Raw genomic sequence first — 112,664 nt, 5'->3', positions numbered from 1 at the left:
GATGCGCTCAGCGACGCCGGACGACCCGACAGCGAGCCCTACTGGATCGGCTACTTCGACGATGCCGAACTCGCCGGGGTCACCGGCGGCAGGCTCCTGGACATGGCCCGCTCAGACCCGTGCAGCTACGCCGATCAAGCCGCCGACCACATCCGTACCGCCCTGGACCGGCGCGGCCCGGAGGCTGGACGTGGCCACGCTCTGGACTGGATCGGACTGGCTGAGTGCGCGTTCCTGCTCGGCGACGTCAGCAGCGCCGCCGGCTACTCCCGTCGGGCTGTAGAGGTCGCGTCCGGTCTGCTCTCCGGGCGCGTGCGCGCACAGTTGGCGCAGCTGTACCCGTACACGGTAGGTGACGGCGTGCCGCGTGCTGTCACCGAAGTGCGCGCTGGCATCCGCACTCTGCTGACCACATGACGAGGAAGGCCACACACCCCCATGACGACGATCGCTGTGACCGGGCACATGGACCTCACCGACGCGTCGCTGCCGTTGGTCCGAGGCGAGTTGGACCGACTCCTGGCCGGCCACGACCCGGCCGGTCTGGTCGGCGTGTCATGCGTCGCGAAGGGCAGTGACAGCGTGTTCGCCGACGCGGTCCTGGCGGTCGGCGGGCGCCTGGTCGTGGTGGTTCCGTCGCGGGACTACCGGCAGGCGAAGGTCAAGCCGGACCACGCCGCGACCTTCGACCGGCTGGTGGAGGCCGCGGACGAGGTGCTGGTGATGCCGCATGAGACGGCGAACCGGCAGGCGTACGAGACGGCGAACGCCGTGTTGCTGGAGCGGGCCGATCGGCTGGTGGCGGTGTGGGACGGGCGGCCGCCCTCCGGCAAGGGCGGTGGTACGGCGGATGTGGTGGAGCGGGCGCGTGAGGCGGGCGTACCCGTCGACGTCGTCTGGCCGGACGGGGTTTCCCGTCGGGCGTGACACGCGTACCCGGGCTGACCCGGGCCCGGTTGGGGCATGCTGGGCCACATGAGGCAGGGGGAGCCCGGGGCGGGCGAGGGGTATTCGGGGCGGGCCGGGAGGCGGCGGGTCATCGTCGCGTCCGTGGTGAGCTGTGTGGCCGTCGCGGTGGCCGTCACGCATGTGCTGGCGCCGGACCTGAAGATAGACAACGTCACCGTGGCGCTCCTGGTGGTCGCCGTCGTGCCCTGGTTGCGCGATCTGCTCGACAGCATCGAACTGCCCGGTGGTGTCCGCCTGGACTTCGCGAAGGAGGTCGAGCGGCGCATCGAGGACGCCGAGCGGATCGCCGACGCCGCCCTCGTGGGGAGCGGCGACGGCGGACCCGAGGCCGACGGCGCGGCGGCGCTCACGGATGTGCGCCGGCTCGCCGCCGAATACCTCGAGGTCCGTACGTCGATGTTCAGCGGGTCCGCCCGTACGCAGCGCATGAGCGGCATCTTCGCCCGGCTGGTGCGCGCCACCCAGCGGGTCGCCGACCCCGACCTGGACGGCTGGCTCACCTCGCCGGACGGCGGTCTGCGCCTGGCCGCGTACGCGCGGCTGTACGCGGTGCCGGACGCGAACGCGCTGGCCGCCCTCACGGGGGCCGTCGTGAAGGAGCCGCTCGCCTTCAGCCAGTACTGGGGCATCCACGCGCTGGACAAGGTCGTGGACGCCGTCGGGGTCGAGGACGTGCCGCCGGGGGTCGTCCGGCGGCTGGAGGACTGCCGGCCGCGCGGCAGCGACCGGGTGGCGCTGCTGCGGCGGCTGATCGCCAAGCTGCACGCGCTCCCGTAACGGCCCTTCGGCGGGCGCGCGGCGCGGGCGCCGATCAGGCGGTGAGGGCCGGGTAGTCGGTGTAGCCCCGGTGGTCGCCGCCGTAGAACGTGGCCTTGTCGGGGGTGTTGAACGGGCCGCCCGCGGCCAGCCGCCTGGGCAGGTCGGGGTTGGCCAGGAACAGCGCCCCGTACGCGACCATGTCCGCGGTCCCGTCCTCGATCAGCTTCAGCGCCTCGGGCCCGGTGGCGTCCGGGTGCGTGAACGGGTTGATGATGAACGCACCCGGCCACGACTTCCGCAGCCGCCCGGTCAGTTCGCGGTTCGGCCCCTCCAACAGGGGCCCCTCCAGCAGGTGGAGATAGGCCAGGTCCAGACCGGCGAGCCGGTCCAGCAGGGCGAGGTAGACCTCGTCCGGGGCGTCCTCGACGATGTCGTTGTACGGGTTCCCGGGCGAGATCCGCAGGCCGACCCGGTGGCTGCCGATCGCCTCGGCCACGGCCGTGGCGACCTCGACGGCCAGGCGGATCCGGCTCTGGGTGTCGCCGCCCCAGCCATCCGTGCGCAGATTGGAGTTGGGCGCGAGGAACTGGTGGATCAGATAGCCGTTCGCGCCGTGGATCTCCACGCCGTCGAACCCGGCCTCGACGGCGTTGCGCGCCGCCGCGGCGAAGTCGGCGATCGTCTGCCGGATGTCCGCCTCGCTCAGCTCCCTCGGCGTCACGAAGTCCTTCGGCCCCTCATGGGTGAAGACCTGGCCCTTGGCGGCCACCGCCGACGGCCCCACCGGCACCAGCCCGTCGGGCAGCAGGCTCGGGTGACCGACCCGTCCGGTGTGCATCAGCTGCGCGAAGATCACGCCGCCCGCCCGGTGCACGCCGTCGGTCACCGTTCGCCAGGCCCGCACCTGCCCGGCCGTGTGCAGGCCGGGGGTGTCGGGGTAGCCCTGGCCGACCGGCGAGGGCTGGATGCCCTCGGTGACGATCAGCCCGGCACCGGCGCGCTGTGCGTAGTACGTCGCCATCAGCTCGGTCGGCTCCGCGCCGGTCCCGAAGGCACGGCTGCGGGTCATCGGCGCCATCGCGACGCGGTTGGCCAGGTGCTTGCCGCCCAGGACGATCGGGTCGAAGGGGGTGGTCATGGCTCCTCCTTGGGTCTTGGGATGGGTGATCCCTGTCCGAACAAGTAAATCACTTAGCCGAACAAGTAAATGGCGTGGAGTCATTCCTGGTGGCGAGTGTGGCGTGGGTCATATGCGTCTACCTGGCCGTATGGGTATCGATGCCTCAAGGGCAGGGTGGGGGTGACGGTCAAGGGGTACGCTTATCCTGCCCAAACAGGAAAGTGAGGATGAGATGACGCACTCCACGCCGGAGGCCGGGCAGGGGCCTGCGGTGACGGGGCAGGAGGCCACCGTCCCGGTGCCGACCGCGGCCGGCGGCGGGCCGGTCAGTCACGCGATCTTCCGCCTGGCCCGGCTGCACCGCATGCTCGCCGGTCAGCTGCTGCGCCGTATCGGCCTGCATCCGGGCCAGGAGCTGGTCATGATGCATCTGTGGGAGCTCGGCCCGCAGCGCCAGACCGACCTGGTGCGGCTCCTGGACTCCGACGCCGCCACCATGACCCGCACTGTGCGGCGCCTGGAACAGGCCGGTTTCGTCCGCCGCAGCCCCTCGCCCACCGACAAGCGCGCGACGATCATCGAACCCACGGTGGCCAGCCAGGCCCTGCGCCGCGAGGTCGAGCGGATCTGGAGCCGACTGGAGGACATGTCGACGGCGGGCCTCTCCGACGACGAGTGTGCCGCGGCCCTGCGCACGCTGGAGCGCCTGGAGGACAACCTCGTCCAGGCCGCGACCGACTCCGCGGGGGCGGCGGAGCCGGAGCGCTGACGCCCCGCCCGCTCAGGAGTGGATGAGGCGGCGCAGCGCGGCGTGGGCGGGCGGGCCCCAGGTGCGCTTGCCGCCCGGACGGCCGTGGACGCCCGCCTCTCCGATGAGGACGCAGACGAGGGCCTTCAGCACCGCCCAGCCGCGGGCACGGCGCCGGGTCGCCGTGTCCGGGGTCGGCCGATAGGCGTCGTAGAGGCGGTCGACGGCGCCGTCCGGCAGCAGCATCCACCCGGCGGCGAGATCGCAGGCCGGATCGCCCGCACAGAGGTCGCCGAAGTCGATCACGCCGCAGATGGTGCCGTCCTCGGTGAGGACGTTGGCCGGATGCAGATCGGCGTGCAGCCACAGTGCCGGGCCCGTCCAGCCGGGCGCGGCGACGGCGTCTTCCCAGACGGCGCGGACGGCGTCCGGGTCGGGGATCACCCCCAACTCGATGGCCGAGGCCAGAGTCCGGGCGAACCCCTCGGCGTGGTCGGCCAGCGGCCCCCCGCGGTCGCGGCCGGCCGGCGCCCCGTCGGGGGCGGGCCGGTGAAGGGCGGTCAGAAACGTGGCCAGGGTGTCGGCCGCCTCAGCGGCCCGCGTGGCGGGGGCGCGGTCGGCGGGCGTTCCCGGTACCCAGGTGGTGACGATCCAAGGCCGCGGAAACCGCCCGGAGGGCTCGCCCAGGCGCTGCGGCACGGGGACCGGCAGGGGAAGGCGCGGGGCGAGACCGGGAAGCCAGGCGTGCTCTTTGCGCAGCAGCGCGTCCGCGGACAGCGTCGCCCAGGGCAGCCGGACGGCGAGTTCGTCGCCGAGTCGCCACAGTTGGTTGTCCCAGCCGCGCGCGCCGAGCCGCACGGGGTGATCGGCCAGGTCGGGGTGCTGGTCGCGCAGCAGATCGCGGACCAGCTCCGCGGTGATCTCGATCTCGGTATGGGTCATGCGGGGCCACGTTAGCCGACGGTGGCCCGCCCGTTTCCTCCCCCGGCGGCGGTCGGCGGTTCCGCGATGCCGACGAAGTTCCCGGCCATGGTCCGGATACGGACCGACCACCCCAGCGCGGTGAGGTCGTCCGTGAGGGTCCGGGGGTGGTGGAACACCTTCACGATGCGGTACCGGCTGCCGTCATCGAGCCGGCGCAGCGCCGCAGGGGTCGGCTGGTCCGCGAGGACTTCCTCGTACGCGGCCGCGGCGGGGCCGTCGTCGATGAAGATCGCTTTGCCGCCCGGGGCGAGTGCGGCGGCCACGGTGTTCCAGAAGTCGGGCAACCGCGCCGGCGGGACATGGGAGAGCCAGAAGGCGAAGAACACGGTGTCGTAGCGGCGCGGCGGCCGCCACTCGAACAGGTCGGCCGCGAGGAACTGGACGGACGGGGACGCGGTGCGCGCCCGAGCGATGGCCAGCACTTCGGTCGCCGCGTCGACGGCCGTCACCGAACGTGCCCGTGCGGCGAGCCGCGAGGTCCACTGGCCCGTTCCGCAGGCCAGCTCCAGCACATCCCCGGCGATCGGGAGGTCGTCGACGACGGCCAGCAAGTCCTGGAGGGCCTCGTACTCCGCGTAGGGCCGGTCGTATTCGGCCGCGCCCGCCCTGTAGTAGGCCCTCTGCTCCGCCAGGAGCGCGTCGTCGTCCACGTGGGTTCCTCTCATCCGAGGCCGGTCGAACGAGGCCGGTCGAACGAGGTCGGTCGAACGAGGCCGGTCGAAGCCCATCACGCTCAGCGCGTCGGCTTGGTTGCCGCGGACACTCTCGGCCTTCACCTTTGGGCAAGGTCAAGAGCCGGCCCGCCAGGGGGCGTTCGCCGCCGTGGAGTTCGTCACCCGTCCGTGATGACCACCTTCCCGAAGTGCCCCCGCCCCGCGAAGTACCGGTACGCGGCGGGCGCCTCCGCGAAGGGGAAGGCACGGTCGACGACGGGACGCAGCCGGTGGTGCTCGATCGCGCGGTTCATCTGCTCGAACATCTCGCGGCTGCCCACGAACATCCCCTGTAGCGTGACGCCCTTGCGCAGCACGGAGGACGGGTCGGCCCCGCCGTCCCGGGACAGTACGCCGATGAGGCTGATCCGCCCGCCGACCCGTACGGCCTCCAGCGACTGTGGCAGGGTGCCCGCGCCGCCCACCTCCACGACGTGGTCGACACCGCCGCCGGTCGCCTCGGCCACCACTCGGCCCCAGTCGGGGGTGCGGGCGTAGTTGAGGCCGTCCGTGGCGCCGAGCGAGCGCAGTCGCTCCAGCTTGGCGTCGTCGCTGGAGGTGGCGAGCACCTTCGCCCCGCCGAGCGCGGCGAACTGGAGGGCGAACAGCGACACTCCACCGCTGCCCAGGGTCAGCACCGTCTGGCCGGGGGCGAGGCCACCGGTGACCGCCACCGCGTGCCAGGCGGTCACGGCGGCGCAGGGCAGCGTCGCGGTCTCGGCGAAGTCCAGCTGCGCGGGGGCGGCGACCAGGGCCTCCTGGTCGAAGAGCACGTACTCCGCGAGTACCCCGTCCGTCGGACCGCCCAGCGCGCCCGCCGTCTTCCGCGCGGTGGGCGGGCCGGAGAGCCAGCCGGGCATGAAGATCCCGGCGACCCGGTCGCCCTCCCGCCACCGGGTGACCTCGGAACCGGCGTCCACCACCTCGCCCGCGCCGTCGGACAGCGGTACGACATCGGGCTTCAGGGCACGTCCGTACGCGTTAGACGCGATCATCAGATCCCGGTAGTTGAGCGACCAGGCCCGCATCCGGACCAGCACCTCGCGCGGCCCGGGGGCGGGCACCTCGCGCTCGTCCAGCCGGAGGGCGTCCACGCCGGTCAGCCGCGGCAGGTGGTAGTAGCGCGTCTTCATCACACGGTTCCTCTTTTCACACCGCTTCTCACGCGGTCCGCGGGATCGGGACGGCCTGGCCGCTGACCCGCGACCGGGGGTCGTCGGGGGTGACGTCGAGCAGGAGGTCGCTGGGGCGGCCCATGTCCTCGCCCTGGCGGATCCGGACCCTGGTACGGCGCCCGACCAGGCCGAGTACCCGCAGATAGCCGCCGAAGGCGGCGGCTGCGGCACCGGTGGCCGGGTCCTCGACCACCCCGCCGACGGGGAACGGGTCGCGGGCGTGGAAGACGAAGCCGTCCGCGGGGCCCTCGCCCTTCGCCGTCTCGCGCCACACCAGATGCACCGTCGTCCAGCCGCGCCGCCGCATCACCGCATCCAGGGCGTCGAAGTCGTAGTCGAGGTCCGCCAGCCGCTCGCGGGTGGCGGCGGCGAGGACGAGGTGGTCGTTGCCCGCGAAGGCGACATGCGGGGGCAGGGCCGGGTCCAGGTCGTCCGCGGACCAGCCCAGCGCCGCCAGCGTCGGCCCGAGCTCCGTGCCCGGGTCGGCGGGGCGTGACCGGGCGGGAACACTGGTGAGCGTGGCGCGGGGCGGGCCGTCGCCGTCGGCCGTGGTCTCGACGCGGATCTCGCCCGAGGCCGTGTCGAAGACCAGCTCACCGGGGCCGTCGCGCTCGGTGAGAGCCACGGCCGTGGCGATCGTGGCGTGTCCGCAGAACGCGACCTCGGCGAGCGGGCTGAAGTACCGCAGCCGGTAGCGGCGCGCGGCCTCGTCCCGCTCGGTGATGAACGCGGTCTCCGAGTAGCCGACCCGCGCGGCGATGGCGGTCATGGCCGCGTCGTCGTCCGCGACGGCCGCGGCGTCGAGGACCACACCGGCGGGATTGCCGCCGTCGGGGCGGGCGGTGAAGGCGGAGTAGTGCAGAACGTCGACGTCCGGGGTGGACGCGGTGGGCGTCGTGGGCGCGGTGGTGGCGGGCGCGGTGGGTTCGGTGGGTGCGGTCATGCCGTCCACGGTTCCACCGGCCCCGGTATCGCGTCCAACGATTCCTTTCGTTCGAGTCGATCGAGGAACCACATGAGAGCAGGTCGGAGGGCATCTATCCTGACCGTCGTGGACACACGACTCCTGAAGACGTTCGCGGCCCTGGCGCGAACCGGCAGCTTCACCGCCACCGCCACCGAGCTCCATCTCGCCCAGTCCACCGTCACCGTCCAGATACGCACCCTGGAACGGGAGCTGGGCACCCGTCTCTTCGACCGGTTGCCCTCAGGCGCCCTGCCGACCAGCGCCGGACGTCGGCTGCTGACGGAGGCCGAAGACGTCCTGGACGCCGAGGCCCGGCTGCGCGCGGTGGCGGCGGCCGGAAGCGGCGACGGCGCGGACGGCTCCGTGGCGGGCCCGGTGGCCCTCGGCGCGGGCGAGTCGCTGTGCGCCTCGCACCTCCCCCGCGTGATCGCGTCGCTGCGCCGCACCCACCCCGGTATCGACCTCCACCTCCACCCCGCGGGCAGCGCGGCGGCCGTCGAGGGGTTGCGTACCGGACGGCTCGACCTCGTCCTGCTCCTCGAACAGGACGTGACCGACGCCGACCTGGCGGCCCGCCCCATCGCCCGCGAACCCCTCGTCTACGTCGCCGCACCCGGCCATCCGCTGGCCGGACGCGAGGCGAGCTGGGAGGAGTTGGCCGGGCAGAGCTTCTTCGTCCACGAACAGGGCTGCTCCTACAGCGACCACCTCGTCCGCACCCTCCTCGCCCTCCCCGGCCCGGCGCCGCGCCTCACCCGCTTCGGCAGCATCGAGGCCGCCCGCGCCTGTGTCGCCGCGGGCCTCGGCCTGACGCTGCTCCCCCGCGTCACGGTGGAACGGCAACTCGCCGAGGGCTACCTCGCCGAGGTCCACGGCCCGGCCATCCCGCCGGTGCCCGTCCAGCTCACCCGCCACCGCCGCCGCTGGACCAGCCCGGCGGCGCGGGCGGTGGCGGACGAGCTGACGCGGCTGCTGGCGGCGTGAGCCTTACGCCGAACGACCGTCGGACGAGGCGAGCCGTACGTCAGACCAGCGTGACGCCGTCGTGGGCGCGGATCGCCGGTGGGGCGGCGGTGTCGAGCGCGTCCAGGACGCGCACGGCGTACGCCTCGTCGGCCAGATCGGGGACCTCGGCGCGGGTGGCCCAGCGCCAGGCGCGGGTGCGGGGGCCGGTGGCGGGGGTGCCGTCGAGGGCCTCGCAGCGGAAGACGAGGGAGACCGTGAGGTCGTTCATGTCCTTGTAGACCCCGGTGAGCGCGGCCGGGAGCGCGATCTTGACGCCCGTCTCCTCGAGGATCTCGCGCTGGAGGGCGTCCGGGATGGTGGCGTCGGGGTCGAGCGCACCGCCCGGCGGCTCCCAGGTGCTGCCGTCGCGCCGCTTGATCAGCAGCGCCCGGCCGCGCTCGTCCACGATGACTCCGGCGACGCTGACGCGGTGCGGGCGGTCAGTGGTCACGTTCCTCGGCCCTCTCGGCTGGCTGGGGTTTCTCACGGTAGCAACGCCCGGACGGGGCCGGGGCGCCTACGCGGTGTCCCGTGTCCTCGATCTCCGGGCGGGCCACGTTGAGCCCGTCCGGAGATCGAGAACCCGCCCGAGGGCGTCCGGGGTCTGGGGCGGAGCCCCACCACGTGCCGGAGCCGCGCGACGAGGCTTTCCCCTACCCGCCCCTTCCCGTTACCAGGGGCTCCGCCCCTGGACCCCGAGGGCTGGGGCGGAGCCCCGCCATGCGGCGGAGCCGTGTATCGATGCCACGGGGAGGGGCGGAGCCCCGGTCCGGGGGCTGGGGTCTGGGGTCTGGGGCGGAGCCCCAGTTGTGGGAAGGGGCGGGTAGGGGAGCAGCCCGCCGCAGGCGTCCCCATCGGCTGGACACCGCAAGCGTCACCATCGGTCGGGCACCGCAAGCGTCACCATCGGTCGGGCACCGCAGGCGTCACGAGCCGCCGGGCACCGCAGGCGTCACGACCCGCCGGGCGCCGCAGGCGTCACGAGCCGCCGGGCACCGCAGGCGTCACGAGCCGCCGGGCACCCCCTAACGAACCTCGACCGCCCCGTCGTCCGCCCCGCCCCGCCGCTTCGGCTCGTCCCGCCGCTTGGGGTCGTCCTCCGCACCCGGCGCACCCATGTTGCGCCGTACCGCGTCCAGGATGGTCAGCCCCTGGCCGACCAGGCCCGCCGCGATCTCGCCCAGCCCGTCCGCCCCGTTGAGGACGTTGACGTTCGCCCCGGAGAGCCCGGAGGCGGCCTCCTTGACGATCTGCGGCAGTTGGTCGATCAGCATCCGGTCGAGCGCCACCCGGCCGTGTGAGGCCGCCGCCTCGGCCTGGATCTTCATCCGCTCCGCCTCGGCCAGCGCCACCACCCGGATCCGCTCGGCCTCCGCCTCCGCCGGTTTCACGATCTCGGCCACTAGTTGCTGCTGCCGCAGATCGGCCGCCCGCTGGGCCAACTCCGTCCGCGCCGACAGCACTTCCTGCTGCGCGTGGGCCTCCGCCAGCGGTCCGGCCTGGGCGGCCTGCGCCTGGGCGCGGTCCACCTCGGCGTTGTACTGGGCCTGCACCACCGCCGTCTGCCGTGCGTACTCGGCCTGGTTGCGCGCCGCCTCCTGCTCCGCCTCGGCCGATGCCTGGCTGGCCTGTGCCTGGGCGATCTGGGCCTGCCGCTGGATGGCGGCCTTGTGCGGGGCGGACATCGCGTCGATATAGCCGGTGTCGCCGTCGTCGATCGACTGGATCTGCAACGAGTCCACGATCAGACCGATCTTCGCCATCTCCGCCTTGGAGGTGTCCAGCACCTCGGTGGCCAGCTTCTGCCGCTCGGTGATGAGCTCCTCGACCGTCATCGAGCCGATGATGGCCCGCAGGTGACCCGCGAAGATCCGCCCCGTCAACACCGCCATCTGCTCCTGGTCGGAGAGGAACCGCTGCCCCGCGTTGACGATGGACTCGGTGTCGTTGCCCACCTTGAACGCGATCACCGCGCGCACCGTCAGCGTGATGCCCTGTCGGCTGACGCACTTCTCCGCGACCTCGGCCTCACACATCGCCAGCGTCAGGAAGCGGACCTTGCGGAAGACCGGAAGCACGAACTTGCCGTGTCCGGTCACCACGCGAAACGGCGCACCCCCATGTCCACGCCTGCCCCCCGAGATCAGCATCGCCTGGTCGGGTGCGGGCACGCGGTAACCGAACATCCTTCGTCTCCTCAACCGGCGCCGCCGGCCACGCCGGACGACGCGTTCAATGGATCGGTCCACTCGATGACGTCGACCTGGCGGGAGCCGCGGAAGTCGATCACGAGGACGGACGCGCCTTGCGGCAGCGGGTCGGAGGACCAGGCGAGGAACGTCTCCGAACCGCCCCTGACGCGCACCAGGACCTCGCCGGGACCACTGGCACCCCGGGTGCCGAGAAGCAGCACCCCGATGCGACCGATCACAGGATCATCCGGTGTCATGCGGCAGCCCCCCGTCGTTCCGCTGCTGAAATCCGACGTTAGACCGTTTTCCCGGTGCCGGATACGGTTGTGCGCAGCGGGGATCGGGCGAACCGCCACCCGCGTGGACGGCCGCTACGAGGTGGCGTCCTTGGCGTCGGTGTCGGTCTCGGCTTTGCTCTCGGTCTCGGCTTTGCTCTCGGTCTCGGCCTTGGTCTCGGTCTCGGCTTTGGCTTCGGCATCGGCCTCCGCCCCGCCGTCCTCGTCCCCCGAGTCCTCGAAATACGCGTCGAGCACCGCGTCCAGCTCCGCCGTCCATTCCTTGAGGAGCTTGCGGGCCGGTGCCTCGACATCGGCGGTGTACCAGCGGCGGTTGGTCGTGTAGACGGTGATCCCGAAGCGCTTGCCGAATCGCGGGGTGTCGACCTCCACCGCGCCGATCTCGTCCCATCCGAACTCGGCCTTCTCGCCGTCGAGTTCGAATACGACCCCTCGGCGCCCGGCTCGTATCGCACCGCGCCGGTCGGACACCTCGAAGGCGACCCCGCCGTCCGCGTCCTCGTCCGCCTCCTTGTCCTCCGCCTCCTTGTCCTCCGCGCCGTCCTCCGCGTCGTCGTCCGCTTCCCCGTCGGACGCGACGTCGTCCTTCGGCGCGTCGGCTTCGCCGTCGAGCTCCGGCTCGTCCTCGGCGGTGACTTCCTCCGGCGGCTGCTCCGCCGCTGCCTTGTCCGGGGCGTCCTCCTCCACATCGGCAGGGCGCGGGGACGTCAGGCCGGGGATGTACCCCGGATCCGTCCCGGCGGTGTGCATGGGCGGGATGATCGGTCCAGTGCTCTGCTCCACGGCCGGAAGTATTGCCGATAAACCTGTGCCGACGACAGGCAACCCCGGCGCCAATCGAGCCAACGCGGAAAAGCAGCAGGTTACGCGGGACCGATTTCGGCGCGGGGCGCGGCGGTCGCCCGGCGGGCCCGTCCCTTTACCGTCCCTTTACTATGGGTGTGGGGACACTTGACCTACCAGCGCCCTCCCAGCACTCTCCCAGCGACGTAAGGAGCACCGGACCCGCAATGGGCGAACCTCCCAGTACCACCCGTGCCACGCCCCGCCCGCCCCTCACCAGAGCCCCCCTTGCCGAGCAGAGCGGGCAGACGGGACCGGCACGGTGACCGAGATCCTGCTGCTTCTCCTCGCGCTGGCCCTCACCCTGGCCTGCGCCCTCTTCGTGGCCGCCGAGTTCTCCCTCACCACCGTCGAACGCGGCGCCCTGGAGCGGGCCGCCGAAGCCGGTGAACGCGGGGCCGACAGCGCGCTCACGGCCGTGCGCCGGCTGACGTTCCAGCTCTCCGGGGCCCAGCTGGGCATCACCGTCACCTCCCTGGTGATCGGCATGCTCGCCGAGCCCTCGCTGGCCGTCCTCCTCGAAACCCCGCTCACCGCGATCGGCCTGCCCGACGGCGCGGCCTCGACGACCGCCGTGGTGCTGGGCGTGGCCGTCTCCACGGTGGTGCTGATGGTCGCCGGGGAGCTGGTGCCCAAGAACTGGGCGATCTCCCGCCCCCTGCACGTGGCCAAGGCGGTCGCCTCCCCGCAGCGCGCCTTCACCGCCGCCTTCGCCCCGCTGATCCACCACCTCAACAACACGGCCAACCGCCTGGTGCGCCGCATGGGCCTGGAGCCCGCCGAGGAGCTGGCCTCCGCCCGTACGCCGGACGAGCTGGTCGCGCTGGCCCGCCACTCGGCCGCCGAGGGCGCGCTGGAGCAGGACGCGGCCGAGCTGTTCGTCCGCACGCTCCACCTGGGCGAGCTGACCGCCGAGAACGTGATGACCCCGCGCGTGGACGTCCAGGCGCTGGAGGCCCACGCCACCGCCGCCGACGCGGCCAACCTCACCCTGGCCACCGGGCGGTCCCGCTTCCCCGTCTACCGCGACACCCTGGACGAGGTGGTCGGCACCGTGCACATCCGCGACGTCCTCGCCCTGGACGCCGCCCGCCGCGCCACCACCCCCGTCACCGACCTGGCCACACCCCCGCTCCTGGTGCCCGACAGCCTCTCCGTGGACCGGCTGCTGGACCGGCTGCGCCGCGCGCACACCATGGCCGTCGTCATCGACGAGTACGGGGGCACCGCGGGCATCGCCACCCTGGAGGACATCGTCGAGGAGATCGTCGGCGACGTACGCGACGAATACGACCCCGACGAGACGCCGGGCCTGGTGCCCCTCGGCCCCGGCGCCTGGGAGGCGGACGGCGGCGTACGGCTGGACGAGCTCACCGGCATCGGCCTGACCGCCCCCGAGGGCCCGTACGAAACCGTCGCGGGCCTCCTGGCCACCGCCCTGGGGCGCATCCCGGCGGCCGGGGACACCTTCGAGACGGACGACGGCTGGCAGCTCACGGTCCTGAAGGTGGACCACCACCGCGCCGAGCGCGTACGGATCACCGAGGCGGCCGAGGCCGTCCACACCCCTGAGTCCTCCGAGGCTGTCCAAGCCTCTGAGTCCGCCGAGGCTGTCCAAGCCTCTGAGTCCGCCGAGGCTGACCAAGCCACTGAGTCCCCCGAGGCTGTCCAAGCCCCTGAGTCCTCCGAGGCCGCCCGATGACCGTCGTCCAACTCACCATCGGCGCTCTCACCCTCCTCACCAACGCCTTCTTCGTCGGCGCCGAATTCGCCCTGATCTCCGTGCGCCGCAGCCAGATCGAACCGCGCGCCCAGGCGGGGGAGAAGCGGGCGCGCGGTGTGCTGTGGGCGCTGGAGCACCTGTCCGCGCTGATGGCCACCGCCCAGCTGGGCATCACCATCTCCTCCCTCGTGCTGGGCGCGGTCGCCGAACCGGCCATCGCCCATCTGCTGGAGCCCGGCTTCGACGCCGTTCACGTCCCGCACGCCCTGGTGCATCCGATCGCGTTCGTCATCGCGCTCACGGCGGCCACGTACCTCCACATGCTCATCGGCGAGATGGTCCCCAAGAACGTCGCCCTCGCCGCGCCCGAGCGCACCGCGCTCCTCCTCGGCCCGCCGCTGGTGGCCCTGACCCGCCTTCTGCGCCCCGTCGTCTTCGGCGTCAACGCGTTCGCCAACGCGCTGCTGCGGCTGCTGAAGGTCGAGCCGAAGGACGAGGTCGAGTCGGTCTTCACCGACGATGAACTCATCCGGCTGGTACGGGACTCCAGCGAGGCCGGGCTGCTGGACAAGTCCGGCGGCGAGCGGCTGCGCGACGCCCTGGAGCTGGGCACCCGGCGGGTCGGCGACATCCTCGTCCCCCTCGACGAGATGGTCACCGTCGACCACCGCGTCACCCCCGCCCAACTGGAACGCACGGCGGCCGCCTCCGGCTGCTCCCGGCTCCCGGTCACCGGGCCCGGCGGCGCCATCCTGGGCTATCTGCACATCAAGGACACCCTCGGCATCGCCGACCGGGACCGCCCCTTCCCCCGCACCGCCGTCCACACCGTCCCCCGCGTGCGCGCCGACACCCCGCTGGACGACACCCTCACCACCATGCGCGCCACCGGTGCCCACCTGGCCGCCGTGACGGCCGACACCGGCACGGTCCTGGGCACGGTCCTGGGCTTCGTCACGATGACGGACGTCCTGGACGAACTCGTGGGCCCGGCCACCCCGGCGTAGCGGAGAGTGTCACCCGGCGTAGCCGGGAGTGCCACCCGGCGCCGCTCAGGACGGCGGCCTGGCCGACGGATGAACCGACGTATGAACCGACGGACGGTCCGGCCGTACGGAGAACGCCGTGTCCCCGGCCGTCGCCACGATCGCGTCCTTGACGAGCACCACCCTCGGCTCCGCGTCCTCCGCCGAGTTCCCGGGGTCGTTCAGCGCGGCCGTGCGCCACGCCTCCTTGCCGTCGTCCACGTCCAGCGCCAGCAGTCGGCCGAAGCGGTTGGCGAAGTACAGCTGCCCGTACCGCCGGGACAGCACCGGCTCGGACAGGCTCTCCGTTTCCGTCACCCGCTGCCACAGCTCCCGGCCGCTGTCCGCCGCCACCGCGGTGACCGTCCCGTTGGGACGGACGAAGTAGACGGCGCCGTGCAGCAGGGTCGGCTTGCCGAGCACGGGGCGCTTCAGCGGGATCCGCGTGATCTCGCCAGTGCGCGGATCCACCCGCACCAGGCCCTTGTACGGGCGCTCGTACCCCGAGTCGTACACATCCTTCGCGGTCTGCGGGATCACGAACAGCGGCTTGCCCTGGACCGCGCCGACGGTCAGCGTCTTCCGCGGGAGGGTGGTGAGGTGCCGCTGCCTGCCGTCGGAGGGGTCGAACGCCAGCAGGTCGTACGGGCCCTCGGCGGCCAGGCCGCTGGGGTCGGCGGGCGCGCACATCGCGTACGGCGCCCCGCTCAGCACCGTCGGCTCGCAGAACCTCCCTTCGGGCGCCGGTGACTGCCACCGCCGGGCACCCGACGGCCCGTAGGCGACGAGCTCCCGGTCGTCCGGCGACAGCGTCAGCACCCCGCCGCGGAACATGTGCACGTCGGCGGAGCCGCTGATGCTCCGCTCCCACCGCTGCTTCCGGGTGACGACGTCCAGGGCCACGAGGGACCGCCCGCCCTGCTCCGAATCCCGGTAGGTGTAGACGATCCCGTCCCGTACCCCGATGGGCCGTGCCAGCTGGGGGCGGGTGCCCCACCGCCACTGGACGTGGCCGGTGGCGGCGTCGACCCTGGCGACCGTGAACCCGTTGCCGCCGCAGTACAGGGTCCGGCCGTCCTCGGGGGCGCAGCCGGGCTCGTCGTAGACGAGGGGCGGCCCATCGGTCTCGACCCGCAGGTCCGTCCGCCACGGCTGCCAGCCCTTGGGGAGCGAGGCGGGCTGCTGGGAGTGCGCGGCGTCGGCGGTGGCGGACGCGTCGCCCGACGAGTCCGTCATGTCCGGGGCGAAGACCGCCGCGGCGATGATCAGCCCGGTCAGGGCCACGGCCACCCCGGTGGTGGTGACGACGAGCCGCCGCCGGGCGCCTCGCTTGGGTGCGGTCGGCTGGGGGGTGTGGGCTGCGGAGGTGGCCGGGGCCGGGGGGACGGGAGGAGGCCCAACGGCGGCCGTTGGGGGGCCGTGGGGCGTTGCGGGGCCGTAGGGCGTTGCGGGGCCGTAGGGCGTTGCCGGGTCGTGAGGTGTTGCGCGGCCGTGAGGCGCTGCCGGGACACTTGCCGCCCCATGCCCGTCGACCGCCCCGCGCCCGTCGACCGTCGCGGAGCTGTCGGCCGCAGTCGGGGAAGCCGCCGGGAAGTCCGACAGCCCGCGCAACATGCGATGCAGCTCGTCCAGCTCCGGCCGGGCCTCCGGCTCCTTGGCCAGACAGCGCTCGGCGATGGGCCGCAGCGGTTCCGGGACCCCTTCCAGCGTCGGATGCTCGTACATCACCTGGTAGCCCGACAGATAGGGGCTGTCCGACTCGAACGGACTGCTGCCCCGCGCCGCGTACACCAGCAGCGAACCCAGCGAGAAGACGTCCGACGCCCCCGTGACGCCTCGCGGACTGCGCAGCTGCTCCGGCGACATGAACGGCGGGGTGCCGAGCACCCGCCCGATGGTGACGGTGAGCGTCTGGCTGTCGACGGCGCGGGAGATGCCGAAGTCGATGACGCGCGGACCGTCCTCGGCCATCAGGATGTTGGCGGGTTTCAGATCCCGGTGCACCACCCCGGCCCGGTGGATGTCGCGCAGCGCCTCGACCAGCCCGAGACCCAGCGTCCGCAACTCCCGCCCGCTCAGGGGGCCGTTCCGCCGTACGACCTCGGAGAGGGTTCGCCCCGGTACGTACAGGGTGGCCATCCACGGCCGGTCGGCCTCCGGGTCGGCGTCCACGACGGGGGCGGTGAACGCCCCGCTCACCCGGCGCGCCGCCGCGACCTCCTGCCGGAAGCGGGTGCGGAACTCCTCGTCCTGCGCGTACTGCTCATGGACCAGCTTGATCGCGACCTGTCGTCCCGAGGCCGCGCGCCCGAGATAGACGACGCCCATGCCGCCCGCCCCGAGCCGGTCGAGCAGGGCGTAGCCGCCTATGGATTCCGGATCCCCGGTGGCCAGCGGCATCGCCGATCCCCTCTCCCGCGCCTCTCCCGCGCTGTTCTTTCGCGTCTCGAACACGGCCCTACCGGAGACCTACATTAGGTCCGCCGGGGCCCCGGCGGACCATGCGGTCCAGGACGTGGCGGAACGGTGATGTGCGCCACGGTGGCGCGCGGGGGTGAACGGGCCGGTGCGGACTGGGAAGTTCCGTTAGCGCCGCGTTAGCGGAACGGTGTCGGGACGGCAGCGATACGGCAGCGGTCCAAGGAAGGCTCATAGCCACACCGAGGGCCGGTGCGGAACACCGGCCGGACCGCCGACCCATTGGGGGAGCCCGCCATGAACGTCACCGCCTACCGCCGCGGCCGCACCGTCCGTACGATCGCCGCCTCCATCGTGGCCGCCGCCGCCCTGAGCCTGACCGCGGCGTGCGGCGGGGGAGGAGACGGAGACTCCGACAACGCGGGCAAGGCGAACTCCTCGGCCACGGCCCCCGCGTCCGCCACGGACGCACAGGGCGCGGACAAGGCCGAGGCGGGCAAGGAGAACCAGGCGGGCAAGGGGGGCCAGGGCGGCAAGGAGGGCGCCACGGGTGCCACGGGCGCCACGGGCGTCAAGGACGCGAAGTCGCAGACCGAGAAGTCCGGCGGCGGCTCCGAGTCCGAGCCGGTCGGCGACTGCGACATCAACAAGACGGCCATCACCGTCCAGAACGTCAAGAGCCCCGTCAACCACATGCTGCTCAAGGCGACCAACAAGGCCGGCGTGGACTGCAAGCTGGTCGGCTACCCGGGCCTGAAGTTCGGCGCTGCCGCGCAGGCCGCGACCCCGGTGAACGAGGACAGCAAGCCGCAGGCCGTGGTCATGCTCGCCCCGGGCGAGAGCGCCTACGCGGGCATCACCACCTCCGCGGCGGACGGCTCGGGCGCCGAGGGCGGCAAGGTCGACTCGCTCGAGGTCTTCATCGACGGCAGCGAGGACCCCAAGCCGGTCGAACTGCCCGGCGGCTCGGTCTACGTCGACAGCGCGGCGAAGGTCACGTACTGGCAGACGGACGCGCAGACCGCCCTGACCTGGTAACACGCACAAGGCAACCCCCTGCGCCAGGGTTCACTCATATGAACACTGTCTTGCATAGAAGACAGCCTCCCTGGAGGATGAGGCGGCGCCGCCGACGCGGCGCACAGGGCACAGGCACAGGGGTGGGGAACGGATGGGCATCGGCTCCGCGGCGCTGCTGGTGTCGGCCGGTGTGGCCTCCGGGCTCGCCGGTTCGATCGCGGGGCTGGCCTCGCTGTTCAGCTATCCGGCGCTGCTGGCGGTGGGTCTGCCGCCGGTGGCCGCGAATGTGACCAACACGGTGGCGCTGTTCTCCAACACCGTCGGCACCGCGGCCGGATCCCGCACCGAACTCCGCGGCCAGCGCGACCGCCTCCTCCGGCTCGCCGCCATCGCGGCGCTGGGTGGCGCGGTCGGGGCCGCCCTGCTGCTGGGCACCCCGTCCTCCGCCTTCGAGGCCGTCGTACCGTGGCTGATCGCCCTCGGCTCGGTACTGATCCTGGTCCGCGACCCGCTCCGCCGGCTCATCGCCTCCCGCTCCCGCCCCCTGGCCCACACCGCCCGCCCCACTCTCCCGCTGGCGTGCGCGGTCCTGCTGGTCGGCCTCTACGGCGGCTACTTCGGCGCGGCCTCGGGCGTCCTGATGCTGGCGGTGCTCTCCCTGACGGCCACGGAACCCCTCCCGGTCACCAACGCCGTCAAGAACATCGCCACCGGCGCGGCCAACGTGACGGCCGCGGTCGCCTACGTAGCCATAGCCCCCGTCAACTGGCCCGCCGCCGCCACCCTGGGCCTGGGCGCCCTCCTGGGCAGCTGGCTGGGCCCCCTAACCCCCGCCGACGGTCCCCCAGCCGCCGTACCGCTGCCCGCCCGGCGAGCGCGGGCCTATTCTGTGCCGGTGAACAAATGGTCGCTCGAAGGCACTGTTGTCCGCCTCATACCGCTATCAGTCGACCACGCCGAGGCCCTCTTCCCCTCCGCATCCGACCCCGAGGTCTGGCGGTGGATGCCCCGGCCGCGCCCCGAGAGCGTGGGCCAAGTGCGGGACATGCTGAGCGAGATGATCGCCGACCCGACGCGGCGCTGCTTCGCGGTGAAACGGCGCGCCGACGGCACGGTGATCGGTTCAACCAGCATGTATGACCTCGACCTCGTCGAGAGCCGCACCGAGATCGGCGCGACGTGGTTCGACCGTTCCTGCTGGGGCGGCCCGTACAACGCCGAGTCCAAGCTGCTTCTGTTCGGCCACGCCTTCGACGACCTGCGGCTCGCGCGGCTGGCCCTGCGCACGGACAACCTCAATGTGCGCTCGCAGCGTGCCCTGGCCCGCCTCGGCCTGGTCCACGAGGGGACGTTGCGCAGCCATATGCGCCGCCCGGACGGCAGCCGTCGTGACTCGCTGTACTACAGCCTCCTCGCGGACGAATGGCCCGCGGCGCGGGACGCGCTGCTCGCCCGAGTCGCGGCCAGGCGGGTGGCCTGAAGCGGAGCCCGCCGCCATGAGGCGGGGCGCATTACCCCGGACGTAATCGCGCCGAACCGCTGCCCCCGCCAGCATGGTGATCGCTCCCCGCAAGGTTTCCGATCGGAGGGATCACCATGTCCTTGGCCGCGCCCATGACCACCCGTGCCCTGGTGGAGGAACTGCTGCGCCGCATCGGTGAGGGGGACCCCGAGCGGATCGCCGAGCTGTACGCCGAGCGCAGTGACTGGAAGCTGGACTGGCCGGAGGAGGAGCACGGTCGCGCGGCGACTCCGTGGATTCGGCATCGGTCCACCCGTGCGGATGTGGTGGACCACTTCCGGCAGTTGGCCCGGCATCATGTGCCCGAGGAGGCGGCCACCGAGGTCGAGCGGGTCCTCGTCGACGGTGATGACGCGGTCGTGCTGGGCGAGATCCGGCAGACCGCCCGGGCCACCGGGCGCGCCTATCGTGCGCGGTTCGCCCTGCACCTCACGCTCGAGGGCGGCCTCGTCACCCGGCACCACGTCTACGAGGACAGCCTCGCCGTCGCCCAGGCGTTCGACGCGCCACGGGCATGACGCAGGCGTGACACGGGCACGACGCAGACATGATGCCGGGCCATAGAACGATCAGCCGGCGAGCAGGGGCTCCACCCGGGACAGGGTGTCCAGGATGTTCGCCTCCGTGATCGCCATCCGCGCCTCGTCCGGCGTCAGCCAGCGCAGCGGTGCGTCCGGGTTCTCCGGCCGTACCGCCTCGGGAGCGCCGGTGGCCAGCACAAAGCGCACGTCGGCGTGCTCATGTGCCGGCTCCCGGCTGTTCGCGGGGACCGGGACGATCACCAGGTGCCGTACCTCCGCGTCCGGCCACGGGGCCAGGTCGGGCAGTCCCGTCTCCTCCCGTCCCTCCCGCAGCGCGATGGCGAGCGGGTCGCACTCACCCGGGTCGCCATGCCCGCCGACCAGCAGCCACGACTGGTGGCGCTGGTGCCAGCGCAGCAGCACACGGCCGCTGTCGGGGTGCACGATCAGGGCGGAGGCGGTGATGTGGAGTGGACTCGTCCGGTCCCAGGGCAAGCCCGCCTCGATGACGCCGCGCACCCGCTCGACGTCGGCGCATTCCGCGGTGGTCTTCGGCCGGTAGCCCGTAAGGACGTGGAGGACTGAGTGATCGGCTGTGGCCATGCGCGGATCCTAACGACGCGGGCCCGCCCGCGGCGCGGGGTTTTCCTCACTCCTGACCTCGGGCTCCGTACCTCGCCCACCCCGGGCCCCGCACCCCGTGCCCCGGTGCACCCCGTACGCGTGTCATCCGCTCACGGTGAGAGTCGAATTCCCGCTGCTCTGATATCCCTCGGTCGCGAGGATCATGTAGTACTTGAAGGTGCCCAGCCCCATTCCGGAACGGGCCCATGCGTCGAAGTGATTGCCCGTGGTGATGGTGCCGCCCGTTTTCTTCGACTGCCGGACGCTCCAGTACTGATTGAACGTCCGGACGCCCTCGACCGAGGGGGCGTTGTAGCGCGTCGTCTGGTAGATGTCGTACGTGCCGCCATCGCTGGTGACGGTGCCCTTGTACGTCCCCGTGGGCCGGTATGTACCCCAGTTGTCGACGACGTAGTACTCCACGAGCGGGTTTGAGGTCCACCCATAGAGACAGAGATAGCCATTGCCGGACGGGTTGAAGCTGCCCGAGTACTGCACGCTCCTTCGGCCGCCGTTGCTCCAGCCCTTACCGCATACGAAATTCCCGCAGTTGGACCATGAGGTCCGGTAGCTGCCGCCTGACGACAGCGTCATGGAGACCGACCCACCGCCGTCGGTCCAGAACGAATAGTAGAAGCCGTTGTTGGTGCCGGTCTGGTTCGTGGTGATGGTCGTGTCGGCACTCGCGGTTCCGATGCTGGGCAGCGTCAGCCCGGTCGTGACCAGCGTCAGCGCGCCGGCCCGGCCGATTAAGTTCCGGCGGCTCATCGGCCGGGCGGGGGTGTCGTCCTGGTGCATGCTTCCTCCTCGGTTGTGGTGGGGGCCTGTTGGTGCGTCAGTGTTGGACCGGCACCGTGGGGTGTCAACAGTTTCCGCAAGGATTACGGAAACTCCCTTGCGGCTGGTGATCTCTTGATGGGGAGTATCTCCTGTTCAAAGCCTCTTCTTATTGATCGAATCCAGGGTTGATCGATGAGAGGAAGGGATGTGAGATCGTTTCTGAGTCAGCTTCATCGAAAACTTTCGGAACCCTTCCGGATCAACTCGACGCCCGTGTGGCCAGATGGGACAAAAAGGGGTGATGCGGCGCATGCCATAACTCGCGCTCATATGGAGCGGGTTCGTTCCACAAGGTGGTCGGGACGGAGAAGTGCCTGGTCAGAGCATTGCCAACCCGTTATCAGGGCGTTAGTGACACGGCAGTGGATCGTCAGTGTCGACTGACAGTCTTGTTGTCATGGCCCCGGAGGACGGGGTCGAAGCCCACGACAACAGGGGACCCATGTCTCGCCGCACCACCACTCTTCGCCATGCCCGCAAGGCCGCCGCCGCAGCGGTCGTCGCTGTCGCCGCGTTCGGTCTGACCGCGTGCCAGGACAACGCGGACGCCAGCGGAAGCTCGTCCTCCTCGGCCGCGAGCGACTCCTCGGACTCCGGTTCTTCCGGTTCCGGCTCGTCGGACGGGGGCTCGTCCGGTTCGGCCGGCGGCAACCAGGGCAACGGCGGTGCGGGCGGCGGCGGTGGCGGCGCCGGTGCGGACGCCTGCAAGACCTCGCAGCTGGGCTTCAGGAGCTCGCACGGCATGGGCGAGGGCACGCTGATCGTCGACCTCAAGAACAACGGGTCCGCCCCCTGCACCCTCCAGGGCTTCCCCGGCGTGGACCTCAAGAGCAAGAACGGCTCGATCAGCGCCAAGCGCAGCGACCTCAAGGCGCCGAAGACCAAGGTCAAGCCGGGCGAGGAGACCCGCTTCACGCTCTACTACCCGCCGAACAACTCCGGCGGCAGCGGCGAGACCTTCACCACCCTCGTCGTCACCCCGCCCAACGAGACCCACTCCCACTCCCTCCCCGTGAGCATCAACGTCCCCGTCACCGACGGCTCCGCCGACGCCATCAAGGTGGACCCGGTCGGCACCGGCAAGTAGGCGCGCACCGCCTGATCGATTGAACGTTCACCTTCCGGCGCACCGGCGTGCGCCCTCGCCCGCGACGGCCGACCCTGGATGACGGGGGGCGGTGGAGCGTGGACCGGACTGGAACCGGACCGGAACCGGACTGGAAGGTGAACGTCACGATGGAAACACCCCCGATCGTTTCGGCGCAGGAGTGGGAGGCCGCGCGACAGCGGCTGCTCGGGGAAGAGAAGCAGCTGACCCGCGCCCGTGACGCACTGGCCGCCAAGCGTCGGCGAATGCCGTGGCTGGCGGTGGAGAAGACGTACGCGTTCGACGGCCCCGAGGGCAGGGTGAGCCTGCTCGACCTGTTCGCGGGGCGTCGTCAGCTGATCCTCTACCGCGCCTTCTTCGAGCCCATCGTCTACGGCTGGCCCGAGCACGCCTGTCGCGGCTGCTCCATGGTCGCCGACCACGTCGGCGACCTCGCCCACCTCAACGCCCGCGACACCACCCTCGTCTTCGCCTCGCGCGCCCCGCAGCCGGAGATCGAGCAGGTGAAGGCGCGGATGGGCTGGACGATGCCCTGGTACACGATCACCGACGACTTCGACGCCGACTTCGACGTGGACGAGTGGCACGGCACCAACGCGTTCATCCGCGACGGCGACCGCGTGTTCCGCACCTACTTCATCAACGCCCGCGGCGACGAGGCGCTGGGCAACACCTGGAGCTACCTCGACATGACCGCGCTCGGGCGGCAGGAGGTATGGGAGGACTCGCCCGAGGGGTACCCACAGACCCCGCCGTACGACTGGTGGAACTGGCACGACGCATACGGCGACCCCGAGCCGGCCCCGGAGTGGCTCGCCCAGACCCGCCGAGGCCCCCGAGGCCGACTCGCCTGACCCCCGCGACCGGCCCGCCGAGGCCCCCGAGGCCGACCCGCCTGACCCCCGCGACCGGCCCGCCTGGCCCCCCGCAGCGCTCGTACACCCCGTGACCAGCACACATTGACGTCCGCATGCCGCACACTGTGGACCCATGGACCACCACATCCGCCCCGCGACACCCGCCGACGCCGCCGCCGTAAAGGCCGTCATCGACGCGGCATACCGCCCCTACATCACCCGGATCGGACTCCGCCCGGCCCCCATGGACGCCGATCACGCGGCGGACATCGCGGCGGGCCGCGTCTTCGTCACCGGCGACCCGGTCGTGGGCGTGCTGGTCCTGGTGGCCGAGCCCGACCACCTCGTCCTGGAGAACATCGCCGTACACCCCGACGCCCACCGCCAGGGCGTGGGCAGGCACCTGCTCACCTTCGCCGAAACCCGCGCCCGCGCCCTCCACCTTCCGGAGATCCGGCTCTACACCAACGCCCTCATGCGGGAGAACCAGGAGATCTACTCGAGGTACGGATACGAGGTGACGGAACGCCGCCAGGACGGCCCGTACGACCGCGTCCACTACCGGAAGGGCGTGCCCGGCACTACCGGAAGCGCGTGACCGGGCCAACGTCCGACGAGCGGTGAGGCGGCAGCAGCGGGATCGCCGCGGTGGTCGCCAGCAGCACGACGACGGCGATGATCAGGCTGGTGCGCAGGCCGTGCGGGAAGGCCCGGCGGTCTGCCAGCAGGGTGCCGAAGACGGCGACGGCCAGGGCGCCGCCGATCTGGCGGGCGGTGTTGAGGATTCCGCTGGCGACGCCCGCGCGATGGCCGGGCACGTGGTCCAGCAGATGCGCGGCCAGCGGCGGCATGATCAGCGGACCGCCGAGACCGACGGGGATCATCAGCGCGGACACGGCCCAGACCGGCGCCGTCGTGGGCAGGACCGTCAGGACGGCCATTCCGGTGGCCATCAGCAGGAGTCCGCCCGTGATCGACGCCCTGAGGCCGACCCATCGCGCGAGCCGGGTGGAAACCGGTGTGAGCAGCGCGGAGCAGGCCATCATCGGCAGGAACGCCACACCGGTGGCCATCGACGACAGACCGCGCAGCTGCTGGAAGTACAGGCTGAACAGAAACGGCACCCCATAGAAACCGATCATGAACGTGAAGCCCACGGTGGCCGCGATCACCATCGTGCGGTTGCGGAACATCTCCAGCGGCACCATCGGGTGCGCACTCCGGGCCTCGATCACGAGGAAGGCGGCCAGCCCGATCGCCGCGACGGCCAGCGCGACGATGACCCGCCGTGCGGTGAACCCGTCCGCACCGGCCTCGATCACGCCATACGTGAGCCCGCCCATCGCCGCGACCGCTCCCATCTGACCGGCCCAGTCGAAGGGCACCCCGCGGTGCGGCGAGTGCTGGACCCGTGCCCGGAGCACCAGGGCGGCCACGCCCACGGGGACGTTGATGAAGAAGATCAGCCGCCAGCTCAGCCCCGTCAGCAAACCCCCCACGAGCGGACCGGCCATGGCAGCCGCGGCGCCGCCCATCGCCCACACCGCCACCGCCCGGGCCCGGCGCCCCGGATCACCGTACGCCTCCCTGATCAGGGCCAGCGTCGTGGGCATCACCACCGCCGCCCCGGCACCCTGCACAAACCGGGCGGCCACCAGGACGCCGAGGCCCGGCGCCAGGCCGCAAGCGGCGGAGGCGCCGACGAACACCGCCACGCCGAGCCCATAGGCCCGGCGGGCCCCGATCCGGTCCGAGAGGGCGCCGGCCGACAGCAGCAGCGCGGCGAACATCAGGGTGTAGCCGTCCACCACCCACTGGAGACCGCTCATCCCACCCCCGAGTTCGTCACGCATGGTGGGCAGGGCGACATTGACGATCGTGGCGTCCAGCGTGATCACGAAGAAGCCGACCACGCAGGCGGCGAGGGCCGCGACCGGGTGACGGCCGCGGTCCCGGACTGCCGGGACGACCGACCGCTGAGTGGTGGTGGGCACGAAAGGCTCCAGACGGTGGGAGGCGGTGCTGGGTGGAGTGCGACACTCCGATGAAAACCGCTGGTCACACCGGTGAGGAAGGTAAGGCCGTACCAGGTAATGACAGAACCCCCCACACCCTCCGCGGCGGACCTAGCCTGGGGATCGTGGTCAGCAGGAACGAGATCAAGGAGTTCCTGGCCTCCCGCAGGGCCAGGATCACCCCGCAGCAGGCGGGCCTCCCCGCCTACGGCGGCAACCGCCGCGTCCCCGGTCTGCGGCGCGAAGAAGTCGCCATGCTCGCCGGGATGAGCGTCGACTACTACGTGCGCCTGGAGCGCGGCAACCTCAGCGGTGCCTCCGAAGCCGTCCTGGACTCCCTCGCCCGAGCCCTCCAGCTCGACGAGGCCGAACGCGACCACCTGCGGGACTTGGCCCGCGCCGCCAACACCACCCCACACAGGCGCCGTCGCGCCCCTCAGCAGCAGACCCGGGTGCCGCCGAACGTGCAGCGCATCCTGGACTCCATGACCGACGCGCCCGCGTTCGTCCGCAACAGCCGCCTCGACCTCCTCGCTGCCAACCGGCTCGGCTTCGCCCTGTACGCGCCCCTGTTCGCCGACGGGCGGAAGCCACCGGTGAACATGGCCCGGTTCAAGTTCCTCGACCCCCGCGGCCGCGAGTTCTTCGGCCGCCACTGGGAGGAGTCGATGAACAACACCGTCGCCCTGCTCCGCACCGAGGCCGGCCGCGACCCGTACGACAAGGTGCTGACCGACCTCATCGGCGAACTCGTCACCCGCAGCGAGGACTTCCGCACCGCCTGGGCCCGGCACAACGTGCGCCTGCACTACACCGGGCTGAAGCACTTCCACCACCCCGTCGTCGGCGATCTGACGCTCGCCTTCGACGCGATGCAACTGCCCGCCCAGCCCTCGTTGAGCCTGACGGCCATGAGTGCGCGGCCCGGCTCACCCGATGAAGACGCCCTCAAGTTGCTGGCCAGCTGGGCCGCCACGGACGAGGCACCGCCCAGGGGCATCCGCACCTCGTCTTGACCTTACCCTCGGGGGCAAGGTTTAGCGTTCTTCGAGGTGAGAGACGTGCGAATCGGCGAACTGGCTCGGCGGGCGGGTGTGACGACCAAAGCGGTGCGCTACTACGAATCGCTGGGGCTGCTGACGCCCGAGCGGCTGGCCAACGGCTATCGGGACTACGGCGAGCACGATGTGCGGCTCGTACGGGAGATCCGGGCGCTCAGCGGGCTCGGACTGCCCGTGGAGCGCACCCGGCCGTTCCTGGACTGCCTCGCGGTCGGGCATCGGCACGCCGATGACTGCCCGGCCTCACTGGCCGAGTACCGGGGTGCGATCGACGATCTCTCCCAGCGCATCGCAGGGCTCACCGCGCGCCGGGCGGCGCTGATCACGCACCTTCAGCAGGCCGCCCACCGCAACAGCGGTGTCCCGGCCACCGACGAAGGAGAGCGCCCGATGACCGACTACGTGAGCCTGCCGCCCGACCTGCCCGTACCCGAGGACGACGGTGCGGCCGCCCATCTGCCCGGGACGTCCGCGCCGCCCCTGGAACTGCACGGCACCGGCGATGCGACGGTCCGTCTCGACGCCCTCGGACCCGGCCGTACGGTGATCTACGTCTACCCGCTCACCGGCCGCCCGGGCACCGATCTGCCCGAGGGCTGGGACGCGATCCCCGGGGCGCGCGGCTGTACGCCCGAGTCGTGCGGCTTCCGCGACCACTACCAGGAACTGCTCGCGGCCGGTGCGGTCCGGGTGTTCGGGCTGTCCAGCCAGGAAACCGACTATCAGCGCGAGGTCGTGGAGCGGCTCCGGCTGCCGTTCGAGATGCTCTCCGACCCCACGCGGAGCCTGGCGCGGGCGCTCGGGCTGCCCACGTTCGAGGTGAGCGGACTGACGCTCTACAAGCGGCTGACATTGATCGTCCGCGACGGCGCGATCGAGCACGCCTTCTATCCGATCTTCCCGCCGAACGAGCACGCGGACCAGGTGCTGACCTGGCTGCGGGAGAACCCTCTGTAGAGACCCGCCCGTAAGTCAGGATCCCGGGCGTGCCCGCCGAACGCCGCCGGTGTCGGCGGTAACGGGAGCGACGGCGGCGACCTCGCCGACAGCGCCACCCCACCCCCTAAGGCCGCTCCAGGATCCCCCGCTCCATGGCCACCACCACCGCCCTCGTCCGGTCGTTCACATCGAGTTTGGCGAACAGCCGGAGCAGATGCGTCTTCACCGTGGCCTCGGCGATCACGAGCCGTCGTCCGATCTCGGCGTTGGTGAGACCGTCCGCCACGGCGTTGAGGACGTCGGTCTCGCGCTCGGTCAGGGGGTCCTGAGCGGGCCGCCGCATCCGCGCGACCAGCTTCTCCGCGACCCGGGGAGCGAGCACCGTCTCGCCCCGCGCCGCCGCGTGGATGGCGTCGACCAGCTGCTCGCGGGTGGTGTCCTTGAGCAGATAGCCGATGGCACCGGCCTCCACCCCGCGCTCGATCTCCGTGTCGGTGTCGTACGTGGTCAGGATCAGCACCCGGGTACGCGGATACCGGGCGACGATCTCGGTCGTCGTCGCCACCCCGTCAAGTACGGGCATCCGCAGGTCGACCAGGGCCACGTCGGGGTCGTACCGCTCGACGAGTTCGAGCGCCGCGCGTCCGTCGCCCGCCTCGCCGACGATCTCGATGCTGTCCTCGGCGGCCAGCAGGGCGATCACCCCGGCCCGCATCACGGTGTGATCGTCCACCACGACGATCCGCAGACCGCCCTCGCCCATGTCCCGCCTCCGCCTCATGCCTCCACCTCGCCCGCCACGGGGATCATCGCCAGGATCCGCGTCCCGTCGCCCACCGAACTCGTCACCGTGAGCCTCCCGCCCAGCTCCGCCAGTCGCTTGCGCATACCGTCGAGTCCGAAGCCCGTCGACTCCCCGACCAGGAACCCGGTCCCATCGTCGGTGATCTCCAGCTCCACTCCGTGCGGGCGCCGGGCCAGCACCACGCCGACCATGGACGCGCGCGCGTGTTTGCGCACATTGGCCAGGGACTCCTGGGTGCAGCGCAGCAGCGCGATACGGGTCTGCTGGTCACACTCGAGGTCCGCCAGGTCGGCGTCCACCGCGAGCCCGGTGTCCTCCGCGAAGCGGTCCAGCGTACGGCGCAGGGTCTGCGCCACCGAGCCGCCCGCCACCTGACCGGGGCCCGGCTGCCGCGCCGAGCCGACCAACTCCCGGGCCTCGGCGAGGTTCTCCCTGGCGGTGGACTCGATCGAGCGCAGTTGCTGGGCGCTGGTCGCCGGGTCGTGGTGGATGCCCGCCTGGGCCGCCTCCGCGAGCACGATGATCGACGCGAAGCCCTGCGCGAGCGTGTCGTGGATGTCCCGAGCGATGCGTTCCCGTTCGTCCGCCGCGCCCTGCCGCTGGTGGGCCTCGGACAGCTGCGCCTGGGTACGCTCCAACTCCTCGATCAGCCGCGCCCGTTCACTGCTCTGCGCGACGACCGAGTGCGCCCACAGCCCGATCAGCACGCCCACCGCGACCACGATCAGGGTGGACACCATCGTCTCGCCGAAGAACTCCGCGGTCCAGCCCTGCCGGACCAGGCTCCCGGCCAGCGTGGCACCGGTGGCCAGCCCGAGGAACCCCATCGAGACCCGCGGTGTGCGCCCGAACATCCAGTAGTGCGGCAGCGTCACCATGAACAGCGCCGCATAGCTGCTGCCCAGATAGGCCAGCCCGCCGAGCGCGAGCACGAGCGCCGAGAGATAGACCCGCGGCCGTACGACGGGGTTCCCCGGGAAGCGGTCGAGCACCGCGTAGCACAGCACCACGCAGCTGAGCAGCGCGAGCGCCTCGTACTTGCTCCCGCTGGCCGGGACCGTCGTCACCAGGCCGACGGCCATCGCTGCGAACAGGACCCAGCACACGGCGTTCCACCGGCGCAGCGACGTGGCCCAGAAGGCGTCGGCCAGGGGGGTGGCGAGAGCGGTCATACCGATCAACGTACGTCGACCGCCGGCCGTCCGTCGGACGAGTCCGTCGAAGCCACCGCCCTACGCACCGCCCCGCGCGACGGCCACCAGCTCGCCTCACCGAGCAGCAGCATCGCCGACGGAAGGACCATGATCCGGACGATGAAGGCGTCGAGCAGCACGGCCGCCGCGAGGACGAAGCCGATCTGCTTCATCTCGATGATGTGGAGGAAGACGAAGCTCACGAAGACGGTCGTCATCACCACCGCCGCACTCGTCACCACGCTCGCGGACCGCCGGATGCCGTCCAGCACGGCCTGCCTCGTGGACGCGCCCGCGAGTACGGCCTCCCTGATCCGGCTCACCACGAACACCTGGTAGTCCATCGAGAGCCCGAAGAGGATCACGAAGAGGAACAGCGGTACCCGCGAGCCGATCGAACCCGTGGAGTGGAAGTCCAGCGGCCCCTCGGCCCAGGTCCCCTGGAAGACCAGGACGAGCAGACCGAGCGCGGCCGCCGCGGACAGGACGTTCAGCAGGACCCCGATCAGCGCCAGCACCAGCGAGCGGAACGCGTACGCGGTCATCGCGAAGGTCACCAGTAGCAACGCGCCGAGGACCAGCGGGAGTTTGCCGTTCTGGTGCGCGGGATAGTCGGCGTACCGGGCGACGTCGCCGCTCACGCCGAACCGCGCCCCGTCGACGCGGCCGACGGTCGCGGGGAGGTAGTCCTCGCGCAGGTGGTCGAGGGAGTCGTACGCCTGGTCGGAGTTGCCCAGGTACGGCACCTTCAGCTCGAGCACACTGATCCGGTGGTCGGCGGAGGTCCGCACCCGCGAGGCGCCGCCGAACAGCGGGTCCGCGTCGGCGCGTCGGGCCAGCTCCCGCAGCGCGCCGCCGACCTCGCCGGATCGCGACGCGTCGGCACGCACGACGACCTGGTGGGTGACCCGTTGGTCCGGGAACGCCGCGTTGAGCCGGTCGTACACCCGCATGGCGGCGATCTCGCGGGAGTGGGTGTCCCGGCTCATCTCCGTGATCTTCAACTCGGCCAACGGGACGGCGAGCGCGAGCAGGGCGAGAACGGAAACGCACAGCGTCGCCAGGGGGTGCCGGCTCGCGGGCCGCAGCAGGGCGGCCCATACGCGGCCACCGCCGTCGCCCCGCGTCCGGCGCGCGGGCTTTCCGCGCTCGGCGCGCCGCCGCGCCCTGCGCTCCTCCCGTTCTCCCAGTGTGACGAGCATCGCGGGCAGCACCGTCAGCGAGCTGGCCACCGCGACCAGGACGACCACGATCGTGCCGGTGGCCAGCGAGGAGAAGATGACGTCGGAGGCGAGATACAGCGTCGCGGTGGAGGCCACGACCGCGAGCCCGGAGAGCACGACGGCCCGGCCCGAGGTCGCCGAGGCCAGGTCCACCAGCGCCTCGGAGCTCAGCCGGCCGCCCGAGCGGGCGCGTTCCTCGCGCTCCCGCTTGAGGTAGAAGAGCGTGTAGTCGACGCCGACCGCGAGGCCGATCATCAGGATGACGTTCGTCCCGACCCCCGCGTCGGGCGAAACGTGCGAGGCCACCATCGAGAGCCCGATGGCCGCCGCGATCGACGACAGCGCGAGCAGCAGCGGCACCCCCGCCATGGTCACGGATCCGAACACGGCCAACAGGGTGATCAGGGTGATGGGAAGCGTGATCTTCTCGGAGAGCGCCAGGTCGTCGCCGCGCTGCTCGTCGACCCCCTTGCTGATGGAGGGGCTCCCGGTCTCCTCCAGCCGCAGCCCCGGATACGCCTTCGCCACGGCGTCCGTCTGCCCGGCCAGCGCGTCGACCTTGTCCTTCGCGTCGCGCTCCTCGCCCTTCAGCGCCACCTCGACCATGAGGATCCGGCGATCCCCGGACAGCAGCGGGTCGGCGACGCCCGCGACCTCGGGCAGCCGCTCCATCCGGGCGGTCAGCTCCCCGGCGGCGGCCTCGGCCGCGTCCCGGTCGAGGGCGCCCGACCGGGCGGAGATCAGCACCTGCTCGGCGGCCCGGCGCTCCAGACCCCCCTCGGCGGCCATCGCCTCCGCCCGCCCCGCCTCGCCGACCCGGTAGTCGGCCGTCGTCGCGCTGTGGGTCCCGACGGCACTGCCGACCCCCAGGCACAGCGCCACGAACACCAGCCAGCCGACGATGGCCCGCCAGGGGTGCCGAGCGCTCCAGCGCGCCATGCGCACAGTGAGTGATTTCATGCCCGAAAGCCTTGCTGACCAGGGCAGTTGGCCGACAGAGGTACCCGGTTGAACTTCCCGTCCACCGATCGGTGGACGGCACGGCCACTCGGGGGCCGCACGTGGACGCCGCCGATGCTCAAGGCATCGACGGCGTCCGGTCGCGGTGCGGATCAGGAGCAGGGCTCGTAGAACTGCTTCCAACCGTCGCCGGGCATGGCCGGCGGCTCGGCCGTGGACCCGAACTCGCCGTACTTCTCCTTCAGCGCGTAGTCGAAGTCGCCCGGGCCGCTGCCCGCGTACGACAGGCGCACGTCCCGATCCAGCTGGCCGTCACCGGAGTTGTTGAGGATCGCGAGGTCCGGGTACGGGTCGTCGCCGTAGTTGGCGATCCGGAGCTGCTGGACCTCGCCGTGGTCGCCGATGTCGGAGTGCCGGGACTCGGCGGAGCCGAGGTTCGACCGCTTGAGCGGGCCGGGGCGGTACTCCGCGACGCGCGCCGTCGAGGGGTCGTCCCCGTCGGCCGGCTCGACGATGTTGACGATCATGTCCAGGGAACCGTCGTTCTGGAAGTCGGCGACCGCGGCGGTCGCGACCTCCCCCTTCTTCGCGCCGAGGAGTTCGCTGACGGACTGCTTCGCGCCGAACGACCCGTCCGCGTTGCCCCACTGGATCGTCATCCTGGTGCCGGTGTGCCCAGGATTCGCGATCTTGTCCGGGTTGCCGTCGCCGTCGAGGTCGCCGACCAGCGTCGTGGCATCGGCCAGACACGGGCCCGCCGCCTTGGCGACCTTCCCCGACTGTCCCGCGCCGCCCGAGGGCGACGACCCGGCCGCACTGGCGTGGTAACCGGCGACGGTCAGGGTCAGGGCGACAGCCGCGATCGGCGCGGCGATCAGACGTGACCGTTTGCGAAGCATATGCGAACTCCTAACGTTGTGTTACCGCGGTAAAACCGCGACATAGAGCGGCATGGAGCCGACCCCCATGGGCTACTGGTCCGTTCCACCGAAGGGAACGGCATCCGAGGCGGAGGTGTGCCAGTTGGTGACGATGGGCTCGTCGACGGTGATGTTGCCGACCGGCAGGGAGACCGGGTTGGGGTCCTCATCACCGATCCCGACGATGATGCTGTCCAGCTCCTTGCCACCGTTTCCATTGGTGGTCTTCGGGTTCACCCCGGCGTAGGCGGTCGTCCCCTTGCCCAGCGTGATCGCGGGCCCGACGGCCTGCTCGGCGGGACCCGCCTGGGTGCCATCCGACCCGAAGGCCACGGTGGGAAGCGCGGCGGGCAGAGTGCAGGTGATCCCCGGCTTGGCCTTCGCGATCACCAGGATGTACCCACCGGCCTGCGTCTCGGACCTGGTGCTCCAGGAGATGTCATTGGCCCCGCACGCCTGCCCGACCTTGTCCCGCTCACCATTCCCGGTGTCCGCGCCGGACCCGTCCTGGCCCCCCTTGCCCTTCGCGCCGGAGGACCCGCCCGACGAGCCGGAGCCGCCGTCCTTCCCGGTCTCCGCGCCGTTCGTGGCCTTGGCCGTGGCCTCGGCGGAGGCGGACGAGTCGCCGGACCCACTGCTCGTGTCGTCCGAGTTCTGGCAAGCGGTGGCGAACATCGCGGCCGTCACCAGCAGACCTGCACCGGCGATCGTACGGATCCGGGAGCGGTTGATAAGCATGGAATGACCCTCTTCGTCATCAGCGGAGTACTGCGCCCGGCGACGTTTCGCTCGGTGTGTCACCCACCCTGCCGCTGACCGCTACCGCTTCATTAGCGCTCCGCTAACGAACCGCTGACAGCGCTCCGCTAACCAACCGCTGACGCGGATGGATTCGACCTTGACCCGTGAGAGGGCCCAAGGGCGACCGAGGCGGACGGTCCCTGGGAATCCAGGACGGCGGTCTCAAGGTGTGTGCTCACGCGGCGTCCGTATGGTCGGCACGGTCGGTGGTGCCGGCCGTCGGGTCCGCGGGGCCCGATAGAGTCCCGGCCGTCGCGTTACGGCTGTTGTGTACGAGGGCGAGGCGTCTCATGGGGCATGAGCGAAAGATGTGGCTGGGGGATTCGGGCGAGCGGTTCCAGTCCGGGCACCCGGCGGACGAGCGCGAGGGGAGTGAACCGGAGGACGAGGACGGCGCCTTGTACCGCGAGATACGGATGTGGGAGGGCCGCCAGGCGCCCGACGGGACCGACCTCGTACGGACCGTCGCCTACCCGGAGCGGCCGCTGCCCCCGGGCGGGCTGGACGAGTACCAGAAGGCACGTAAGCGGGGCAGCCGCTCCATCGTCCTGTGGGCCGACCCCCACCGGGAACGGAGGCTGGCGACGGTTGTCACCAGGACGGCGTCAAGGGGCCGCCCGGCGACTTACGACGTGGTGGACGAGTCCGGGGTGCCGCTCGGCTCGATCGTCCGCGAACCGGCCGCGCGGGGCGGGCGGGTCAGGACCCGCTGGACCGTACGGCAGACCGGCCGCCCGGCCGCCGTGGGCCACAAGGGGCACCCTTTCTGGTGGGTCGTGTGGTGGCTGATCTGGCCCGTACAGCTGGCCCTGGCATTCCTGAGCGTCATGGGGGGCGGCGGCGCGGCGCGGACACCGCGGCGTACGAAGTGGCGGATCGCCGGCGAGACCGTCCTGGACTGGCACGACGGCGGCTACGAGTTCCAGCTGTCCCTCCTCGCGGACTGGTGGGACGAGCGGCTGATCGCCGCCCTGGTCGCGCTGGAGGAGAGCCACGAGAGCTGGCTGGGCGACCCGTGGGACAACGTCTCGCACTAGCCGGTTCGTTCGGGCCGGCGATCGGACCGGAGCAGGGCGCCGGCGGTGCTTCGGGCTGAGCCCGGCCAGGCAGATGGCCACAGGCTTGTCGTCGAGCCGCAGAAGACGAGACGGGCGACTGGCGCGCCGCTCGCGTCCCGACAGCGGGCACGGTCCCGCTTCGGGGACTCACCCGTGGTCGTCCTCGGCCGGCGCTCGGACCTCCTGGCCTGGAACCGCACCGGGCATGCGCTGTTCGCCGGGCACCTGGCCCCGGACAGCCCGGATCAGGCCGCCACGCGGCCCCACACCGCCCGGATGGTGTTCCCGGCCCACAGCAGACGACGATCAAAGCTCCTGCCAGAAGCCGACGGTGATTCAGTCCCGCGACGTTCATGCCCTGGACATCAGCGACGACCTGCTCGGATGCCGCCCGGTGCGACCGTGAGCCCCGGACCGCCGAGCGCTTGAAAGCGCACGGGCGCGTGACGAGCCAGGTCGGTCCGGCACCGGCTCCAAAAGCTTGAGCGATGGTGAGGAACCGATGAAGCCGAGCGACGTCGACCGTACCGAACAGACCGCCACCGGACATGAAGCCGATACCGAGACCGGAGTCAAGCCGCTGCTCGACGCCCCGCAGACGGCCGCGGCGGCGGCCGCCATGTGGACCTTTGTCGTCGGCCCGATGATCTGCCTGATCATCGCGGTGCCATTGGCATGGGGATGGGGCTTGTCCGCGCTGGACATCGGCATGGCCGTGGTCGCCTACCTCGTGTCCGGCTTCGGCCTCACGGTCGGCTACCACCGTCTCTTCACGCACCGCTCGTTCAAGGCACGACGGGGCCTGCGCATCGCCTTGGCCGTCGCGGGCTCGCTGGGGGTCGAGGGCTCGCCGGTCCAGTGGGTGGCGAACCACCGCCGCCACCACGCCTTCGCCGACCGCGAGGGCGACCCGCACTCGCCCTGGCGCTACGGGACCGACACACGCGCGCTGCTCAAGGGACTCCTCCACGCGCACATCGGGTGGATGCTGAAGCGCGAACTGAGCAACCGGGCCAGGTTCGCGCCCGACATCGTCGGCGATCCCGATCTGCGGCTCATCAGTCGACTCTTCGGGCCGCTGACCGCCGTCTCGCTCCTGGCCCCGGCGCTCGTCGGCGGGCTGGTCACCGGTACCTGGACCGGCGCGCTGACCGGGTTCTTCTGGGCCGGCTTGATACGGATGGCGCTACTGCACCATGTCACCTGGTCGGTGAACTCGATCTGCCACGTCGCAGGCAGGCGCCCCTTCGCCAGCCGGGACAAGGCCACCAACTTCTGGCCGCTCGCAGTGCTGTCCTTCGGCGAAAGCTGGCACAACTCCCATCACGCCGACCCCACAGCGGCGCGCCACGGCGTGCTCCCGGGCCAGCTCGATCCGTCGGCCCGCCTCATCTGGGTGTTCGAGAAGCTCCGCTGGGCCCACGATGTGCGCTGGCCGAGCTCGGACCGCCTCAGCGCTCGACTGCTGCCCGAACCGGGCGCGCCGAGCAAGTCCACGGGCTGACGCCGCCCGGACAGCGCGTCGCCCTGCCGTCGCCCGGCCAACGCGTCGCCGCGGTCCCCGCGTGGGTGCCCCGGCGGAATTCGCACCCGCGGCACCCACTCGAGGAGTCCGTTCGCACGGCTCGCCCGGCTCAACTTGCGGTCCGGGTCGCTGTTCGGCCATACCGGACAGGCCCTGCGGCAGCCAGGCCCGCAGACGGCCTCCCGTGGGGGCCTCCGCCGGGCGGGGGGCCTCCGCCGGGCGGGGCTCCACATCGGGGGAGGTGGCCAGGGTGCGCTCCTGGTCAGCTCGGGTTGCCGAACGTGTCGTCGAAAAGAATCAGCCGCATCAGAGTGGGCAGGGCCCTCTCCGGGCCCACAGTGGCATGCCCCTCACGGCCCTTCAGAGGGCACCCGGCCGATGGCGGGAACGCCGAAGGGGCGGCGTCCGCGACATGGTGTCGGTGGACGCCGCCCCGGGTGGGACGAGGTGCGGGAGGGCCCGCGGGCGCATGCCGGTTACTTCGGGTCGCGCTTGAACGAGGCCGTCGACCAGCGGTAGCCGAGCGCGGTCAGGCCGATGGACCAGGCGAGGGCGAGCCACCCGTTGTGGCCGATCTCGGTGCCGAGCAGCAGACCGCGCAGGGTCTCGATGGCCGGGGTGAACGGCTGGTACTCGGCGATGGGCTGGAACCAGCCCGGGATCGAGTCGATCGGGATGAAGGCGCTGGAGATGAGGGGCAGGAGGATCAGCGGCATCGCGCTGTTGCTGGCGGCTTCGGCGTTCGGGCTGGCCATGCCCATCCCGACCGCGATCCAGGTGAGGGCCAGGGCGAAGAGCACCAGCAGGCCGAACGCCGCGAGCCACTCCAGGGCGGTGGCGTCCGTGGAGCGGAAGCCGATGGCCACGGCGATGGTGCCCACGAGGGCCACGCTGGCGATGGACTGCATCACGCTGCCGATGACGTGCCCGATGAGCACGGATCCGCGGTGGATGGCCATGGTGCGGAAGCGGGCGACGATCCCCTCGGACATGTCGGTGGCGACGGACACCGCGGCCCCGATGACGGTGGAACCGATGGTCATCAGCAGGATGCCGGGGACGACGTAGGCGATGTAGTCGGAGCGGTCGGCGCCGCTGCCGGCGATGCCCGCGCTCATCGTGTCGCCGAAGAGGTAGACGAAGAGCAGGAGCAGCATGACCGGTGTGAGCAGCAGGTTCAGGGTCAGCGACGGGTAGCGGCGGGCGTGCAGGAGGTTGCGGCGCAGCATCGTGGCCGAGTCGCGGACGGCAAGCGAGAGGGCGCTCATCGGACGTTCTCCTTGGGCTGGTCGTTCTGGGCGGGCACGGTGGAGCCGGTCAGGGCGAAGAACACGTCGTCGAGGTCGGGAGTGTGCACGGTCAGCTCGTCGGCCTCGACGCCGACCGAGTCCAGCCAGTCGAGAAGGGAGCGCAGTTCGCGCTGGCTGCCGTCGCTGGGGATCTGAAGCGACAGCGCCTCGTCGTCCCGTGTCACCTCGCGCAGCGCGACGGAGGCGGACTGGTAGGCGGCCGGGTCGGCGAAGCGCAGCCGTACATGCCCGCCGGGGACGAGCCGCTTCAGCTCGTCGGCGCTGCCCTCGGCTGCGATCTTGCCGTCGCTCAGCACCGCGATGCGGTCGGCGAGTTCGTCGGCCTCGTCCAGGTACTGGGTGGTGAGGAAGACGGTGACGCCGTCGGCGACCAACGCGCGGATGATGCCCCACATGGTGTGGCGGCTGCGCGGGTCCAGACCGGTGGTCGGCTCGTCGAGGAAGATGATCCGCGGGCTGCCGACCAGCGTCATGGCGATGTCCAGGCGGCGCTTCATGCCGCCGGAGTAACTGGCGGCGGGCTTTTTCGCGGCTTCGACCAGGTCGAACCGCTCCAGCAGCTCGGTGGCGACCCGCCGCCCCTCGCGCTTGGAGAGATGGTGCAGGTCCGCCATGAGGAGCATGTTCTCCTCGCCGGTGATCAGCCCGTCGACGGCGGAGAACTGCCCGGTGACACCGATCGCGGCCCGCACCGCCTGCGGGTCGGCGGCGAGGTCGTGGCCTGCGACGTGCAGATCGCCGCCGTCGGCGCTGATGAGGGTGGAGAGGATCTTGACGGCGGTGGTCTTGCCGGCGCCGTTCGGGCCGAGCAGGGAGAAGACCGTGCCGGCCGGCACCGCCAGGTCGATGCCGTCGAGGACGACCTTGTCGCCGTAGGACTTGCGCAGCCCGTTCGCCGCGATGGCCAAGCTGGTCATGAGGGGTGCTCCTTCTGGAAGCCGCGGATCGGAGGCTGCGAGGTCAGAGGCTGCGGGCGGCGATGTCGCCCTGGGAGGTGGTCGCGTGGATCTCGAGTTCGGCGGTGCCCGCGTTCTTTAGGCCGTTGCTGACGCGGCCGTAGGAGGTACCGGCGTCCAGGGAGGCCGAGACGCCGGCGGCGGCAGTGACCGAGATGTCGCCCTGCTGGGTGCTCAGCACGACCTTGCCGCGCACGGCCTCGGCGATCCGGATGTCGCCCCTCGCGGTGCTGATCTCCGCGAGTCCGTGGAGCCGGCCGACCTCGACGTCGCCGTCGACCGCGGTGAGGCGGACACTCGCGGCCTCATCGATCTTGATCTGGCGGTACGCGCCGTCGAAGGCGATGTCGCCGAGGCGGCCGACGGCCCGGAACTCGGTGCTCGCCGCCTTCGCCTCGATGCGGGAACCGGCGGGCAGTTGGACGGTCACCTCGACGGATCCGGAGGGGCCGAGGTGCTGGTTCTTCACCGGGACCCCGATCCGCAGGGCTCCGTCGGCGTACCCGACGGTGGTCTGCTCCGCGGCCTTCACATCGCGGCCCTTCGAGGCGTTGGTGGGCCGGACCTCGACGGCGGTGTCGGTGCGGTCGGCGGCGATGATCTGGACGCGTCCCGCGGGGATGTCCAGGACGGCGGTGATCGGGGCGGGGGTCTCGAACTTCGGCATCGTGCTCTCCTTGCGACTCGTTGTTTCCGACATTGGAAAAGCTACGTTGCGTTCATGAAGTTGGCAACGAGTGCGTTGCATAAAAACTGCGTAGTAGCAGGTAGAGAGCTCGTAATCGTTGCGATGGCTCTGAATGTAATGCAACTTGAGCCTGCCCGTGCGTTGCAATGGAATGCGCGTGAACGCTATGCTGGGGCATCGGACGACACGAAGGAGGACGCGATGCCGGGCGGCAGGCTCACCCAGAAGGACCGTCAGCAGATCGCGCTGGGACTGGCCGACAACCTCCCCTACGCCGAGATCGCCCGCCGCCTGGAGCGTCCGACCTCGACGGTCACGCGTGAGGTGATGCGCAACGGCGGCCCCACCGGCTACCGCGCGGACCTGGCCCACCGCGCCACCGAACGCCGCGCCCACCGGCGCAAGCCCGCCTCGTCCCGGGGAGCGGAGCCGGCCGCCCTGCCGCATGGTCGCGACCCCGAGGCCGTGGCCGAGTACGAAGAGCGGTTCACCACCGTCTTGATGCAATCGGGCCTGTCCAACAAGATGATGGCGCGGGTGATGGTCTGCCTCCTCACCGCCGACTCCGGCAGCATGACCGCCGCTGAACTGGTCCAGCGCCTTCAGGTCAGCCCGGCGTCCATCTCCAAATCGGTCGCCTTCCTGGAGAGCCAGTCCCTCGTCCGCAGGGAGCGCGACGAACGCCGCCGGGAGCGCTACGTCATCGACGACGACCTCTGGTACCAGTCGATGGCCGCCAGCGTCCGCGCCCTCAACCAGCAGGTCGAGATCTCACGCCAGGGCGTCGGCATCCTCGGCCCCGGCACCCCGGCCGCCGTCCGCCTGGAGAACGTCGCCCGCTTCCTCGACTTCGTCGCCGAAAGCCTCGCCCGCGCCACGGAACAGGCCCGCGACATCCTCCACATGAACGCCGAACCGCCGGTCCCGGACAGCCCTGCCGCACCAAGCCCGGACCGCGGATAGCGGGGCTGGGGCAGAGGTCAAGGACGTAGTCCGGATCGAACAGGCCCACAGCGGCACGGTCGAGCGCATGGGGCGCTGGGTGGTGCCGCGGAGACTGGAGCTGGCGGTGACGCACTGCGAGGTGACGCTCGTGAGCGTGCCGAGTCGCTGCCATGCCGGGGACGGGGGCCACGTGAGTTGGCGGACCTGCCGCGCTCCGGGCGGCAGGCCGTCACCGTGCTGACAGCCTTTCCACCCTCAAGCTCCCATCAGATGATGGGCCTTATGGTGCTCTTCTCCTCTTCTGTCCGGCTGTGGTTGCTTCCCAACGCCGTCCTGCTCGTCGTGCTGTCGACTTGGGGCATGTTCCGCTACCCAGACCTACCGGGGCGGATACCAAAGCACATCGGGGTCGATGGAGTGGACGCCTGGACGGACAGGTCGATCGGCAGCGCGAACGTGCCCGCGTGGTCTTTCGCGGCGATGACCCTGCCGCTCCTCGCCGGCACTGCGGTGACGGTGGTAGCGGCCGTGAGCGACCGGAAGCGGTGAGCCCGGTCCGTTGGGGAGCGTCGGTCGTCTGAGGCAGTGCGGCTCGCACCGTGGTCGGTGTCCCACAGAACCATGACACCCCATGTGGTGGTGGTCCCCAGTACCAACTTCAATGCGGCCACCAGCCTGCCGCTGGCCACCGCGCTGGCGGCGCGTTCACCGGGAACATTCACGACACAGGTGGAGGCTCGGCGTCGGCGACCGTCCCGGGCGGCACCGGTTGGCCCGGGCAGTGCCCCGGAGACGATCGTCACGATGGTGGCAGCGTTGATGAGGGGGGAAACGAACAGCGGATTGTGAGTAGGCGTTCTCGGCCTCAGCGGGTGTTCAGTCGGCTTCTCGACGCGCTGTGAAGTCCGTGCGCCACCGGTCGATCAGCGGGGGCAGCTCACGCAGCATGAACGTGTAGAAGTCCCCCATCTCTGCCAGCCGCCGCCCAGCCGGCGTGGAAGAGTCGCCGGCTGCCGTAAGGCCCTGCTCGGCGACTTCGCCCATGGTGGCCAGCATCTGGTTCTGCTGCGACATCAGCCGAGTCCAGGCGCCGTCCGGGAAGCGGTAATGGTCCCGGCGGCTGCCCGGAGCCGGGACCCGCTCCAACAGGCCGCTCTGGGTGAGCTGCTTCACCGCGCCGGATACCGCGCCGGAGCTGACCCGTAGCTTCTCGCACAGGTCGGTGGCGGTCATCGTCTCCTGCTGACTGAACAGCAGGGAGGTCATCACCCGTGCGGTGGTCTTCTGCATCCCGCCTTGCGCGAGGATCAGCGCCAACTTCTCCGCGATGTCCCGCAGCTGCTCGTCGTCGCCCATGCTCACACCCTAACCGACACCTCCTCGTGCTCAGAGTGTTCACAGTTCTCTGAAATCTCCATATAGTCGCGGCCATGAGCGCGGTCCGACGGTCGCGCCCCGAAGCGCGCCGAAAGCGCTGAGCGGAAAGGACCCGCACGTGACCGGCAAGAATGCCGCAGCCGCCGTCCACGGGATGTCCGGCGAGACCTGGAAGAGGCACGCCAACCCGTGGAGCGTGTGGACTCGTTTCGCCGCCATCCCGGCCTTCGAGCTGGCTGTGTGGAGTCGGCAATGGCTCGGCTGGTGGTGTCTGGCCGCCGTCGTCGCGGTGGTTGCCTGGCTCTGGCTCAACGTGCGGCTGTTCGAGCCGGTGGAGCCCACCGGCTGGGCGGCCAGGGGGATCTACGGTGAGCGGCTGCACGTCGACGGCAAGGTTCCCGCCGAGCACAAGACGACCCTCAACTGGCTGATCGCATCTGGCCTCGTCGGCTTCGTGTTGATCGCCTGGGGGCTGGTGGCCTTGAGCATGTGGCCGCTCACCTTGGGCACCGTCATGGTCGTGTTCGCCCAGCTGTGGCGGATCGATCGCTACGGCCTGCTGTTCCAGCAGCACCTGCGTGAGCAGTCCCCGGATGACGCGATCTGAAGCAACTCCGCGCCCTCAAGGCCGACGGGCCGTTCGCACGTACGGCTGACGAGGGCCACCGGCTGTCCCCACGTGTCATTGGCGGGCTCCTGTCGGCAAGGCGGTGATCACGCGCTCTGCGCTTCCCCGGTGGGTACCTGGATGAGGTCCTCCGCGGCCACGGCTTCGATGAGATTGATCTCAGCGTCGGGGGCTCAGCTCGGCACAGCTCTTATGGTCGGGATCGTTCCGGTTCAGCAGGGCGACGATAGGGCCTGTGGCAACGATCAGCGTCGGCCTCGCCGAACTCCTCGCGAGCGATGTCCTTGGCACGGACTCCGAGGTGGTCCGACCGCCCGTCGAAGCTTCCCAGGACGCGGAAACGGCTCGGTGGGGGCGTCTTCACCAGGCGCAGGGCGTGCCGACGCAGCTCCTCGACCTGCTCGGGCTCAAGTCGCTCGATGATGCCGTACAGATCGCTGTAGCCACGGGCAGCGGTCATCGCGGCTCTCCCTCTCGGCCGTCTCTACCGCCACGATAGCCCTCGACCACGGAGTGCGCCGAAGGCTTCACACAGGGCACAACGGGCACGGGAGGCGTGGAGGGGAGCGGTAACAAACAAGCCATGGGCCGCTGGCCTGGGGCTTCTGCCTGGAGCGGGTGACGGGAATCGAACCCGCGCTCTGAGCTTGGGAATCACCGGGACTGGCGGACGCGCAACCGGCTCTTACCTGCTGGAACGGGTGCTGTGCCGAGTCACGTCCGGGCTGGCCTCACACCGTGATTGACCGTGGTTCGCCGCTCCAGCGGGCACACATCGGGCACGGCCGACATGGGGCGCCCGGCGTGTTACGTCGAGGAGATCGAATCAGTGGCATACATCAATTTGGTACATGTGTTACTCTAGGTACATGTCCATGAAGCGCACCAATGTCTATGCCGACCCGGAAGACCTCGCCATCATCAAGGAGGCCGCCAAGCGTCGGGGCATCAGTGAGGCCGAGATCATCCGGCAGGGCATCCATCTTGCTGCCATGGCCAATCGCGTGTGGGACGAGCCGTTGTTCTCCCGCACTTTCCCCGGGCCTGGGCGCACTCTTACCAAGGATGAGGTGCGTAATGTCGTTGCTGATGCTGCCCAGCGCGAAACCGGTTCAGGAACTGCTGCGTGATCGTCGTCATCGCTGACACCTCCGGCCTGCTGGCAGCGCTCGATTCCACTCACCCGGAGCACGAAGCGGCTCAAGAGACGATCATGGCTGCCGGTCTGCTCGTCATGTCGCCTTTGCTGCTCGCTGAACTTGACCACGTAGCCACCCGCGAACTGGGCCACGAGGCCGCGGTGAGCGCGATCGACGACATCCGGGGCTGGATGCGCCGCGGCCGGGTATCCGTACCGGAGATTACCGAGGGGCACCTCGGCATCGCCCAGACCGTCCGGTCCCGCTACCTGGCGCTCGACCTGGATCTCACCGACGTGGTGAACGTCGCCCTGGCTGCCGACTACGACACCGACGCGATCCTCACCCTGGACCGCCGAGACTTCCGCGCCGTACGCCCCCTCGGCCATCACAAGGCGTTCCGTGTCCTGCCTGACGATCTACCCCTCTGAAGCCCCACACGCGCTGCGGAGGGCCTCGAAGGGCAGTCCGCCTTCTTCCGTGCGGAGTTGTCGACCCGTGCCGGGTCGGTGCGTCCACTCGGTTGGAGAGGCGAGGGCTTCTGGCGCGAGACGCTTAGCGCAGTCCAGACAACAGCAGGCAACGAACAAGGCCCAGGTCGCTGACCTGGGCCTTCGCTATGGAGCGGGTGACGGGAATCGAACCCGCGCTCTGAGCTTGGGAATCACGGGGCCTGGCAGACGGAAAACCGACTGTGACCTGGGGAAACGGGGGCTTGGCAAGGGCCTGGCAGGTGTCCTTGAAGTCTGTGATTGACCGTGGTTTACCGACCGATCTGGCACGGATCTGGCACGCTCTTCTCCGCTGACAACTGAAAAAATCGTGTGCATCTTCATCGGCGATGTCAGTGTTGTGGCCGACGAGCGGGGGCTACATGCACGGCACCCCCGGCGCCAGCAGCAGTACAGGCCCTAGTTCCTCGCTGAGCCTCCTCGATCGAACTACCATCCCGGCCTGCGAGGATCGAATTGGAGACCCGCTATTCAGCGAGAAATATCTGCCTGGAAGTTGCAGATGTGATGATGCGGGTCAAGTCCTTCATGAACTGCTCGCACTTTACCGTGTGCGCCTTGAACATTCCCGAAGATATCCGATCTTTGCGACTTCCGTGCGCGATATCATTGCGAGCATTCTTGACGAACTCGATAGAGCTGTACTGGGCTCGAGAGACTTCATCCATAGGAATAGCTAGCATGTAAAGGCATCGACGCAGCACATCGCGCCCAAGATTCATTTCCATTGATATGGCCGTCTCGGCGGAGATCTCCAAATGGCCGGCCGTCAACTCGTTGAGACGCTGAAGGAAAGACACATGGTTGCGAGCACGCCGGGTCAGTTTCCCCTCTTCCTCTTCCTCATCCTCATTTTCACCCTTGTTCTTCCTAAGGGCATCAAACTCGGGTCCAAGCGCAGCCGCGAGGAGTTGAGGTTTCAGTTGGACCGCATTCACCTTACGTGAATTAACTACTGAGACGTACAGAGAGAAGGCGTTACGGGTGAAACCTTCAAGATGCGCATACTGCATGACGAGAATTGCCCGCATCGACGAGGCAGACCATTCTGATTCTATGTCACTCCCAAGCAGTCTATTACGCAGATGCCTCAGCTCGTCGAGCCGCCAAGCAAGATCTTCCTCGAGTTGGGCTCTAAGCTCCGCAACATTCAACTCAGTGCTCCAGCGAAGCGATCGGCGAAGTAACGGACCCTAGCTCGGTAAGGAATCCGGTCGTTCTTCCCCCCGCCAGTGGCTCGCAAAAATACAGGGTCAGCCTTTCCCGTGCGGACAACCTCTGCAAGCTCAATCATCTGTTCGGGGTTTTCGGGATCCACTCTATCAATCACGCTTTGCAGCCCAATGGCGATACCCTCGAAGTGGAAAACAGAAAACTGCCCCCGCACTTGGTGCTTACGCGGATCATAGCTTCCGAATATCTTGGATCCGTAGTCGAGAATATCCGACACCCGCTTGATTACCAAAAATGTCTTCTCGAAAACTTCTCGCTCTCGGGTGAAATGAAATTCGGTTGGATCTCTCTCGTCAGACACGGCTTCCATGTACTCTGTCAGGAAGTCCGCAACCTCATGCTTGTACTCGTCCCCCTTGTTTTTCAGGGCGAAGAAGCGAAGTACGAGCTCTTGGTCGAACTTGCGAAGAATTGCATTATCATTTACGGATTCGATGCAGTCCTTGAAGTTCTCGTTCTCGCTAAGTTCGACAATGAACTGATTGAAGTCGTTCGAAAGTAGCCGGATGGTGGCATTTCGTACCTCTTGTTCAGTCAGTCGCTCGCCTCCCGTGTTCAGGCGCTTGAACATGTAATAGCGCAGCCGAGGGTCGCTCTCTTTGCGGAGAATTTCAGCCCGGACATAGCTTCGCTTAAGCTTGATTTCTAGCGCACGTGGAAGATCCCGGTAAGTGTGACCGTTCAATTCTTCGACAATGTCGCAGTCTGACAAGACCAGTGGGGGGAGCACCTTGCCGTCGATCTTCAGCTGTCCGCGGAAGTGCAGGTAGGACGAGAATCTTTGGAGGCCGTCGATTAGCTCGTAGATCCGATCGTCGCGCTCGATGAGAAAAATCGGCGGGATCGGCAGCTCAAGAAGCAGCGACTCGATGAACCGTGCCTGAGCGCCTTCAGACCACCGGAACATGCGTTGAAAATCTGGGTCAATGATGAGCTCATTGTCCGTATACATGTCTGCGAGCTCATTAAAGGAGAAGTCCAAGCTTTGGGTGCGGATGGCTGAGATTTTCTCATCCACCGCCTCGATCATCTCGCCGGGCGAAGACGAGTCTTTGTCAGTCATGCTTCCGCCTCGTGAAGGTGATGACGCTTTCCGACACATCGCCCTTCTTGTACGCTCGCGCCGATGTGTTGAGGGTAGTGAGCAATCTTTTAACAGGGAACATTTCATGCTCCTGCAATTCCCAGCCGTACCTTTTTGCCTCTTCGATGCAGATTTCAGCAAGCGGCACCAGGACGTCCTTGTAGTAGGAGTCCTGGACAACGAGATGCATTTCTGCACCAGGTTTGGAGACTCGCGCAGATTCGCGCAGACCAGAATTCAGATCGTTCAGATACTGTTTAGCTTGCTTCATGTAGTAGCTCGACGATGCCTTGCTTTCATGTTGACTGATGTCACTCAGCAGGGCCTCAGCCATGGGTCCCAGGAGGCTCGGTGTCATCGACGCCTGCCGAGTCAAGGTGGTGCCCATCAGTGCTTTTCTCAACGTCTTCTCGGAGAAGACATCAATACCCAGCACTGCCAATTCTCGCGCATAAGCTACGGCATAGTCGATTCGGGTCAGATAGGGAGGTGAAGTGACTATGATGTCAATCGAATTGGTGGCCAGAGGAAGCGCCGCAGAGTCAGCTGTAAGGAGAGAAACCGAAGCGGACGTCCTGGGAACAGAGCTCAATCGACTAGCGAGGAAAACCTGCTCGGAAAAAAATGCCTCGTCAATTTCCGAATGGGTGAAGCAAAGTCGCTCTTCATTCTCGCTAGCTCGCTTTACCCACGTCGGGTTGCTGCCTTCGAAGTATTTCGTTAGTGAGCGGACAGCCCGGAATGCAGCTACGAGGCCCATTGTGCGGTTCGAGGGGCTAGCGTGCTCTAGGTGAGAAGTCCACGCCCGAATGCGCGCTGTGGTGATATCGTCGAACCAGTAGTTCAATGGATCGTTCTGAGTACGAGCTGAGGCACGGATACGCAGAGATGAAAATCTAATAGGTTCAACATTCATTGGAACCTTGCATCGAAGCTGTGCGACGACGCTTGCAACGGGATTGCGGTCCAGGCCGACAACGCTGTGCCCTAGGGTGTTCGCCGCGAGTGTTGTCGTTCCGCTGCCGTTCCACGGATCCAACACCGTCAGGACGCCTTTAAGTTGCGTATTGCTGATGCAGCTTGTAGCCCAATCGAACGAGAACCCAGCGTAATATGGGAAAGCGTCGGCTAGCCCTGCCGTCTCGACCGCCGGCCGTTTAGGGGAAAGGACGCGTCGGGCCCCGTTGCCATTTCCTCCGTCGTGCACAGGAAGGGGTAGGGCTTCCTGAAGGGCGCTGAGGATAGGGCTCCGGCCGGGGACGTCCACTGTCCTTCTCTCTGTCACTTGGGTTGGTGCGCTCGCGTTCGTGGTCACACGGCTGTTTGTGGTCGCCTAGCTGGTCTCCATGCGCCGTAACTGCCACGAGCAGACCATGCTATGGGGCCTGCGGAGCCCAGTCGACCAGCGAGTGCGGTCCGGCAAGCCGCGGCGTAGGTTGGCAGAGCGGCCTTGGGCGGGAGCTGCCATGGGGCGAGAGATCGGGGACCGTAAGCTTCCCGCGACTCGGGCAGCCTTTGAACCTGCGACACCCGCTTTAGGAGCGCCTAGGCCGAACTGGGGACTCACCTGCGTGTTCGCCACTTGGGTGGGGAGCGGTTCGACTTCCCGTAGTGGTCCGCTGTTCCCCGTGGTTCTCCGCTGGATCTGGCATGCTTGCTCCTGCCCCCCGCCTCCGCCTTCACCGCCCCCCTAACCACACTCCACCCCGGCTCCCATCCCGTCTGCCGTCGACCCACACACCGTGGAGCGGGCGTGGTTCCTGGCGTCCAGGTGGAGCGCGCCACTGTACGAACGACCTGGACGCCAGGGGCCGCGTCTGCTCGGCTCTGCCTGGGTCGACGGCAGACGGGAGGGGAGCTCCCCGCGCACGCCACCGATGACTGGCACTCGCGTATGGCGCCCCGTCCATCCCGGAGCCTGAGCGCCCCCGCCGGAGGCATCAATCTCTAAGGGCAAGCGGCTGATTGCTGTGTGCGCGGCACGGGCGGCGGTCGGGCTGGAGCGGGGCGGAGACAGGAGCGCAGGCCCGGCCGGGGGCCGGGCCGCGCGCGGGGAGCGGAGCGAGCCGCCTTGAACCTGTAGAGAAGGTTGTAACTCAGTGGCTGTTGGGCTGGTGTCGGGCGATCTTGTGTGTGGTGGGGCATGTGAACTGTTCGGCGCATGCCGGGAGGCGTCGGGATTCGCGGTGGGCGAGGGGTAGGAAGGTGACCGGTCGGAGGATCCATTCGATGTGGGTGTCTTGTTGGGTGAGGGCGAACGTGGCTGCTTCTCCCTTGGTGAGGGCGTCTTCGGCTTCCTTGTAGCCGTACGTGATCCAGTCCCATGCCTCGTGGGCTGCTTCCCGGTCGAGCGCTGAGGCGATGGTTCGCACGGTGATGCGGATCCATCGGGTGGCCTCGCTCGGGCTGTCGGTTTCGATGGAGGCGAGCAGGACCGAGCGGGGTCCTGTGGCTGGTGAACGGCTCCAGCACTCGCACCAGTAGCCGGGGCGCAGCAGGGGCCTCAGCATGTGGTGACTCCTGCCTGCTCGGGTGCTACGAGCTGGGCGGTGACGGTGCGGCCGTACTGGCCGCCGGTGATGTCCAGGCGGCGGGCGAGTGCCATGACGATGGTTAATCCGCGGCCGTGGGTGTCGTCTGCGTCGGCCTCCGTAGGGCTGACTTCTTCGGGGTGGCCTCCCTCGTCGGTCACGGAGATCGCGACGGTGCGGGGTGAGAGCGACAGCGTGAGCTGGAAGGTGCCGTAAGAGCTGCCGCTTGCGGTGTGGGTGAGGGCGTTGCTGCCGAGTTCGCTCACGATCAGTTCGGCGTCGTCGGCGCAGGGGTGGTTGCTGAGGATGTCGCGGGTCCAGCGGCGGGCGCGGGTGACTTCTTCTCGGGATCCTGGGCACATCAGGCCCCAAACTCGCGGAGCACTCATATACTCGTCCATACAAGTTCCTTCGTGCTGGTAGGGCTATGGGTCGTGGGTGCGTGCTAGATGAGTCGTACGCCGTCGTGGGCACGGACGGCCGGCGGGGATGTGTTGTCGAGCGCGTCCAGGACGCGGATCGCGTACGCCTCGTCGGCGAGCTCGGTGATCTCGTCGCGGGTGGCCCAGCGCAAGGCGCGGGTTTCCGCTCCGGTGGTCGGGGTGCCGTCGATGGCCTCGCAGCGGAAGACCATGGAGACGATCAGGCCGGTCATATTCTTGTAGACGCCGGTGAGGGTCGCGGGAAGCGCGATCTTGATGCCGGTCTCTTCGAGGACTTCCCGTTGCAGGGCATCGGGGATGGTTTCCTCGCGTTCGAGCACGCCGCCGGGCGGTTCCCACTTACCGTTATCGCGTCGCTTGATCAGCAGCGCACGGCCCGCGTCGTCGACGATGACTCCGGCGACGCTCACGGAGTGTGGGCGCTCAGTGCTCACGTTCCTCGGCCCTCTCGGCTGGCTAGGCTCTCCACCGTAGCAATCCCGGTCAGCCGCTCGTCTAGATACCTAAAGGAGTATGTGCACATGCCTTCTCTGACTTCCGTTCTGGGTGTATTGGACCCGACGAGCGACCGGGCGGTGTTCCGGCAGATCGCTGACGCGCTGCGGGAAGCGATCGACAAGGGGCGTTTCCGGGAGGGTGACAAGCTGCCGTCGGAGACTGAGCTGGTCGATCACTTCGGTGTCTCGCGGATGACGGTCCGCAACGCTCTGTCGCTGCTCCAGCAAGAGGGGCTGGCCGTGTCCGAGCATGGCAAGGGGGTCTTCGTGCGGCCCCGGCCGCCTGTGCGGCGGCTGGCTTCGGACCGGTTCGCGCGGCGGCATCGGGATCAGGGGAAGGCGGCCTTCACCGTGGAGGCCGAGGCGGCGGGCAGTCGTCCGGAGGTGGACAACCTTGAGGTGAAGGAGGAGCGGCCGTCGCCGGACATCTCGGCTCGGCTGGGTTCGCCTCGTAAGGTGCTGGCTCGGAGGCGGCGGTATCTGCTGGATGGGCGGCCGGTGGAGTTCGCCACCTCGTATCTGCCGCTGGACCTGGCGCGGAACACCCCTATCGCGCAGCCCAACCCCGGCCCCGGCGGCATCTATGCCCGACTGGAGGAGATGGGGCATCGCCTGGATCACTTCGATGAGGAGATCCGGGCCCGGATGCCCTCGCCTGCCGAGGTGCGTACGCTCCAGCTCGCCTCCGGAGTGCCGGTGATCCATCTCGTCCGGACCGCCTACGACGCCGAGGGGCGGGCGGTGGAGGTGTGCGACACCGTGATGGCCGCCGACGCATATGTCCTCGCCTACCAACTGCCCGCCAACTGACGCATGGCCGGGGTGTGGTGGCCCCGGGCTGCCTCTTCTGACTCGTACACACGAAGATGCATACTCGTATAGACGAGTGGGCAAGCTGTGTGGCATGGTGGTCCCCGTTCCCGCCCGTTCGGGTTCGAAGACCGCAACTCATCTACACAACTAGGTACGTTGTTCGTGAGAGAAGGAGAAGTAGTTGCGTTCCATCCGAGTTGAGACCTCCGGTGCCACTGTCCTGCTGACTGAGGCGCCGGAGCCGAAGGTGAAGGACCGGCAGACTGGCGAGATCGCCAAGGACGCCGAGAGCGGTGAGACGTTGATGCGGCTTGGCGTCGTCTACATCGACGGCGGGGAGTCCTCGCTGCTTCAGGTCACCGTGCCGGAGAGCGGCGTGACGGAGGGGCTGGCGCTCGGTTCGCCGGTCACGCTGATCGGGCTGATCGCCCGGCCCTGGGACACCGTATTCAACGGGCAGCAGCGTCACGGGATCGCCTTCCGGGCCGAGGCCATCGCCCCGGCCGCCATATCGGTCGGTGCGGGGGCCTGAACCTGATGGCTGACGTGATGACGCTGATGGAGGTGGGTGGTCCGGTCGCCGGAATGGTCGGCGGGGCCGCCTATCTCCGGGCCCGGCATCCGGCCGCCTACTGGTCCACGGTCGGGATGCCCATCTCGACGGCCCGGCTGCTGGGGTCGTACGGGTCCGTGATGGACGCGTGCGGGCTGACCGTTCCGCCGTCTCGGCTGCGGGCCTGGGCGGTGCAGGCACTCACGCATCGGGAGGTCCGGCCGGTGCCTCCGCGCCGGGGGCTGATCCGGCCTACCTCGACCGGGCTGCGGGTTCGGCTGCGGCTGGCGCCGGGGCAGGAACCTGCCGACGTGGCCGCCTCCGCCGAACGGCTGCGGCATGCCTGGGGCGTTCACGGCGCGTATGTGGAGGAGATCAAGCCGGGCGTGGTTGAGCTGCGGCTGATCGGCTTCGATGTGCTGCGGAAGGTGCGGATGCCTCGCAAGACCGGCGGCGGCTTTCTGAAGGTGCCGGTGGCGTTGCGGGAGGATGCGACGCCGTTCGTGCGGGACTACCGGGCCATCCCGCATCAGCTCACCCTGGGCGCCACTCTGTCGGGGAAGTCGATGTTCCTGCGGCATCTGATAGCCGGGCTCGCCCGGCAACCGGTTGCGCTCGTCGGGATCGACTGCAAGCGCGGTGTGGAGCTGGCGCCGTTCGCTCCACGGCTCTCGGCGCTGGCCACCGATCCTGTGCAGGCGGCGGAGCTACTGCCTGTGCTCGTTGGACTGATGGAGGATCGGTACGACCTGATCAAGGCCCGGCAGGGCATCGCGCCCAGCACCCCGGATGAGGAGATCACCTCTGACATCTGGGGTTTGCCGGAGGAGGAGCGGCCGGTGCCGGTGGTGCTGCTCGTGGACGAGGTGGCCGAACTGTTCCTGGTCGCCACGCGGAAGGACGAGGAACGGCGGGACGAGATGGTCACCCAGCTCATCCGGCTTGCCCAACTCGGCCGCGCGGCAGGCATCTACCTGGAGGTCTGCGGGCAGCGCTTCGGCGCCGAGCTGGGCAAGGGCGCGACGATGCTGCGGGCTCAGCTGACCGGACGGGTCTGCCACCGCGTGAACGACGAAGCCTCCGCCAAGATGGCACTCGGCGACATCGCCCCCGAAGCAGTCGGCGCAGCCTGCGCCATCGCTCCCGAACGGCCCGGTCTTGCGGTCGCCGGGGACACCTCCGGCGGCTGGTCCCGCATCCGCCCGCCCCATCTCTCGCTCGCTGATGCTGCGGCTGTCTGCCGCGACCATGCCCATCTCGTGCCAGACATGCCCGCGCTGGAAGCGTTCCGGCCGGATGTGCCGGCCGTTCCGGTGAGTGCTCCGACCTCGCTGCTCAAGCCGCTCCCGGCTGCCGAGTAATCCACCCGCCTGACGGCTGGCGCGACCGTACCCGCGCCGTGTCCCTACCCCCGTCATGCCTGAATCCGAAGGGGAATCCCTGTGTCTCGTCCCACCATCTCCGAAGTCTCCGCGCTCCTGGCCGACCTGGCCGACTTCCGCACACGCGGGGAGGGGAGCCGCGCCGAGTTGATGAACCGCAAAGCGGACCTGTTGGAGCGCATCGCCGCTGCCCAGCCCGATGACGTTGAGGCCGCTGAGGTTGCCGCCGCCGCTCGCGCACGTGCCGATGAACTCACCGCAGACGGCTGACTCACTGGAAGGAGCTTCTACCCATGCGCGCTTACCTGGCGCGGGTTGACGCGGTGCTCGTGCAAGCGGTCATCGCTGCCGCGCTGTCTTTCGCCCACCTGCATGACCTGGCCTCGGCGGCCGGGCAGGACGGGTGGAAGGCGTGGGCCTATCCGGTCTCCGTTGACCTGCTGCTCGTGGCGGCCTGGAAGCGGCTCCGGTCCGGGGCGTCCAAGGCTGCGGGCTGGTGCTGGTTCGTCGTTGCCCTGGCCGCATCGCTCGGGGCGAACGTCGCCACCGCCGGGCTGCTCGACCTGGCCAACGTACCGGACTGGCTGAGCATCCTCGTCGCCGGATGGCCTGCCGTCGCCTTCCTCGGCGGCACGCTCCTCGCACACACCACACCAGCGGCCGAGGCCGCTCCGGTCCCGGCCCAATCCGCCGAAGTCGTATCACTCTCGGCCGCACCGGAAACCGCGGGGCCACCCGCCGCCCCGGAGCCCGAGCCGGAAACGCCCACGCTGCACGTTCCGGCTGCGCTCGTGAACCACGCGCGCAAGCTCGCCGACGAACATCACGCCCGTACTGGCTCGCCCATCGACACAGCCACCTTGCGCGCCCGTCTCGGCGTCCCCGCGCCGCTGGCTGACGCCATCGCCTCCCGCCTCTGAAACAGGAGTCCACCATGCTCCGCCGTTTCCGCAACATCCTGCGCGTTGGTCCGGTCCGTGTTGGCACCGCCAACGACCAACGCGGGCGCGTGAAGCACACCGCCGTGTGCACCGCTCCGCGCTGTGACTTCTCCGCCGACTACGACACCCGTGCCGCCGCCGAGCTGGCTGCCCGTACGCACCGCTGCCCCATCCGCTGAAAGGAGATCGCCTGTGACCGTCAGCCTGCCCTTGGTGCTCGTCCTGGGCGCCGTCGCCTGGATCGCGATCAAGTTCATGGGCGTCCGCCTGTGGGTCGCCGTCGTGATCGCGCTTTTCGGCTTCTGGCTCGCCCACACCGGGCTTGCGCCCTCCGTGGAGTCCGGTACGCGCTCCGGCGTCGACTCCGTCAACGAACAACACGACTAGACGAGTAGCTGAGAGGAGATCGCAGTGTTCCGACCGAAGTACCCCGAAGCCCCCAAGCCGTCGATCGTCCACGTGCCCACCGCCGTCCCGGCGGCCCAGCACGGTCACGCCCCGGCCTGCTCCTGCCAGCACACCCCCGCGCCCGCTCCAACTCGCCCGGCCGGGGTCTTGAACGGGCTCAACGCCGGAACGGTCGGTGCCGTGGTCACGGTCGGCATCGTCCTGACGGCACTGCTCGCCGCCGTCGCCGTCACGGCCGTCTCCGTCGCCGTGGCCGCCGTCGTCATGCGCTCGCTGCTCACCAGCCAGCGCCGCCGCTGATCCACACCGCACGACTGCCGGGGCGGCCTCGATACCGCCAAGCATCCGCCGCCCCGGCAGCCCCACCCCTCTCGACCACAGCCGAAAGAGGAGACCTCATCATCACCCGCACCACCCCGCCACCGCTGCCCGAACTGGGCACCCTGGCAGCACTCGGCACCATGCCCGCACTGCTCCGCCAGCTCTCCGGCCTCGGCGGCTGCACCAACCCGATCCGCCTCGACGGCCACCGCACCGAACATCACCTCAACCAGGACACCGGCGAGATCGGCCGCATCCTCCACCACCTGGACTCCGCCGAGCTGCCCGCCGGGCATCTCCTGGTCCGCTGCAACAACCGCCGCGTCACCCGCTGCGCGGCCTGCGCCGAGACCTACCGCCGCGACACCTTCCACCTGATCACCGCCGGACTACGCGGCGGCAAAGGCACTCCGGAAGACGTCGCCACTCACCCGCGCGTCTTCGCCACCTTCACCGCACCCAGCTTCGGCCCCGTCCACAACCGGCCCACCGGCCCGGCTGGCACGGTCCGCCCGTGCCGCTGCGGTGTCCGCCACGACCAGGACGACACCGCACTTGGTACGCCGCTCAACCCGGACACCTACGACTACGAATCCGCGGTGCTATGGAACGCCCACGCGGGACTGCTGTGGCGGCGGTTCTCGATCTATCTGCGGCGGGAGGTCGCCAAGCGGGCCGGGCTCACGCAACGGGCCTTCCGCGACCATGCGCGGCTGTCCTTCGCCAAGGTCGCCGAGTACCAGAAGCGCGGCGCCGTTCACTTCCATGCCGTGATCCGCATCGACGGACCCGAGGGTGGCGACACCCCGCCTCCGGGCTGGGCCACGGCCGAGCTGCTGACCGATGCCATCCGCGCTGCCGCAACCACCGCTACGACCAGGGCTCAGGTCGCCGGTCCTGTCATCGACGGCCGGGCCCACACCTTCGTCTTCGGCGACCAACTCGACGTACGACCCATCCGAGGCGCCGACTTCCACGGCCGCCAGGAGCTGACCGACCGGGCCGTGGCCGCGTACATCGCCAAGTACGCCACCAAGGGCGCTGAGACGGCGACCGGGGCCCTGGACCGGCCCATACGGCTCATCGCCGAAGTCGCCCAGCTCGACATCAGCGAGCATGCCCGCCGCCTCATACGTACTGCCTGGGCCCTCGGCGCCCGCAAAGACCTGGAACACCTCCGGCTTCGTGCCTGGGCTCACATGCTCGGCTTCCGGGGCCACTTCTCCACCAAATCCCGCCGCTACTCCACCACCCTCGGCGCCCTCCGTGACGCCCGCGCTGCCTGGCGTCGTGCTCAGGCTGCCGCCGCCGACTCCGGCCCGGCCGAGACCACGCTGGTCCTCGCCCACTGGGTCTACGCCGGTTGCGGCCTTACCCCCGCTGAGGAATGGCTCACCGCCACCATCACCCCCGCTCCCGGAACGGAAGGAGAACCGACCCATGCGTGACCGGTACCTCAGCGTTGCCCAGGTGGCCGAGTTGCTGGGAACCACCCAGCGCTTTCCCCGGCGACTGGTCGCCGAGCGGCGCATCAAGTACGTCAAGGTGGGCCGTCACGTACGGATTCCGGAGAGCGTCATTCAGGAGTACATCGACGCGAACACCGTGCAGCCGGTGCAGCCTCGACGGCGTCACCTCCGGAGGGCTGCCTGATGGCCAACAGCAAGGGGAAGCGCCGTCGCTTCGGAGCCGTTCGCAAGCTGCCCTCGGGCCGCTTTCAGGCTCGTTATCCGGGCCCAGACGGCATCATGCGTCCGGCTCCGGTGACCTTCGAGACCGCCGGTGACGCAGACGACTGGTTGGCGGAGAAGCAGACCGAGGTGCGGCGTGGCGATTGGCAGGACCCGGACGCGGGAGCCGTCAGCTTCGAGGAGTACGCCTTGCGGTGGGTGAAGGAGCGCGGCTTGTCGCCCACAACCGACGAGCTATACAGGCGCCTTCTGCGGCTGCACATCCTCCCCGTTCTCGGCGGGTGGGACCTGGACGAGATCACGCCTCCGCGCATACGCACCTGGCGCGCTGAGCGGCTGGAGACCGTGGGGGAGACGACCGTTGCGAAGTCGTACCGGTTGGTGAAAGCCATCCTGGAGACGGCCGTTGAGGACGAGCTGATCCGCCGGAATCCCTGCCGGATACGCGGAGCAGGGAAGGAGTCGGCAGGTGAACGTCCCATCGCCACCGTGGAGCAGGTGGATGCGCTCGCCGACGCGATGGGGCCTCGGTGGCGGCTGATGGTCTACATCGCCGCATACGGCCCCGCTCGCCCTGAAGAGCAGGCGGAGATGCGGCGGCCTGACGTGGACCTCGAAACGGTCGGTGTGTGGGTCCGCCGGGCGGCTCCCGAGCTGACAACCGGCCGGCGGGTGGTGGGCGATACGAAGTCCGAGGCGGGGAAGCGGTTCATCGTGCTGCCCGGCTTCATGCGGAAGGACCTGGAGCGGCATGTGAAGTGGTTCGCCGAGAAGGAGCCGAACGGGCTGCTCTTCGTCGGTGAGAAGGGAGCGCCGTTCCGCCGGTCCTCCTTTGGGCGGAAGTGGCGACGGGCGCGGGCCAAAGTGGGGCTGCCAGAAGATTTTCGTTTCTACGATCTTCGTCACACTGGTCACACGCTCTCGACCCAATCCGGCGCGACGCTCAAGGACACGATGGTGCGTGCCGGGCAGTCGTCCACGCGGGCCGCGCTCATCTACCAGCACTCGACGCTTGAGCGTCAGAAGGAGGTCGCCGCCGGGATCGATGCCCGCGTTGCCGCTGACCGCCAGGCGGCCAAGGCCGCCGCCGAGAAGCGCGACGATCAGGCATCTGGCACGGATCTGGCACGAGACGCTTAGGGAGGTCTAGACAACAAACAAGCCCCGGGCCTGCTGGCCTGGGGCTTCTGCCTGGAGCGGGTGACGGGAATCGAACCCGCGCTCTGAGCTTGGGAAGCTCATGTTCTACCATTAAACTACACCCGCGAGTGGCGCCCGATCTCTGGCGCCGCATCGTCGGACACTTTACCCCATGGCTGACCCCCGGCGCATTCGTCGTGGGGTCTTCGTGCTGTTCGGGGTCCGGTCGGGGGCATGGTGGGGCCAAGGCGGGGCCAAGGTGAGGGTTGAGTTGAGGGTGGGTCGGGGGTGTTTTGAGGGGGATTTCGTCGGGTTTTGGGGTGGATTTTCGGGGGTGTCCGTGGGGTGGAAGCGGCTGTTGGGGTGCGGGAGTTGGGGCGTACGGTGGGGGTGCGGAGTGCCGCGTGGAGCGGTGGGTGGTTGATCCCCTAATGTGGCTTTTGTCGTCCACGCCGTCCACGTTCTTGGGGAAGGGACTCATGGAGCGCACCGTCGTCCGTTGTGCTGAAGGGCACGTGTTCAGCACCTCCTCGTTCCCGATGCAGCACCTCACCGTCGATCGCATCGGCCCCGGCCGGTTGCTGCGGTGTCCGCGTTGCGCTCGGCTCCGGCACGCGGTGCCGGTGGGAGCCGATAAGCGGTGAGCGGTAGCTGACGAAGTCGCAGGGTGCGGGCCCGGTCCGGTGGGACCGGGCCTGTGCCGTGGGGGCACCTGTGGTGTGCGTATCCTCTTCGGGTGCTTCTCTCAGACAAGGACATCCGGGCCGAGATCGACGCCGGGCGGGTGCGGATTGATCCGTACGATCCGGCGATGGTGCAGCCGTCGAGTATCGATGTAAGGCTGGACCGGTTCTTCCGGGTGTTCGAGAACCACCGCTATCCGCATATCGACCCGGCGGTGGAGCAGCCCGATCTGACGCGGCTGGTGGAGCCCGAGGGCGAGGACGCGTTCATCCTGCACCCCGGGGAGTTCGTGCTCGCCTCGACGTACGAGGTCGTGACGCTGCCGGATGACATCGCCTCGCGGCTCGAGGGGAAGTCGAGTCTGGGGCGGCTGGGGCTGCTGACGCACTCCACGGCGGGGTTCATCGACCCGGGGTTCTCCGGGCATGTCACGCTCGAGCTGTCGAATGTCGCAACGCTGCCGATTAAGCTCTGGCCGGGGATGAAGATCGGGCAGCTGTGCATGTTCCGGCTGACGTCGCCCGCGGAGCATCCTTACGGTTCCGCCCGTTACGGCTCCCGCTATCAGGGGCAGCGCGGGCCGACGCCCTCGCGGTCGTTCCAGAGCTTCCACCGGACGAAGGTGTGAGCGGCGTGGGTGAGCAGCGCGAGAACCTTACGTACGAGCGGTTCGGGGTCGCGGTCCGCGAGCTGGCGGAGAAGATCGCCGGAGATGGCTACGAGCCCGACATCGTGCTCTCCATAGCCCGCGGCGGGGTCTTCGTGGCCGGTGGGCTGGCGTACGCGCTCGACTGCAAGAACATCCACCTGGTGAACGTGGAGTTCTACACGGGCGTGGGGACCACCCTCGACATGCCCGTGATGCTCGCGCCCGTGCCCAACGCGATCGACTTCTCCGACAAGAAGGTGCTGATCGCCGATGACGTGGCGGACACCGGCAAGACGCTGAAGCTGGTCCGGGACTTCTGCCTCGGCGCGGTCGCCGAGGTGCGCAGCGCGGTGATCTACGAGAAGGCCCAGTCGCTCGTGAAGTGCGAGTACGTCTGGCAGCGCACCGATCAGTGGATCAACTTCCCGTGGAGCGTGGAACCGCCCGTGGTGCGGCGGGAAGGGCAAGTGCGGGACGCCTGACACAGGGCACGATGACTGCATAGGGCACGACGCCTGCACAGGGCACGATGCCTGAGACGCATGAGATGAGGGGCCCGCCGGTGCGGGCCCCTTGGCCATGCGGCCTTGTGCGGCCTTGTCTGCGCGCCCTGGTGATGCGGCCTGTGGTGCGGGGGGTGCTGCTGGTCCCTGCGGCGCCTTACAGCGTTCCCAGCTTCAGCAGGCTCAGCAGCGCGATCAGCTGGATCGCCGACGCGCCCAGCGCCTTCTGCCACGGCAGGTCGTGCGACTTGCTCACCATCGAGGTGAAGAGCGCGCCCGCCGCCAGCCAGGTCACCCAGCCCAGCACCTTCACCAGCGAGCTGTCGCCGCCCAGGAAGAGCGCGAACACCAGCCGTGGCGCGTCCGTGATCGACATGATCAGCATCGACAGGCCGATGGTCGGCGCCCATGTGCCGTCGCCGCCCAACTGGCGGGCGAGGGTGTGGGTGACGGCGCCCAGGATCAGTCCACTGATCACCATGGCGACGCCCGCGGTGAGCACCCACGGGATGCTGTTGGACATGGGGGCGTTGAGGACGTCCTTACGGGCGTCATCGAAGCTGAAGACCGCCAGCAGACCGTAGACGAAGGTCACGATCAGCGCCGGGCCCCAGACCGCGTAGTCCCGCATCTGCCAGAAGGTGGCCTGCGGGCGCAGCACGATGCCGCTCAGCAGCTGCTGCCAGTGCAGCCGGGGGCCGGCGGGCGGGGCCGTGGAGGAGCCTGCGCGGTACGTCTGCCCGCCGTAGCCGTCGTCGTACGAACCGGGGCCCTGGCCGTACGGGTCGTACGCGTCGGGCGCCTCGCCGACGCTGAACTGCTGTGTATGGCCAGAGTTGTTGTCGGCGTACGTACCGCCGCCGCCCTGTCCGTACGGTCTCTGCCCCTGGCCGTAGCCTCCGGGGCCGGGGCCCTGCCCGGGCCCGGGGCCGTAGTGCGGGTCCTGGCCGCCGAAATACTCCGGCTCTCCCTGTGAGGAGGGCTGCTGCCACTGCGGCTGCTGCTGACCGCCGTACGGGGCGTTCTGTCCGTACGGCGGCTGCTGCGGCCGCTGCTGCTGCCCTTGTTGCGCGGAGTGGGAGTCCCGTCCGCGTCCGATCCTGAATCCAGCCACCATTCGAACGTACCCGGTCGTAGCGGGCCGGGTGCGGGAGCTGTGTGAGCGGACCGGGCATTGCGGCCGAGCTGTGACATCCCTTAGGGGGTCCCTTATGGTTTTCCCCCGGTGGGGGGTGGGGGCTGCCGGTGTGTCCGACCGGTCCTTGCTCGTTTTGGTCGTGCTCTGTCGCCGGTGTGGCCCTTGCCCGCCCCGGTCCGCGCCCTTAGTCCTTGTCCGACGCGAACGGCTTGCTGCTGAAGGCCGTCTTGTCCGCCGTACCGTCCGTGATCCACCACCACTCGGGACGTTCGCCGTACCGCGAGAAGGCCAGACCGGGGCCCCACGCCAGGACGACCTCGTCCTTACCGTCGTGATCGAAGTCCGCGACGCCGTAGAGCCGGGCCGCGCGCTCGCCCTTACGGATGGTCTTGCCGTCCACGACGGCGGGTGCCGCGCGGGTCAGCAGATGCCGCCGGGTGACGCGGGTCGTCGCGGGGTGGGAGCCCCGCAGAGTGAGCAGCTCGACACCGCCCCGCCCGAGCGAGACGGCCAGTTCGTCGGTGCCGTCCCCGTCCGTGTCGGCGGCGGCCAGGGTGCCCGACATCCCGGGCACCTTGAGGGGGCGCGGAACCGAACCGGACGCCTGCGCCGCCCCCTTGTGGTAGATGCTCACGGTCTTGCCGATGTCCGGCCGTTCCGTCTCCACACCCGGCTCGTCGTTACGGGTGCCGCTGTCGCCGACCGCGACATCGCGGCGGCCGTCGCCGTCGAAGTCGCCGAAGGCGATCGAGTTGCCTTCGCGCAGCCCGCGGCTCGTGTGGCTGAGGCCGTGGGACCCGGCGGTGAGGAGGGCGGAGCCGGACTGGTCGTTGTCGTTGACCGCGTGCACCACCAGATCGGTGGCGCGGTGACCGTCGGGGGTGTCCGCGATGGTGTCGGCGATGAGATCGCCGATCTCGCCGTGGCCCTTCAGCGGGCTCGCGTACGGCACGGTCCTGGCGGCCTTGCCCGCCCGGTTGAACGGCCCGTACAGCACCAGCAGCGAGTGCCGGTCCGCGCGGACCAGGGCCAGGTCGTGGTGGCCGTCGCCGTTGAAGTCGCCGACGGTGGGGCGCTGGGCGTCCACGCCGTCCTCCGGGCCGGTCAGCTGGACGCGGGCGGCGGAGCGGGTGCGGAGGGGGCCGCCGGGGCCGCCCCAGGAGATGTAGGGGACGGTCCGGACGGTGGCCTGGGTGCGCTCGGTCTCCTGCTTGCCGAGCGCCTCGCCCGCCGTGGTGGTGACGTCGGCGTAGCCGTCGCCGTCGAGGTCGGCCGTGGCCACCTCGGTCGCGCCCGCGACGGTGACGTCCTGGGACGGCAGTCCGAGGTCGCGGTGGCGGAGCACGGTCCGGGTGGCGGGATTCAGGCCGTGGGACGAGCCGTGGACGAAGGCGATCCGGCTGGGCAGCCCCCCCTTGCCGGACGGGACGGGGACACGCAGATCGGGGTAGCCGTCGCCGTTGACGTCGTCCGGCAGCCGGCTGCCCTTGCCGTGGGGGACGGGCGCGGTCGCGGTGGGGGTGATGACGGACCCGGCGGCGGAGTCGTCGTGCCGGCCGCCGGCGCCGTCGTCGGGGCCGCAGGCGGTGAGCAGCAGCGCCAGACAGGCCGTACCGGCGGCGACGGACGCGGTGACCGAGGTGGTGACGGAAGTGACGGCTGAGGTGGCTGAGGCGGCGGCTGAGGCCGTGGAGACGCGGGGGACGCGGGGGACGCGGGGGACGCGGAGGACGCGGAGGACGCGGGGGAGGGAGCGGCGTCGGGGGCCCGGGACGCGGCCGGGTGGTGCTGTGGGGGGAGGTGCTGGCGTCATCGGCCCACCTCAACCCATCAGGGCGGCTGAGGCAACCCATCGGGGCGGCTGAGGCCAAGGGCGGGGCACTTCGTTACGAGGGTGATGCCTGGCGGTCCGGCCGACCCCCGTTCAGTGATCTTTCCGGATGATGCGGGATCGATCAGTCTGCTTGACTGTAAAGATGACCTTTGGAGCACAAGGGCCGTCCAGGACATTTACGGATGCCGTGTTGGGCATGATCCTGTAGGGAATTCGCAACGTCGTTGTGAGAAGGGATACTTCGCGGCCAGTATCGGTACGTCCGGCGCGGAAACTTCGACGCGGAAAAGCGGGGGCAACCATGTGCTTAACGCACGGTGTGCGGATGACGGGTGAGGCGACGAGACCGGCGAAAGAGGGCACGGGCGGGGTGTAGTCGCGATGTCGGACGGGAGTGCTCGGCCGGCGGCGGAGGACGCCGCTCGCCCGCCGCTGAGCGAGGGTGCTAAAAATAACGACATGGCCGGACTTTTCGGTCGACCACGGGTTCCGCTGGCCCGCACGATGACCGACTGGCGCCCACGCGGTCGGCGTGAGGGGCCCCATTCGGCATGGGAGCGACGTGGGCGGCGCGTGCAGCAGGACACGCAGGACCAGCAGGACCGACAGGACCAGCAGGACCGACAGGGCCGACAGGGCCCGCGAGACCAGCAAGGTCAGCGAGACCAGCAAGGTCAGCGCGACGAGCGAGACCGGCGCGATCAGCGCGATCGCCGCCAGCAAGCCGATCGGCAGGGCTCGCCCGATCCCCATGACCGCTGGGGCCCGCAGGGTCGGCACAGCACGTACGCCCAGCTGAGCCCGCATGGTCGGCCGCCGGTGCGCACCGGCTGGAGCGGCCGCGGATCGGGCCCCGGATCCGGCCCCGGACCTGGCGGCGGTCCCGGCGGCGGTCCCGGCGCCCCCAACGGCCGCGGCTATGGGCGGCGGCCCCGCTGGCACCCGGGGCGCGGGGTGCGCACCGTGGCCGGTCAGGTCTTCGTCCTCCAGGTCGGCGTCGTGCTGCTGCTGGTCGTGGCCGCCGTCGTGGCGCTCGTCCTCCAGTCCCGCTACGACAGCGAGCGGGAGGCCCGTAACCGCTCCATGGCGGTCGCCGAGAGCTTCGCGAACGCGCCGGGCATGGTGAGCGCGCTGCGCGGCCGCGATCCCAGCGCCGTGCTCCAGCCGCTCGCCGAGCGGGCCCGTAAGGGCTCCGGCGTCGACTTCGTCGTGGCCATGACGCCACAGGGGATCCGCTACACCCACCCCAACCCCGCCCGGATCGGCAAGCACTTCATGGGCAGCATCCGCCCGGCGGCCGAGGGCCGGACGGTCCAGGAGACCTTCACCGGCACCCTCGGTCTGTCCGTACGGTCCGTGGTGCCCGTCAAGGACGCCCAGGGGAAGGTCGTCGGCCTGGTCGCGGCCGGTATCACGATCAAGAAGGTGAGCGGCGCCGCCGACCATCAGCTGCCGCTGCTGTTCGGCGCGGCCGCGGCCGCCATGGCGCTCGCCACGGCGGGCACGGCCCTGGTCAGCAGGCGGCTGCGGCGCCAGACCCACGGGCTGGACCCGTCCGAGATGACGCGGATGTACGAGCACCACGACGCGGTGCTGCACTCGGTCCGCGAGGGTGTGCTGATCGTCGGCGGCGACGGACGGCTGGTGCTGGCCAACGACGAGGCGCGCCGGCTCTTCGACCTCCCGTCGGACGCCGAGGGCCGCCTGGTGTCCGAGCTCGGCTTCGATCCGCACACCGCCGCGCTGCTGGCGTCCGGGCGCCCCGCCACCGACGAGGTCCATACGGCGGGTGAGCGCCTGCTGTCCGTCAGCCACCGCCCCACCGACCGCGACGGCGGCCCGCCCGGCAGCGTCGCCACCCTGCGCGACACCACGGAGCTGCGCGCACTGTCCGGCAAGGTCGACCTCGCGCGCAACCGGCTCAAGCTGCTGTACGACGCGGGCGTCTCCATCGGCACCACGCTGGACGTGGTGCGCACCGCCCAGGAGCTGGCGGAGTACGCGGTGGCCCGGTTCGCCGACTACGTCTCGGTGGACCTCGCGGACTCGGTGCTGCGCGGCGAGGAGCCGCCGGACGGGGCCTCGGGCATCGGTGCCCCGGACGCGGGTTCATGGGCCACCGTGGCGGCCGCGGACGGCGGCCGTACGGTGCTGCGCCGTACGGCCCTCAGCGGCATCCGGGACGACGGCCCGCTCTACCCGCTCGGCATGCTGATCGAGTTCGGCCCGAGCGCGCCCCAGGCCCGGGGGTTCCGCAGCGGAGCGGTCACGGTCGAGCCGGTCCTGGGCGACTTCGGCGGCTGGCAGGAACAGGACCCCGAGCACGCCCGCCGGATCGTGGACTACGGCATCCACTCGATGATCACGGTCCCGCTGCGGGCCCGGGGCGTCGTCCTGGGCGTGGCCAGCTTCATGCGCGCGGAGAAGCCGGAGCCCTTCGAGGAGGACGACGTCTCCCTCGCGGAGGAGCTGGTCACCCGGGCCGCCGTGAGCATCGACAACGCCCGCCGCTACACCCGCGAGCACACCATGGCGGTGACCCTCCAGCGCAGCCTCCTGCCCCGGATACTGCCGGAGCAGAACGCGCTGGATGTGGCGTACCGCTATCTGCCGGCGGAGTCGGGGGTGGGGGGCGACTGGTTCGACGTCATTCCGCTGCCGGGGGCGCGGGTGGCGCTGGTGGTGGGGGATGTGGTGGGGCACGGTCTGCACGCGGCGGCGACGATGGGGCGGCTGCGGACGGCGGTGCACAACTTCTCCACGCTCGACCTGCCGCCCGATGAGATCCTCTCCCACCTGGATGATCTGATCGCCCGGATCGACCAGGACGAGGGTCCTGGCGGGCCGGACGGCGACGGCAGCGGCGGTGGGGGTGGCAGTGAGGGGATCACGGGAGCCACGTGTCTGTACGCGATCTACGATCCGGTGACGCGGCGTTGCACGATGGCGCGGGCCGGTCATCCGCCGCCCGCGCTGGTGCGTCCGGACGGCTCGGTGGAGTTCCTGGACCTGCCCGCCGGGCCGCCGCTCGGTCTGGGCGGGCTGCCGTTCGAGACGGCGGAGCTGGAGCTGCCCGAGGGCAGCCATCTGGTGCTCTACACGGACGGGCTGATCGAGAAGCGCGACCGGGACATCGAAACGGGTCTGGAGATGCTGCGCGGTGCCCTGGCCCACCCCGGCCGGACGCCTGAGGACGCCTGTACGGCGGTGCTGGACGCGCTGCTGCCCGATCGCCCGAGCGATGACATCGCGCTCATCGTGGCCCGTACGAGGGTGCTGGAGCCCGGTCTGACCGCCGACTGGGAGGTGCCGGCCGATCCGGCGCAGGTGGCCGAGGTGCGTGCCGCGGTGGCCCGGAAGCTCACGGAGTGGGATCTGGGCGATGTCGCGTTCACGACCGAGCTCATCCTCAGCGAGCTGATCACCAACGCGATCCGCTACGCGACCGGCCCGATCCGGGTGCGGCTGCTCTGTGACCGCAGCCTGATCTGCGAGGTCTTCGACACCAGCAGCACCTCCCCGCATCTGCGGTACGCGGGGACGACGGACGAGGGCGGCCGGGGGCTCTTCCTGGTCTCGCAGTTCGCCGACCGCTGGGGCACCCGCTACACCGCGGGCGGCAAGGTCATCTGGACCGAGCAGGCGCTGCCGCTGTCGAAGAACGGCAAGCCGCGAGCATAAGAGTGAGGCCCGCCCGCGCGGTGCGCGGACGGGCCTCGTCATGGTCGACGCGGGGGCGTCACTTCACCGGCGCGGGCTCCGGGGCCGCGGCCGACTCGCCGTCGCCCTCCGGCTCGGCCGGGGTCTTCACCGAGTCGAGGAGCAGCTGCGCCACATCCACGACCTGGAGCTCCTCCTTCACCACGCCGTCATTCTTCTTGCCGTTGACGGAGTCGGTCAGCATCACCAGGCAGAAGGGGCAGGCGGTGGAGACGATGTCCGGGTTGAGGGACAGCGCCTCGTCCACGCGCTCGTTGTTGATGCGCTTGCCGATCCGCTCCTCCATCCACATCCGGGCGCCGCCCGCGCCACAGCAGAAGCCGCGCTCCTTGTGGCGGTGCATCTCCTCGTTCCGCAGCCCCGGCACCTTGGCGATGATCTCGCGCGGCGGGGTGTAGACCTTGTTGTGGCGGCCCAGGTAGCAGGGGTCGTGGTAGGTGATCAGACCCTCGACCGGGGTGACCGGGATCAGCTTGCCCTCGTCGATGAGGTGCTGGAGCAGCTGGGTGTGGTGGATGACCTCGAACTCGCCGCCCAGCTGCGGGTATTCGTTCGCGATGGTGTTGAAGCAGTGCGGGCAGGTGGCGACGATCTTCTTCGCCGACTTCGGCTTCTTCGACGACTCGTCCTCATCGTCCTCGCCGAACGCCATGTTCAGCATCTCGACGTTCTGCTGGCCGAGCTGCTGGAAGAGGAACTCATTGCCCAGCCGGCGGGCGGAGTCACCGGTGCACGCCTCGTCGCCGCCCATGATCGCGAACTTGACGCCCGCGATGTGCAGCAGCTCCGCGAAGGCCTTGGTGGTCTTCTTGGCCCGGTCCTCCAGCGCGCCCGCGCAGCCGACCCAGTACAGGTAGTCGACCTCGGTGAGGTCCTCGACGTCCTTGCCGACGACCGGCACCTCGAAGTCGACTTCCTTGGTCCACGCCAGCCGCTGCTTCTTGGCCAGCCCCCAGGGGTTGCCCTTCTTCTCCAGGTTCTTGAGCATCGTGCCCGCCTCGGACGGGAACGAGGACTCGATCATCACCTGGTAGCGGCGCATGTCCACGATGTGGTCAACGTGCTCGATGTCCACCGGGCACTGCTCGACGCACGCGCCACAGGTGGTGCAGGACCACAGCACGTCCGGGTCGATGACGCCGTTCTCCTCCAGCGTCCCGATCAGCGGCCGCTCGGCCTCCGCCAGCGCCGACGCGGGCACGTCCGCCAGCTGCGCCTCGCTCGCCTTCTCCTCGCCCTCGGCATCCTTGCCGCCGCCCGCGAGCAGATACGGCGCCTTGGCGTGCGAGTGGTCGCGCAGCGCCATGATCAGCAGCTTGGGCGAGAGCGGCTTGCCGGTGTTCCAGGCGGGGCACTGCGACTGGCAGCGGCCGCATTCGGTGCAGGTGGAGAAGTCGAGGATGCCCTTCCAGGAGAAGTGCTCGATCTGCGAGACGCCGAACTGGGCGTCCTCGTCCGGGTCCTCGAAGTCGATCGGCTTGCCCTCGCTCACCATCGGCTGGAGCGCGCCGAGCGCCACCTCGCCGTCCGCGTTCCGCTTGAACCAGATGTTGGGGAAGGCGAGGAAGCGGTGCCAGGCGATGCTCATGTCGAGGTTGGTGCTGACCGTGATCATCCAGATCATGGTCGTGCCCAGCTTGATCATCGCGAAGAAGTAGGTCAGGTTCTGCACCGTGTCCACGCTGAGCCCGTCGAAGAGCTGGACCAGCGGATACGAGGCGAAGTACGCGGGCTCGTAGGAGTCGACGTGGTGCAGGGCGCCCTCGGTGCCGCGCAGCGCCATGATCGCGAGGCCGATGATGAGGATGACGTACTCGACGAAGTACGCCTGCCAGGCGGTGGAGCCCGCGAACCGGGACTTGCGCCCGGCCCGGCTGGGCAGGTTCAGCAGCCGGATCGCCATCAGCGTCAGGATGCCCAGGGTGGTCATCGTGCCGATGAACTCGATGTACAGCTCGTAGGGCAGGAAGCCGCCGAGGACCGGCAGCGTCCAGTCCGCCTGGAAGAGCTGGCCGTAGGCGTTGATGATGGTCGGTGGCAGGGTCAGGAAGCCGATCGCCACGAACCAGTGGGCGACGCCGATGACGCCCCACTTGTTCATGCGCGTGTGCGCGAGGAACTCGCGGACCAGGGTCACGCTGCGCTGCCAGGGGTTGTCGGTCCTGACCCCCGCCGGGACCGGTGCGCCGAGCTTGAAGAAGCGCACGAACTGTGCGACGGCCCGGCCGAGCAGGGCAACGCCGACCGCGGTGAGGACCAGCGACACGATGATCGCGGCGAGTTGCATAAGGGGCTCCTCGAACCTGCGAGAGCTGGATTACTAAGCAGTACTTGATTACTAAGCAGTAACTTAATGTGGCTTGACCGAGATTACCCGCCCGGACGGGCACCCATGTAGTCGACGAGCCGGTGATCTGTGTCGCTCACTTGGCCCCTACCCTCCCTCACTTGGCCCCTCCTCTCCCTCTTCCACGCCCGCTTGGGTATAAGCCTCATATAAAACTTGAGCCCTATCGACTCAGGTCTGTTGACAGCGGCAGAGCGGCTGATGCACGCTTGAGCCTGTTGCACTCAATGCTTGTAGCTGGAGGATCCCGAAATGGCACGTGCGGTCGGCATCGACCTGGGTACGACGAACTCCGTCGTCAGTGTTCTCGAAGGCGGTGAGCCCACCGTCATCACCAACGCCGAGGGCGCCAGGACCACGCCGTCCGTTGTGGCGTTCGCGAAGAACGGCGAGGTGCTGGTCGGCGAGGTCGCCAAGCGCCAGGCAGTGACCAACGTGGACCGCACGGTCCGCTCGGTCAAGCGCCACATGGGCACCGACTGGAAGATCAACCTCGACGGCAAGGACTTCAACCCGCAGCAGATGAGCGCCTTCATCCTGCAAAAGCTCAAGCGGGATGCGGAGTCGTACCTCGGCGAGAAGGTCACGGACGCGGTCATCACCGTCCCGGCGTACTTCAACGACGCCGAGCGCCAGGCGACCAAGGAAGCCGGTGAGATCGCGGGCCTCAACGTCCTGCGTATCGTCAACGAGCCTACTGCCGCCGCGCTCGCCTACGGGCTGGAGAAGGACGACCAGACCATCCTGGTCTTCGACCTCGGTGGCGGTACCTTCGACGTCTCGCTGCTGGAGATCGGCGACGGCGTGGTGGAGGTCAAGGCCACCAACGGTGACAACCACCTCGGTGGTGACGACTGGGACCAGCGCGTCGTCGACTACCTGGTGAAGCAGTTCAACAACGGCCACGGCGTCGACCTGTCCAAGGACAAGATGGCCCTCCAGCGCCTCCGCGAGGCCGCTGAGAAGGCGAAGATCGAGCTCTCCAGCTCGTCCGAGACCACCATCAACCTGCCCTACATCACGGCGTCCGCCGAGGGCCCGCTGCACCTGGACGAGAAGCTCACCCGCGCCCAGTTCCAGCAGCTCACCTCCGACCTGCTGGAGCGCTGCAAGACCCCGTTCCACAACGTCATCAAGGACGCGGGCATCTCGCTGTCCGAGATCGACCACGTGGTCCTGGTCGGTGGCTCGACCCGTATGCCTGCCGTCGCCGAGCTCGTCAAGGAGCTGACCGGCGGCAAGGAGGCCAACAAGGGCGTCAACCCGGACGAGGTCGTCGCCATCGGCGCCTCCCTCCAGGCCGGTGTCCTCAAGGGCGAGGTCAAGGACGTCCTGCTGCTGGACGTCACCCCGCTGTCCCTCGGTATCGAGACCAAGGGCGGCATCATGACCAAGCTGATCGAGCGCAACACGACCATTCCGACCAAGCGCTCGGAGATCTTCACCACGGCCGAGGACAACCAGCCGTCCGTGCAGATCCAGGTCTACCAGGGCGAGCGCGAGATCGCGGCGTACAACAAGAAGCTCGGGATGTTCGAGCTGACCGGACTGCCCCCGGCCCCGCGCGGCGTGCCGCAGATCGAGGTCACCTTCGACATCGACGCCAACGGCATCATGCACGTCGGCGCGAAGGACCTCGGCACCGGCAAGGAGCAGAAGATGACCGTCACCGGCGGCTCCGCGCTGCCGAAGGACGACATCGACCGCATGATGCGCGAGGCCGAGCAGTACGCGGAGGAGGACCACAAGCGCCGCGAGGCCGCCGAGACCCGCAACCAGGCCGAGCAGCTGGTCTACCAGACGGACAAGTTCCTCAAGGACAACGAGGACAAGGTCCCGGGCGAGGTCAAGACCGAGGTCGAGGAGGCCCTCACCGAGCTGAAGGAGAAGCTCAAGGGCGAGGACACCGCCGAGATCCGCACGGCGACCGAGAAGGTCGCCGCGGTCAGCCAGAAGCTGGGTCAGGCCATGTACGCCAACACCGAGGCGGGCGCCGCCGACGCCGGTGCCGCCGGTGCGGCGGGTGGCGCCGAGGGCGGCCAGGCCAAGGCCGATGACGACGTGGTGGACGCCGAGATCGTCGACGACGACAAGGCCGACAAGGGTCAGGGTGGTGCCGCGTGACGGAGGAGACCCCGGGCTTCGAGGAGCAGCCCGATGTCCCCTCCGAGGCCGCGAAGACCCCTGATGACGCGGCGAAGGGCGCCGGGTCCGCCGACAAGGCGGGCCCGGCGGCCCCGGCCGGGGACCTCGAGCAGGTAGCCCTTCAGGCACAGCTGGACCAGGTCCGTACCGCCCTCAACGAGCGGACGGCCGACCTCCAGCGGCTCCAGGCGGAGTACCAGAACTATCGGCGCCGGGTCGAGCGGGACCGGGTGACGGTCAAGGAGATCGCGGTCGCGAGCCTGCTGTCCGAGCTCCTGCCCGTGCTCGACGACATCGGCCGCGCCCGTGACCACGGTGAGCTCGTCGGCGGCTTCAAGTCGGTGGGCGACTCCGTGGAAGCGGTGGTGGCCAAGCTGGGCCTCCAGCAGTTCGGCAAGGAGGGCGAGCCCTTCGACCCGCTGATCCACGAGGCCCTGATGCACTCGTACGCGCCGGATGTCACCGAGACCACGTGCGTGCAGATTCTCCAGCCGGGGTATCGGATCGGCGAGCGCACGATCCGCCCGGCGCGGGTCGCCGTCGCCGAGCCGCAGCCGGGAGCCGCCGCCGGCAAGGGCGAGGGCGAGACCGCGGCGCCGGACGAGGAGAGCGGTGGCCCGGAAGAGGGCTGACGCGACGGTGACCGCGGGAGCAGCGAGAGAGGAGGGACGTCGGGGATGAGCACCAAGGACTTCGTGGAGAAGGACTACTACAAGGTTCTCGGCGTCCCCAAGGACGCCACCGAGGCGGAGATCAAGAAGGCGTACCGGAAGCTCGCCCGCGAGTACCACCCGGACGCCAACAAGGGCGACGCCAAGGCGGAGGACCGGTTCAAGGAGATCTCCGAGGCCAACGACATCCTCGGGGACCCCAAGCGGCGCAAGGAGTACGACGAGGCCCGCGCGCTGTTCGGCAACGGGGGCTTCCGCCCCGGGCCGGGCGGGCCGGGCTCCACCGGCAGCTTCAACTTCGACCTGGGCGACCTCTTCGGCGGCGGCGCGCAGGGCGGCGGTGGCGGCGCCGGTGGCTTCGGCGGCGGGCTCGGGGATGTCTTCGGCGGGCTGTTCGGCCGCGGCGGCGCCACCCGCGCCCAGCCGCGCCGGGGCCAGGACATCGAGTCCGAGGTGACGCTCAGCTTCACCGAGGCCGTCGAGGGGGCCACGGTCCCGCTGCGGATGTCCAGCCAGGCCCCGTGCAAGGCGTGCTCGGGCACCGGCGACCGGGACGGCACCCCGCGGGTCTGCCCGACCTGTGTCGGCACCGGCCAGGTCAGCCGGGGCGGCGGGGGCGGCTTCTCGCTCACCGACCCGTGCGTGGAGTGCCGCGGCCGCGGGCTGATCGCGCAGAACCCGTGCGAGACCTGCAAGGGCAGCGGACGGGCCCGTTCCGCCCGCACCATGCAGGTCCGGATCCCCGCGGGGGTCAGCGACGGCCAGCGGATCCGGCTGCGCGGCAAGGGCGCCCCGGGCGAGACCGGCGGCCCGGCCGGCGATCTGTACGTGGTCGTGCATGTGGACCCGCATCCGGTCTTCGGCCGCAAGGACGACAACCTGACCGTCACCGTGCCCGTCACCCTTCCCGAGGCGGCGCTCGGCGGCGAGATCAAGGTTCCGACCCTGGGTGGCCCGCCGGTCACCCTGAAGCTGCCGCCCGGCACGCCCAACGGGCGGACCATGCGCGCCCGGGGCAAGGGCGCGGTACGCAAGGACGGCACCCGCGGGGACCTGCTGGTCACCGTCGAGGTCACGGTGCCGAAGGACCTGAGCGACCCCGCGCGTGACGCGCTGGAGTCGTATCGCGAGGCGACCGTGGGAGAGGACCCACGGGCGGAGCTGTTCAAGGCCGCGAAGGGAGCATGAGATGGACGGCCGAGGAGGATTCGGAGGCAGGGGCGCCGGCCGACCCCGCAACCCCTATGAGCTGACCGAGGATTCGCCGGTCTACGTCATCTCGGTGGCCGCCCAGCTCTCCGGGCTGCACCCGCAGACCCTGCGTCAGTACGACCGCCTCGGCCTGGTCTCCCCCGACCGTACCGCCGGCCGCGGCCGGCGGTACTCCGCGCGCGACATCCAGCTGCTCCGCCAGGTCCAGCAGCTGTCCCAGGACGAGGGCATCAACCTCGCCGGGATCAAGCGCATCATCGAACTGGAGAACCAGGTCGCGGCCCTCCAGTCCCGGGTCGCCGAGCTCCAGGCCGCGGTCGAGGGCGCCGCGACGGCCATGCAGCAGCGCGAGGCCCAGGTCCACGCCTCCTACCGCCGCGACCTGGTCCGCTACCAGGACGTCCAGCAGAGCAGCGCCCTGGTGGTCTGGCGCCCCAAGCGCCCGGAGTAGCGGACCGTTTCTTCCGTTTCCAAACTCATCCGATCGAGTGGCCCGACGACCGAATCCCAGGTCGTCGGGCCACTCGCGTTCGTAGCGTGTGCCCATGTCCACGTCCGGCGCCTCCAGCACGTCCAGCACCTTCCATGCGTCCAGGCTCCGGGAAGCTCTGCGCCAGGTGTGGCAGACGCTCGACCTCCCTGAGGGCTCACGCGTGGAACTCTTCGGTGCCACGATCGAGATGTCGACGTTCGGGCACCCCGACCACGCTCGCCCCCTCAACTGCCTGTGCCGGGCGATGGACGGATATCTGGTTGGCACTGGTTACGCCGCCTACATGGCGATGACCGTGGTGCACGGGCGCAGTGCCTGGATCCCCGACGTGTGCGTCGCCCCCAGGGAACCCGAGGAAGCCCTTACCGAGGACGGCCTCGGCTTCGCCGCCTCCGCCGTGAAGCTCGTCGTCGAAGTGGTCTCCCCCGGCCACGAGAACCAGCAGCGCGACCGGGTGCGCAAGCGCCGTGCCTACGCAGGGGCCGGGATCCCCGTCTACGTCCTGATCGACGACCACGACAACCACGGCACCGTCACCGTGCTGACCTCCCCCTCCCCGGACGAGGGGACGTACGCCGCCGAGACCCGTGCCCCGTACGGCACCGAGGTGGAGATCCCGGAGGGTCCGGCGAAGGGTTTCGCGATCACGGAGAAAATCACCGGCCGGCGCCAGGGGTGACCGTGGCGCGATGAGTTCCGGGTCGCTGGACTGTCCTACCTGCTGAACGGAGCATTCCACCGCAGGAGACCCCGATGTACGCAGCCCTCGTCACCCTCACGATCGACCCGGCCCAGGCCCCCGCGGCCGCCGCCGCGCTCATGAACGACATCTTGCCCAAGCTCACCGCCGCGCCGGGGTTCGTCTCCGGCCACTGGCTGGAGCCCGTGGACGGTCGGGGCCTGTCGATCCTGACCTTCGAGGACGAGGAGCGGGCCCGCGCCGCCGCCCCGCTGCTGGGCGCCTCGGCCCCCGGCGTCACCATCGAGTCCGTCGAGTTCCGCCGCGTCGCCCTCACGGCGCCCTGACCGTACGGCCTACGTCCATGCGGCGGGCGGCTTCCGGCTGATCTCGCACCAGACGAGCGACCTGTGGGTCGTACTCCTTCCCGCCCTGGCCGGTCGGCGACGTCGGCATGGTGTTCCCCCCCAGAACCGTTTCCGTGCGTGAGCAAAGCCTCGCAGGATGGCACCGGGGCGCTGGGGCGCACACGGGGTTTGTGAGAACGCCGAGGTGCTCGAAGCGCCACTGGGGGCCGCCGGGCGCACCATGGAGGTATGGGAGGAGGCATCCCAATGGTGGAAGTCAAGACGATCGAGAAGCCGGACGAACGGCGTGACTTTCCCGGAGGCCATATCGAGGCCCTCCATCTGACCGGGCTGGATTTCGCCGTGGGCACCTTCGAGCCCGGATGGCGCTGGCGGGAGTCGGTGCGGCCGATCGTGGGGACCGATCTGTGCGAGGTGCACCACAGCGGGGTCGTGGTCCAGGGCCGGATGCGGCTGCGTTCGGCCGATGGCGCGGAGGCCGAGGTGGGGCCCGGGGACGTGTATGTGGTGCCGCCCGGCCATGACGCCTGGGTGATCGGCGATGAGCAGGTCGTGGTGTACGACGTCGGCGGGCAGATGGCGGAGACCTACGCGAAGTCCAGCGACGCCGGGGCCTGAGCCAGGGGCCTGAGCCCGGGGGCGGGAGCGGCGTCGGGTAGCGGTTGAGCCGGCGGCAGGGGACGAGATGACTACCGGTCCGAAACCACCGCGCGGCCCCCGCCGCGGAGGATGGCCGCACGGCAGTGCCCGTACCGACCAGCTGATCCGCACGCTGCTGCGCCGCCGCAAGGAGTCGCTGGCGATCGAGGACGTCACCGTCGTCGACAAGCCGGGCATGCGCCGCGCCGTCGCGGCGACGGCCATCGGCAACACCATGGAGTGGTTCGACTTCGGCGTCTACGCGTATGTCGCCGTCACCCTCGGCCGTGTCTTCTTCCCCGCCGACGACCCCGCCACCCAGGTGGTCTCCACGTTCGCCACCTTCGCCGTGGCGTTCCTGGTGCGGCCGCTGGGTGGGCTGGTGTTCGGGCCGCTGGGCGACCGGATCGGGCGGCGCCGGGTGCTGTCCACCACCATGATCATGATGGCGGCGGGCACCTTCGCGGTGGGTCTGCTGCCCGGCTACGACGCGATCGGCTTCGCCGCCCCGCTGCTGCTGCTGGCCTGTCGGGTGGTGCAGGGCTTCTCGACCGGCGGGGAGTACGCGGGGGCGACCACGTACATCGCCGAGTTCGCGCCCGATCAGCGCCGTGGCTTCCTCGGCAGCTGGCTGGACTTCGGCACCTTCATCGGCTATTCGCTGGGCTCCGGCCTGGTCACCGTGCTCACCGCCGCCATCGGTGAGACCGGGATGGTGGACTGGGGCTGGCGGGTGCCGTTCCTGGTGGCGGGGCCGCTGGGGCTGATCGGTCTCTACATGCGGCTGCGGCTGGAGGAGACCCCGGCGTTCCAGCAGGAGGCCGAGCGCGCGGCCGAGGCGGCGGAGGCGGCCAAGGCCCACGGTGACACCCTGCCGATCGAGGAGGCGCGCCAGTCCGGGCGGGGGCGGCTGAAGGAGATCTTCACCAGGCACTGGCAGGCGGTGCTGATCTGCATGGGGCTGGTGCTGATGTACAACGTCACCAACTACATGGTGACGTCGTACCTGCCGACGTTCATGACCTCCACGCTCGGCGACGACGCCACCACGGCCCAGGTGCTGGTGCTGGGCACCATGCTGTTCGTGGTGCTGGCGATCACGGTGGTCGGGCGCACGTCCGACCGCTGGGGGCGGCGGCCGCTGTTCCTGTTCGGCAGCGTGGGCATGATCGTGCTGGCCATCCCGGCGGTGGTGCTGATCCGGGAGGGCGGCGTCCTGCTGCCCGCGATCGGCTGTCTGATCCTGGGCGCGATGCTGGTCACCTTCGCGGGGACGAGCGCCGCGACGCTCCCGGCGCTGTTCCCGACGCGGCTGCGCTACGGCGCGCTGTCGATCTCGTACAACCTCTCCGTGTCGCTGTTCGGCGGGACGACGCCGCTGCTGGCCTCGTGGCTGGTGGCCACCACGCACAACACGCTGGTGCCCGCCTTCTACCTGATGGCGGCGGGCGTGATCGGGCTGATTTCCACGGTGTTCCTGCACGAGACGGCGGGGAAGCCGCTGCGCGGTTCTGGGCCCATGGTGGAGACCGAGGAGGAGGCGCGCACGGCGGTGGCGGAGAGCCGTACGGAGGCCGGGCGGCACGCCCGCGACGTCTGGATCCGGCTGCGCCACCCCTGGGCGGGGGCGGGGCATCGGGAGGCCGGTCCCCAGGAGGAGGAAGAGGAGTGACGGGCCTCGGGCCGGACGGGCCACGGGCCGGACGGGCCTCGGGCCGGACGGGCCGCAGCCCAAAAGGGGTGACGGGCCCCAGCCCAAAAGGGGTGACGGGTCCCAGACCAAGAGGGGTGACGGGCGTCAGCCCCGGCCCATCGCCCGGGTGAGGGCGATCTCGATGACGACGCGGTCCGGGTTGGGGCGGGGCGTGCGCTGGTAGCGCTCGGCGTAGCGGCGTTCGGCGTCCGCGATCAGCTCGGGGTCCTCCCGTACCACCGCGAGCCCCTCCAGCGTGGCCCACCGCCTGCCCGCCATTTGGCAGACCGCGACCCGCGCACCGGCCTCGCCCGCCGCCCGGACATGGGCGACCTTACGGCTGTGACGGTTCGCGATGACGCGGGCGAGCCCGGCCTCGGGGTCGTAGGTGACGCCGACCGGGACCACATGCGGGGTGCCGTCCGGGCGCGGGGTGGTCAGGGTGCACACATGGCGTTCGCGCCAGAAAGCGAGGTACTCGGGATCTGGGTCGCGGGGATCGACGGACATGGTCCAGAACCTAAGGCCAGAGGAGTGGCGTTCGCGAGGTTGAGTGGAATAGACTCAACTTTACGGAGGTTGGGTAGGGCAGGGATGGGAAGATCGGAGCGAGGAGGAGCACAGGGACGTGGATGCCGAGCTGACCAACAAGAGCCGGGCGGCGCTGAGCGCCGCCAATGACCGGGCGGTGTCCTCCGGGCATGCGGACATGACGCCCGCGCACCTTCTGCTCGCCCTGTTGCAGGGCCAGGACAACGAGAACGTGATGGATCTGCTGGCCGCCGTCGAGGCCGACGCGGCCCTGGTGCGCGACGGCGCCGAGCGGTTGCTCGCCGCCCTGCCCAGCGTCCAGGGCTCCACCGTGGCCCCGCCGCAGGCCAGCCGCGACCTGCTGGCCGTGATCGCGGACGCCACCCAGCGGGCCAGGGAACTCGGGGACGACTACGTCTCCACCGAGCACCTCCTCATCGGCATCGCCGCCAAGGGTGGCCAGGCCGGGGAGCTGCTCGACCAGCAGGGGGCGGGCGCCAAGAAGCTGCTCGCCGCGTTCGAGAAGGTCAGGGGTGGACAGCGGGTGACGACGCCCGATCCGGAGGGCACGTACAAGGCCCTGGAGAAGTTCGGCACGGACTTCACCGCCGCCGCGCGCGAGGGCAAGCTGGACCCGGTCATCGGCCGGGACCAGGAGATCCGCCGGGTGGTGCAGGTGCTCTCCCGGCGCACCAAGAACAACCCGGTGCTGATCGGCGACCCGGGCGTCGGCAAGACGGCCGTCGTCGAGGGGCTCGCCCAGCGGATCGTCAAGGGCGATGTGCCCGAGAGCCTGCGCGACAAGCGCCTGGTCGCCCTCGACCTCGGCGCGATGGTCGCGGGCGCGAAGTACCGCGGTGAGTTCGAGGAGCGGCTGAAGACCGTCCTGGCCGAGATCAAGTCCAGCGACGGCCAGATCATCACCTTCATCGACGAGCTGCACACCGTGGTCGGCGCGGGCGCCGGCGGCGACTCCGCGATGGACGCGGGCAACATGCTCAAGCCGATGCTGGCCCGCGGTGAGCTGCGCATGGTCGGCGCCACCACGCTCGACGAGTACCGCGAGCGGATCGAGAAGGACGCCGCGCTCGAGCGCCGCTTCCAGCAGGTGCTGGTGGCCGAGCCGACCGTCGAGGACACCGTCGCCATCCTGCGCGGGCTCAAGGGCCGCTACGAGGCCCACCACAAGGTGCAGATCGCCGATGGCGCGCTGGTGGCCGCGGCCGCCCTCTCCGACCGGTACATCACCTCCCGCTTCCTGCCCGACAAGGCCATCGACCTGGTGGACGAGGCGGCCTCCCGGCTCCGGATGGAGATCGACTCCTCGCCCGTGGAGATCGACGAGCTCCAGCGGTCGGTGGACCGGATGCGGATGGAGGAGATGGCCCTCGCCCGGGAGACCGACGAGGCCAGCAGGCAGCGGCTGGAGAAGCTGCGCCGCGACCTCGCCGACAAGGAGGAGGAGCTGCGCGGCCTCACCGCCCGCTGGGAGAAGGAGAAGCAGGGCCTCAACCGCGTCGGTGAGCTGAAGGAGAAGCTGGACGAGCTGCGCGGCCAGGCCGAGCGCGCCCAGCGCGACGGCGACTTCGACACCGCCTCCAAGCTGCTGTACGGGGAGATCCCGGCCGTCGAGCGGGAGCTGGCCGAGGCGTCGGAGGCCGAGGCCGAGGTCCAGGGGGACCGCCCGACGATGGTCAAGGAGGAGGTCGGCCCGGACGACGTGGCCGATGTGGTCGCCTCCTGGACCGGCATCCCCGCGGGCCGGCTGCTGGAGGGCGAGACCCAGAAGCTGCTGCGCATGGAGGACGAGCTGGGCAAGCGGCTGATCGGCCAGACCGAGGCCGTACGGGCCGTCTCGGACGCCGTGCGCAGGACCCGGGCGGGCATCGCCGACCCGGACCGGCCCACCGGCTCGTTCCTCTTCCTCGGCCCCACCGGCGTCGGCAAGACCGAGCTGGCCAAGGCGCTCGCCGACTTCCTCTTCGACGACGAGCGGGCCATGGTCCGCATCGACATGAGCGAGTACGGCGAGAAGCACAGCGTGGCCCGGCTGGTCGGCGCCCCGCCCGGCTATGTCGGCTACGAGGAGGGCGGTCAGCTCACCGAGGCGGTGCGCCGCCGCCCGTACAGCGTGGTGCTGCTGGACGAGGTGGAGAAGGCCCATCCCGAGGTCTTCGACATCCTGCTCCAGGTGCTCGACGACGGGCGGCTCACCGACGGCCAGGGCCGGACGGTGGACTTCCGCAACACCATCCTGGTGCTCACCTCCAACCTGGGCAGCCAGTACCTGATGGATCCGCTGCTCGGTGAGGAGGAGAAGAAGCAGAGCGTCCTCGAGACCGTGCGGACCTCCTTCAAGCCCGAGTTCCTCAACCGCCTGGACGACCTCGTGGTCTTCTCCGCGCTCAGCGGCCCGGAGCTGGCCCGGATCGCCGAGCTCCAGATCGCCCGGCTGGCCCGCCGCCTCGCCGACCGCAGGCTCACCCTCGACGTCACCCCGGCCGCGCTGGAGTGGCTCGCCGAGGAGGGCAACGACCCGGCGTACGGGGCGCGCCCGCTGCGCCGGCTGATCCAGACCGCGATCGGCGACCGGCTGGCCAAGGAGATCCTCGCCGGGGAGGTCCGGGACGGCGACAAGGTCCGGGTGGACCGGGTCGGCAACGAGCTGCTGGTGGGCCCCGAGCAGTAGATCCATCCCCTCTCCACCCGGTCCCGTTCGACCGGATCGGGCAATGTACGGCCGGGGTTGCACGGCGGGGGCGGGTGTGAGGGAGGATGGCGGTATTCCATACGAAGGGAAATCCACGGTGAGCATCGACCCGTCCTCGATTCCGAATTTCGGGGGTCAGCCCGAGCCCGAACCGACGGGTCCGAGCGGCCCCGTGCTGCCCGACCAGGACCTGGTCAAGCAGCTGCTGGAGCAGATGGAGCTGAAGTACGTCGTCGACGAGGAGGGGGACCTCGCCGCGCCGTGGGAGCAGTTCCGTACCTACTTCATGTTCCGCGGGGAGGAGGAGCAGCAGGTCTTCTCCGTCCGCACGTTCTACGACCGGCCGCACGGCATCGATGAGAAGCCGCGGCTGCTCGAGGCGATCGACGACTGGAACCGCCGCACCCTGTGGCCGAAGGTCTACAGCCACACCAATGACGACGGCACGGTCCGGTTGATCGGTGAGGCGCAGATGCTGATCGGCACCGGCGTCAGCCTGGAGCACTTCGTGTCCTCCACGGTCAGCTGGGTGCGGGCTTCGATCGAATTCGACCGCTGGCTGGTCGAACAGCTCGGTCTGGAGGCCGACATCGAGAACGACGGCGACGACAAGCCGGGCGACGACGAGGCCTGACCGGCCGAGCCGCACATCGGCCGGAAAGGCCGTTTCCCGGTCAGACCGGGCTGGTGGCCATGGTCAGCAGATACGTCCCGTAGAGACAGGAGAGCCCGGCCAGCACGCCGCCCACCAGGACGGCGGTGCGCGGCCGGGCTCTTGCCATCGCCAGCGCCGCCGGGAGCAGCAGCGGGAAGGCGGGCAGCAGGAAGCGCGGCTTGGACGCGAAGTAGTTGGCGCTGGCGAGTGCGATGAACACCAGGGCGATGGTGTAGACGGCCAGCGGCAGCGGCGGTGGCCGCAGCGCGAGCCCGACCAGGGAGATCAGCGAGGCGCCGATGACGATCAGCGCCATGTAGTGCGACAGATAGCCGCTGCCCATGATCAGGGAGCGGGCGGAGCGGAAGCCGCTCGCACCGAGGTCGAGATAGGTCCCCCAGCCGTCCTGGACGTCCAGATAGCCGCGCCAGGTGCCGCGCCGCACCCCCACCCACGCGGCGTAGCCGAGCCAGCCGAGCGGTGACAGCGCGGCCCCCGCCCACACCCGCCAGGACGTACGCCCGCGGTGCCGCCGGATGTCGACAGCCGCGCAGACGCACACGGCCGCCGCGACCGCGAGCCCGTTGGGCCGGGTGGCCCCCGCGCACAGCGCGAGCGCCCCGGCCCAGAGCCAGCGCCCGGTCAGCAGCGCGTACAGCGACCAGGCCGCCAGCGCCGTCAGCAGCGACTCCGTGTACCCCATGGACTCGACGACCGCATGCGGCAGCAGCCCCCACAGCGCGACCAGCGCCAGGGCCACCCGCCGCCCGTACAGCCGCTCCCCGACCGCGTGGATCCCCCAGGCCGCCAGCCCGGCCGCGGCCCAGGCGATCAGCAGCCCGGCCGTCACCGCGCCGATGGGGACGATGTCGGTGACGGCCCGGATCAGCGCCGGGTAGAGCGGGAAGAACGCGAGGTCGCTGAAGCTCAGGCCGGGGTGGGTGACGGAGGGGCGGCTGGTGCCGTAGCCGTGCTGGGCGATGCCCACGTACCAGAGGCTGTCCCAGTAGTGCCCGAGCTGCGTCCGCGGATGCTTCCCGGCCTGCCGGGCGCCCAGCGCCACACAGACGATCCCGGCCGCCCGCACCGTCGCGTACACCGCGAGCGCGAGCCACGCCCGCCCCAGCGACGTCCCGACCCGCCCCAGCACCCGCCGCCGTTCCGGATGCCGCCGTGGCGGCTCCGGGGGCCGTGCGGACGCGGTGGTGTCGGCGGACACGGAGACCTCCGGTGCGGGCACACGACGGGCACACTCGGGCACGACGGACCTGCGCCGAGCCCCCCGGAGGGGACGGACCAGGGGGCCCGGCGGACACACCGACCATCCGCCAGGCCGCGGACGCCCGCGACCCGGGAAGTCCAACCGGGGGAGGGTTGCCGGAGGGGCCGCGTCAGCCCTGGGCGAGGGTCTTGAGGCGGCCCACGGCGTCCGTAAGGACCTCTTCGCGCTTGCAGAAGGCGAAGCGGACGAAGGGGGAGCCCTGGTCCTGGTGGTCGTAGAAGACCGCGTTCGGGACCGCGACCACACCGCAGCGCTCGGGGAGGGAGCGGCAGAAGGCGAAGCCGTCGGTCTCGCCGAGGGGGCGGATGTCGGTGGTGATGAAGTAGGTGCCCGAGGGGCGGAAGACGTGGAAGCCCGCGTCGGCCAGGCCATCGGCCAGCAGATCGCGCTTGGCGCGCAGATCGTCCCGGATGCCGTGGAAGTAGGCGTCCGGGAGGGCCAGCGCCTCGGCCACCGCGTACTGGAAGGGGCCCGCCGAGACATACGTGAGGTACTGCTTGGCCGAGCGCACCGCCGTGACCAGCTCGGGGGCGCCGGTCACCCAGCCGACCTTCCAGCCGGTGAACGAAAACGTCTTCCCACTGCTGCTGATGGTGACCGTCCGCTCGCGCATCCCGGGGAAGGAGACGAGCGGGGTGTGCTCGGTGCCGAAGACGAGGTGCTCGTAGACCTCGTCGGTGACCACCAGCAGATCGCGCTCGACGGCGAGCTCGGCGACCGCGGCCAGCTCATCGCGGGTGAGCACGGTGCCGGTGGGGTTGTGCGGGGTGTTGAGCAGGATGAGCCGGGTGCGGTCGGTGACGGCGGCGCGCAGCTCGTCCAGGTCCAGCCGGAAGGTGTCACCGTCGGGGCGCAGGGTGACGGGCACGCGGACGCCGCCCGCCATGGCCACACAGGCGGCGTACGAGTCGTAGTACGGCTCCAGCGCGATCACCTCGTCGCCCGGCTCCACCAGCGCCAGCAGCGACGCCGCGATGGCCTCGGTGGCGCCCGCGGTGATCAGCACCTCGGTGTCGGGGTCGAAGCCCAGCCCGTACCAGCGCCGCTGGTGCTCGGTGACGGCGGTGCGCAGCTCGGGCACGCCGGGGCCGGGCGGATACTGATTGCCCCGGCCGTCACGCAGCGCGCGGACGGCGGCCTCGCGCACCTCCTCGGGGCCGTCGGTGTCCGGAAAGCCCTGCCCGAGGTTGATGGCCCCGGTGCGCACGGCGAGGGCGGACATCTCGGCGAAGATCGTGGTGCCGAAGGCGGCCAGTCGGCGGTTGAGCGGCGGTCGTCCCATGGCGCCCATACTCCGCCGAACCATCGGCCCGCATCAACTCTCCCCCTGCCCGGCGTGGGGTAAAGGGCGATGTCAGGGCCAGACGTTGGCCTGTGCTCGAGAGCAGCCGATCAGACGGCGGTCGCCCGGGCGGCCTCGGCTTCGAACGCCATGGGCCCCGGGACAGCAGTCCCGGGGCCCATGACAACCCTGGAATTCACATGGTCGGCGGGTGAGTAATGCAGACCAAGTAAATCTCGGTGCATCCGTCTCAGATGCCGACGCCGCCAGAGAAACCCGCCTGTCCGGAGACGGGGCCCACCTGGCCGCTGAGGCCACCTGAAACCGAGCCACCCAGAGCGGGCAGGGTGGGCAGGGTGGGCAGGGTGGGCTCTGCACCGCCCGTCAGGTTTACGGTCCCGAGAACTCCGCCGGAGACATTGTCCAGCTCGCTGTCAGCGATCTCGATGGCCTCGATCTGCTTACGCACGTCAGGCCCTCCCTTTCGTTTTTGGTGTGACCACGGGGCGTATCGAGCGGCCCGGCGTCAAGCTGGTCCAGCCAGCGTGACGATCGTCCGCCACTCAGAAGCGGAGGTCCATCTTCCGAGTGGCGTGGATCAAACCATGTCTACGGCGGCTCAGCCACCGCGATCTGTCCGAAATATCTAGGGATATTTTGGTATCGCGGCATGTCGGTAAGCCGGACTTTTGGCTGGATGGCGACGACTTCTTCACTTGCATTTCGGCTACTGGGCCTCGTGGAGGGAGCTGGCGTGGCCATCAGAAGGACACATCACCCCTTGAGGATGGCGTTCATCCTGCAAGGCGCGACCCAGCGGCAAGGCTGTGACCTTTCTGTGGAGATAACGCGCAGATTTACTGAACCGCAGCGCTACAGCATTGTGTTGCTCGATTTCCGGACACAGCAGGCCGGTGCCTGGCCGCGACCCGCGCGGGCTGAGCACGCGCGCGCGGCGTACGACCCGTACGCCACCCGGAAGGGGACTTGGCGCATGTGCGGCCCTGGGGATGGCGGGTTCGAGGGTGAGGCGGGAGACCTGGACGCGGGGATACGCGTACGCGGAGTGGACTACATGAGCGGCTGGCGGGATGGGGGGGGCGCAGCCGAGCCGACCCTCTTGTCCCGAGTGCTGAAAGGGACACCGCCCCGGCTGTTCAGCGGGGGCGGTGCGGTCGTATGCCTGCTGACTTATGGCCTCAGAAGGTCAGGGAATGCTGGAGATGCCAGCTCCACCCAAGCGGCTTCGGCCGCAGCTCAGTCCGAACTTCCACGTGCCGCGGCCCATGTATCGGCCGGTTATTGTCCTTCCGTCGGCACATTCTGCGTTAGCCGCATGCCGATGCTTTGTTATTTTACAGGTGACTTTAAAGGACGTCCTTGTTTTCGTGAAGTTATAGCAGACATACCCATCTCCCCTGTCCCACACTTCGCTCACGGAACTTTGATGAGTGGACTCCGCCCGGGCGGGATCAGCGGCTTGCGTGGAACTTTCCGCGAGAGCGGGTAGTGCCGCCCCAAGTGTGAATACGACAGCCGAAACAGCGGTCGTCGCAGTGGTGAATCCGGGGCCTATTTTCACACCTTCTCCAAACTGAGTGTGCTCTGCCGTGAGTGCGCGATGTCAGTCGATGAGTGGGATGGGTATCGAACATTTCTGAGCGCTCTATCCGCTTGAAGCCATAAGAACCCTATGTTTCCGTAGTGGCGTGTATCAATAGCGATTCAGCCAAATTTGCGCCCGCTCAAATGCGCCAGGCTGCGGGACGTGCCGCTGCCTCCCGAGGCGGGCGAGGACGGTGTATCTGTTCCGGCTCGGTGTCCGTGGTCGTGCGGGAGCGGGTCGATTCTGCGTCCCCTGCTTCCGTCTCCACGTCGGCAGACCTTCCCACCCGGCGCGGGACACCCACCCTCGCTAAATTTCCGCGCTGGTTTTGAGTGGCGGGACGGACGGGTACTCGGCAGGGCCGGAATGTGTCGAGCGCGCGTTGTCGCCAGAGCGGTGGGCTCCCCGGGAGGCGAGATGGCCGAGCAGAGCACACAGCGGGCCGGCGCCTGGCCACGGCTTCGGCTGGAGGACTGGGGCGAGACCCGGGACACGCTGCACATGTGGACCCAGATCGTCGGCAAGATCCGGCTGGACCATGCGCCACCGGCCAATCAGTGGTGGCAGGTGACCTTGTATGTCACCCCGCGCGGGCTGAGCACGTCCACGATCCCGTATCGGACCGGAGCGTTTGATATCGAGTTCGACTTCGTCGATGACCGGCTGGGGATCCGGGTCAGTGACGGGAGCCGGCGCGAGCTGGCGCTGGAGTCCAAATCGGTGTCCCAGTTCTACTCCGAGATCATGGGTCTGCTGGGGGACCTGGGCATCCAGACCCGGATGTACCCCCGGCCGAACGAGGTGCCCGTGGCGATTCCGTTCCCGGAGGATCACCGGCACGCGGCGTACGACCCGCACGCCGCCCGGCTCTTCTGGGGGCAATTGCTGAACGCGCAGCGGGTGTTCGGGGAATTCCGGTCCCATTTCGTCGGCAAGGCCAGCCCCGTGCACTTCTTCTGGGGAGCGATGGACCTGGCCGTCACCCGCTTCTCCGGCCGCACCGCGCCGCCGCATCCCCCCGGCGGGGTGCCGAACCTGCCGGACCGGGTGACGCAGGAGGCGTATTCCGTCGAGCTCTCCAGCTGCGGCTTCTGGCCCGGCGGCGGGGAGGAGGGCGGCTTCTACTCCTACGCCTACCCCGAGCCCGCCGGCTTCGCCGACCAGCCGGTCCGGCCCGCGACGGCCTCGTACCGGCGGGACGTCGGCGAATTCGTGCTGCCCTACGAGGCGGTCGCCACCGCGCCCGATCCGGACCGGACGCTGAGCGAATTCCTGCACAGCACGTATGAGGCGGCCGCCGAACTGGCCGACTGGGACCGCGCGGTCCTGGAAGCCGACCCCGTCCACTGGGAGCACCGCTGAGGCGTATCGCCCGCCGGTCACGCCGACTCGCAAGTCGCCCAGCAGCAACGGCACGGACTGGCCGGGCTCAGTCGATCGTCTTGATCACCCGGGCGGGCACTCCCGCGACCACGGTGCCGGCAGGAACATCATGAGTGACCACCGCACCGGCAGCGACCACCGCACCGGCACCGATGGTCACTCCCTGCGTGATCACGGCAGCCGTCCCGATCCAGACGTGGTCCTCGATGACGATCGGGGCGAAGGAGAGGTACTCGCGGCGCTCGGCCAGGGGCAGTGGATGGCCTCCGGTGATGAGGCTGACCTTCGGGGCGATCATGACGCTGTTGCCGATACGGATGCCTCCCTTGTCCATGAAGGTGCATCCCTGGTTGACGAAGACGTTCTCCCCGAACGTCGTGTTGAGCCCGTACTCGGTGAAGAACGGCGGGTAGATCATCACCGACTCCGGCAGCGGGCCGCCGAACACAAGAGAAAGTAGTTCCGCGCGGCCTTCGCTGTCGCTGAACGGAAGCACGTTCAGTCGAGACGTCGCATCGGTCACTTCCACGATCCGCTCCGCATGACGCGCGAACTCGGGCGTCCGGACATACATAACCTGCTCTGTGCGGGTAGACATGCGCTTATCCCACCACCGCGCAGAACGCGCGATCAAACAACCCTGCACCACACCAGACACAACCATTGGTTGTGGAAATAGGGTGGAAGCGTGGACGTTGAAGCGCTGCGGACGTTCGTGGCCGTCGCCGAGACCGGCCAGTTCCAGGCTGCTGCCGACAAGCTGGGGATCAGCCAGCAGGCGGTCTCCAAGCGGATCGCGGCCCTGGAGAGGCACATCGAGGTCACGCTCCTGGTGCGGACCTCCCGAGGCTCCCGGCCGAGCCTGGACGGGCAGGTCTTCCTGCCGCACGCCAAGAAGGTCCTGGCCGCCCTCGAGCAGGCCGAGCAGGCCGTGCGCCCCGGCAGCCGTCCCTTGCGCGTCGATGTCCTCAATCGGCGCATCTCCCCTGCCCAGGCCGTCTACCGGTTCTACCGCTCCCACCCCGAGACGGACCTGGACGCGGTCACGCTGAGCAAGCAGAACGCCGCCCAGGCCGCCCAGGCGGTGCTCGAAGGGACCGTCGACGCGTCGTTCCGTGCCCTGCCGGCAGACCAGGTCCCGGCCGGGATCAGCGCCGAACGACTCCTGGACGCACCCCTGGAGTTCCTGGTCGGCCCCGACCACCCGCTGGCTGACGCGCCCTGGGTCAGTCCTGCGGACCTGGCCGGCCACCGCATCTGGATCCCCGGGATCAGGCCGGGCACGGAGTGGGCGGCGTTCTACCAGGCGCTGTCCGAGGCCTTCGGCCTGAGCATCGACGCGCTCGGCCCCAACTTCGGTGACGAGGCCCTGATGGACGCGCTGGCCGACTCGGACTCGCTGGCCACCCTCGTCGGCAGCGGGGACCGGTACCTGTGGCCCCAGACCCACGACCTACGGCGCATCCCGTTGCACGACCCGACCCCGGTCTACCCGCACGTGCTGCTGTTCCGCAGCGGAGACCGGCACCCCGTGCTGACGGCGCTACGCGAGCAGCTGCGCACCGCAGGCCCGCGAACCCCGCACGATGTGTGGGCGCCGGACTGGGTGGACCGCTGACCAGACGACCGAATTGACAGACGGGCCCAAGTCCTTGTCCGGCGCTCAGCGGTTGTCCCCCGGGCGAGCTACGTGCGGGTGCGCTCCGGGTGGTGACGATTCCGGGGCTCCGGGTCCATAGCGTCTGAGACGCCCGCGGGGAGCGGGTGACCCAGACTCTCTCAGGGGGGAAGAACGATGATCCGCAATGCCAGGGTGTCCGCTGTGATCGCGCTGTCCTGCGCCGTGGCCGGTGTGGGGCTCGTCGGTTGTGAGGATGACTCGAAGGCGGACGCGGAGACGACCGCCGCCGCTTCGAAGAAGGCGGGCGACCAGGACTTGCTGACCGGCACCAAGAAGATCGAGATTGGCGGCCAGTTGGTGAACGTGTCCTGTTCGGGGACTCCGGCGGACGGCGCGCCGGTCATCATGCTGGTGGCCGGAGGCGGCGACGGGCTGGACAAGGTGGCCGGGATCCAGAAGACCCTGAGCGAGAAGAACCGGGTCTGTTCCTACGACCGGCTCGGCGAAGGCGCCAGCGACAAGCCCGACGGTCCGCAGACCCTCAAGAGCACGGGCAAGGTGCTGACCGCCGTGCTCGACCGGGTCGCCGGTGACAACCCGGTCGTGCTGGCCGGGCATTCGCTGGGCGGGCTGATCGCCGCCCGGTACGCCCCCGACCACCGGGACAGGGTCAAGGGGCTGGTCCTGATGGACGCCACCTCGCCGACCCAGACCGCCGATCTCAACAAGGGAATCCCCGAATCCGCCACCGGCCCGGCAGTCGCCTTGCGTGATCGGACCCTCGCGATCCTGCACGGAGGGGAGCCGGAGAAGCTCACGGTGCCCGACGGCAAGGTCCGTTCCGCCGGGGACATCCCGGTGGAGGTGATCCACCACGGTAAGCAGTACCTCGCGGAGGTGCCCGACTACGGGCCGGGCCTGGAGCGGGCGTGGACCAACGGCCAGCGCAAGTGGCTCGCGGTCTCCAGCCGCGCCAAGCTGAGCACCGCCAAGACCAGCGCGCACTACATCTACGTCGACCAGCCGGATGTCGCCGTGCGGGCGATCGAGCGCGTCACCGTCCAGGCCGTGGACAGCGCGGCCTCCGGGCGCTGAACCTCTGGACTTCCTCAACTTCGCTTTGACCCCGCGTGAGGTCGGGCATGTGACCCGGCAGGTACGAAGCGGTACCTCGCTACGGGGGTTGGAAGGAGAGTGAGGACCATGGGTCCTGTTGTCATCTTGGTCGTGCTGGCGTTCACGTTCGCGGCGCTCGCCGCGCTGGGCGCCGGCCGGTCGAAGGGGTACAGCGGGCGGCGCAAGCGGTCCTGGGGCGCCGGTTCCAGCGGGGCCGCCGGTGGCGGCTGGTGGGCCGGTGGCGACGGCGGCGGTGGTGGCCATCACGGGGGTGGTCACCACGGCGGCGGTGGCTGCGGCGGCGGAGGCGGCTGCGGTGGCGGGGGTGGCTGCGGTGGCGGCGGCGGTGGTGGCGGTGGCTGCGGCGGGGGTGGCTGACCCCGGGCCCACGGGCTCGTAGGCCCGCGGGCCCCGCGCCTTACGGTCGCCGTACCGTTCTTACGGTTGCCATGCCCTTCTTACGGTTGCCACGCCGTCCTTACGGCCGTGAAGCGATGAGCCAGCGCCCGGCGCGCCAACGTGCGCCGGGCGCTGGCTTGTTGAACACTTGACCTAGGGAGCGCCCTAGGGGGTGGAAACCCGGCGAAGGTGGGTAAAAACGATGTGGCGCCCAGCATTTCATGATTCCGTATACCACCAATCGACCTTACGGCCCCACGTGGGCACGAGCCGCCGTATGCGCATGCCCCTGGTCCCCCGCGGGGCGAGCTGGCCCAACTTTTTCCACTGCGTGCTTGCGGAGCCGATCCATGCTCACGACCCTCAAGACTGCCTACACCGATACCCGCGCCGCTGACCTCGCCTGGGGGCTGGGACGGGAGCCGCTTCCCGCCCTCGCTGTGCTCGATCTTCAACTCCATGACTTCGCCGTACAGTTGAGGCTTCTGGGAGCCTCCCACCAGGTCCTCCTCGAAGGGGAGGGCGGCCGTTGCTCGGAGACCGTGGCCTGTATGTCCGGCAACAGCACCCCGCTTCCGCTGGGGGTTTCCACCCTCGTCGACGGCCGCGAATACGAATTCGCGGCGCGCGTCGAGGAGTTGTCGCAAGGGGCCTTCGCCGGGCGCGCCCAGGAGCTGCTCGCGCTGGTGGCCGACCATCCGCACGGCCTGGCCGGTACGTTCCCCGGTAGCCCGAACGCGTTCACGGCGCTGCTCGCGCAGTGGAACGAGGGCACGGTGGGCTGGCGGACCTGGCATGCCTACCCCCAGGAAGGGCGGTTGGTCACCACCCGCACCTGTGTGGGGGCCCGGGTGCCGGCCGCGCTCCGGCCGCCGGGAGCGGGCGGGCTCGATATGGGCGGTCTGCCGGGTGGGCTGCCGGGTGGGCTGCCGAGCGGTCTGCCGGGCAGTGTGCCGAGCGGTCTGGCGGACGGCCTCACGGACGGGGTGTCGGACGGGGTGTCGGACGGGCTGTCGGATGGGGTGTCGCCCCAAGTCCCCTGCGTCTGAAGGGGATCGCGCATGGCCGAGAGGCCACCGATGCCAGATGTACGAACGGCAATGCACCCGTGTGGGGGACGAGACGTAAGCGATATGTGACGTAGCGTTCCCTTTGTGATCGATTCGCCCATGTCCGCCGTCTCGGATGCGCCGTCGTCGCCGGAATCCGGCCCTCCGGCGCGGCTGCCGGTGCGGGCGGGGCTCGGCCGCTTCCTCGTGCTCGGCACGGTCTTCGTCTGCGCCGCCTGCGGGCTCGTCTACGAGCTCGAACTCGTAGCCCTCGCCTCCTACTTGGCGGGTGACTCGGTCACCCAGGCGTCCGTGGTGCTGTCCGTGATGGTCTTCGCGATGGGGGTCGGCTCGCTGCTGGCCAAGCGGCTGCGCTGCCGGGCCGCCGTGGGCTTCGGCGCGGTCGAGGCGGTGCTCGCGCTCGTCGGCGGCTGCTCGGCGATGGCGCTGTACGCGTGCTTCGCATGGGGCGGTCATTCGCGCTCCGCGCTCGTCGGCTTCTCGTTCGCCATCGGTGTGCTCATCGGGGCCGAGGTGCCGCTGCTGATGACCCTGATCCAGCGGGTGCGGCGGCAGGACGCGGGCGGTGCGGTGGCCGATCTGTTCGCGGCGGACTATGTGGGCGCGCTGGTCGGAGGGCTCGCCTTTCCCTTTCTGCTGCTGCCCGCGTTCGGCCAGCTGACCGGTGCGCTGGTCACCGGCGCGGTCAACGCGGTCGCGGGTGGTGCGCTGGTGCTCTGGCTGTTCCGCCGCGATCTGAGCGTACGGGCGCGGTGGACGCTGATCGTCGCCAATGGGCTGGTGCTCGCCGCGCTGGCCGCCGGTGCCGTGCTGACCCCCTCCTTCGAGCGGGCCGCCCGCCAGGCCGTCTACGGACCGGGGGTGCGGGTCGCGCTGCGCACCGGCGAGCAGGAGATCGTGCTGGTGGGCGGGGGGACGAGCGGGCGGCCGCTGTCGCTCTTCCTCAACGGGCGGCTGCGGGTCAGCGGGCGCGACGAGGTCCGCTACCACGAGGCGCTGATCCACCCGGCGATGGCCGCCGGACCGCACGGCCGGGTGCTGGTGCTGGGTGGGGGCGACGGGCTCGCGGCGCGCGAGATCCTGCGGTACGCCGGGGTCCGCTCGGTGACCGTCGTGGAGCGCGACGCGGAGGTGGTGCGGCTGGCCCGGCGCGATCCGGGCCTGTCCGCGCTCAACGGCGGCGCCTACCGCGATCCGCGGGTGCGGGCGGTGACGGCGGACGCCTTCGACTGGCTGCGCCGGTCCATGGCGTACGACGTGGTGGTCTGCGATCTGCCCGCCCCCGAGCTCACCCCGAGCACCAAGTACTACTCCCAGGAGTTCTACGGCCTGGCCGAGCGGGTGCTGGCGCCCGGCGGCCGGCTGGTGGTCCACGCCGGGCCGCTGCGGCCCGATCCGCGGGCGTTCTGGACGGTGGACGCGACGATGCGTTCGGTCGGGCTGCGGACCACTCCGTATGTGATCGGCGACCCGCGGCCCGGGCGCGGCAGCCCGCACGACTGGGGCTTCGTCCTGGCGGCGCGCTCCCCGGTCGGGCTGCGGCTGGCCCCGCACCGGCCGCGGCCGCGCTCGCTGACGGAGGAGGGGCTGCGGGCGGCCCGCCGCACGGCCGAGCGCGCTTGGGAGGGTGGTCTGCCCCCGTCGACGCTCATGCGTCCGCGCTATGGGGAGTGACGCCCCGGCCTGTGCGCGCCCATGCGCGGAGTGACGCCCCGGCCTGTGCGCGCCTACGCGCGGAGTGACGCCCCGGCGGGCCCGGCGGCGGGTGGCGCCCACCGGCGTGCGGGGCGTCTGCGCGCGCCGGGGGCTCGCGTCGGCGGCGTACGTCAGCGGCACGCGGAAAGTTGTGCGGGAACGGGTCTCAGCGAACGTGCGATGGGTACTGTCTTGACCTATGGAGCATGAGGTGTTCGTTCCGTTTCCCGTCGACACCGTCCGGCTGGCGCTCGCGGAGCCCGCCCGCGTCGCTCGTTGCGTTCCCGGGCTCCAGCAGGACGCCGATGAGGCCGCCGGTCCGCTCGCCGGCCGGCTGCGGCTGCGCATCGGCGGGTCCACCATCACCTATCGCGGCGCGCTGCGCATCGTCCGGCGCGGCGAGGGCTTCGAGGTCGAGGGCGAGGGCGGCGAGGCGCGCGGCAGCGGCTCGGTGAAGCTCGCGCTGACCATCACGCCGAGGCCCGTCGAGGGCGGTACGGAGCTGAACTGCTCCGGGACGGTCCACAGCGACGGACGGCTGGCCGAGTTCGACGACGAGGCGTCCACCACCGTGGCCCGCCGCATGCTGGACCGGTTCGCCGCTGCGCTCACGGCCGGGCTGGAGACGTCCCCGATCAGCGCGCCCACGGAGGACGAGGCCCCCGGTCAGGCGGCCGACGCGACCGCCGAAGAGACCACTGATGCGGCCGCCGACGCGGGTGCGGCCGCCGCCGCTGACGAGACCGGGCTGCCGACCGAGGCCGAGCTTCCGCTGTCGGCCGACGACATGGACATCGAGGACGTCGGCGACCTAGAGGACCTCGACGAGGTGGGCGCCGTCGAGGAGCCCGTCGGCTTCGGCGAGCTCGACGACCTGGACGAGGAGCCCCCGGCCGAGGCCGCCCACGCCCGCCGCACGATGATCGGCCGCTCCACCGAGGAGGTCGACCACGCCCCGCCGCGCGGCCGCTACGCCCCGGTCCCCGCGCCCGAGACCGTCTCCACCAGCGCCACACTGCGCTGGGCCGCGCCCGCCGCGGCCGTCGTGCTCGCATCCGTCGTCGTCGTGGGCCGTCGCGTACTTCGCCGCCGTCGATGAGCCCGGGCGCATAGGCTCGGTGTTTGTGACCACCGAAGACACAACGGAGACCAAGGGCGTACGGCTGACCGCCGGGGACGCCGAGCTGACCGTCTCACCCGAGAACGGCTGCCGTATCGGTTCACTGCGCATCGGCGGTACGGAGCTGCTGCGGCAGGGCCCGCGGTTCGGGTCGTTCCCGATGGTGCCGTGGTGCGGCCGGACCGCTCTCGGCCGGTTCCGCAACGGCGGGCGGACCCACCAACTGCCCATCAACTCCCCGCCGCACGCGATCCACGGGACCGGCCGGAACGTCGCATGGGCCCCCGCCAGCACGGGGCGGTCCAGCGCGGCCTTCACCTACGACCTCGCCGACCCCTGGCCGTACGAGGGCCGGGTCACCCAGAGCTTCGAACTCTCCCCGGACAGCCTGACCGTCACCATGAGCGTGGAGACCGAGGGCGATTCCTTCCCGGCACAGGCGGGCTGGCATCCGTGGTTCCTGCGGAACCTGGGCGACGGCGGCCCCGATGCCGAGATCGCCTTCGACGCCGCATGGCAGGAGGAGCGCGGCGAGGACCACCTCCCCACGGGCCGCCGGATCGCGCCGAAGCCCGGCCCATGGGACGACTGCTTCGGGATGCCGCAGGGGGTGGACGTCACGCTCACCTGGCCCGGCCGGCTCGAACTGAAGGTCACCAGCCGGACGGAGTGGGTGGTGGTCTACGACGAGCAGGCGGAGGCGGTGTGCGTGGAACCGCAGTCCGGCCCGCCCAACGGCCTCAACCTCCTGCCGCGGCTGGTCACCCCCATCGAGCCGTTGGAGATCGCCATGACCTGGAGCTGGCGCACCCTGGCCTGAGGCGGTCGGTCTCACGGCTGAGGCGGTCGGTCTCACGGTACGGAGCGGCTTGGGGGGTTCCGAGGGCCACCGCATAAGCTCATGCGCATGAGCGATGCGCGTGACGCCCTGCTACAGCAGATCAAGGACAAGGCCGTGGTCCACGGCAAGGTGACCCTCTCCTCCGGGCGCGAGGCCGACTACTACATCGACCTGCGCCGGATCACCCTGGACGCCGAGGCCGCGCCGCTGGTCGGGCAGGTCATGCTCGAGACCACGGCCGATCTGGAGTACGACGCGGTGGGCGGGCTGACGCTGGGCGCCGACCCGGTGGCCACGTCCATGCTGCACGCCGCCGCCGCGCGCGGGCGCCGGCTCGACGCCTTCGTGGTCCGCAAGGCGCAGAAGACCCACGGTATGCAGCGGCGGATCGAGGGCCCGGACATCGCGGGCCGCCGGGTGCTGGTGGTCGAGGACACCTCCACCACCGGAGGCTCGCCGCTGACCGCCGTGGAGGCGGCGCGGGAAGCGGGTGCGGAGGTCGTCGCGGTCGCGACGATCGTCGAGCGCGGCGCCGCGCCCGCGATCGCGGACGCCGGGCTGCCGTACCTCCCGGCGTACTCGCTCACCGACCTCGGCCTGAGCTGAATCATGCAGGCTGGGGAGGCGGGAGGTTTCACGTGAAACCACCTACCCCCGTCCGTGTGGTCTCGGCGTGCGCCGTGTGGAGCAATCGGCGGAGTCTGGGATTATGGCCCCGACGATGACGTCGCCCCTAGGTCAGGGCCGAGTACGACTAACCCGCACATACAAGGAGCGGTCAGATGCCCATCGCATCCCCTGAGATCTACAACGAGATGCTCGACCGGGCGAAGGCGGGCAAGTTCGCCTACCCGGCGATCAACGTGACCTCGACGCAGACTCTGCACGCCGCCCTGCGCGGCTTCGCCGAGGCGGAGAGCGACGGCATCGTCCAGATCTCCACCGGTGGTGCCGAGTTCCTGGGTGGCCAGTACAAGAAGGACATGGTGACCGGTGCGGTCGGCCTCGCCGAGCTCGCGCATGTCGTGGCCGAGAAGTACCCGGTCAACATCGCCCTCCACACCGACCACTGCCCGAAGGACAAGCTGGACGGCTATGTCCGTCCGCTGCTCAAGGTCTCGCAGGAGCGCGTCGCCAAGGGCCAGAACCCGCTGTTCCAGTCCCACATGTGGGACGGCTCCGCCGAGACCCTCGCCGACAACCTCGACATCGCGCAGGAGCTGCTCGCCGAGGCGGTCAAGGCGAAGATCATCCTCGAGGTCGAGATCACCCCGACCGGTGGCGAGGAGGACGGCGTCACGCACGAGATCAACGACAAGCTGTACACGACGGTGGACGACGCCCTGCGCACCGCCGAGGCCCTGGGCCTGGGCGACAAGGGCCGCTACCTGCTGGCCGCCTCCTTCGGCAACGTCCACGGCGTCTACAAGCCGGGCAATGTCGTCCTCCGCCCGGAGCTGCTGCGTGATCTCCAGGACGGTGTCGGCGCGAAGTACGGCAAGCAGGACCCGTTCTTCTTCGTCTTCCACGGCGGCTCCGGCTCCACGGAGCAGGAGATCCGCACCGCGCTGGAGAACGGCGTGGTGAAGATGAACCTCGACACGGACACCCAGTACGCCTTCACCCGTCCGATCGCGGACCACATGTTCCGCAACTACGACGGGGTGCTGAAGGTGGATGGCGAGGTCGGCAACAAGAAGACGTACGACCCGCGGAGCTGGGGGAAGCTGGCCGAGGCGGGGATGGCCGAGCGGGTCACCAAGGCTTGTGCGGACCTTCGGTCGACGGGCACGAAGCTGAAGTAGTTCTTCGGCTCGCCCCTTCGGGCCCGGCGCTCGCCTTCCCGGCGGGCTGCCGGGCTCGTTCGCGTTGTGGGCTGGCCCCGGGGGCGCTGCCCGGGGCATGATCCAGGTATGGGCGGCTCCACGCCCGGGGCGGGGCACGCTCCGAGCAATGGTCAGCCGGTACGGCTATCCGTGCCGGATGGGCGGTGGTTGGTGTTCACCACCGTGCTGGGTTCCGCCATGGCCCTGCTCGACAGCACCGTCGTCAATGTCGCCCTGCCGCACATCGGCCTCGATCTGGGCGCCGATCTGCCCGTGCTCCAGTGGACCGTCAACGCCTACATGCTCACCCTCGCCGGGCTGATCCTGCTCGGCGGGGCGCTCGGGGACCGGTTCGGGCGGCGGCGGGTGTTCGTGATCGGGGTGGTGTGGTTCGCGCTGGCCTCACTGGCGTGCGGGCTGGCGCCGAACGCCGGGGTGCTGATCGCCGCGCGGGCGTTCCAGGGCATCGGCGGGGCGCTGCTCACCCCCGGGTCGCTGGCGCTGATCCAGTCGGTGATCCACCCCGATGACCGGGCGCGGGCGATCGGGCTGTGGTCCGGCTTCGGTGGCATCGGGGCGGCGATCGGGCCGTTCCTCGGCGGCTGGCTGGTGGACGGGCCCGGCTGGCGCTGGGTGTTCTTCATCAATGTGCCGCTGGCGGCGGTGTGTGTGCCGGTGGCTTTGCGCCACGTACCGGAGACCCGCGATCCGCAGGCGCGGGGCCGGTTCGACATCCCCGGCGCCGTGCTGGCGGCGGCGGCCCTCGCCCTGGTCACCTATGCCTTGATCGCCGCGCCGCAGAAGGGCGCCTCGCCCGCCGTGGTGGTTCCGGGCGTCGCCGGACTGGTGCTGGGGGCGGTCTTCATCGTCGTGGAGCGGAGGCTGCGCGAGCCGATGCTGCCGCTGTCCATCTTCGCCTCCCGCCAGTTCAGCGCCGTCAATGTGGTGACCCTGTGCGTCTACGCGGCCTTCGGCGGCTTCTTCTTCCTCTCGGTGCTCGACCTCCAGGTGGTGGTGGGCTACTCCGCGCTCGCCGCCGGTACCGCGCTGCTGCCCACGACCACGCTGATGCTGCTGCTGTCGGCCCGTTCGGGGGAGCTGGGCAAGCGCATCGGCCCGCGGATCCCGCTGACCCTCGGCCCGCTGCTGTGCGCGGCGGGGATGCTGCTGATGACCCGGGCCGGGGAGGGGGCGGTGTACTGGCGGGACATCCTGCCCGCGCTGTTGGTGCTGGGCCTGGGCATGGTCGTGGTGGTCGCCCCGCTCACCGCCACCGTCCTGGCCTCGGTGGACGTCGCCCGCGCGGGCCTGGCCAGCGGGGTGAACAACGCGGCGGCGCGGGCGGCCGGGCTGGTCGCGGTGGCGGCGCTGCCGCTGCTCGCGGGGATGGGCCCGGAGGCGTACCGATCGGCGGACGCCTTCTCGAGCACCTTCCGGCGGGCGATGCCGATCTGCGCCGGGGTGCTGGTGCTGGGGGCGATCCTCGCCTGGCGCACGGTGCGCTCGGACGCGCTGGAGCAGGCGGGCGCCGAGGTGGGGGCGGAGCCGGAGCGGGCCGGGGCCGCGGTGCCCGCGCAGGCCGCCGAGGCCGCCGAGGCCGCCGAGGCCGCCGAGGGCGTCGCGCGGGCGGCGGGGCCGCCGTGCCGCCCCGAGTGCGCCTACCACTGCGGGGTGTCCGCGCCGCCCCTGGACCCGGGTGAGCGACGCCCCCGTACCTGACCCGTGCCCTCCCTCATGGCTTGAGCGTGTCGGGTGGGGCCCCGGACCAGGCAGACTGGAACCCATGGCCATTCACGAGAACCTGCTCGGGGGACCGCCCCCGACCCATCTGCCCGACGACCCGGAGCCGCGTGAGCTGCTCGCCTCCGGCGCGGCCCCGGCCGAGGTCGCCGCGAAGTACCCGGCCTCCTCGCTCGCCTGGGCTCAGCTCGCCGACGAGGCGTTCGAGGCCGGCCGGGTGGTCGAGTCCTACGCGTACGCCCGCACCGGCTACCACCGCGGGCTCGACGCCCTGCGCCGCAGTGGCTGGAAGGGCCACGGTCCGGTGCCCTTCGAGCACGAGCCCAACCGGGGCTTCCTGCGCGCCCTGCACGCGCTCGCGCGCGCCGCGCAGTCCATCGGCGAGCAGGAGGAGTACGAGCGCTGCTCGACCTTCCTGCGTGAGAGCTCCCCGACCGCGGCGGACACGCTCTCCTGAATCAGGTCAGCTGATTCAGGTCGCCTGATTCAGATCTCCTGATTCACATCTCCTGATCTCGCCTCCCCTCTCCGGATCCGCTGGGACAGGGCGAGGCGCACCGGGCCTGTGGGGTGTCGTATGCCCCACGGGCCCCTTCCGTACTTGCCGATCGTCCGCGCTGCGCGGATGATGCGGTGCGGGGCCCCTTCGGCTGTGGGCCCCGAGGGGACCGGGGCTCCGAGACCGAAGGGAAGGGGCGGACCGCTACCCGGTAGCGAGCAGTACTCAGGAGATTGCGATGTCGCAGCAGCCTGTCCCTGGCCACGCCGAGTCCGACGCCCCGCATCTGGACTTCGACGGCACCACGCCGTACGAGGACTACGTCCAGGCGTCCGTGCTCACCCACCTCCAGCACCCCCTCTCCGACGACCCCGGCGAGATGGTGTTCCTGGTCACCACCCAGGTCATGGAGTTGTGGTTCACGGTGATCGTCCATGAGTGGCAGACCGCCGCGCAGGCGCTGCGCGAGGACGATCTGCCCACCGCGATGGCCGCGCTCCAGCGCTCGGCCTACGAGCTGGAGTCGCTCAACGCCTCGTGGACGCCGCTGGCCCATCTCACCCCCGGCCAGTTCAACGCGTACCGCTCCGCGCTCGGCGAGGGCTCCGGCTTCCAGTCGGCGATGTACCGGCGGCTGGAGTTCCTGCTCGGCGACAAATCCGCGTCGATGCTCGTCCCGCACCGGGGCGCGCCGCGGGTCCACGCCGAGCTGGAGAAGGCGCTGACCGAGCCCAGCCTCTACGACGAGGTGCTGCGCCATCTCGCGCGGCGCGGCCTCGCCGTCCCGGCCGCGGTGCTGGACCGCGATCCCGCCCTGCGCCATGAACCGGATCCCGGGGTGGAGCGGGTCTGGGAGGAGATCTACTCCGGCCCGCAGGACAGCGAGCTGGTCCGGCTCGGCGAGGCGCTGACCGAGGTCGCCGAGCTGGTGTGGCGCTGGCGCAATGACCACCTGGTGGCGACCCGGCGGGCGATGGGCTCCAAGACCGGCACGGGCGGCTCGGCCGGGGTCGCCTGGCTGGAGAAGCGCGCGGCCAAGAACGTCTTCCCCGAGCTGTGGACGGCGCGTAGCCATGTCTGACGCGACGATTCCCACGACGGAGTCGGCTGGCGCCGAGCCCGGTCCGCGCGGGACCGCTCTGGCCGACGAGGCCGCCGGGCTCGACGCGGCCGACCCGCTGCGCGCCAAGCGCGACGCCTTCACCCTCGACGACACGATCTACCTCGACGGCAACTCACTGGGCGCGCTGCCCCGCGCCGTCCCGCCCCGGCTGGCCGATGTGATCGCCCGCGAATGGGGTGAGCTGCGCATCCGCTCGTGGGAGGAGAGCGGCTGGTGGACCGCGCCGGAGCGGATCGGCGATCGCGTCGGCCGGCTCATCGGCGCCGCCCCCGGCCAAGTCGTGGTGGGTGACTCGACGAGCGTGAACGTCTTCAAAGCGGTCGTCGCGGCCGTAAGGATCGCCCAGGAGCGCGGCGCCCACCGCGATCAGATCCTGGTCGACGAGGCCACCTTCCCCACCGACGGCTACATCGCCGAGTCCGCCGCCCGGATGACCGGCTGCACCGTGCGGCCGGTGGCCGCGGGCGACGTCCCGACCGCCGTCGGCGCGCGCACCGCCGTCGCGCTCGTGAACCATGTGGACTACCGCACCGGCCGCCTCCACGACCTGCCCGGAACCACGGCCGCCGTGCACACGGCGGGCGCGCTCGTGGTGTGGGACCTGTGCCACAGCGCGGGCGCCCTGCCGGTCGGGCTGGACGCCCATGGGGTGGACCTCGCGGTGGGCTGCACCTACAAGTACCTCAACGGCGGGCCCGGGGCGCCCGCGTATCTGTATGTCGCCCAGGCCCATCAGCCGCGCTTCGACTCGCCGCTGCCCGGCTGGAACTCGCACGCCGACCCCTTCGGCATGGCCGCCGCCTACACCCCGGCCGACGGCGCGGTCCGCGGCCGCGTCGGCACCCCGGACATCCTCTCGATGCTGGCGCTGGAGGCCGCGCTCGAGGTGTGGGACGGCGTGACGATCGAGGACGTCCGGGCCAAGAGCCTCGCCCTGACGGACCTCTTCCTCCGCTGCGTCGAGGACTACGTTCCGGCGGGCCGCGTCCGGTCGATCACCCCCGCCGCACACGCCGAGCGCGGCAGCCAGGTGGCGCTGCGGTGCGCGGCGGCGGGGGAGGCCGGGGAGGTGATGGCGGAGCTGGTGCGGCGCGGTGTCGTGGGCGACTTCCGCCGCCCCGATGTGCTGCGCTTCGGTTTCACCCCGCTCTACACGGGCTACGCCGAGGTGGAGCGGGCGGCGCGGGTGCTGGCCGCTGTGCTGAAGGAGGGGTGACCGATGGGCGGCGCGACGGCGGGAGCGGCGGCCGAGGAGACGTCGGTCTTCGGGCTCGCGCCCGTGGACCCGGCCCGGACGGCCGCGTACGGCGAACACCCGGACCAGGTGGTGGACTTCTACCTTCCGCCCGGCGTGGACGGGGCCTCGCTGTCCGGGGCGGGCGGGGCGTCCGCGCCCGGCGTGGACGGGGCCGCCCGCCCCGCCCCGCTGGTCCTCCTCTTCCACGGCGGCGCCTGGCGGGCCCCCTACGACCGCCGCCATGTCTCGCCGTTCGCCGCCTTCCTGGCGGGGCGGGGGCTGGCGGTGGCGTCCGTCGAGTACCGGCGCGGCGGGGCGGACCCCGCGCGGGCGGGGCGGTGGCCGGAGACGTTCGACGACATCGCGGCCGCCGTGGACACCGTGCCGGGCCTCGTCCGGGAACTCGGGCTCCCCGGGGTCGACCCGGACCGGGTGGTGCTCACCGGGCACTCCGCGGGCGGGCACGCGGTGCTGTGGGCGGCGGCCCGGCATCGGCTGCCGTCCGGCACTCCCTGGCATCTGGCCTCCCCCTCCCCGCTCCGCGGTGTCGTCGCCCTCGCCCCCATCGCCGACCTCGCCACGGCCCGTGCGCTGGACGTCTGCTCCGGCGCCGTCGACGAACTCCTCGGCGAAGGCGAAGGCGGTGGCAGGGGCGAAGGCGGTAGCAGGGGCGATGGCGATGGCGGTGGCAGGGGCGCCGTCGGCGGCGATGAACTGACGGTCCGGCTGGGCCTCGCCGACCCGGCCGCGCTGCTGCCCACCGCGATCCCCACCACCGTCGTGCAGGGCGGCACCGACATCGATGTGCCACCGGCGGTCGCGGACGCCTTCGCGAAGGCGTCCGCCCGCGCCGGACAGGACGTACGGCTGATCAGGACCGACGGCGGCCACTTCCCGCCCATCGACCCCACGACCCCCGCCGCGCACACCGTCGCCGAGGAGATCGCCCGCCTGGCGGGGACGGACGCGGCCGCGTAGTACTTGAGACGGACACCGCGCAATCCACATTCCCGGGGACGACGCCGCGGCGCCCGCTCCCTACGGTGGACGGCGTGACTGAGACGATTCCGCGGACCGAACTCCGCACCATCCGCCGGGCGATGTCCGATCTGCGGAAGGACTTGATCACCGACGCCTTCGCCCTCCGCCCCGTGCCACCGCTCGGCGCCACGCATCCGCTGGTGCGCAAGGCGCCGCAGCGGTTCCGGCCGTACGCGCCGTGGCTGCCGCATGCCGCGCTCACGGCCTTCGCCTTCTACCTCATGGCCGTGGCGAACGAACTCGAGGGCGTGGGGACGGCGCTGCTCAGCAGCGTGCCCCTGCTGATCGCGCTCTACCGGCCGATCGGCGCCTGGTGGCTGTCGTTCGGGGGGAGCGTCGTATGGGGTCTGGGCGTCGCCGAGTCGGCCGACGGCAGCATGTGGCCCTGGCCGCCGACCCTCTTCGCCTCCCATATCGCGGTGATGGTGATCGTCGCGTTCCGGAACCCTCCGCGTGTGGCCGGTCAGATGTTGCTGCTCACGGCCGGGTTCGGGTTCGCCTGCGATCTCGCCGTCGACTGGCGGCAGACGAACGCCTTCCCGATGGTCGTCACCTCCTGCGTCATCGTGGGCGCCGTCGTGGCCCGGCGCAGTCTGCGCGAGACCAAGCAGCAGGTCGCCGTGCAGCAGTCGGCCACCCACGAGGAGCGCTCCCGCCGCACCCTGCTGGAGGAGCGCGCGACCATCGCCCGGGAACTGCACGACGTCGTCGCGCACCACATGTCGGTGATCGCCATCCAGGCCGAGGCGGCGCCCTACCGGGTGGCCAATCCGCCCGAGGAGCTGGCCACCAGCTTCGCGACCATCCGCGAGAACGCGGTCGCCGCGCTCACCGAACTCCGCCGCGTCCTCGGGGTCGTACGCGCCGACGACCCCGATGCCTACGCCGACGCCGACCCCGAGGCGCCCCAGCCGACCCTCGCCACCCTCGACACGCTCTTCGCGGGGGTCCGGGCGGCGGGGCTGACCGTCGAGCACATCACCACCGGCGCCGTACGGCCGCTGCCCTCCGGGGTGGAGCTGTCCGCGTACCGGATCGTCCAGGAGGCGCTGTCCAACGCGCTGCGGCACGCGCCCGGCAGCACCGCCCGCGTCGAAGTCGCCTACGTCCTCGGCGGTCTGGGCCTGCGGATCGTCAACGGCCCGCCCACCCAGGCCGTACGGCCCTCGCCGGGCATGGGCCATGGGCTGCTCGGGATGCGGGAGCGGGTGGCCATGCTGAACGGGGAGATGACGGCGGGCGCGGTGGAGGAGGACGGCGGCTACGAGGTCGCGGTCTTCATCCCGGCCGCCGCGGTCCCCGAAGCGGAGGCGTCCGGACCGGAGGCATCGGTGCCGAAGCGGGAGCGCGCGCCGGAGGCATCGGCGCCAAAGCAGGGGCCCGCGCCGGAAGGGGAGACGATGAGGCCATGACCACCGACGCCCCCTCCCTCCCCTCTCCCATCCGCGTACTGATCGCCGACGACCAGGTGATGGTCCGCGAGGGCTTCTCCGTGCTGCTGAACGCCCAGCCCGATATCGAGGTCATCGGTGAGGCGGTCGACGGGCGCCAGGCCATCGCCCAGGTGGCCGCGCTGCGCCCCGATGTCGTCCTGATGGACATCCGGATGCCGGAGGTCAACGGCCTCGAGGCCACCCGCGAGATCGTCGCGGCGGACGCGGACGCCAAGGTGCTCGTCCTGACCACCTTCGACCTGGACGAGTACGTCTACCAGGCGCTGCGCGCCGGAGCGAGCGGCTTCCTGCTCAAGGACGCCTCCGCCCGGCAGCTCGGCGATGCGGTACGCGTCGTCGCGGCGGGCGAGGCGCTGCTCGCCCCGACCGTCACCAAGCGCCTGATCAGCACGTTCTCGCGGATCGGCGAGGCCGCCGGGTTCGGTGGTCCGCTTCCCTCCCCGCGGGGGCGGCTGGCCGAGCTGACCGAGCGGGAGAACGAGGTCCTGGTGCTGGTCGCCCAGGGCTGCTCCAACGCGGAGATCGCCGAACGGCTGATCGTCGCCGAGTCGACGGTGAAGACGCACGTCAGCCGGATCCTGGTGAAGCTGGGGCTGCGCGACCGCACCCAGGCGGCGGTGTTCGCCTACGAGGTCCGCCTGGTGACGCCCGGCGGCTGACCGCGCCTGGTGCGCCCCGAGACCGCCCCTGGAGGCCGGGCGGGCCCGGCGGTACCGTCCGGGGATGAGCAGCAGCGCGGAAGCCCCCGCCTTCGACCCCTGGCGGCCGTCGTTCGTCGCGGACCCGTACCCGGCCTACGCCGAGCTGCGCGAGCGCGGCCGGGCGCACTGGTTCGAGCCCTCCCGTCAGTGGCTGATCCCGCGGCACGCGGATGTCGGCGCCCTGCTGCGGGACCGCAGGCTCGGCCGCACCTACCTCCACCGCTTCGGCCATGAGGAGTTCGGCCGCACCGCGCCGCCGCCCGAGCACGAACCGTTCCACACCCTCAACGACCACGGCATGCTCGACCTGGAACCGCCGGATCACACCCGGCTGCGCCGGCTCGTCTCCAAGGCGTTCACCCCGCGGACGGTCGAGGCGCTGGTGCCGACGATCCAGCGGCTCGCGGAGGAACTCGTGGACTCCCTCGTCGCCGCGGGCGGCGGCGATCTCATCGAGACGGTCGCCGAACCGCTGCCGGTCGCCGTGATCGCCGAGATGCTGGGCATTCCGCCCGCCGACCGCCCCGCCCTGCGGCCCTGGTCGGCCGATATCTGCGGGATGTACGAGCTGAGCCCGGGCGAGGACACGGCGCGCCGGGCCGTGCGGGCGTCCATCGAATTCTCCGCGTATCTGCGCGAGTTGATCGAGGCGCGCCGCACGGCCCCGGGGGACGATCTGATCAGCGGGCTCATCGCCGCGCACGACGAGGGCGACCGGCTCACCGAGCAGGAGATGATCTCCACCTGTGTGCTGCTGCTCAACGCGGGCCACGAGGCCACGGTCAACACCACCGGGAACGGCTGGTGGGCGCTCTTCCGCCACCCCGAACAGCTCGCCCGGCTCCGCGCGGACCCCGACGCGCTGCTGCCCACCGCCGTGGACGAGCTGCTGCGCTACGACACCCCGCTCCAGCTCTTCGAGCGGTGGGTGCTGGAGGACATCGAGGTCGGCGGCACGGTCATCCCACGCGGCAGCGAGGTGGCGCTGCTGTTCGGCTCGGCCAACCGCGACCCGGCCCGTTTCGACCGCCCGGACACCCTCGATCTCTCCCGCACCGACAACCCCCACATCAGCTTCGGCGCCGGGATCCACTACTGCCTGGGCGCCCCACTGGCCCGTCTGGAGCTGATCGCCTCCTTCGGCGCCCTGCTCCGCAAGGCGCCCGGGCTGCGGCTGGTCAAGGAGCCGGAGCGGGGGACGAACTTCGTCATCCGCGGGCTGCGGGAGCTCCGGGTCGAGCTCTGAGCGGAGCCCGCGGAGGCGGTCGGAACAAACGAGCCCCCTGTTGTCCACAGCCTGTGGACAACAGGGGGCGGTTGCCGGGGTGTGGTGGGCCGACGGGGGTCAGCCGCCGATGTCACGGCGGCGCATACCCACCAGGCCTCCGGCGGAGAGAACGATCGAGAGGAGCAGCAGCCACAGGAACGGGGCGGCCGTCACCTCGTCGCCCGGCAGCTTCGGCAGATGGCTGAAGGGCGAGGTGTCCATGACGGAGTCGGACAGCTCCAGCGCCGGGCCCATCCAGCCCAGGGCGACCACCCAGCCGACGAACGCCCAGGCCGCGGCCGAGTACTTCGGCACCACGCCCACGAGGAAGAGCGTCACGCTGGTGAGCACCCACACCGCCGGGAGCTGGGAGAGGGTGGCACCGAGGCAGCGGGGGAGCTGGTCGGCCAGATCGCCCGCCGCGACGCCGTAGCCCAGCCCCAGCGCCAGACCGCCGATCGCCAGGATGACGACCGGGCCGAGGTACGCGATGACCAGGTGGCTCCCGGCCCAGCGCAGCCGGCCGACGGCGTTGGCCAGCAGGGGCTCCGCGCGCTGGTCGGTCTCCTCGCTGCGCAGCCGCAGCACGGAGGTGGTGGTGTAGACGGTGAGGATGGTGCCGAGGACGCCGACCATGGCGGCCAGGAACGCGTCGTTGAGCCCCTGGGCGCCGCCCATCCGCTGGATGATGTCGCGGGTCTTGTCGCTGTCGCCCAGGAAGTCGTTGGCACCGTCGGAGATGCCGCCGAAGATGGCGCCCGCGAAGACGAAGCCCGCGGCCCACCCGAGCAGGGCACCGCGCTGGAGCCGCCAGCCCAGGCCGTAGACCCCGTTCAGCAGCGGGCCGGCGGCCGGCGGGCCGGGGCGGGTGGCGTAGAAGCTGGCGCCCACGTCGCGACGTCCGGCGAGGGAGTAGGCGAGGGCGATCGAGGCTGCGGCGAGCACGGCGATCAGCAGCAGCGGCCACCAGCGCTCGTCCGCGTACGGCCGGGCGTACTCGGCCCAGCCCAGCGGCGAGAGCCAGACCAGCACATGGCCGGAGCCCTTGCTGCCGTCCTCGGCGGCGTCACCCGCCATGCGCAGCACGAAGGCGACGCCGACCGCGGCGGAGCTCAGGCCCCGGGCCAGCCGTGCGTTCTCGGTGAGCTGGGCGGCGACGGCGGCCAGACCGCCGAAGGCCATACCGGAGAGGCCGACGGCGAGGCCGAGGGCCAGCGCGCCGGTGCCGCCCTGGCCCGCGAGACTGCCCGCGATGAGCAGGGTCACCGCGCCGTTGGCGATGGCCACGGCGAGCAGGGCCGAGGTGAGCCCCGCGCGGCGGCCGACCATGCCGGCGGAGAGCGCCTCCTGGCGGCCGGTCTCCTCCTCCTCGCGGGTGTGCCGGATCACGATGAGCAGGCTCATGATCGCGGCGAACACGGTGAGGAAGGCGCCCACGCGCCAGACGGTGAGCGCGCCGAGCGTGTCGTCGAAGGCGGCGCCGAACAGGGCCCGGGTCGAGCCGTTCCCGTTCATGTCCTCGACGAGGCTGGCGCGCCGGGCCGGGGTGTCGTACGCGCTCTTCAGACGGCCGACGGTGCTGCTGGCCGTGAGCCCCAGGCACAGCACCCACACCGGCATCATGATCCGGTCGCGGCGCAGGGCGAGCCGCAGCAGCGTGCCCGTGCCCGCCAGATCGTGGGCCGATCCGCGGGCGCGGGGGGAGACCCGGGCGTCGGCTACGGCGGTCATCGGGCGATCGCCTCGGCTTCCGTGCGCGTGATGTCGTCCTGGTAGTGGCGCAGGAAGAGCTCTTCCAGGGTGGGCGGGGTGGAGATGAGGCTGCGCACCCCGACCTGGGTGAGCTGCCGCAGCACGGCGTCCATCTTGTCGGAGTCGACCTGGAGCTTGACCTGGCTGCCCTGGATGTCCACGTTGTGCACACCGGGGAGGCCGGACAGGCCGTTGGGCTCGCCGGCGAGCTCGGCGGTCACCGACGTACGGGTCAGATGGCGCAGCTCGGTGAGGGTGCCGGACTCCACCCGCCGGCCCTTGCGGATGATGCTCACCCGCCGGCAGAGCGCCTCGACCTCGCTGAGGATGTGGCTGGAGAGCAGCACCGTACGACCGCGGTCGCGCTCCTCGGCGACGCACTCGCGGAAGACCTCCTCCATGAGCGGGTCGAGCCCGGAGGTCGGCTCGTCGAGGATCAGCAGCTCCACTTCGGATGCGAACGCGGCGACCAGGGCGACCTTCTGGCGATTGCCCTTGGAGTACGTACGGCCCTTCTTGGTGGGGTCGAGCTCGAATCGCTCCAGGAGCTCGGCGCGGCGTGCGGTGTCCAGCCCGCCGCGCAGCCGCCCGTACAGGTCGATGACCTCTCCACCGCTCAGGTTGCGCCACAGGGTGACGTCTCCGGGGACGTACGCGATGTGGCGGTGGAGGTCGACCGCGTCGTGCCAGGGGTCCTTGCCCAGCATCTGCACCGCGCCGGAGTCGGCGCGGAGCAGCCCGAGGAGGACTCGGATGGTCGTGGACTTCCCGGCGCCGTTGGGCCCAAGGAAGCCATGGACCTCACCTGCCTCGACTTCGAGGTCGAGGCCGTCCAACGCGTGGGTCCGGCCGAAGGACTTGTGGAGGCCGGACACGGAGATTGCCGTTTTCATGATTTCGAAGCTACGCTAGTTTCACAAATTTGTGAAGTTAAGGAACCATATAAACTTATGATGATGTGACGAAGAGAGGAGATGATGAAGCGGTGAGGGAGACGATCGAACCGGGGGGCGCGCCCGATCACACGCGCGGTGAAGCGGCGCGTGACGAGGCGGCGGTGTCCAGGTTCGTCGAGCGGTTCGCGGCCGATCTGGCCGAGGCCGGGATGCAGCGCATGGCGGCGCGGGTCTTCGCGGCGCTCCTCGTCTCCGACTCCGGGGCACTCACCTCGGCGGAGCTCGCCGAGCGGCTGCGGATCAGCCCGGCCGCGGTCTCGGGCGCGATCCGCTATCTGTCCCAGGTGGACATGGTGGTGCGGGAGCGCGAGCCGGGCTCCCGCCGCGATCGCTACCGGCTCTACAACGAGGTCTGGTACGAGACGCTGACCCGCCGCGACCAGGTGGTCGCCCGCTGGGAGAGCACCATGCGCGACGGCGCGAAGGTGCTCGGCCCCAGCACCCCGGCGGGGCTGCGGATCACCGAGACCGCCGACTTCTTCGAGTTCGTGCAGCGGGAGCTGCCCAAGATGCTCGAGCGCTGGCGCGCCCAGCAGGCCGAGCGCCGTGCCGCCGAGGCCGCCGAGGCCGCCGAGGCCGAAGCGGGCTGACGACCCACCGTGCGCCCCGCCCCGCCCGGCCCGGGGCGGCGCGAGTGGGGCTCAAGGGCGGTGGGGGAGCATCAGGCTCCAGGCCTCGGCCAGGACCGTCCAGGTGCGGCTGCGGACCGGGCCGCGGATCAGCGCGTCCGCGTGGTAGCGGAAGTCCGGTCCGGAGACGGTGACGGCCCGGGCCCGGGTGCGCAGGGGGCTGCCCGCCGCATGGGGGTGGACCACGACCTCGGCCAGCCCGCCGCCCGGCGCGGCAGTCGAGACCGAGACCCGCTCCACCGGCCGGTCCAGATCGCGCAGCAGCACCCCGTCCGCCTCGATCCGCAGCCGCTGCGGCGGTGGATGCGCCGGCCGCCGGGCGCCGCCCGCCAGGCCGATCACCGGGAGCGAGAGCAGCGTCAGCGCGGTGCGGGCGGTGCGGGCCGCCGGGCTCCACCACGGCCGGTGGCCGTCGCCCTCGCCGCCGGGGCCCTCCCGGCCGTGGCCGGGCGGGCCCGTGCCGTCCCGGCCGCCCTCGCCGTCCTCGGCCCGGCGGCGGTCCTGGACGCAGGGGTCGCAGCCGCAGTCCCGGCCCCTCGCCCCGTCCCCGTGCGGGCCCGGGCCGTGCCCGTCCGTCCCGTCCGTCCCGTCCGTCCCTTCCGGTCCGGCCGCCGCGCCGCAGCCGCCCGGCATCCCGTCGTGCGCACCGTGCGGAGTGAGCCCGGAGGAGATCCGCAGACCGCCGAGCACCACCCCGCCGCTCTCGTCCACCAGCAGGTCACGCGGGCGCGCGGTCCCGTCGAGGACCGTACGGGCCGCGGCGACCGCGTCCGTCGGCACCCCGAGCGAATGGGCCAGGGCGACCGTGGCGGAACCGCCGACCGGGACCACCGACAGCGCGGCGTCCGCCAGCTCCCGCCGCCGGTGCAGCAGCTCCACCATCCGCAGCAGGGCGCGGTCGTCGCCCACCAGCACCGGCCGCCGGGCGCCCCGGCGGGCCAGCGCCCGCTCGACCTCCTCGGGGCCGTCCGGCAGGCAGATTTTCGTCTGCGCGCCCGCACACAGCACATCCTTCGCGATCCGCACCGACTCCCCGTCCGTGCGGCGGGCGTTGGGGTCGATGACCATGAGCAGCGGGCGCCCCCGGGCGGTGTCCGGCGCAGGGGGCCGGGGATCTGGAGCCGACACCTCGGTCCTTCCTCAGGTAATCTCTCGGTGCAAGAGCCCCTGTCGCTGTTGCGCCAGGGGCTTCGTCTATCCGGGGCACCGGTTCGACGGCTCTTGTGGTGGCGCGCGTCACCATGCACGTTGGACATGCCCCGCCCGGAAGGGGTGTACGCCTGTGCCCGCACTTGTGCTGCTCGGTGCTCAGTGGGGTGACGAGGGCAAGGGAAAGGCCACCGATCTGCTCGGTGGTTCCGTGGACTACGTAGTGCGCTACCAGGGCGGTAACAACGCGGGCCACACGGTGGTGGTCGGCGATCAGAAGTACGCGCTGCACCTCCTCCCGTCCGGAATCCTCTCGCCCGGGTGTACCCCGGTCATCGGCAACGGCGTCGTCGTGGATCCCGCGGTCCTGCTCTCCGAGCTGAGCGGGCTCGCCGACCGCGGCGTCGACACGTCCAAGCTGCTGATCAGCGGTAACGCCCATCTGATCACGCCGTATCACACGACCCTCGACAAGGTGTCGGAACGATTCCTCGGCAAGCGGAAGATCGGCACCACCGGCCGCGGCATCGGCCCGGCCTACGCGGACAAGATCAACCGGGTGGGCATCCGGGTCCAGGACCTCTTCGACGAGTCGATCCTGCGGCAGAAGGTCGAGGCGGCCCTGGACTACAAGAACCAGGTGCTGGCCAAGCTCTACAACCGCCGCGCCATCGCGGTCGACCAGGTCGTCGAGGAGCTGCTGGGCTACGCGGACCGGCTCAGCGGCTATGTCGCCGACACCACCCTGCTGCTCAACAACGCCATCGACCAGGGCCAGGTCGTGCTCTTCGAGGGCGGGCAGGGCACCCTGCTCGACGTCGACCACGGCACGTACCCCTTCGTCACCTCCTCCAACCCGACCGCGGGCGGCGCCTGCACCGGCACCGGAGTCGGCCCGACGAAGATCAACCGCGTGATCGGCATCCTCAAGGCATACACCACCCGCGTCGGCGCGGGCCCGTTCCCCACCGAGCTCCTCGACGAGGACGGCGAGAAGCTGCGCACGATCGGCGGCGAGCGCGGTGTGACCACCGGGCGCGACCGGCGCTGCGGCTGGTTCGACGCGGTCATCGCGCGCTACGCGACCCGGGTCAACGGCCTGACCGACTTCTTCCTCACCAAGCTGGACGTGCTCACCGGCTGGGAGCGGATCCCGGTGTGCGTGGCGTACGAGATCGACGGCAAGCGCGTCGAGGAGCTGCCGTACAGCCAGACCGACTTCCACCACGCCAAGCCGATCTACGAGACGCTGCCGGGCTGGTCGGAGGACATCACCCAGGCCAAGACCTTCGACGAGCTGCCGAAGAACGCGCAGAAGTACGTCCAGGCGCTCGAGGAGATGTCGGGCGCCCCGATCTCGGCGATCGGGGTCGGCCCGGGCCGTGACGAGACCATCCAGATCAACTCGTTCCTCTGACCTCTGACCCCTCGGCGGGAGCGCGGCCCGCGCGCCGGCGTGACTACGCCGCGGGCGGGCCGGACGCTTCGCCTACGCCGCGGGCGGCCCGAACACCCCGGCGGGCTGCTGCGGCTGACCGACGGGCCGCGCGGCCCGCTGCTCCTGCATCTTGGTGATCCGCCGCACCACGGCGATGGCCAGCAGCGCGGTCAGGATGCCGATCGAGTCGTCGATGACGCTGATGATGACGCTGGGCCGCTGATCCCGGACGTTGTCGCCGACGATCTCGCTGATCCCGTTCACCGGGAACATCAGGAACATCATCACGAAGAACGTCCACCACCAGTGCAACACCGCGCGGCCGCCGCGTCCGGGCCCCGGCGGGGTGCTGGAGGTCCAGACGTCGTTGGCGATCTGCTTGGGCAGCCACAGCTGGGCGATCGGGATGAACCAGGCGCCCACGGAGTAGCCGCTGCCGAACCGCTGCCGCCCGGGGTTGAGCACCGTGGAGTTGATGTAGGCGGTCCGGAACCAGACCAGCCACAGCACGACGAGCACGAGCGCGGCGACACCGGTGCCGCTGTCCATCGCCTCGACATCGCTCCGCTTGGCGTGGAGATCGCCGGTGACCACGCCGGCGTCCTGGGCGAAGTACGCGTCGAGCAGCGAGATGTTCAGCGCCATGTCGAGGAGCGTCAGCACCAGCCAGATGCCGAACATGCTCATCAAGGCGGTGGCCAGACCACGGATCGGCCTCATCCTCGTGCCCGGCGCGGGGTAGCCCATCGGCGACTGATAGCCCTGCCAGGGCTGGGTGGCGGGCTGGGACATCTGGTACGCGGGACCACCGGACGCGTGGGCGTGGGGGGTCGCGTACGCGGACGGCGTCGGCGTGCCGTACGCGGAGGGGCCGGGCGGGGTGTGCGCGGCGGCCTGGGGGTGTCCGTACGCCGACGGGCCCTGCTGCGGCGCCACGGCGTCCGGCTGCGCGTTCTCGGCCTCGACCTCCAGCAGCTGGAGCGCGTCCCGCCCCAGCCGGGCGAGCAGTCCGCCCGGCAGCCAGGGCTCGCCGTCATCGGCCGGCGGCTGGGTGGCGGCCACCAGCTCGTCCACCGACGGCCGCTTGGCCGGGTCCTTGTCCAGGCACGCGGTGACCAGCCCGCGCGCCCCGTCGGGGAGCCCCACCAGATCGGGCTCCTCCTGGGCTATTCGGTACATCAGCGCGTGGATGCCGCTGTCCAGGTTGCCGAAGGGCTGACGTCCGGTGGCGGCGAAGGCGAGCACCGAGCCGAGGCAGAAGACATCGCTCGCGGCGGTGACCGGCTCACCCCGCACCTGCTCGGGCGACATGAACCCGGGCGAGCCGACGACCGCGCCGGTCATCGTCAGATTGCCACCCGTGGTGGTGCCCACGGCGTCCAGGGCGCGCGCGATGCCGAAGTCGATGACGCGCGGACCGTCGATGGTGACGAGGATGTTGGACGGCTTGAGGTCGCGGTGGACCAGCCCGGCGCCGTGGATGTCACGCAGCGCGAGGGCCAGGCCGTTCGCCAGGATCCGCAGCGAGCGCTCGGGCAGCGCCCCGAAGTCCTCGGCGACGACGCTGTGCAGGGACGGACCGCCGATGTAGCCGGTGGCCACCCACGGCACCTCGGCGTCGGTGTCGGCGTCGAGGACGGGCGCGGTCCACTGCCCGCCGACCCGTCTGGCCGCCTCCACCTCCCGCTTGAAGCGGCCGCGGAAGTCGGCCTGGCGTGCGAGTTCGGCCTGTACGAGCTTCACCGCTACGGTGCGGCCGCGGGCGGAGCGGGCGAGGTAGACCCGGCCCATTCCGCCCTCGCCCAGCTTGCCGAGCAGCCGGTACTCGCCGATCCACCGCGGGTCCTGGGCCCCGAGGTTCTCCATCGCGGTGTGGCTCCTGTCCCTGTGCCGATAGTCCCTCTGCCGATCGGCCGATCAGTCGAGGCGGGTGAACGTCTGTGTCATCGTCTCATCGCTGTAATCGTCCGGGTCGTCATATTCGACACGCAGCTTGTCATGTCCGGAAGATGTGAACGTGAGTGACGTGCCGGGGCCGCAGAGATTCTTGGGGGTGCCCCCGGTGAACTTGGAGGGGCTGACGACCAGTCCCTTCTCCACCGAGGCCAGGATCCGGTCCCCCTCGCAGTGGTACTTCTTGCTGTCCGCGACCTCCTGAGCCACCACGGAGCCGATCGCGCCCTGCTTGATGGTGACCTTCAGCGTGGCGTCGGGCTTCCCGAACGCGTCCTTGGCCAGCCAAGTGCCCACGTACCCGGAGGGGATCGGCTTGCCGCCGCTCTTGGAGGGGCGCAGCGTCGCCTCGGAGGAGCCGTCCGTGGTGCTCCAGGCGAGGGTGCCGTCGTTGCCTATCCGCAGCGTCTGCTCGCCGATCGCGCTGCAACTGTCCTCGGGGATGCTGGTGGCCACGTCCTCGTCCTCGATGAGGAGCAGGCTGTCCACCGACTTGAGCTTGGCGGAGTCCTGGCAGAACGAGTCCGAGTCGGAGGTCAGGGTCTCGGCGACGACCGAGCCGACCGGCCCCTGCGAGAGCACGACCCGGCGGATCTTGCCGGTCGACTCGCCGCTCTCCTTGATCTCGCCCTCCCAGGCGCCCAGGTACTCGGTGGGCACGTCGCCGGACGTCTCCAGCTTGGTCGCGGACGGATCGGGGCCGTCCGAACTCCCGGTGGGCGCCTTGGAGTTGGCGCCACCGGGGCTGTTGGGCGGGGTGTGGGTCATCTTGTCGTAGTCGGTCTTGGCCTTGTCGCCCTTGTCGTCGTTCCCGTTGACCACGACGAGGGCGGCGACCCCGGCTATGAGGGCGGTGGCGATGGCGGCGGACACGACGATGAGCGTCTTACGGCGCCGTCGGTTGGGCTTCGGGGGCGTCTGCGGCGATCCGCCCCCGGGTCCGCCCGGCGCTCCTGACCCGCCCGGCCCACTCGGTCCGCCCGGCCCACTCGGTCCGCCCGGCCCGCCCGGCCCGCTCGGTCCGCCGAACCCGGCGGAAGGCGACCCGGCAGCCCCGAACGAGGTGACCGCGGGCGGCCCGAAGCCGTGCGACGGCGTCGGCGGCTCGCCCTCCGCACCCGCCTGGCCCGCCTGCGGCGGGGTGGCGTGCGCCGGGTAGCCGTACGCCCCGGGGGCGTAGGGGCCGCCGGAGGCGGGCGAGTTGGGAGCGGCGGGACCGGGGCCCGCCTGCGACGGGGTGGCGTTTCCGGGCGCGCCGTGGCCGGGCGCGCCGTGGCCGGGCGCGCCGTGGC

108 protein-coding genes, 1 tRNA gene and 2 pseudogenes (1 of these 111 running past the window's edge) are annotated in these 112,664 nt (G+C 70.4%); 67 read left to right on the top strand and 44 right to left on the bottom strand.

What is annotated here, in order from left to right:
- The 3 genes in view from ABD329_RS14865 to ABD329_RS14855 are tightly spaced (at most 48 nt apart) and all read left to right on the top strand, a layout consistent with a single transcriptional unit that may run on beyond the window.
- On the top strand, positions 1 to 417 hold the 3' portion of the coding sequence (locus tag ABD329_RS14865; RefSeq protein ID WP_344316452.1) for an NsdA family TPR-like regulatory protein. The gene continues 198 nt to the left of window position 1, outside the view; 417 of the gene's 615 nt are visible here — the last part of the coding sequence; the start codon falls outside the window, past its left edge; it ends in the stop codon at positions 415 to 417.
- Positions 418 to 438: 21 nt separating this feature from the next.
- The gene (locus ABD329_RS14860; protein WP_198279269.1) at positions 439 to 927 is read left to right on the top strand and encodes a hypothetical protein; all 489 of its coding nucleotides are present in this window, start codon (positions 439 to 441) and stop codon (positions 925 to 927) included.
- 48 nt (positions 928 to 975) lie between these two features.
- Positions 976 to 1,746, top strand: coding sequence for a hypothetical protein (locus ABD329_RS14855; RefSeq protein ID WP_344316451.1), 771 nt, complete (start codon positions 976 to 978; stop codon positions 1,744 to 1,746).
- Positions 1,747 to 1,780: 34 nt separating this feature from the next.
- Here the strand turns inward: ABD329_RS14855 and ABD329_RS14850 are convergent, their stop codons facing one another.
- A complete protein-coding gene (locus ABD329_RS14850) occupies positions 1,781 to 2,866 on the bottom strand; it encodes an alkene reductase (RefSeq protein WP_198280841.1) in 1,086 nt (361 codons plus the stop codon).
- A 214-nt stretch (positions 2,867 to 3,080) separates the two neighbouring features.
- Here ABD329_RS14850 and ABD329_RS14845 point away from each other — a divergent pair, with 214 nt between their 5' ends.
- Positions 3,081 to 3,617, top strand: a complete 537-nt coding sequence (locus ABD329_RS14845; RefSeq protein WP_198280842.1) for a MarR family winged helix-turn-helix transcriptional regulator — start codon at positions 3,081 to 3,083, stop codon at positions 3,615 to 3,617.
- Positions 3,618 to 3,629: 12 nt separating this feature from the next.
- Here ABD329_RS14845 and ABD329_RS14840 read toward each other — a convergent pair whose 3' ends face one another.
- From ABD329_RS14840 to ABD329_RS14825, 4 genes are all read right to left on the bottom strand, one after another.
- A complete protein-coding gene (locus ABD329_RS14840; RefSeq protein ID WP_198280843.1) occupies positions 3,630 to 4,538 on the bottom strand; it encodes an aminoglycoside phosphotransferase family protein in 909 nt (302 codons plus the stop codon).
- A gap of 11 nt (positions 4,539 to 4,549) precedes the next feature.
- On the bottom strand, positions 4,550 to 5,230 hold the full coding sequence (locus ABD329_RS14835; RefSeq protein WP_309142899.1) for a class I SAM-dependent methyltransferase: 681 nt from the start codon (positions 5,228 to 5,230) through the stop codon (positions 4,550 to 4,552).
- Between the two features lie 182 nt (positions 5,231 to 5,412).
- Positions 5,413 to 6,426, bottom strand: a complete 1,014-nt coding sequence (locus tag ABD329_RS14830) for a zinc-dependent alcohol dehydrogenase family protein (RefSeq protein WP_198280845.1) — start codon at positions 6,424 to 6,426, stop codon at positions 5,413 to 5,415.
- A gap of 28 nt (positions 6,427 to 6,454) precedes the next feature.
- Complete coding sequence (locus ABD329_RS14825; protein WP_344316450.1) at positions 6,455 to 7,411, bottom strand: PhzF family phenazine biosynthesis isomerase; 957 nt, start codon at positions 7,409 to 7,411, stop codon at positions 6,455 to 6,457.
- Positions 7,412 to 7,519: 108 nt separating this feature from the next.
- Between ABD329_RS14825 and ABD329_RS14820 the strand changes: the two genes are divergently transcribed.
- Complete coding sequence (locus ABD329_RS14820) at positions 7,520 to 8,419, top strand: LysR family transcriptional regulator (RefSeq protein WP_344316449.1); 900 nt, start codon at positions 7,520 to 7,522, stop codon at positions 8,417 to 8,419.
- 40 nt (positions 8,420 to 8,459) lie between these two features.
- On the opposite strand, the gene ABD329_RS14815 is transcribed toward ABD329_RS14820, so the two are convergent.
- The 4 genes from ABD329_RS14815 to ABD329_RS14800 all read right to left on the bottom strand — a co-directional run bounded on the left by ABD329_RS14815 (position 8,460) and on the right by ABD329_RS14800 (position 11,711).
- Entirely contained in the window at positions 8,460 to 8,891 is a 432-nt protein-coding gene (locus ABD329_RS14815; protein ID WP_344316448.1) for an NUDIX hydrolase, read from the bottom strand.
- Positions 8,892 to 9,465: 574 nt separating this feature from the next.
- Positions 9,466 to 10,626, bottom strand: coding sequence for an SPFH domain-containing protein (locus ABD329_RS14810; RefSeq protein WP_344316447.1), 1,161 nt, complete (start codon positions 10,624 to 10,626; stop codon positions 9,466 to 9,468).
- Positions 10,627 to 10,637: 11 nt separating this feature from the next.
- Entirely contained in the window at positions 10,638 to 10,889 is a 252-nt protein-coding gene (locus ABD329_RS14805; protein ID WP_198282146.1) for a hypothetical protein, read from the bottom strand.
- Between the two features lie 114 nt (positions 10,890 to 11,003).
- Complete coding sequence (locus tag ABD329_RS14800; protein ID WP_309142969.1) at positions 11,004 to 11,711, bottom strand: hypothetical protein; 708 nt, start codon at positions 11,709 to 11,711, stop codon at positions 11,004 to 11,006.
- A gap of 322 nt (positions 11,712 to 12,033) precedes the next feature.
- Here ABD329_RS14800 and ABD329_RS14795 point away from each other — a divergent pair, with 322 nt between their 5' ends.
- Both ABD329_RS14795 and ABD329_RS14790 read left to right on the top strand, forming a co-directional pair.
- Entirely contained in the window at positions 12,034 to 13,473 is a 1,440-nt protein-coding gene (locus ABD329_RS14795; protein ID WP_198281737.1) for a hemolysin family protein, read from the top strand.
- A complete protein-coding gene (locus ABD329_RS14790; protein ID WP_198281736.1) occupies positions 13,470 to 14,501 on the top strand; it encodes a hemolysin family protein in 1,032 nt (343 codons plus the stop codon). Before ABD329_RS14795 ends, ABD329_RS14790 begins: the two co-directional genes overlap by 4 nt.
- A 45-nt stretch (positions 14,502 to 14,546) precedes the next feature.
- Here the strand turns inward: ABD329_RS14790 and ABD329_RS14785 are convergent, their stop codons facing one another.
- Positions 14,547 to 16,919 (bottom strand): protein kinase domain-containing protein, encoded by a 2,373-nt coding sequence (locus ABD329_RS14785; RefSeq protein WP_344316474.1) that lies wholly within the window; start codon positions 16,917 to 16,919, stop codon positions 14,547 to 14,549.
- 315 nt (positions 16,920 to 17,234) lie between these two features.
- Here ABD329_RS14785 and ABD329_RS14780 point away from each other — a divergent pair, with 315 nt between their 5' ends.
- The 3 genes from ABD329_RS14780 (at position 17,235) to ABD329_RS14770 (ending at position 19,997) form a co-directional block, all read left to right on the top strand.
- The gene (locus ABD329_RS14780) at positions 17,235 to 17,975 is read left to right on the top strand and encodes a DUF4232 domain-containing protein (protein WP_198282134.1); all 741 of its coding nucleotides are present in this window, start codon (positions 17,235 to 17,237) and stop codon (positions 17,973 to 17,975) included.
- A gap of 133 nt (positions 17,976 to 18,108) precedes the next feature.
- Positions 18,109 to 19,437: a TSUP family transporter gene (locus ABD329_RS14775; RefSeq protein WP_344316446.1), complete on the top strand. Its 1,329-nt coding sequence runs from the start codon at positions 18,109 to 18,111 to the stop codon at positions 19,435 to 19,437.
- Between the two features lie 116 nt (positions 19,438 to 19,553).
- Positions 19,554 to 19,997, top strand: coding sequence for a nuclear transport factor 2 family protein (locus tag ABD329_RS14770; RefSeq protein WP_198282272.1), 444 nt, complete (start codon positions 19,554 to 19,556; stop codon positions 19,995 to 19,997).
- A 51-nt stretch (positions 19,998 to 20,048) separates the two neighbouring features.
- Here the strand turns inward: ABD329_RS14770 and ABD329_RS14765 are convergent, their stop codons facing one another.
- The gene (locus tag ABD329_RS14765) at positions 20,049 to 20,603 is read right to left on the bottom strand and encodes an NUDIX hydrolase (protein WP_198282273.1); all 555 of its coding nucleotides are present in this window, start codon (positions 20,601 to 20,603) and stop codon (positions 20,049 to 20,051) included.
- Between the two features lie 123 nt (positions 20,604 to 20,726).
- Entirely contained in the window at positions 20,727 to 21,422 is a 696-nt protein-coding gene (locus tag ABD329_RS14760; RefSeq protein WP_198282073.1) for a glycoside hydrolase family 11 protein, read from the bottom strand.
- A 484-nt stretch (positions 21,423 to 21,906) separates the two neighbouring features.
- Here ABD329_RS14760 and ABD329_RS14755 point away from each other — a divergent pair, with 484 nt between their 5' ends.
- The 3 genes from ABD329_RS14755 (at position 21,907) to ABD329_RS14745 (ending at position 24,027) form a co-directional block, all read left to right on the top strand.
- On the top strand, positions 21,907 to 22,551 hold the full coding sequence (locus ABD329_RS14755) for a DUF4232 domain-containing protein (protein WP_198282072.1): 645 nt from the start codon (positions 21,907 to 21,909) through the stop codon (positions 22,549 to 22,551).
- Between the two features lie 149 nt (positions 22,552 to 22,700).
- The gene (locus ABD329_RS14750; RefSeq protein ID WP_198282071.1) at positions 22,701 to 23,426 is read left to right on the top strand and encodes a DUF899 domain-containing protein; all 726 of its coding nucleotides are present in this window, start codon (positions 22,701 to 22,703) and stop codon (positions 23,424 to 23,426) included.
- Between the two features lie 136 nt (positions 23,427 to 23,562).
- Positions 23,563 to 24,027: a GNAT family N-acetyltransferase gene (locus tag ABD329_RS14745; protein ID WP_198278824.1), complete on the top strand. Its 465-nt coding sequence runs from the start codon at positions 23,563 to 23,565 to the stop codon at positions 24,025 to 24,027.
- Here ABD329_RS14745 and ABD329_RS14740 read toward each other — a convergent pair.
- Positions 24,011 to 25,423, bottom strand: a complete 1,413-nt coding sequence (locus ABD329_RS14740; RefSeq protein ID WP_198278825.1) for an MFS transporter — start codon at positions 25,421 to 25,423, stop codon at positions 24,011 to 24,013. The genes ABD329_RS14745 and ABD329_RS14740 overlap by 17 nt on opposite strands.
- A 146-nt stretch (positions 25,424 to 25,569) precedes the next feature.
- Here ABD329_RS14740 and ABD329_RS14735 point away from each other — a divergent pair, with 146 nt between their 5' ends.
- Together ABD329_RS14735 and ABD329_RS14730 are read left to right on the top strand one after the other, a co-directional pair.
- The gene (locus ABD329_RS14735; RefSeq protein WP_198278826.1) at positions 25,570 to 26,460 is read left to right on the top strand and encodes an MmyB family transcriptional regulator; all 891 of its coding nucleotides are present in this window, start codon (positions 25,570 to 25,572) and stop codon (positions 26,458 to 26,460) included.
- Between the two features lie 45 nt (positions 26,461 to 26,505).
- The gene (locus ABD329_RS14730; RefSeq protein WP_198278833.1) at positions 26,506 to 27,462 is read left to right on the top strand and encodes a MerR family transcriptional regulator; all 957 of its coding nucleotides are present in this window, start codon (positions 26,506 to 26,508) and stop codon (positions 27,460 to 27,462) included.
- Positions 27,463 to 27,568: 106 nt separating this feature from the next.
- On the opposite strand, the gene ABD329_RS14725 is transcribed toward ABD329_RS14730, so the two are convergent.
- The 5 genes from ABD329_RS14725 to ABD329_RS14705 form a co-directional block, all read right to left on the bottom strand.
- Entirely contained in the window at positions 27,569 to 28,207 is a 639-nt protein-coding gene (locus ABD329_RS14725) for a response regulator (RefSeq protein WP_198278834.1), read from the bottom strand.
- Between the two features lie 14 nt (positions 28,208 to 28,221).
- Complete coding sequence (locus ABD329_RS14720; protein WP_198278827.1) at positions 28,222 to 29,421, bottom strand: sensor histidine kinase; 1,200 nt, start codon at positions 29,419 to 29,421, stop codon at positions 28,222 to 28,224.
- A 5-nt stretch (positions 29,422 to 29,426) separates the two neighbouring features.
- Positions 29,427 to 31,625 carry an MMPL family transporter gene (locus ABD329_RS14715; RefSeq protein WP_198278828.1) on the bottom strand — a complete coding sequence of 733 codons (2,199 nt, stop codon included), beginning with the start codon at positions 31,623 to 31,625 and terminating at the stop codon, positions 29,427 to 29,429.
- Between the two features lie 152 nt (positions 31,626 to 31,777).
- Complete coding sequence (locus ABD329_RS14710; protein ID WP_198278829.1) at positions 31,778 to 32,524, bottom strand: FG-GAP repeat domain-containing protein; 747 nt, start codon at positions 32,522 to 32,524, stop codon at positions 31,778 to 31,780.
- Between the two features lie 72 nt (positions 32,525 to 32,596).
- Entirely contained in the window at positions 32,597 to 33,283 is a 687-nt protein-coding gene (locus tag ABD329_RS14705; protein WP_198278830.1) for a DUF4232 domain-containing protein, read from the bottom strand.
- Between the two features lie 353 nt (positions 33,284 to 33,636).
- Between ABD329_RS14705 and ABD329_RS14700 the strand changes: the two genes are divergently transcribed.
- From ABD329_RS14700 to ABD329_RS14690, 3 genes are all read left to right on the top strand, one after another.
- Positions 33,637 to 34,383: a hypothetical protein gene (locus tag ABD329_RS14700; protein WP_198278831.1), complete on the top strand. Its 747-nt coding sequence runs from the start codon at positions 33,637 to 33,639 to the stop codon at positions 34,381 to 34,383.
- 45 nt (positions 34,384 to 34,428) lie between these two features.
- Positions 34,429 to 34,833: an MmyB family transcriptional regulator gene (locus tag ABD329_RS48215; RefSeq protein ID WP_425574332.1), complete on the top strand. Its 405-nt coding sequence runs from the start codon at positions 34,429 to 34,431 to the stop codon at positions 34,831 to 34,833.
- Between the two features lie 73 nt (positions 34,834 to 34,906).
- Positions 34,907 to 35,908 (top strand): acyl-CoA desaturase, encoded by a 1,002-nt coding sequence (locus ABD329_RS14690; RefSeq protein ID WP_198278832.1) that lies wholly within the window; start codon positions 34,907 to 34,909, stop codon positions 35,906 to 35,908.
- A 497-nt stretch (positions 35,909 to 36,405) separates the two neighbouring features.
- Here the strand turns inward: ABD329_RS14690 and ABD329_RS14685 are convergent, their stop codons facing one another.
- The 3 genes from ABD329_RS14685 to ABD329_RS14675 are packed head-to-tail and all read right to left on the bottom strand — an operon-like array spanning position 36,406 to position 38,862.
- Positions 36,406 to 37,197, bottom strand: a complete 792-nt coding sequence (locus tag ABD329_RS14685; RefSeq protein ID WP_198279156.1) for an ABC transporter permease — start codon at positions 37,195 to 37,197, stop codon at positions 36,406 to 36,408.
- Positions 37,194 to 38,156 (bottom strand): ATP-binding cassette domain-containing protein, encoded by a 963-nt coding sequence (locus ABD329_RS14680; RefSeq protein WP_198279157.1) that lies wholly within the window; start codon positions 38,154 to 38,156, stop codon positions 37,194 to 37,196. Before ABD329_RS14680 ends, ABD329_RS14685 begins: the two co-directional genes overlap by 4 nt.
- 43 nt (positions 38,157 to 38,199) lie before the next feature.
- Positions 38,200 to 38,862 carry a DUF4097 family beta strand repeat-containing protein gene (locus ABD329_RS14675; RefSeq protein ID WP_198279158.1) on the bottom strand — a complete coding sequence of 221 codons (663 nt, stop codon included), beginning with the start codon at positions 38,860 to 38,862 and terminating at the stop codon, positions 38,200 to 38,202.
- Between the two features lie 222 nt (positions 38,863 to 39,084).
- On the opposite strand from ABD329_RS14675, the gene ABD329_RS14670 reads away from it, so the two are divergent.
- Positions 39,085 to 39,846 carry a helix-turn-helix domain-containing protein gene (locus ABD329_RS14670; protein ID WP_198279159.1) on the top strand — a complete coding sequence of 254 codons (762 nt, stop codon included), beginning with the start codon at positions 39,085 to 39,087 and terminating at the stop codon, positions 39,844 to 39,846.
- Between the two features lie 264 nt (positions 39,847 to 40,110).
- Positions 40,111 to 40,377, top strand: coding sequence for a hypothetical protein (locus ABD329_RS14665; RefSeq protein ID WP_246618730.1), 267 nt, complete (start codon positions 40,111 to 40,113; stop codon positions 40,375 to 40,377).
- A 327-nt stretch (positions 40,378 to 40,704) separates the two neighbouring features.
- Here ABD329_RS14665 and ABD329_RS14660 read toward each other — a convergent pair whose 3' ends face one another.
- Complete coding sequence (locus tag ABD329_RS14660; RefSeq protein WP_214665234.1) at positions 40,705 to 41,184, bottom strand: GbsR/MarR family transcriptional regulator; 480 nt, start codon at positions 41,182 to 41,184, stop codon at positions 40,705 to 40,707.
- 139 nt (positions 41,185 to 41,323) lie between these two features.
- Here ABD329_RS14660 and ABD329_RS14655 point away from each other — a divergent pair, with 139 nt between their 5' ends.
- Positions 41,324 to 41,812, top strand: coding sequence for a DUF6653 family protein (locus ABD329_RS14655; RefSeq protein ID WP_198279161.1), 489 nt, complete (start codon positions 41,324 to 41,326; stop codon positions 41,810 to 41,812).
- Between the two features lie 211 nt (positions 41,813 to 42,023).
- Here the strand turns inward: ABD329_RS14655 and ABD329_RS14650 are convergent, their stop codons facing one another.
- Complete coding sequence (locus ABD329_RS14650) at positions 42,024 to 42,293, bottom strand: hypothetical protein (RefSeq protein ID WP_198279162.1); 270 nt, start codon at positions 42,291 to 42,293, stop codon at positions 42,024 to 42,026.
- 409 nt (positions 42,294 to 42,702) lie between these two features.
- Here ABD329_RS14650 and ABD329_RS14645 point away from each other — a divergent pair, with 409 nt between their 5' ends.
- Both ABD329_RS14645 and ABD329_RS14640 read left to right on the top strand, forming a co-directional pair.
- Positions 42,703 to 42,963 (top strand): ribbon-helix-helix domain-containing protein, encoded by a 261-nt coding sequence (locus tag ABD329_RS14645; protein WP_198279163.1) that lies wholly within the window; start codon positions 42,703 to 42,705, stop codon positions 42,961 to 42,963.
- Positions 42,960 to 43,403, top strand: a complete 444-nt coding sequence (locus ABD329_RS14640) for a PIN domain-containing protein (RefSeq protein WP_198279164.1) — start codon at positions 42,960 to 42,962, stop codon at positions 43,401 to 43,403. The genes ABD329_RS14645 and ABD329_RS14640 overlap by 4 nt, the downstream gene beginning before the upstream one ends.
- Before the next feature lie 548 nt (positions 43,404 to 43,951).
- Here the strand turns inward: ABD329_RS14640 and ABD329_RS14635 are convergent.
- The 6 genes from ABD329_RS14635 to ABD329_RS14610 all read right to left on the bottom strand — a co-directional run bounded on the left by ABD329_RS14635 (position 43,952) and on the right by ABD329_RS14610 (position 49,185).
- Positions 43,952 to 44,638, bottom strand: coding sequence for an MAE_28990/MAE_18760 family HEPN-like nuclease (locus ABD329_RS14635; protein WP_198279165.1), 687 nt, complete (start codon positions 44,636 to 44,638; stop codon positions 43,952 to 43,954).
- A complete protein-coding gene (locus ABD329_RS14630; protein ID WP_198279166.1) occupies positions 44,635 to 45,780 on the bottom strand; it encodes a DUF262 domain-containing protein in 1,146 nt (381 codons plus the stop codon). Before ABD329_RS14630 ends, ABD329_RS14635 begins: the two co-directional genes overlap by 4 nt.
- A complete protein-coding gene (locus ABD329_RS14625) occupies positions 45,773 to 47,116 on the bottom strand; it encodes a class I SAM-dependent methyltransferase (RefSeq protein WP_344316445.1) in 1,344 nt (447 codons plus the stop codon). Before ABD329_RS14625 ends, ABD329_RS14630 begins: the two co-directional genes overlap by 8 nt.
- 781 nt (positions 47,117 to 47,897) lie before the next feature.
- Complete coding sequence (locus ABD329_RS14620; RefSeq protein ID WP_344316444.1) at positions 47,898 to 48,311, bottom strand: hypothetical protein; 414 nt, start codon at positions 48,309 to 48,311, stop codon at positions 47,898 to 47,900.
- A complete protein-coding gene (locus ABD329_RS14615; protein ID WP_344316443.1) occupies positions 48,305 to 48,733 on the bottom strand; it encodes an ATP-binding protein in 429 nt (142 codons plus the stop codon). Before ABD329_RS14615 ends, ABD329_RS14620 begins: the two co-directional genes overlap by 7 nt.
- A gap of 44 nt (positions 48,734 to 48,777) precedes the next feature.
- The gene (locus ABD329_RS14610) at positions 48,778 to 49,185 is read right to left on the bottom strand and encodes an NUDIX hydrolase (protein ID WP_344316441.1); all 408 of its coding nucleotides are present in this window, start codon (positions 49,183 to 49,185) and stop codon (positions 48,778 to 48,780) included.
- A gap of 111 nt (positions 49,186 to 49,296) precedes the next feature.
- Between ABD329_RS14610 and ABD329_RS14605 the strand changes: the two genes are divergently transcribed.
- The 11 genes from ABD329_RS14605 (at position 49,297) to ABD329_RS14555 (ending at position 56,521) form a co-directional block, all read left to right on the top strand.
- On the top strand, positions 49,297 to 50,082 hold the full coding sequence (locus ABD329_RS14605) for a GntR family transcriptional regulator (protein ID WP_262706249.1): 786 nt from the start codon (positions 49,297 to 49,299) through the stop codon (positions 50,080 to 50,082).
- 184 nt (positions 50,083 to 50,266) lie between these two features.
- Positions 50,267 to 50,617, top strand: coding sequence for an SCO3933 family regulatory protein (locus ABD329_RS14600; protein WP_344316440.1), 351 nt, complete (start codon positions 50,267 to 50,269; stop codon positions 50,615 to 50,617).
- 5 nt (positions 50,618 to 50,622) lie between these two features.
- Positions 50,623 to 51,999, top strand: a complete 1,377-nt coding sequence (locus ABD329_RS14595) for an FtsK/SpoIIIE domain-containing protein (RefSeq protein ID WP_344316439.1) — start codon at positions 50,623 to 50,625, stop codon at positions 51,997 to 51,999.
- Between the two features lie 81 nt (positions 52,000 to 52,080).
- Positions 52,081 to 52,290 carry a hypothetical protein gene (locus ABD329_RS14590; RefSeq protein WP_344316438.1) on the top strand — a complete coding sequence of 70 codons (210 nt, stop codon included), beginning with the start codon at positions 52,081 to 52,083 and terminating at the stop codon, positions 52,288 to 52,290.
- A 23-nt stretch (positions 52,291 to 52,313) separates the two neighbouring features.
- The gene (locus tag ABD329_RS14585) at positions 52,314 to 52,940 is read left to right on the top strand and encodes a DUF2637 domain-containing protein (protein ID WP_344316436.1); all 627 of its coding nucleotides are present in this window, start codon (positions 52,314 to 52,316) and stop codon (positions 52,938 to 52,940) included.
- A 14-nt stretch (positions 52,941 to 52,954) separates the two neighbouring features.
- Positions 52,955 to 53,140 (top strand): mobile element transfer protein, encoded by a 186-nt coding sequence (locus ABD329_RS14580; protein ID WP_344316434.1) that lies wholly within the window; start codon positions 52,955 to 52,957, stop codon positions 53,138 to 53,140.
- 13 nt (positions 53,141 to 53,153) lie between these two features.
- Entirely contained in the window at positions 53,154 to 53,348 is a 195-nt protein-coding gene (locus tag ABD329_RS14575; RefSeq protein WP_020869652.1) for a hypothetical protein, read from the top strand.
- A 24-nt stretch (positions 53,349 to 53,372) separates the two neighbouring features.
- Positions 53,373 to 53,669: a hypothetical protein gene (locus tag ABD329_RS14570; RefSeq protein WP_344316433.1), complete on the top strand. Its 297-nt coding sequence runs from the start codon at positions 53,373 to 53,375 to the stop codon at positions 53,667 to 53,669.
- A 161-nt stretch (positions 53,670 to 53,830) separates the two neighbouring features.
- A complete protein-coding gene (locus ABD329_RS14565) occupies positions 53,831 to 55,138 on the top strand; it encodes a replication initiator (RefSeq protein WP_344316432.1) in 1,308 nt (435 codons plus the stop codon).
- Positions 55,131 to 55,343 (top strand): excisionase family DNA-binding protein, encoded by a 213-nt coding sequence (locus ABD329_RS14560; protein WP_067077542.1) that lies wholly within the window; start codon positions 55,131 to 55,133, stop codon positions 55,341 to 55,343. The genes ABD329_RS14565 and ABD329_RS14560 overlap by 8 nt, the downstream gene beginning before the upstream one ends.
- Positions 55,343 to 56,521, top strand: a complete 1,179-nt coding sequence (locus ABD329_RS14555) for a tyrosine-type recombinase/integrase (RefSeq protein ID WP_344316431.1) — start codon at positions 55,343 to 55,345, stop codon at positions 56,519 to 56,521. Before ABD329_RS14560 ends, ABD329_RS14555 begins: the two co-directional genes overlap by 1 nt.
- Positions 56,522 to 56,573: 52 nt before the next feature.
- On the opposite strand, the gene ABD329_RS14550 is transcribed toward ABD329_RS14555, so the two are convergent.
- Positions 56,574 to 56,647: transfer RNA gene (locus ABD329_RS14550), tRNA-Gly, on the bottom strand.
- Positions 56,648 to 57,257: 610 nt separating this feature from the next.
- Between ABD329_RS14550 and dcd the strand changes: the two genes are divergently transcribed.
- Both dcd and ABD329_RS14540 read left to right on the top strand, forming a co-directional pair.
- A complete protein-coding gene (dcd, locus tag ABD329_RS14545) occupies positions 57,258 to 57,833 on the top strand; it encodes a dCTP deaminase (protein WP_037954192.1) in 576 nt (191 codons plus the stop codon).
- 5 nt (positions 57,834 to 57,838) lie between these two features.
- On the top strand, positions 57,839 to 58,336 hold the full coding sequence (locus ABD329_RS14540) for a phosphoribosyltransferase (RefSeq protein ID WP_198281622.1): 498 nt from the start codon (positions 57,839 to 57,841) through the stop codon (positions 58,334 to 58,336).
- A 178-nt stretch (positions 58,337 to 58,514) separates the two neighbouring features.
- Here ABD329_RS14540 and ABD329_RS14535 read toward each other — a convergent pair whose 3' ends face one another.
- The 3 genes from ABD329_RS14535 to ABD329_RS14525 all read right to left on the bottom strand — a co-directional run bounded on the left by ABD329_RS14535 (position 58,515) and on the right by ABD329_RS14525 (position 62,082).
- Complete coding sequence (locus tag ABD329_RS14535; protein ID WP_198281621.1) at positions 58,515 to 59,474, bottom strand: Yip1 family protein; 960 nt, start codon at positions 59,472 to 59,474, stop codon at positions 58,515 to 58,517.
- Positions 59,475 to 59,679: 205 nt separating this feature from the next.
- Positions 59,680 to 61,308 carry an FG-GAP repeat domain-containing protein gene (locus ABD329_RS14530; protein WP_344316430.1) on the bottom strand — a complete coding sequence of 543 codons (1,629 nt, stop codon included), beginning with the start codon at positions 61,306 to 61,308 and terminating at the stop codon, positions 59,680 to 59,682.
- Positions 61,309 to 61,419: 111 nt separating this feature from the next.
- Entirely contained in the window at positions 61,420 to 62,082 is a 663-nt protein-coding gene (locus ABD329_RS14525; protein ID WP_198281781.1) for a hypothetical protein, read from the bottom strand.
- A gap of 210 nt (positions 62,083 to 62,292) precedes the next feature.
- On the opposite strand from ABD329_RS14525, the gene ABD329_RS14520 reads away from it, so the two are divergent.
- Positions 62,293 to 65,010, top strand: a complete 2,718-nt coding sequence (locus ABD329_RS14520; protein ID WP_425574331.1) for a SpoIIE family protein phosphatase — start codon at positions 62,293 to 62,295, stop codon at positions 65,008 to 65,010.
- A 58-nt stretch (positions 65,011 to 65,068) separates the two neighbouring features.
- On the opposite strand, the gene ABD329_RS14515 is transcribed toward ABD329_RS14520, so the two are convergent.
- Complete coding sequence (locus ABD329_RS14515; RefSeq protein ID WP_198280825.1) at positions 65,069 to 67,336, bottom strand: (Fe-S)-binding protein; 2,268 nt, start codon at positions 67,334 to 67,336, stop codon at positions 65,069 to 65,071.
- 312 nt (positions 67,337 to 67,648) lie between these two features.
- Between ABD329_RS14515 and dnaK the strand changes: the two genes are divergently transcribed.
- The 8 genes from dnaK (at position 67,649) to proP (ending at position 75,275) form a co-directional block, all read left to right on the top strand.
- Positions 67,649 to 69,520, top strand: coding sequence for a molecular chaperone DnaK (dnaK, locus tag ABD329_RS14510; RefSeq protein ID WP_198280824.1), 1,872 nt, complete (start codon positions 67,649 to 67,651; stop codon positions 69,518 to 69,520).
- Positions 69,517 to 70,173 carry a nucleotide exchange factor GrpE gene (grpE, locus tag ABD329_RS14505; RefSeq protein ID WP_086883961.1) on the top strand — a complete coding sequence of 219 codons (657 nt, stop codon included), beginning with the start codon at positions 69,517 to 69,519 and terminating at the stop codon, positions 70,171 to 70,173. Before dnaK ends, grpE begins: the two co-directional genes overlap by 4 nt.
- Positions 70,174 to 70,218: 45 nt before the next feature.
- Complete coding sequence (gene dnaJ, locus ABD329_RS14500) at positions 70,219 to 71,400, top strand: molecular chaperone DnaJ (RefSeq protein ID WP_344316428.1); 1,182 nt, start codon at positions 70,219 to 70,221, stop codon at positions 71,398 to 71,400.
- A 1-nt stretch (position 71,401) separates the two neighbouring features.
- Complete coding sequence (locus tag ABD329_RS14495) at positions 71,402 to 71,875, top strand: heat shock protein transcriptional repressor HspR (RefSeq protein ID WP_051573184.1); 474 nt, start codon at positions 71,402 to 71,404, stop codon at positions 71,873 to 71,875.
- Between the two features lie 94 nt (positions 71,876 to 71,969).
- The gene (locus ABD329_RS14490) at positions 71,970 to 72,596 is read left to right on the top strand and encodes a Uma2 family endonuclease (protein WP_198279718.1); all 627 of its coding nucleotides are present in this window, start codon (positions 71,970 to 71,972) and stop codon (positions 72,594 to 72,596) included.
- Between the two features lie 74 nt (positions 72,597 to 72,670).
- On the top strand, positions 72,671 to 72,943 hold the full coding sequence (locus tag ABD329_RS14485; RefSeq protein WP_198279717.1) for a hypothetical protein: 273 nt from the start codon (positions 72,671 to 72,673) through the stop codon (positions 72,941 to 72,943).
- A 267-nt stretch (positions 72,944 to 73,210) separates the two neighbouring features.
- Complete coding sequence (locus ABD329_RS14480; RefSeq protein ID WP_198279716.1) at positions 73,211 to 73,582, top strand: cupin domain-containing protein; 372 nt, start codon at positions 73,211 to 73,213, stop codon at positions 73,580 to 73,582.
- Between the two features lie 67 nt (positions 73,583 to 73,649).
- Positions 73,650 to 75,275: a glycine betaine/L-proline transporter ProP gene (gene proP, locus ABD329_RS14475; protein WP_198279715.1), complete on the top strand. Its 1,626-nt coding sequence runs from the start codon at positions 73,650 to 73,652 to the stop codon at positions 75,273 to 75,275.
- A gap of 126 nt (positions 75,276 to 75,401) precedes the next feature.
- Here proP and ABD329_RS14470 read toward each other — a convergent pair whose 3' ends face one another.
- Positions 75,402 to 75,806, bottom strand: coding sequence for a pyridoxamine 5'-phosphate oxidase family protein (locus ABD329_RS14470; protein WP_198279714.1), 405 nt, complete (start codon positions 75,804 to 75,806; stop codon positions 75,402 to 75,404).
- A 118-nt stretch (positions 75,807 to 75,924) separates the two neighbouring features.
- On the opposite strand from ABD329_RS14470, the gene clpB reads away from it, so the two are divergent.
- Both clpB and ABD329_RS14460 read left to right on the top strand, forming a co-directional pair.
- Entirely contained in the window at positions 75,925 to 78,516 is a 2,592-nt protein-coding gene (gene clpB / locus ABD329_RS14465; protein WP_198279713.1) for an ATP-dependent chaperone ClpB, read from the top strand.
- Between the two features lie 118 nt (positions 78,517 to 78,634).
- Positions 78,635 to 79,171 (top strand): YbjN domain-containing protein, encoded by a 537-nt coding sequence (locus ABD329_RS14460; RefSeq protein WP_138914654.1) that lies wholly within the window; start codon positions 78,635 to 78,637, stop codon positions 79,169 to 79,171.
- A 40-nt stretch (positions 79,172 to 79,211) separates the two neighbouring features.
- Here the strand turns inward: ABD329_RS14460 and ABD329_RS14455 are convergent, their stop codons facing one another.
- The 3 genes from ABD329_RS14455 to ABD329_RS14445 form a co-directional block, all read right to left on the bottom strand.
- Positions 79,212 to 80,411 (bottom strand): hypothetical protein, encoded by a 1,200-nt coding sequence (locus ABD329_RS14455; protein WP_344316426.1) that lies wholly within the window; start codon positions 80,409 to 80,411, stop codon positions 79,212 to 79,214.
- Between the two features lie 172 nt (positions 80,412 to 80,583).
- Positions 80,584 to 81,756: a pyridoxal phosphate-dependent aminotransferase gene (locus ABD329_RS14450; protein WP_198282314.1), complete on the bottom strand. Its 1,173-nt coding sequence runs from the start codon at positions 81,754 to 81,756 to the stop codon at positions 80,584 to 80,586.
- Positions 81,757 to 82,006: 250 nt separating this feature from the next.
- Entirely contained in the window at positions 82,007 to 82,225 is a 219-nt protein-coding gene (locus ABD329_RS14445; RefSeq protein ID WP_330810346.1) for a type A2 lantipeptide, read from the bottom strand.
- A 1,554-nt stretch (positions 82,226 to 83,779) separates the two neighbouring features.
- Here ABD329_RS14445 and ABD329_RS14440 point away from each other — a divergent pair.
- A complete protein-coding gene (locus tag ABD329_RS14440) occupies positions 83,780 to 84,724 on the top strand; it encodes a DUF5996 family protein (protein WP_198281087.1) in 945 nt (314 codons plus the stop codon).
- 67 nt (positions 84,725 to 84,791) lie between these two features.
- On the opposite strand, the gene ABD329_RS14435 is transcribed toward ABD329_RS14440, so the two are convergent.
- Positions 84,792 to 85,319, bottom strand: a complete 528-nt coding sequence (locus ABD329_RS14435) for a DapH/DapD/GlmU-related protein (RefSeq protein WP_198281091.1) — start codon at positions 85,317 to 85,319, stop codon at positions 84,792 to 84,794.
- A gap of 114 nt (positions 85,320 to 85,433) precedes the next feature.
- Between ABD329_RS14435 and ABD329_RS14430 the strand changes: the two genes are divergently transcribed.
- The 17 genes and pseudogenes from ABD329_RS14430 (at position 85,434) to ABD329_RS14350 (ending at position 103,474) form a co-directional block, all read left to right on the top strand.
- On the top strand, positions 85,434 to 86,363 hold the full coding sequence (locus ABD329_RS14430) for a LysR family transcriptional regulator (RefSeq protein WP_198281088.1): 930 nt from the start codon (positions 85,434 to 85,436) through the stop codon (positions 86,361 to 86,363).
- Positions 86,364 to 86,540: 177 nt separating this feature from the next.
- On the top strand, positions 86,541 to 87,461 hold the full coding sequence (locus ABD329_RS14425) for an alpha/beta fold hydrolase (protein WP_198281089.1): 921 nt from the start codon (positions 86,541 to 86,543) through the stop codon (positions 87,459 to 87,461).
- Positions 87,462 to 87,569: 108 nt separating this feature from the next.
- Positions 87,570 to 87,860, top strand: coding sequence for a hypothetical protein (locus ABD329_RS14420; RefSeq protein ID WP_344316425.1), 291 nt, complete (start codon positions 87,570 to 87,572; stop codon positions 87,858 to 87,860).
- Positions 87,861 to 88,231: 371 nt separating this feature from the next.
- Positions 88,232 to 88,747 (top strand): annotated as a pseudogene (locus ABD329_RS14415) (DUF2617 family protein); the annotation flags it as partial.
- A gap of 303 nt (positions 88,748 to 89,050) precedes the next feature.
- Positions 89,051 to 90,625: a polyamine aminopropyltransferase gene (locus ABD329_RS14410; protein WP_198279147.1), complete on the top strand. Its 1,575-nt coding sequence runs from the start codon at positions 89,051 to 89,053 to the stop codon at positions 90,623 to 90,625.
- 220 nt (positions 90,626 to 90,845) lie between these two features.
- Positions 90,846 to 91,745 (top strand): SRPBCC domain-containing protein, encoded by a 900-nt coding sequence (locus ABD329_RS14405; RefSeq protein ID WP_198279140.1) that lies wholly within the window; start codon positions 90,846 to 90,848, stop codon positions 91,743 to 91,745.
- Positions 91,746 to 91,770: 25 nt separating this feature from the next.
- The gene (locus tag ABD329_RS14400) at positions 91,771 to 92,586 is read left to right on the top strand and encodes an aldose epimerase family protein (RefSeq protein WP_198279141.1); all 816 of its coding nucleotides are present in this window, start codon (positions 91,771 to 91,773) and stop codon (positions 92,584 to 92,586) included.
- Between the two features lie 81 nt (positions 92,587 to 92,667).
- The gene (gene pyrE, locus ABD329_RS14395) at positions 92,668 to 93,213 is read left to right on the top strand and encodes an orotate phosphoribosyltransferase (protein WP_198279142.1); all 546 of its coding nucleotides are present in this window, start codon (positions 92,668 to 92,670) and stop codon (positions 93,211 to 93,213) included.
- A gap of 176 nt (positions 93,214 to 93,389) precedes the next feature.
- On the top strand, positions 93,390 to 94,412 hold the full coding sequence (gene fbaA, locus ABD329_RS14390; protein WP_198279143.1) for a class II fructose-bisphosphate aldolase: 1,023 nt from the start codon (positions 93,390 to 93,392) through the stop codon (positions 94,410 to 94,412).
- 108 nt (positions 94,413 to 94,520) lie between these two features.
- Positions 94,521 to 96,152 (top strand): MFS transporter, encoded by a 1,632-nt coding sequence (locus ABD329_RS14385; protein WP_344316422.1) that lies wholly within the window; start codon positions 94,521 to 94,523, stop codon positions 96,150 to 96,152.
- Positions 96,153 to 96,216: 64 nt separating this feature from the next.
- Entirely contained in the window at positions 96,217 to 96,630 is a 414-nt protein-coding gene (locus ABD329_RS14380; RefSeq protein ID WP_014178261.1) for a DUF3151 domain-containing protein, read from the top strand.
- A 280-nt stretch (positions 96,631 to 96,910) separates the two neighbouring features.
- Positions 96,911 to 97,753, top strand: a complete 843-nt coding sequence (locus ABD329_RS14375; RefSeq protein WP_198279145.1) for a tryptophan 2,3-dioxygenase family protein — start codon at positions 96,911 to 96,913, stop codon at positions 97,751 to 97,753.
- Complete coding sequence (kynU, locus tag ABD329_RS14370) at positions 97,746 to 99,011, top strand: kynureninase (RefSeq protein WP_198279146.1); 1,266 nt, start codon at positions 97,746 to 97,748, stop codon at positions 99,009 to 99,011. The genes ABD329_RS14375 and kynU overlap by 8 nt, the downstream gene beginning before the upstream one ends.
- Positions 99,012 to 99,014: 3 nt before the next feature.
- A complete protein-coding gene (locus tag ABD329_RS14365; RefSeq protein ID WP_344316420.1) occupies positions 99,015 to 100,010 on the top strand; it encodes an alpha/beta hydrolase in 996 nt (331 codons plus the stop codon).
- A 65-nt stretch (positions 100,011 to 100,075) separates the two neighbouring features.
- Positions 100,076 to 101,485 (top strand): sensor histidine kinase, encoded by a 1,410-nt coding sequence (locus ABD329_RS14360; protein WP_309142820.1) that lies wholly within the window; start codon positions 100,076 to 100,078, stop codon positions 101,483 to 101,485.
- Complete coding sequence (locus ABD329_RS14355; RefSeq protein ID WP_198279256.1) at positions 101,482 to 102,186, top strand: response regulator; 705 nt, start codon at positions 101,482 to 101,484, stop codon at positions 102,184 to 102,186. The genes ABD329_RS14360 and ABD329_RS14355 overlap by 4 nt, the downstream gene beginning before the upstream one ends.
- Before the next feature lie 64 nt (positions 102,187 to 102,250).
- Positions 102,251 to 103,474 carry a cytochrome P450 gene (locus ABD329_RS14350; protein ID WP_198279255.1) on the top strand — a complete coding sequence of 408 codons (1,224 nt, stop codon included), beginning with the start codon at positions 102,251 to 102,253 and terminating at the stop codon, positions 103,472 to 103,474.
- Positions 103,475 to 103,573: 99 nt separating this feature from the next.
- Here the strand turns inward: ABD329_RS14350 and ABD329_RS14345 are convergent, their stop codons facing one another.
- Positions 103,574 to 105,226: an ABC transporter permease gene (locus tag ABD329_RS14345; protein WP_198279254.1), complete on the bottom strand. Its 1,653-nt coding sequence runs from the start codon at positions 105,224 to 105,226 to the stop codon at positions 103,574 to 103,576.
- Positions 105,223 to 106,140 carry an ABC transporter ATP-binding protein gene (locus tag ABD329_RS14340; RefSeq protein WP_044572200.1) on the bottom strand — a complete coding sequence of 306 codons (918 nt, stop codon included), beginning with the start codon at positions 106,138 to 106,140 and terminating at the stop codon, positions 105,223 to 105,225. The genes ABD329_RS14345 and ABD329_RS14340 overlap by 4 nt, the downstream gene beginning before the upstream one ends.
- A gap of 92 nt (positions 106,141 to 106,232) precedes the next feature.
- On the opposite strand from ABD329_RS14340, the gene ABD329_RS14335 reads away from it, so the two are divergent.
- Positions 106,233 to 106,793, top strand: coding sequence for a MarR family transcriptional regulator (locus tag ABD329_RS14335; RefSeq protein ID WP_198279253.1), 561 nt, complete (start codon positions 106,233 to 106,235; stop codon positions 106,791 to 106,793).
- A gap of 51 nt (positions 106,794 to 106,844) precedes the next feature.
- Here ABD329_RS14335 and ABD329_RS14330 read toward each other — a convergent pair whose 3' ends face one another.
- A complete protein-coding gene (locus ABD329_RS14330) occupies positions 106,845 to 107,900 on the bottom strand; it encodes a hypothetical protein (protein ID WP_344316473.1) in 1,056 nt (351 codons plus the stop codon).
- A 214-nt stretch (positions 107,901 to 108,114) separates the two neighbouring features.
- On the opposite strand from ABD329_RS14330, the gene ABD329_RS14325 reads away from it, so the two are divergent.
- A complete protein-coding gene (locus ABD329_RS14325; protein ID WP_198279252.1) occupies positions 108,115 to 109,398 on the top strand; it encodes an adenylosuccinate synthase in 1,284 nt (427 codons plus the stop codon).
- A gap of 72 nt (positions 109,399 to 109,470) precedes the next feature.
- Here ABD329_RS14325 and ABD329_RS14320 read toward each other — a convergent pair whose 3' ends face one another.
- Positions 109,471 to 111,285, bottom strand: coding sequence for a protein kinase domain-containing protein (locus tag ABD329_RS14320; protein ID WP_344316418.1), 1,815 nt, complete (start codon positions 111,283 to 111,285; stop codon positions 109,471 to 109,473).
- A gap of 51 nt (positions 111,286 to 111,336) precedes the next feature.
- A pseudogene (locus tag ABD329_RS14315) lies at positions 111,337 to 112,664 on the bottom strand (hypothetical protein); the annotation flags it as partial.

Origin of the sequence: Streptomyces javensis (assembly GCF_039525925.1) — a bacterium.
Taxonomy (GTDB): Bacteria; Actinomycetota; Actinomycetes; order Streptomycetales; family Streptomycetaceae; genus Streptomyces; species Streptomyces asiaticus.
Note: the sequence above shows the minus strand (reverse complement) of the source record. Positions and strands in the feature narration are given on the sequence as shown.

Bases quoted from the DNA above. Each gene is read 5' to 3' on its own strand.
- ABD329_RS14860 (WP_198279269.1), top strand. From the start codon at position 439: ATGACGACGATCGCTGTGACCGGGCACATGGACCTCACCGACGCGTCG.
- ABD329_RS14855 (WP_344316451.1), top strand. From the start codon at position 976: ATGAGGCAGGGGGAGCCCGGGGCGGGCGAGGGGTATTCGGGGCGGGCC.
- ABD329_RS14850 (WP_198280841.1), bottom strand. From the start codon at position 2,866: ATGACCACCCCCTTCGACCCGATCGTCCTGGGCGGCAAGCACCTGGCC.
- ABD329_RS14845 (WP_198280842.1), top strand. From the start codon at position 3,081: ATGACGCACTCCACGCCGGAGGCCGGGCAGGGGCCTGCGGTGACGGGG.
- ABD329_RS14840 (WP_198280843.1), bottom strand. From the start codon at position 4,538: ATGACCCATACCGAGATCGAGATCACCGCGGAGCTGGTCCGCGATCTG.
- ABD329_RS14830 (WP_198280845.1), bottom strand. From the start codon at position 6,426: ATGAAGACGCGCTACTACCACCTGCCGCGGCTGACCGGCGTGGACGCC.
- ABD329_RS14825 (WP_344316450.1), bottom strand. From the start codon at position 7,411: ATGACCGCACCCACCGAACCCACCGCGCCCGCCACCACCGCGCCCACG.
- ABD329_RS14810 (WP_344316447.1), bottom strand. From the start codon at position 10,626: ATGTTCGGTTACCGCGTGCCCGCACCCGACCAGGCGATGCTGATCTCG.
- ABD329_RS14805 (WP_198282146.1), bottom strand. From the start codon at position 10,889: ATGACACCGGATGATCCTGTGATCGGTCGCATCGGGGTGCTGCTTCTC.
- ABD329_RS14790 (WP_198281736.1), top strand. From the start codon at position 13,470: ATGACCGTCGTCCAACTCACCATCGGCGCTCTCACCCTCCTCACCAAC.
- ABD329_RS14785 (WP_344316474.1), bottom strand. From the start codon at position 16,919: ATGCCGCTGGCCACCGGGGATCCGGAATCCATAGGCGGCTACGCCCTG.
- ABD329_RS14780 (WP_198282134.1), top strand. From the start codon at position 17,235: ATGAACGTCACCGCCTACCGCCGCGGCCGCACCGTCCGTACGATCGCC.
- ABD329_RS14775 (WP_344316446.1), top strand. From the start codon at position 18,109: ATGGGCATCGGCTCCGCGGCGCTGCTGGTGTCGGCCGGTGTGGCCTCC.
- ABD329_RS14770 (WP_198282272.1), top strand. From the start codon at position 19,554: ATGTCCTTGGCCGCGCCCATGACCACCCGTGCCCTGGTGGAGGAACTG.
- ABD329_RS14765 (WP_198282273.1), bottom strand. From the start codon at position 20,603: ATGGCCACAGCCGATCACTCAGTCCTCCACGTCCTTACGGGCTACCGG.
- ABD329_RS14760 (WP_198282073.1), bottom strand. From the start codon at position 21,422: ATGCACCAGGACGACACCCCCGCCCGGCCGATGAGCCGCCGGAACTTA.
- ABD329_RS14755 (WP_198282072.1), top strand. From the start codon at position 21,907: ATGTCTCGCCGCACCACCACTCTTCGCCATGCCCGCAAGGCCGCCGCC.
- ABD329_RS14750 (WP_198282071.1), top strand. From the start codon at position 22,701: ATGGAAACACCCCCGATCGTTTCGGCGCAGGAGTGGGAGGCCGCGCGA.
- ABD329_RS14745 (WP_198278824.1), top strand. From the start codon at position 23,563: ATGGACCACCACATCCGCCCCGCGACACCCGCCGACGCCGCCGCCGTA.
- ABD329_RS14725 (WP_198278834.1), bottom strand. From the start codon at position 28,207: ATGGGCGAGGGCGGTCTGCGGATCGTCGTGGTGGACGATCACACCGTG.
- ABD329_RS14720 (WP_198278827.1), bottom strand. From the start codon at position 29,421: ATGACCGCTCTCGCCACCCCCCTGGCCGACGCCTTCTGGGCCACGTCG.
- ABD329_RS14715 (WP_198278828.1), bottom strand. From the start codon at position 31,625: ATGAAATCACTCACTGTGCGCATGGCGCGCTGGAGCGCTCGGCACCCC.
- ABD329_RS14710 (WP_198278829.1), bottom strand. From the start codon at position 32,524: ATGCTTCGCAAACGGTCACGTCTGATCGCCGCGCCGATCGCGGCTGTC.
- ABD329_RS14705 (WP_198278830.1), bottom strand. From the start codon at position 33,283: ATGCTTATCAACCGCTCCCGGATCCGTACGATCGCCGGTGCAGGTCTG.
- ABD329_RS14700 (WP_198278831.1), top strand. From the start codon at position 33,637: ATGGGGCATGAGCGAAAGATGTGGCTGGGGGATTCGGGCGAGCGGTTC.
- ABD329_RS14690 (WP_198278832.1), top strand. From the start codon at position 34,907: ATGAAGCCGAGCGACGTCGACCGTACCGAACAGACCGCCACCGGACAT.
- ABD329_RS14685 (WP_198279156.1), bottom strand. From the start codon at position 37,197: ATGAGCGCCCTCTCGCTTGCCGTCCGCGACTCGGCCACGATGCTGCGC.
- ABD329_RS14680 (WP_198279157.1), bottom strand. From the start codon at position 38,156: ATGACCAGCTTGGCCATCGCGGCGAACGGGCTGCGCAAGTCCTACGGC.
- ABD329_RS14675 (WP_198279158.1), bottom strand. From the start codon at position 38,862: ATGCCGAAGTTCGAGACCCCCGCCCCGATCACCGCCGTCCTGGACATC.
- ABD329_RS14670 (WP_198279159.1), top strand. From the start codon at position 39,085: ATGCCGGGCGGCAGGCTCACCCAGAAGGACCGTCAGCAGATCGCGCTG.
- ABD329_RS14665 (WP_246618730.1), top strand. From the start codon at position 40,111: ATGGTGCTCTTCTCCTCTTCTGTCCGGCTGTGGTTGCTTCCCAACGCC.
- ABD329_RS14660 (WP_214665234.1), bottom strand. From the start codon at position 41,184: ATGGGCGACGACGAGCAGCTGCGGGACATCGCGGAGAAGTTGGCGCTG.
- ABD329_RS14650 (WP_198279162.1), bottom strand. From the start codon at position 42,293: ATGACCGCTGCCCGTGGCTACAGCGATCTGTACGGCATCATCGAGCGA.
- ABD329_RS14645 (WP_198279163.1), top strand. From the start codon at position 42,703: ATGTCCATGAAGCGCACCAATGTCTATGCCGACCCGGAAGACCTCGCC.
- ABD329_RS14630 (WP_198279166.1), bottom strand. From the start codon at position 45,780: ATGACTGACAAAGACTCGTCTTCGCCCGGCGAGATGATCGAGGCGGTG.
- ABD329_RS14620 (WP_344316444.1), bottom strand. From the start codon at position 48,311: ATGCTGAGGCCCCTGCTGCGCCCCGGCTACTGGTGCGAGTGCTGGAGC.
- ABD329_RS14615 (WP_344316443.1), bottom strand. From the start codon at position 48,733: ATGGACGAGTATATGAGTGCTCCGCGAGTTTGGGGCCTGATGTGCCCA.
- ABD329_RS14605 (WP_262706249.1), top strand. From the start codon at position 49,297: ATGCCTTCTCTGACTTCCGTTCTGGGTGTATTGGACCCGACGAGCGAC.
- ABD329_RS14595 (WP_344316439.1), top strand. From the start codon at position 50,623: ATGGCTGACGTGATGACGCTGATGGAGGTGGGTGGTCCGGTCGCCGGA.
- ABD329_RS14585 (WP_344316436.1), top strand. From the start codon at position 52,314: ATGCGCGCTTACCTGGCGCGGGTTGACGCGGTGCTCGTGCAAGCGGTC.
- ABD329_RS14580 (WP_344316434.1), top strand. From the start codon at position 52,955: ATGCTCCGCCGTTTCCGCAACATCCTGCGCGTTGGTCCGGTCCGTGTT.
- ABD329_RS14565 (WP_344316432.1), top strand. From the start codon at position 53,831: ATGCCCGCACTGCTCCGCCAGCTCTCCGGCCTCGGCGGCTGCACCAAC.
- ABD329_RS14560 (WP_067077542.1), top strand. From the start codon at position 55,131: ATGCGTGACCGGTACCTCAGCGTTGCCCAGGTGGCCGAGTTGCTGGGA.
- ABD329_RS14555 (WP_344316431.1), top strand. From the start codon at position 55,343: ATGGCCAACAGCAAGGGGAAGCGCCGTCGCTTCGGAGCCGTTCGCAAG.
- ABD329_RS14535 (WP_198281621.1), bottom strand. From the start codon at position 59,474: ATGGTGGCTGGATTCAGGATCGGACGCGGACGGGACTCCCACTCCGCG.
- ABD329_RS14530 (WP_344316430.1), bottom strand. From the start codon at position 61,308: ATGACGCCAGCACCTCCCCCCACAGCACCACCCGGCCGCGTCCCGGGC.
- ABD329_RS14525 (WP_198281781.1), bottom strand. From the start codon at position 62,082: ATGGGGATCGGGCGAGCCCTGCCGATCGGCTTGCTGGCGGCGATCGCG.
- ABD329_RS14515 (WP_198280825.1), bottom strand. From the start codon at position 67,336: ATGCAACTCGCCGCGATCATCGTGTCGCTGGTCCTCACCGCGGTCGGC.
- dnaK (WP_198280824.1), top strand. From the start codon at position 67,649: ATGGCACGTGCGGTCGGCATCGACCTGGGTACGACGAACTCCGTCGTC.
- dnaJ (WP_344316428.1), top strand. From the start codon at position 70,219: ATGAGCACCAAGGACTTCGTGGAGAAGGACTACTACAAGGTTCTCGGC.
- ABD329_RS14495 (WP_051573184.1), top strand. From the start codon at position 71,402: ATGGACGGCCGAGGAGGATTCGGAGGCAGGGGCGCCGGCCGACCCCGC.
- ABD329_RS14490 (WP_198279718.1), top strand. From the start codon at position 71,970: ATGTCCACGTCCGGCGCCTCCAGCACGTCCAGCACCTTCCATGCGTCC.
- ABD329_RS14485 (WP_198279717.1), top strand. From the start codon at position 72,671: ATGTACGCAGCCCTCGTCACCCTCACGATCGACCCGGCCCAGGCCCCC.
- ABD329_RS14480 (WP_198279716.1), top strand. From the start codon at position 73,211: ATGGTGGAAGTCAAGACGATCGAGAAGCCGGACGAACGGCGTGACTTT.
- proP (WP_198279715.1), top strand. From the start codon at position 73,650: ATGACTACCGGTCCGAAACCACCGCGCGGCCCCCGCCGCGGAGGATGG.
- ABD329_RS14470 (WP_198279714.1), bottom strand. From the start codon at position 75,806: ATGTCCGTCGATCCCCGCGACCCAGATCCCGAGTACCTCGCTTTCTGG.
- ABD329_RS14450 (WP_198282314.1), bottom strand. From the start codon at position 81,756: ATGGGACGACCGCCGCTCAACCGCCGACTGGCCGCCTTCGGCACCACG.
- ABD329_RS14440 (WP_198281087.1), top strand. From the start codon at position 83,780: ATGGCCGAGCAGAGCACACAGCGGGCCGGCGCCTGGCCACGGCTTCGG.
- ABD329_RS14435 (WP_198281091.1), bottom strand. From the start codon at position 85,319: ATGTATGTCCGGACGCCCGAGTTCGCGCGTCATGCGGAGCGGATCGTG.
- ABD329_RS14425 (WP_198281089.1), top strand. From the start codon at position 86,541: ATGATCCGCAATGCCAGGGTGTCCGCTGTGATCGCGCTGTCCTGCGCC.
- ABD329_RS14420 (WP_344316425.1), top strand. From the start codon at position 87,570: ATGGGTCCTGTTGTCATCTTGGTCGTGCTGGCGTTCACGTTCGCGGCG.
- ABD329_RS14410 (WP_198279147.1), top strand. From the start codon at position 89,051: ATGTCCGCCGTCTCGGATGCGCCGTCGTCGCCGGAATCCGGCCCTCCG.
- ABD329_RS14405 (WP_198279140.1), top strand. From the start codon at position 90,846: ATGGAGCATGAGGTGTTCGTTCCGTTTCCCGTCGACACCGTCCGGCTG.
- pyrE (WP_198279142.1), top strand. From the start codon at position 92,668: ATGCGCATGAGCGATGCGCGTGACGCCCTGCTACAGCAGATCAAGGAC.
- fbaA (WP_198279143.1), top strand. From the start codon at position 93,390: ATGCCCATCGCATCCCCTGAGATCTACAACGAGATGCTCGACCGGGCG.
- ABD329_RS14385 (WP_344316422.1), top strand. From the start codon at position 94,521: ATGGGCGGCTCCACGCCCGGGGCGGGGCACGCTCCGAGCAATGGTCAG.
- ABD329_RS14380 (WP_014178261.1), top strand. From the start codon at position 96,217: ATGGCCATTCACGAGAACCTGCTCGGGGGACCGCCCCCGACCCATCTG.
- ABD329_RS14375 (WP_198279145.1), top strand. From the start codon at position 96,911: ATGTCGCAGCAGCCTGTCCCTGGCCACGCCGAGTCCGACGCCCCGCAT.
- kynU (WP_198279146.1), top strand. From the start codon at position 97,746: ATGTCTGACGCGACGATTCCCACGACGGAGTCGGCTGGCGCCGAGCCC.
- ABD329_RS14365 (WP_344316420.1), top strand. From the start codon at position 99,015: ATGGGCGGCGCGACGGCGGGAGCGGCGGCCGAGGAGACGTCGGTCTTC.
- ABD329_RS14355 (WP_198279256.1), top strand. From the start codon at position 101,482: ATGACCACCGACGCCCCCTCCCTCCCCTCTCCCATCCGCGTACTGATC.
- ABD329_RS14350 (WP_198279255.1), top strand. From the start codon at position 102,251: ATGAGCAGCAGCGCGGAAGCCCCCGCCTTCGACCCCTGGCGGCCGTCG.
- ABD329_RS14345 (WP_198279254.1), bottom strand. From the start codon at position 105,226: ATGACCGCCGTAGCCGACGCCCGGGTCTCCCCCCGCGCCCGCGGATCG.
- ABD329_RS14340 (WP_044572200.1), bottom strand. From the start codon at position 106,140: ATGAAAACGGCAATCTCCGTGTCCGGCCTCCACAAGTCCTTCGGCCGG.
- ABD329_RS14330 (WP_344316473.1), bottom strand. From the start codon at position 107,900: ATGGTCATCGACCCCAACGCCCGCCGCACGGACGGGGAGTCGGTGCGG.
- ABD329_RS14320 (WP_344316418.1), bottom strand. From the start codon at position 111,285: ATGGAGAACCTCGGGGCCCAGGACCCGCGGTGGATCGGCGAGTACCGG.